General features: G+C 57.6%; 86 protein-coding genes and 24 pseudogenes. 46 read left to right on the forward strand and 64 right to left on the reverse strand.

All coding sequences use genetic code 11. From position 1 onward, the window contains the following. The first annotated feature begins 701 nt into the window (after positions 1-701). Positions 702-893 (forward strand): hypothetical protein, encoded by a 192-nt coding sequence (locus N2597_RS32140; protein WP_170965075.1) that lies wholly within the window; start codon positions 702-704, stop codon positions 891-893. On the opposite strand, the pseudogene N2597_RS32145 reads toward N2597_RS32140, so the two are convergent. Then, positions 868-1,168, reverse strand: a pseudogene (locus tag N2597_RS32145) (hypothetical protein). The gene N2597_RS32140 and the pseudogene N2597_RS32145 overlap by 26 nt on opposite strands. Further along, positions 1,168-1,398 (reverse strand): annotated as a pseudogene (locus N2597_RS32150) (transposase domain-containing protein); the annotation flags it as partial. The pseudogenes N2597_RS32145 and N2597_RS32150, both read right to left, overlap by 1 nt. On the opposite strand from N2597_RS32150, the gene N2597_RS32155 reads away from it, so the two are divergent. Both N2597_RS32155 and N2597_RS32160 read left to right on the forward strand, forming a co-directional pair. Continuing rightward, positions 1,371-1,778: a hypothetical protein gene (locus N2597_RS32155; RefSeq protein ID WP_012489556.1), complete on the forward strand. Its 408-nt coding sequence runs from the start codon at positions 1,371-1,373 to the stop codon at positions 1,776-1,778. The pseudogene N2597_RS32150 and the gene N2597_RS32155 sit on opposite strands and share 28 nt — an antisense overlap. Continuing rightward, positions 1,775-2,872, forward strand: a pseudogene (locus N2597_RS32160) (recombinase family protein); the annotation flags it as partial. The gene N2597_RS32155 and the pseudogene N2597_RS32160, both read left to right, overlap by 4 nt. Before the next feature lie 723 nt (positions 2,873-3,595). On the opposite strand, the gene tnpC reads toward N2597_RS32160, so the two are convergent. The 3 genes from tnpC to tnpA form a co-directional block, all read right to left on the reverse strand. Beyond that, a protein-coding gene (gene tnpC, locus N2597_RS32165; RefSeq protein WP_237350495.1) for an IS66 family transposase occupies positions 3,596-5,286 on the reverse strand; the annotation gives its coding sequence in 2 pieces (ribosomal slippage) (positions 3,596-4,734 and positions 4,734-5,286; 1,692 coding nt in all). Positions 5,287-5,345: 59 nt separating this feature from the next. Next, positions 5,346-5,696 carry an IS66 family insertion sequence element accessory protein TnpB gene (gene tnpB / locus N2597_RS32170; protein ID WP_016737501.1) on the reverse strand — a complete coding sequence of 117 codons (351 nt, stop codon included), beginning with the start codon at positions 5,694-5,696 and terminating at the stop codon, positions 5,346-5,348. After that, the gene (tnpA, locus tag N2597_RS33790) at positions 5,693-6,100 is read right to left on the reverse strand and encodes an IS66-like element accessory protein TnpA (RefSeq protein ID WP_011053439.1); all 408 of its coding nucleotides are present in this window, start codon (positions 6,098-6,100) and stop codon (positions 5,693-5,695) included. The genes tnpB and tnpA overlap by 4 nt, the downstream gene beginning before the upstream one ends. Between tnpA and N2597_RS32180 the strand changes: the two genes are divergently transcribed. The 4 genes and pseudogenes from N2597_RS32180 (at position 6,072) to N2597_RS32195 (ending at position 8,505) form a co-directional block, all read left to right on the forward strand. Next, complete coding sequence (locus N2597_RS32180; protein ID WP_008536527.1) at positions 6,072-6,362, forward strand: hypothetical protein; 291 nt, start codon at positions 6,072-6,074, stop codon at positions 6,360-6,362. The two genes, tnpA and N2597_RS32180, sit on opposite strands and share 29 nt — an antisense overlap. Positions 6,363-6,394: 32 nt before the next feature. Next, positions 6,395-6,511, forward strand: a complete 117-nt coding sequence (locus tag N2597_RS32185; RefSeq protein ID WP_008536526.1) for a transposase — start codon at positions 6,395-6,397, stop codon at positions 6,509-6,511. An 86-nt stretch (positions 6,512-6,597) separates the two neighbouring features. Beyond that, positions 6,598-6,745 (forward strand): annotated as a pseudogene (locus N2597_RS33795) (IS5/IS1182 family transposase); the annotation flags it as partial. 830 nt (positions 6,746-7,575) lie between these two features. Then, on the forward strand, positions 7,576-8,505 hold the full coding sequence (locus N2597_RS32195; protein ID WP_008536525.1) for a polyprenyl synthetase family protein: 930 nt from the start codon (positions 7,576-7,578) through the stop codon (positions 8,503-8,505). A gap of 135 nt (positions 8,506-8,640) precedes the next feature. Here the strand turns inward: N2597_RS32195 and N2597_RS32200 are convergent. From N2597_RS32200 to N2597_RS32245, 11 genes are all read right to left on the reverse strand, one after another. Continuing rightward, positions 8,641-9,589 (reverse strand): IS630 family transposase gene (locus N2597_RS32200; RefSeq protein WP_183740986.1). Its coding sequence is split into 2 segments (ribosomal slippage): positions 8,641-9,252 and positions 9,254-9,589, totalling 948 coding nucleotides; the frame shifts between segments, so codons are not numbered across the junction. Positions 9,590-9,742: 153 nt separating this feature from the next. Beyond that, positions 9,743-10,909 carry a type 2 isopentenyl-diphosphate Delta-isomerase gene (gene fni / locus N2597_RS32205; protein WP_016737499.1) on the reverse strand — a complete coding sequence of 389 codons (1,167 nt, stop codon included), beginning with the start codon at positions 10,907-10,909 and terminating at the stop codon, positions 9,743-9,745. Continuing rightward, positions 10,896-11,798: a terpene synthase family protein gene (locus tag N2597_RS32210; RefSeq protein ID WP_008536520.1), complete on the reverse strand. Its 903-nt coding sequence runs from the start codon at positions 11,796-11,798 to the stop codon at positions 10,896-10,898. Before N2597_RS32210 ends, fni begins: the two co-directional genes overlap by 14 nt. Then, a complete protein-coding gene (locus tag N2597_RS32215) occupies positions 11,795-13,348 on the reverse strand; it encodes a hypothetical protein (protein ID WP_012489559.1) in 1,554 nt (517 codons plus the stop codon). Before N2597_RS32215 ends, N2597_RS32210 begins: the two co-directional genes overlap by 4 nt. 773 nt (positions 13,349-14,121) lie before the next feature. Next, on the reverse strand, positions 14,122-15,465 hold the full coding sequence (locus N2597_RS32220) for a cytochrome P450 (RefSeq protein ID WP_011053442.1): 1,344 nt from the start codon (positions 15,463-15,465) through the stop codon (positions 14,122-14,124). After that, entirely contained in the window at positions 15,465-16,307 is an 843-nt protein-coding gene (locus tag N2597_RS32225; RefSeq protein WP_008536513.1) for an SDR family oxidoreductase, read from the reverse strand. Before N2597_RS32225 ends, N2597_RS32220 begins: the two co-directional genes overlap by 1 nt. Further along, on the reverse strand, positions 16,294-17,895 hold the full coding sequence (locus N2597_RS32230; protein ID WP_037145546.1) for a cytochrome P450: 1,602 nt from the start codon (positions 17,893-17,895) through the stop codon (positions 16,294-16,296). The genes N2597_RS32225 and N2597_RS32230 overlap by 14 nt, the downstream gene beginning before the upstream one ends. A 5-nt stretch (positions 17,896-17,900) precedes the next feature. Then, complete coding sequence (locus N2597_RS32235; RefSeq protein WP_049730597.1) at positions 17,901-19,181, reverse strand: cytochrome P450; 1,281 nt, start codon at positions 19,179-19,181, stop codon at positions 17,901-17,903. A gap of 68 nt (positions 19,182-19,249) precedes the next feature. Continuing rightward, complete coding sequence (locus N2597_RS32240; RefSeq protein ID WP_183736574.1) at positions 19,250-19,513, reverse strand: cytochrome; 264 nt, start codon at positions 19,511-19,513, stop codon at positions 19,250-19,252. Between the two features lie 1,493 nt (positions 19,514-21,006). Beyond that, a complete protein-coding gene (locus N2597_RS33800) occupies positions 21,007-21,177 on the reverse strand; it encodes a CCE_0567 family metalloprotein (protein ID WP_010009890.1) in 171 nt (56 codons plus the stop codon). Positions 21,178-21,241: 64 nt separating this feature from the next. Continuing rightward, positions 21,242-21,679, reverse strand: a complete 438-nt coding sequence (locus N2597_RS32245) for a DUF3846 domain-containing protein (RefSeq protein WP_004673815.1) — start codon at positions 21,677-21,679, stop codon at positions 21,242-21,244. 1,292 nt (positions 21,680-22,971) lie between these two features. Between N2597_RS32245 and N2597_RS32250 the strand changes: the two genes are divergently transcribed. From N2597_RS32250 to hemN (N2597_RS32265), 4 genes and pseudogenes are all read left to right on the forward strand, one after another. Continuing rightward, positions 22,972-23,676: a nitrogen fixation protein NifQ gene (locus N2597_RS32250; protein WP_010009888.1), complete on the forward strand. Its 705-nt coding sequence runs from the start codon at positions 22,972-22,974 to the stop codon at positions 23,674-23,676. A gap of 886 nt (positions 23,677-24,562) precedes the next feature. Continuing rightward, positions 24,563-25,456 (forward strand): nitrogenase iron protein, encoded by an 894-nt coding sequence (gene nifH / locus N2597_RS32255; RefSeq protein WP_004675840.1) that lies wholly within the window; start codon positions 24,563-24,565, stop codon positions 25,454-25,456. A 107-nt stretch (positions 25,457-25,563) separates the two neighbouring features. Then, a pseudogene (locus N2597_RS32260) lies at positions 25,564-25,761 on the forward strand (hypothetical protein); the annotation flags it as partial. An 88-nt stretch (positions 25,762-25,849) separates the two neighbouring features. Then, positions 25,850-27,196, forward strand: a complete 1,347-nt coding sequence (gene hemN, locus N2597_RS32265) for an oxygen-independent coproporphyrinogen III oxidase (RefSeq protein WP_080515689.1) — start codon at positions 25,850-25,852, stop codon at positions 27,194-27,196. Between the two features lie 550 nt (positions 27,197-27,746). On the opposite strand, the gene N2597_RS32270 is transcribed toward hemN (N2597_RS32265), so the two are convergent. Then, positions 27,747-28,286 (reverse strand): hypothetical protein, encoded by a 540-nt coding sequence (locus tag N2597_RS32270; RefSeq protein WP_004679185.1) that lies wholly within the window; start codon positions 28,284-28,286, stop codon positions 27,747-27,749. A 128-nt stretch (positions 28,287-28,414) separates the two neighbouring features. Further along, complete coding sequence (locus N2597_RS32275) at positions 28,415-29,089, reverse strand: MreC domain-containing protein (protein WP_029875595.1); 675 nt, start codon at positions 29,087-29,089, stop codon at positions 28,415-28,417. A 175-nt stretch (positions 29,090-29,264) separates the two neighbouring features. On the opposite strand from N2597_RS32275, the gene N2597_RS32280 reads away from it, so the two are divergent. Beyond that, a complete protein-coding gene (locus N2597_RS32280; protein ID WP_011053452.1) occupies positions 29,265-29,681 on the forward strand; it encodes a hypothetical protein in 417 nt (138 codons plus the stop codon). 760 nt (positions 29,682-30,441) lie between these two features. After that, positions 30,442-30,657, forward strand: a pseudogene (locus tag N2597_RS32285) (carbamoyltransferase N-terminal domain-containing protein); the annotation flags it as partial. Between the two features lie 125 nt (positions 30,658-30,782). Here N2597_RS32285 and istB (N2597_RS32290) read toward each other — a convergent pair. Beyond that, positions 30,783-31,520, reverse strand: coding sequence for an IS21-like element ISRel16 family helper ATPase IstB (gene istB, locus N2597_RS32290; protein WP_007539334.1), 738 nt, complete (start codon positions 31,518-31,520; stop codon positions 30,783-30,785). Positions 31,521-31,531: 11 nt separating this feature from the next. Then, positions 31,532-33,058 (reverse strand): IS21-like element ISRel16 family transposase, encoded by a 1,527-nt coding sequence (gene istA / locus N2597_RS32295; RefSeq protein ID WP_011427313.1) that lies wholly within the window; start codon positions 33,056-33,058, stop codon positions 31,532-31,534. Positions 33,059-33,222: 164 nt separating this feature from the next. On the opposite strand from istA, the gene N2597_RS32300 reads away from it, so the two are divergent. From N2597_RS32300 to nodD1, 6 genes and pseudogenes are all read left to right on the forward strand, one after another. Further along, positions 33,223-35,103 carry a carbamoyltransferase C-terminal domain-containing protein gene (locus N2597_RS32300; RefSeq protein ID WP_210282102.1) on the forward strand — a complete coding sequence of 627 codons (1,881 nt, stop codon included), beginning with the start codon at positions 33,223-33,225 and terminating at the stop codon, positions 35,101-35,103. Positions 35,104-35,297: 194 nt separating this feature from the next. Then, positions 35,298-35,954, forward strand: a complete 657-nt coding sequence (locus tag N2597_RS32305) for an FkbM family methyltransferase (protein ID WP_012489572.1) — start codon at positions 35,298-35,300, stop codon at positions 35,952-35,954. Positions 35,955-36,029: 75 nt separating this feature from the next. Continuing rightward, positions 36,030-36,324, forward strand: a pseudogene (locus N2597_RS32310) (transposase); the annotation flags it as partial. Then, positions 36,311-36,854 (forward strand): annotated as a pseudogene (istB, locus tag N2597_RS32315) (IS21-like element helper ATPase IstB); the annotation flags it as partial. The pseudogenes N2597_RS32310 and istB (N2597_RS32315), both read left to right, overlap by 14 nt. 542 nt (positions 36,855-37,396) lie before the next feature. Further along, positions 37,397-37,729, forward strand: coding sequence for a nodulation protein NolE (nolE, locus tag N2597_RS32320; protein WP_012489573.1), 333 nt, complete (start codon positions 37,397-37,399; stop codon positions 37,727-37,729). 166 nt (positions 37,730-37,895) lie between these two features. Continuing rightward, positions 37,896-38,834 carry a transcriptional regulator NodD1 gene (gene nodD1 / locus N2597_RS32325; protein WP_029532439.1) on the forward strand — a complete coding sequence of 313 codons (939 nt, stop codon included), beginning with the start codon at positions 37,896-37,898 and terminating at the stop codon, positions 38,832-38,834. 352 nt (positions 38,835-39,186) lie between these two features. On the opposite strand, the gene N2597_RS32330 is transcribed toward nodD1, so the two are convergent. The 6 genes from N2597_RS32330 to nodB all read right to left on the reverse strand — a co-directional run bounded on the left by N2597_RS32330 (position 39,187) and on the right by nodB (position 44,501). Then, a complete protein-coding gene (locus N2597_RS32330; protein ID WP_012489574.1) occupies positions 39,187-39,603 on the reverse strand; it encodes a cupin domain-containing protein in 417 nt (138 codons plus the stop codon). 206 nt (positions 39,604-39,809) lie between these two features. Continuing rightward, positions 39,810-40,598 (reverse strand): nodulation factor ABC transporter permease subunit NodJ, encoded by a 789-nt coding sequence (locus N2597_RS32335; protein ID WP_183736572.1) that lies wholly within the window; start codon positions 40,596-40,598, stop codon positions 39,810-39,812. Positions 40,599-40,601: 3 nt separating this feature from the next. Next, positions 40,602-41,516, reverse strand: a complete 915-nt coding sequence (gene nodI, locus N2597_RS32340) for a nodulation factor ABC transporter ATP-binding protein NodI (protein ID WP_012489575.1) — start codon at positions 41,514-41,516, stop codon at positions 40,602-40,604. A gap of 361 nt (positions 41,517-41,877) precedes the next feature. Further along, the gene (gene nodS, locus N2597_RS32350) at positions 41,878-42,495 is read right to left on the reverse strand and encodes a nodulation methyltransferase NodS (protein WP_012489576.1); all 618 of its coding nucleotides are present in this window, start codon (positions 42,493-42,495) and stop codon (positions 41,878-41,880) included. Between the two features lie 15 nt (positions 42,496-42,510). After that, positions 42,511-43,842 (reverse strand): chitooligosaccharide synthase NodC, encoded by a 1,332-nt coding sequence (gene nodC / locus N2597_RS32355; protein ID WP_004679211.1) that lies wholly within the window; start codon positions 43,840-43,842, stop codon positions 42,511-42,513. After that, a complete protein-coding gene (gene nodB / locus N2597_RS32360) occupies positions 43,842-44,501 on the reverse strand; it encodes a chitooligosaccharide deacetylase NodB (RefSeq protein ID WP_183736573.1) in 660 nt (219 codons plus the stop codon). Before nodB ends, nodC begins: the two co-directional genes overlap by 1 nt. Before the next feature lie 401 nt (positions 44,502-44,902). Between nodB and N2597_RS32365 the strand changes: the two are divergent. Beyond that, positions 44,903-45,272 (forward strand): annotated as a pseudogene (locus tag N2597_RS32365) (nodulation protein NodZ); the annotation flags it as partial. Between the two features lie 104 nt (positions 45,273-45,376). Here the strand turns inward: N2597_RS32365 and N2597_RS32370 are convergent. Continuing rightward, a protein-coding gene (locus N2597_RS32370) for an IS3-like element ISRel21 family transposase (RefSeq protein WP_085994809.1) occupies positions 45,377-46,479 on the reverse strand; the annotation gives its coding sequence in 2 pieces (ribosomal slippage) (positions 45,377-46,218 and positions 46,218-46,479; 1,104 coding nt in all). 125 nt (positions 46,480-46,604) lie between these two features. On the opposite strand from N2597_RS32370, the pseudogene N2597_RS32375 reads away from it, so the two are divergent. Then, positions 46,605-46,980, forward strand: a pseudogene (locus N2597_RS32375) (nodulation protein NodZ); the annotation flags it as partial. A gap of 140 nt (positions 46,981-47,120) precedes the next feature. Here N2597_RS32375 and N2597_RS32380 read toward each other — a convergent pair. Next, positions 47,121-48,065, reverse strand: a pseudogene (locus N2597_RS32380) (IS630 family transposase). A gap of 118 nt (positions 48,066-48,183) precedes the next feature. Between N2597_RS32380 and N2597_RS32385 the strand changes: the two are divergent. Together N2597_RS32385 and N2597_RS32390 are read left to right on the forward strand one after the other, a co-directional pair. After that, positions 48,184-48,501, forward strand: coding sequence for a hypothetical protein (locus N2597_RS32385; RefSeq protein ID WP_018247218.1), 318 nt, complete (start codon positions 48,184-48,186; stop codon positions 48,499-48,501). 214 nt (positions 48,502-48,715) lie between these two features. After that, positions 48,716-48,919, forward strand: a complete 204-nt coding sequence (locus N2597_RS32390; protein ID WP_004674430.1) for a hypothetical protein — start codon at positions 48,716-48,718, stop codon at positions 48,917-48,919. 274 nt (positions 48,920-49,193) lie between these two features. Here N2597_RS32390 and N2597_RS32395 read toward each other — a convergent pair whose 3' ends face one another. From N2597_RS32395 to ccoN, 10 genes are all read right to left on the reverse strand, one after another. Further along, a complete protein-coding gene (locus tag N2597_RS32395) occupies positions 49,194-49,859 on the reverse strand; it encodes a Crp/Fnr family transcriptional regulator (protein WP_004674428.1) in 666 nt (221 codons plus the stop codon). A gap of 31 nt (positions 49,860-49,890) precedes the next feature. Then, positions 49,891-50,049 (reverse strand): cbb3-type cytochrome oxidase assembly protein CcoS, encoded by a 159-nt coding sequence (gene ccoS / locus N2597_RS32400; RefSeq protein ID WP_004674425.1) that lies wholly within the window; start codon positions 50,047-50,049, stop codon positions 49,891-49,893. Beyond that, positions 50,046-52,328, reverse strand: coding sequence for a cation-translocating P-type ATPase (locus N2597_RS32405; RefSeq protein WP_004674422.1), 2,283 nt, complete (start codon positions 52,326-52,328; stop codon positions 50,046-50,048). Before N2597_RS32405 ends, ccoS begins: the two co-directional genes overlap by 4 nt. Next, positions 52,325-52,810: a FixH family protein gene (locus tag N2597_RS32410; protein ID WP_004674419.1), complete on the reverse strand. Its 486-nt coding sequence runs from the start codon at positions 52,808-52,810 to the stop codon at positions 52,325-52,327. The genes N2597_RS32405 and N2597_RS32410 overlap by 4 nt, the downstream gene beginning before the upstream one ends. After that, the gene (gene ccoG / locus N2597_RS32415; protein ID WP_004674417.1) at positions 52,807-54,381 is read right to left on the reverse strand and encodes a cytochrome c oxidase accessory protein CcoG; all 1,575 of its coding nucleotides are present in this window, start codon (positions 54,379-54,381) and stop codon (positions 52,807-52,809) included. Before ccoG ends, N2597_RS32410 begins: the two co-directional genes overlap by 4 nt. Before the next feature lie 167 nt (positions 54,382-54,548). After that, entirely contained in the window at positions 54,549-54,734 is a 186-nt protein-coding gene (locus N2597_RS32420; protein WP_004674416.1) for a hypothetical protein, read from the reverse strand. Between the two features lie 11 nt (positions 54,735-54,745). Beyond that, positions 54,746-55,609 (reverse strand): cytochrome-c oxidase, cbb3-type subunit III, encoded by an 864-nt coding sequence (gene ccoP, locus N2597_RS32425; protein ID WP_004674413.1) that lies wholly within the window; start codon positions 55,607-55,609, stop codon positions 54,746-54,748. A 1-nt stretch (position 55,610) separates the two neighbouring features. Further along, positions 55,611-55,763, reverse strand: coding sequence for a cbb3-type cytochrome c oxidase subunit 3 (locus tag N2597_RS32430; protein ID WP_004674411.1), 153 nt, complete (start codon positions 55,761-55,763; stop codon positions 55,611-55,613). 8 nt (positions 55,764-55,771) lie between these two features. After that, positions 55,772-56,506, reverse strand: a complete 735-nt coding sequence (gene ccoO, locus N2597_RS32435; protein ID WP_004674404.1) for a cytochrome-c oxidase, cbb3-type subunit II — start codon at positions 56,504-56,506, stop codon at positions 55,772-55,774. Positions 56,507-56,514: 8 nt separating this feature from the next. Continuing rightward, positions 56,515-58,137 carry a cytochrome-c oxidase, cbb3-type subunit I gene (gene ccoN, locus N2597_RS32440; RefSeq protein ID WP_004674403.1) on the reverse strand — a complete coding sequence of 541 codons (1,623 nt, stop codon included), beginning with the start codon at positions 58,135-58,137 and terminating at the stop codon, positions 56,515-56,517. A 241-nt stretch (positions 58,138-58,378) separates the two neighbouring features. Here ccoN and N2597_RS32445 point away from each other — a divergent pair. After that, positions 58,379-59,096, forward strand: a pseudogene (locus N2597_RS32445) (cyclic nucleotide-binding domain-containing protein); the annotation flags it as partial. 306 nt (positions 59,097-59,402) lie between these two features. Then, complete coding sequence (locus tag N2597_RS32450) at positions 59,403-59,846, forward strand: pseudoazurin (protein ID WP_004674399.1); 444 nt, start codon at positions 59,403-59,405, stop codon at positions 59,844-59,846. Positions 59,847-60,811: 965 nt separating this feature from the next. Here the strand turns inward: N2597_RS32450 and hemN (N2597_RS32455) are convergent. Further along, the gene (hemN, locus tag N2597_RS32455) at positions 60,812-62,164 is read right to left on the reverse strand and encodes an oxygen-independent coproporphyrinogen III oxidase (protein ID WP_040111884.1); all 1,353 of its coding nucleotides are present in this window, start codon (positions 62,162-62,164) and stop codon (positions 60,812-60,814) included. A gap of 339 nt (positions 62,165-62,503) precedes the next feature. On the opposite strand from hemN (N2597_RS32455), the pseudogene N2597_RS32460 reads away from it, so the two are divergent. Next, positions 62,504-62,865 (forward strand): annotated as a pseudogene (locus N2597_RS32460) (Re/Si-specific NAD(P)(+) transhydrogenase subunit alpha); the annotation flags it as partial. Between the two features lie 25 nt (positions 62,866-62,890). On the opposite strand, the gene N2597_RS32465 reads toward N2597_RS32460, so the two are convergent. From N2597_RS32465 to N2597_RS32505, 9 genes and pseudogenes are all read right to left on the reverse strand, one after another. Next, a complete protein-coding gene (locus N2597_RS32465) occupies positions 62,891-63,346 on the reverse strand; it encodes a phasin (RefSeq protein ID WP_040111885.1) in 456 nt (151 codons plus the stop codon). A gap of 878 nt (positions 63,347-64,224) precedes the next feature. Beyond that, on the reverse strand, positions 64,225-64,542 hold the full coding sequence (gene fdxB, locus N2597_RS32470) for a ferredoxin III, nif-specific (protein ID WP_040111886.1): 318 nt from the start codon (positions 64,540-64,542) through the stop codon (positions 64,225-64,227). Continuing rightward, positions 64,539-64,742, reverse strand: coding sequence for a CCE_0567 family metalloprotein (locus N2597_RS32475; protein ID WP_009991124.1), 204 nt, complete (start codon positions 64,740-64,742; stop codon positions 64,539-64,541). The genes fdxB and N2597_RS32475 overlap by 4 nt, the downstream gene beginning before the upstream one ends. Positions 64,743-64,766: 24 nt before the next feature. Next, the gene (locus N2597_RS32480; RefSeq protein WP_012489584.1) at positions 64,767-65,255 is read right to left on the reverse strand and encodes a NifX-associated nitrogen fixation protein; all 489 of its coding nucleotides are present in this window, start codon (positions 65,253-65,255) and stop codon (positions 64,767-64,769) included. A gap of 18 nt (positions 65,256-65,273) precedes the next feature. After that, positions 65,274-65,591: pseudogene (locus N2597_RS32485) on the reverse strand (nitrogenase component 1); the annotation flags it as partial. A 58-nt stretch (positions 65,592-65,649) separates the two neighbouring features. Continuing rightward, positions 65,650-67,191, reverse strand: a complete 1,542-nt coding sequence (nifK, locus tag N2597_RS32490; RefSeq protein WP_012489545.1) for a nitrogenase molybdenum-iron protein subunit beta — start codon at positions 67,189-67,191, stop codon at positions 65,650-65,652. 123 nt (positions 67,192-67,314) lie between these two features. Then, positions 67,315-68,816: pseudogene (gene nifD / locus N2597_RS32495) on the reverse strand (nitrogenase molybdenum-iron protein alpha chain). A gap of 107 nt (positions 68,817-68,923) precedes the next feature. Next, positions 68,924-69,817: a nitrogenase iron protein gene (gene nifH / locus N2597_RS32500; RefSeq protein ID WP_004675840.1), complete on the reverse strand. Its 894-nt coding sequence runs from the start codon at positions 69,815-69,817 to the stop codon at positions 68,924-68,926. A gap of 250 nt (positions 69,818-70,067) precedes the next feature. After that, positions 70,068-71,011: pseudogene (locus N2597_RS32505) on the reverse strand (IS630 family transposase). 309 nt (positions 71,012-71,320) lie between these two features. On the opposite strand from N2597_RS32505, the pseudogene N2597_RS32510 reads away from it, so the two are divergent. Further along, positions 71,321-71,700, forward strand: a pseudogene (locus N2597_RS32510) (GDP-mannose 4,6-dehydratase); the annotation flags it as partial. Between the two features lie 410 nt (positions 71,701-72,110). Here the strand turns inward: N2597_RS32510 and nodA are convergent. Next, complete coding sequence (nodA, locus tag N2597_RS32515; RefSeq protein WP_004679687.1) at positions 72,111-72,698, reverse strand: nodulation N-acyltransferase NodA; 588 nt, start codon at positions 72,696-72,698, stop codon at positions 72,111-72,113. Positions 72,699-73,633: 935 nt separating this feature from the next. On the opposite strand from nodA, the gene N2597_RS32520 reads away from it, so the two are divergent. Then, positions 73,634-74,548 carry a hypothetical protein gene (locus N2597_RS32520; RefSeq protein WP_010034735.1) on the forward strand — a complete coding sequence of 305 codons (915 nt, stop codon included), beginning with the start codon at positions 73,634-73,636 and terminating at the stop codon, positions 74,546-74,548. 301 nt (positions 74,549-74,849) lie between these two features. Here N2597_RS32520 and N2597_RS32525 read toward each other — a convergent pair. Next, positions 74,850-75,952, reverse strand: a protein-coding gene (locus tag N2597_RS32525; protein WP_085994809.1) for an IS3-like element ISRel21 family transposase whose coding sequence is annotated in 2 segments (ribosomal slippage) — positions 74,850-75,691 and positions 75,691-75,952 — 1,104 coding nt in all. Because the reading frame shifts where the segments join, the coding sequence is not laid out codon by codon here. Positions 75,953-76,716: 764 nt separating this feature from the next. Here N2597_RS32525 and N2597_RS32530 point away from each other — a divergent pair. The 4 genes from N2597_RS32530 to N2597_RS32545 all read left to right on the forward strand — a co-directional run bounded on the left by N2597_RS32530 (position 76,717) and on the right by N2597_RS32545 (position 80,806). Further along, entirely contained in the window at positions 76,717-78,003 is a 1,287-nt protein-coding gene (locus tag N2597_RS32530; protein ID WP_010009012.1) for a lysine N(6)-hydroxylase/L-ornithine N(5)-oxygenase family protein, read from the forward strand. An 81-nt stretch (positions 78,004-78,084) separates the two neighbouring features. Further along, on the forward strand, positions 78,085-78,864 hold the full coding sequence (locus tag N2597_RS32535; RefSeq protein ID WP_010018321.1) for a phytanoyl-CoA dioxygenase family protein: 780 nt from the start codon (positions 78,085-78,087) through the stop codon (positions 78,862-78,864). Between the two features lie 21 nt (positions 78,865-78,885). Next, on the forward strand, positions 78,886-79,215 hold the full coding sequence (locus N2597_RS32540) for a cupin domain-containing protein (RefSeq protein WP_004677772.1): 330 nt from the start codon (positions 78,886-78,888) through the stop codon (positions 79,213-79,215). A gap of 61 nt (positions 79,216-79,276) precedes the next feature. Next, positions 79,277-80,806, forward strand: coding sequence for a class I tRNA ligase family protein (locus N2597_RS32545; RefSeq protein WP_245426159.1), 1,530 nt, complete (start codon positions 79,277-79,279; stop codon positions 80,804-80,806). Between the two features lie 111 nt (positions 80,807-80,917). On the opposite strand, the pseudogene N2597_RS32550 reads toward N2597_RS32545, so the two are convergent. After that, a pseudogene (locus N2597_RS32550) lies at positions 80,918-81,085 on the reverse strand (IS3 family transposase); the annotation flags it as partial. Between the two features lie 387 nt (positions 81,086-81,472). On the opposite strand from N2597_RS32550, the gene nodD2 reads away from it, so the two are divergent. Then, entirely contained in the window at positions 81,473-82,429 is a 957-nt protein-coding gene (gene nodD2, locus N2597_RS32555; RefSeq protein ID WP_004677768.1) for a transcriptional regulator NodD2, read from the forward strand. Here the strand turns inward: nodD2 and N2597_RS32560 are convergent. From N2597_RS32560 to N2597_RS32570, 3 genes are all read right to left on the reverse strand, one after another. Continuing rightward, positions 82,409-82,756 carry a hypothetical protein gene (locus tag N2597_RS32560; RefSeq protein WP_012489591.1) on the reverse strand — a complete coding sequence of 116 codons (348 nt, stop codon included), beginning with the start codon at positions 82,754-82,756 and terminating at the stop codon, positions 82,409-82,411. The two genes, nodD2 and N2597_RS32560, sit on opposite strands and share 21 nt — an antisense overlap. An 81-nt stretch (positions 82,757-82,837) precedes the next feature. Beyond that, the gene (gene nodD3 / locus N2597_RS32565; protein WP_004677763.1) at positions 82,838-83,746 is read right to left on the reverse strand and encodes a transcriptional regulator NodD3; all 909 of its coding nucleotides are present in this window, start codon (positions 83,744-83,746) and stop codon (positions 82,838-82,840) included. Positions 83,747-83,897: 151 nt separating this feature from the next. Further along, positions 83,898-84,923 (reverse strand): LLM class flavin-dependent oxidoreductase, encoded by a 1,026-nt coding sequence (locus N2597_RS32570; RefSeq protein ID WP_012489592.1) that lies wholly within the window; start codon positions 84,921-84,923, stop codon positions 83,898-83,900. 900 nt (positions 84,924-85,823) lie between these two features. Here N2597_RS32570 and N2597_RS32575 point away from each other — a divergent pair. Beyond that, positions 85,824-86,568 (forward strand): annotated as a pseudogene (locus N2597_RS32575) (transposase); the annotation flags it as partial. A gap of 155 nt (positions 86,569-86,723) precedes the next feature. Here N2597_RS32575 and N2597_RS32580 read toward each other — a convergent pair. Both N2597_RS32580 and N2597_RS32585 read right to left on the reverse strand, forming a co-directional pair. Beyond that, positions 86,724-87,245 carry an aminoacyl-tRNA deacylase gene (locus tag N2597_RS32580; protein ID WP_004677747.1) on the reverse strand — a complete coding sequence of 174 codons (522 nt, stop codon included), beginning with the start codon at positions 87,243-87,245 and terminating at the stop codon, positions 86,724-86,726. An 85-nt stretch (positions 87,246-87,330) separates the two neighbouring features. Then, entirely contained in the window at positions 87,331-88,026 is a 696-nt protein-coding gene (locus N2597_RS32585; RefSeq protein WP_225881506.1) for a DUF6875 domain-containing protein, read from the reverse strand. Positions 88,027-88,380: 354 nt separating this feature from the next. Between N2597_RS32585 and N2597_RS32590 the strand changes: the two genes are divergently transcribed. Beyond that, a complete protein-coding gene (locus N2597_RS32590; RefSeq protein ID WP_183600166.1) occupies positions 88,381-88,923 on the forward strand; it encodes a hypothetical protein in 543 nt (180 codons plus the stop codon). A 397-nt stretch (positions 88,924-89,320) separates the two neighbouring features. Here N2597_RS32590 and N2597_RS32595 read toward each other — a convergent pair. Beyond that, positions 89,321-90,423 (reverse strand): IS3-like element ISRel21 family transposase gene (locus tag N2597_RS32595; protein WP_085994809.1). Its coding sequence is split into 2 segments (ribosomal slippage): positions 89,321-90,162 and positions 90,162-90,423, totalling 1,104 coding nucleotides; the frame shifts between segments, so codons are not numbered across the junction. Positions 90,424-90,877: 454 nt separating this feature from the next. Continuing rightward, positions 90,878-91,239: pseudogene (locus tag N2597_RS33805) on the reverse strand (Tn3 family transposase); the annotation flags it as partial. A 728-nt stretch (positions 91,240-91,967) separates the two neighbouring features. Between N2597_RS33805 and N2597_RS32605 the strand changes: the two are divergent. The 4 genes and pseudogenes from N2597_RS32605 to N2597_RS32620 form a co-directional block, all read left to right on the forward strand. Beyond that, positions 91,968-92,093, forward strand: coding sequence for a hypothetical protein (locus N2597_RS32605; RefSeq protein WP_004676277.1), 126 nt, complete (start codon positions 91,968-91,970; stop codon positions 92,091-92,093). A gap of 114 nt (positions 92,094-92,207) precedes the next feature. Next, entirely contained in the window at positions 92,208-93,293 is a 1,086-nt protein-coding gene (locus N2597_RS32610; protein WP_008533948.1) for an HlyD family secretion protein, read from the forward strand. Between the two features lie 27 nt (positions 93,294-93,320). After that, positions 93,321-95,468 (forward strand): peptidase domain-containing ABC transporter, encoded by a 2,148-nt coding sequence (locus tag N2597_RS32615; protein ID WP_004676279.1) that lies wholly within the window; start codon positions 93,321-93,323, stop codon positions 95,466-95,468. 108 nt (positions 95,469-95,576) lie between these two features. Then, a pseudogene (locus N2597_RS32620) lies at positions 95,577-96,059 on the forward strand (IS3-like element ISRel21 family transposase); the annotation flags it as partial. Between the two features lie 365 nt (positions 96,060-96,424). Here N2597_RS32620 and N2597_RS32625 read toward each other — a convergent pair. From N2597_RS32625 to N2597_RS32640, 3 genes and pseudogenes are all read right to left on the reverse strand, one after another. Next, positions 96,425-96,910, reverse strand: coding sequence for a NifX-associated nitrogen fixation protein (locus N2597_RS32625; RefSeq protein WP_004677039.1), 486 nt, complete (start codon positions 96,908-96,910; stop codon positions 96,425-96,427). A gap of 1,679 nt (positions 96,911-98,589) precedes the next feature. Beyond that, positions 98,590-99,701, reverse strand: a pseudogene (gene nolL, locus N2597_RS32635) (nodulation factor fucose acetyltransferase NolL). 872 nt (positions 99,702-100,573) lie between these two features. Next, the gene (locus tag N2597_RS32640; protein ID WP_183600093.1) at positions 100,574-101,347 is read right to left on the reverse strand and encodes an aquaporin; all 774 of its coding nucleotides are present in this window, start codon (positions 101,345-101,347) and stop codon (positions 100,574-100,576) included. 900 nt (positions 101,348-102,247) lie between these two features. Between N2597_RS32640 and N2597_RS32645 the strand changes: the two genes are divergently transcribed. The 7 genes from N2597_RS32645 (at position 102,248) to prs (ending at position 107,843) form a co-directional block, all read left to right on the forward strand. After that, the gene (locus N2597_RS32645) at positions 102,248-102,703 is read left to right on the forward strand and encodes a phasin (protein ID WP_041684036.1); all 456 of its coding nucleotides are present in this window, start codon (positions 102,248-102,250) and stop codon (positions 102,701-102,703) included. 286 nt (positions 102,704-102,989) lie between these two features. Beyond that, complete coding sequence (locus tag N2597_RS32650) at positions 102,990-103,544, forward strand: adenine phosphoribosyltransferase (RefSeq protein WP_004672710.1); 555 nt, start codon at positions 102,990-102,992, stop codon at positions 103,542-103,544. 31 nt (positions 103,545-103,575) lie between these two features. Next, positions 103,576-104,844, forward strand: coding sequence for a radical SAM/SPASM domain-containing protein (locus N2597_RS32655; protein WP_004672712.1), 1,269 nt, complete (start codon positions 103,576-103,578; stop codon positions 104,842-104,844). Positions 104,845-104,924: 80 nt separating this feature from the next. Further along, positions 104,925-105,419: a hypothetical protein gene (locus N2597_RS32660; protein WP_004672713.1), complete on the forward strand. Its 495-nt coding sequence runs from the start codon at positions 104,925-104,927 to the stop codon at positions 105,417-105,419. Between the two features lie 5 nt (positions 105,420-105,424). Then, positions 105,425-105,754 (forward strand): hypothetical protein, encoded by a 330-nt coding sequence (locus N2597_RS32665; RefSeq protein WP_004672714.1) that lies wholly within the window; start codon positions 105,425-105,427, stop codon positions 105,752-105,754. A 29-nt stretch (positions 105,755-105,783) separates the two neighbouring features. Next, positions 105,784-106,899: a nucleotidyltransferase family protein gene (locus tag N2597_RS32670; RefSeq protein ID WP_004672715.1), complete on the forward strand. Its 1,116-nt coding sequence runs from the start codon at positions 105,784-105,786 to the stop codon at positions 106,897-106,899. Between the two features lie 2 nt (positions 106,900-106,901). After that, a complete protein-coding gene (gene prs / locus N2597_RS32675; RefSeq protein ID WP_011053499.1) occupies positions 106,902-107,843 on the forward strand; it encodes a ribose-phosphate diphosphokinase in 942 nt (313 codons plus the stop codon). Positions 107,844-107,849: 6 nt separating this feature from the next. Here prs and N2597_RS32680 read toward each other — a convergent pair whose 3' ends face one another. From N2597_RS32680 to N2597_RS32690, 3 genes and pseudogenes are all read right to left on the reverse strand, one after another. After that, positions 107,850-108,521, reverse strand: coding sequence for an MDR/zinc-dependent alcohol dehydrogenase-like family protein (locus N2597_RS32680; RefSeq protein WP_237350518.1), 672 nt, complete (start codon positions 108,519-108,521; stop codon positions 107,850-107,852). Positions 108,522-108,533: 12 nt separating this feature from the next. Next, positions 108,534-108,941: pseudogene (locus N2597_RS32685) on the reverse strand (alcohol dehydrogenase catalytic domain-containing protein); the annotation flags it as partial. A gap of 353 nt (positions 108,942-109,294) precedes the next feature. Further along, positions 109,295-109,918 (reverse strand): annotated as a pseudogene (locus N2597_RS32690) (acyl-homoserine-lactone synthase). Positions 109,919-110,352 lie beyond the last annotated feature (434 nt).

Consider the following 110,352-nt stretch of genomic DNA (forward strand, 5'->3'; position numbering starts at 1 on the left):
TGCTCGGGAAAAGGTAATAAACAACAAGATCATTAAGGCCAGAGGTCAGGACAGGGCCTGAAACGGCAATGTTACCTGCCCAGTAAGGCATACAGAGGTAGGCACAAGATGCTCGAACGTGAATCTACCTTGCGGATGTTCGATTGTTGGGAACGAGTCGTTAATAGTCGTCATGAGGCGCGGTCACCCGAAGACAGCTCTCACGATCTGGACCCATTCACTGAACTGGATTATAGATTGCGCTGGGTAGTCTGGCTCTGAGACATTGAATTTTCTCCCGATATAAGGGCACGGGTTTGACAACCTTACGAAAGTGCTAACCCCTGAACGTGGTTTCGTTCTCCTGGTAAGGGTCCTTTCATGTTCAAATCGATACGAATAGAGCACTGACCTTTCGCTTCCGTCCTTACGACGGAGTTGTCTGCTTATGTCTCGCGTATGGACCGGAAGCCTGAACATGCTGCAGGAGCGAATTCCATCCTGAGACCGAATTCCTACGACGCTTTCTCCGCAGGAGACCGGAGGTTCGAAATACGACCAGTGCGCCTGGCCTGACCCGAGAGAGGCTTCGGGCAGCCGAGGACGACACCTACGGCCTGTTCGTCGACTTCCGTTGGCCCAAGAACGTCGGGAAGCCATATTGCCCTCGCTGTGGCTGCCTGGCGCCGTACGGCGTCGTCGTTCTGATGCTCGGAGCCGGAATGCCGCGCCGAATTTTCGGTTTTCGCCGACCGCAAGCTTTCATTCAAGAAGATCATCATGGCAATCTGGGAGGAATCACGGCCGCCAAGGGCATGGCGGCGCTCCATCTGAGCCGCAAGGTCAACGTCCAGTACAAGAGTATCCATCCGGCGAAGGCCGCGGCACTTATGATTTCGGCTCGTCTGCCATGATGCGTTCGAATCTTGTCGCGATCGCATTGCTCGTCGACAAGGAACTGCCGAACACCTCCTTCCCAGGTGCGGATATCGGCGAGGAACTCCTTCAAGCTTTCGATGCCCCGGTCGGTGAAGGTCGTGATGCCCTCTTCGCTGCCGTCATGGGCATGGATCATCTCACCATAGTCGATGTTGTCGGAGTTGCTGGCGACCTCCTGGATGAGTTCGAGGTTCTCGCCAATCAGCGTGGCGACGTAGTTGATCGTGTAGACATGCGTCGGGCGCGCCATCAGGCCGCCATCTGCCGGGCGCTTCCGGCGGGCCAGTTCCACGGCAGCAGTTCCGGCAGCCGTGATACGGGAATGCCAGGCATGCGGGCGAGCACGTCCGCCAACCAGGCCTGCGGATCGATATCGTTCGTCTTTGCCGTGACGATTAGGGAATACATGAAGGCAGCACGCTCGCCTCCGCGCTGGGAACCGGCGAATAGCCATGCCTTTCTTCCGAGAGCAATGCCCTGTTCATTCTGCCCATGTCGGCGATGAAGTCGAGGTTCACTATTGCTGGCATCCATATTTTGGCCAGAAGGTTTCCATTCGTCGCGTCGAAGAACGAGCGACAGGCCGGTTTTTGAAGGTTCTGGGGCCGACAGGTGTCGTCATCGCGATCTCAGGGTGGATGATCGATCCCGTGGTCTGCCGCGGCATGACCATGGGAACGCCACGCGTCGATCTTGCGACGCTAATCGAATTGAACAGGCTGGTCTCTGGCGGCAGCAAAGCGGCACCCTTCCGAAGTGGACGTAGAATCACTCAGGAGGACCATGATGAGATCTCGCAATACGCTGGTGCCGGCGTCGGGCCGGCAGCTCGACCTGATATTCGAGGAGCTCAACGATGACCATCACTGATTTGATTCCGACAGCGCTGCTCGCGCGCAAGGCCGTCGTTTATGTGCGGCAATCCACTCAGTCGCAGGTTATAACCAATCTGGAAAGCCAGCGACGGCAGTATGATCTTGTTGACATTGCGCGACACCACGGCTTCAGCCACGTCGAGGTGATCGACGACGACCTCGGGCGCTCTGCCAGCGGAACCGTCGCCCGTCCGGGCTTCGATCGTCTCGTCGCCCTACTGTGCGCCGGCAAAGTTGGTGCCGTTTTCTGCTTCGATGCTTCACGGCTTGCGCGCAACGGTCGGGACTGGCATCACCTGCTCGAACTGTGCGGCCTGGTCGAAGCCCGCGTCATTGACCATGACGGCGTCTACAATCCATGTCGACCCAACGATCGGCTGCTGCTGGGAATGAAGGGCAGTATCAGCGAGTTCGAACTGGGCGTGCTGAGAGCCCGGATGCTCGATGCCGCCAGGTCGAAGGCGCGCCGTGGCGAACTGCGACTTTCTGTTCCGTTCGGCTACATTTGGCATCGGGAGGCCGGGCTTGGGCTCGATCCTGATCTGCGTCTGCAAGAGGTAATTCGATCCATCTTCGCCCGCTTCCACGACCTTGGAAGCGCGCGTCAGGTGCTGCTGTCGATGACGAAAGATCACATTCACTTCCCTCGGCCGTCGGATGAAGGGCGCATGACCAACTTCGTATGGATGCCAGTACGTTATCGCAATGTGATCGGCATCCTCAAAAACCCCTTCTACGCCGGCGTTTACGTCTATGGGAAGAGCGAGAAGCGGACTGCCATCGTCGATGGATGGGCTCGGCGCAGTTACGGGCACGGCAAGCCCGTCGGTACCTGGGAGGTGATGATCCGGGACCATCACGAAGGTTACATTAGTTGGGGCGAATACGAGCGTAACCAACAGCAACTGGCCCTCAATAATTATGGCCGATCGGGTGGGACTAAATCGGGCCGCGGCGGCAAAGCATTATTATCAGGTCTCCTGACCTGCGGACGGTCTGGACGGCGACTGAGTGTTGCCTATACGGGAAATCCACAAAATCCTGTCTATCGCTGCTATAAACAGAACCTGATGATGGGCTTGCCCCGTTGCATGACGTTCGGCGGCTCGAAGGTCGATGCGGCGGTTGCGCGCGAGTTGTTGCGCGCGGTAGAACCATTAGCGATCGAGGCGACTTTTAAAGCAGAGCGGATGCACCGGGAGCGACAGGAAGACCAGCGCCACATTCACGATCTGGAGCTACAACAGGCCCGCTACGAGGCTAGCCTCGCCGAGCGCCGCTATGCGGCATGCGATCCCGACAACCGCCTGATAGCTGCACAGCTTGAGAAGAATTGGGAAACGGCGCTACGCCGCGTCCGTGATCTGGAAGTGCGCAGGCCTACCGAAAGTCCTTCAACCATCGAAGTTGACCCAGGCACTTTCGCAAACCTCGCCGACAATCTGCAGGCGGCCTGGGAGTCGCCGGATGTCACCATGCGCGTGCGCCAGCAACTGCTACGTACATTGATCGCCGACATTGTTGTCGATGTCGATGATGAGGTGCGCGACGTGGTGCTGACCATCCATTGGAAAGGCGGTCAGCATTCGGAGCTCAAGGTTCGCAAGCCCCAGACGGTTGAACACGGGTGCGCCACAACGGAAGATGCTTTGGCAGTGATGCGGAGCATGGCAGGACGCTGGTCCGATGAACATATCGCCGCGTCGCTCAATCGAATGGGAATGCCCACGGGGCAAGGAAAAACCTGGACTGCACACCGGGTCGCTTCAGTAAGGCGGGTCCGGGCCATTCACGCGTACAAATCAGCCGATAAAGAGGGCGAATGGCTGACCATGACAGAGGCGGCGGCGGTTTTGGGCGTGACCAACCACCGAATACGCCACCTGATCAAGACGAACGTGTTGTCTGCCGAGCAGGTGGTTCCCGGCGCGCCGTATCAAATCCGGGCCAGCAATCTGACTTCGGCAACCGTCCAAGCCGCGATAGCCCGAAAGGGCCGCCCGTGTCGCATTGCTGACACCGAGACGCTTCCAATGTTTACAGATACTTAAAGAGGGAGTGCACAATGACTCAGGTACGGCAACGCCGCGCAGGGCTCGTTCGGCGGCATTGTTCGTCAGACACAGTCTGCCGTCGTCGAGGAACCGGGCGAAGGCTTCCCAGCGACCCTCCTTCTCGAACATGTAGTTGATCGCCTCGGCGACGGGGTTGTGCTTCGACATTTGCCCGCGCTGGGCCATGAGCCAATCGTGCAGTTCTTCGACGAGCGGGCGAGCATGTTGCAGCCTCGCTGCGAGCCTATCCTCGGCAGGCATTCCGTTTATGCCGCGCTCGATGTCGAAGAGCGCGTCGATGCGGGCAACGGCCTCAAGCGCGACGGGCGATATCTCGTGGGCAGGTTTGCCCTTGCGCACGTTGCCGGCGATGTCAGCGAGTTCGAAGAATTTGCGCCGCGCGTGGCTCCAGCAAAGTGCGCTGATCACCAGCGCGGGGCGGCGGTCGGCACGATAGAGGTCGTTGTAGCCGCCATAGGCATCGGCTTGCAGGGTGCCGTGCCATCCGGCGAGATGCGTGTTGGGGTGGGTCTTCTCGCGATCGGGAGAGAAGTGGAAGAGTGCGGCGGGAGGCGCGCCGCCCGCGAAAGGGCGGTCATCGCGGACGTAAGTCCAGAGCCTCGCCTGCTTTGTTGCTCCCCTGGCCAGAAGCGGCACGGTGGTGTCGTCACCATGCAGCCGCTCGGCGGCCAGAACATGGGCACGGATCAGGTCATGGATCGGCTGCAGGGCCGTCGTGCAGGCTCCGACCTGATCGGCCAGTGTGGAGAGACTGAGAGCGACGCCTTCCCTGGCGTAGCGCTCAGCCTGGCGGTTCAATGGCTGATGTTGGCCGAACTTCTCGAACAGGATCGTCGCCAGCAGGTGCGGTCCTGCCCATCCCCGCGTGTCGCATGGAAAGGGGCCGGTGGCTGGCTGATCTTCTCGCAGTCCCGGCAGGTGAACTTCTCGCGCACCGTCTGGATCACCTTCCACTGGCGCGGAATGATCTCCAGCGTCTCGGTGATGTCTTCGCCCATCTTCACGATGCGGTGCGAGCCGCAGCAGGTGCAGGTCGACGGGGCATCGATGACCAGGCGCTCGCGCGGCAGGTGCTCGGGAAACGGCTTGCGGGCCGGCCGGCGGCGTTCGAAAGCGGAGACATTTGTGATTCTCGTCGCCACGCGTTCCGCAGCGATCTCGTCTTCGGTGGCGTCGGCTTCAAGTTCTTCGAGCTGCAATTCCATTTGCTCGATCAGCCGGGCGCGGCGCTCCGAGCTCTGGCCGTACTGCTCGCGACGTATCTTGGCGATCTCGAGCTTGAGATGCCGGATCATCGCCTCAGACGTCGTCACGACCGCGCGCACCTGTGCGAGGTCGGCCTCGGCAGAGGCGGCACGCGCTTCCGATGCCGCAAGCGCGGCGCGCAGTCTGGCTATCTCCGAAGCAGCATCATCCATGGCCGAAAGCTACCATGCCGCATGCCGAAAGCCCAACAAAAACAGAGGAATGCAGGCGGTCAGCCTGCCTTCGAAGGCCGCTGCGTCCAGCGCGGGTTGCGCCAGTCGATCCCTTCCAGGAGATAGCCGAGCTGCGCCGACGATACAGGCACGGCGGAGCCATTCTGGCTGACCGGCCAGATGAACTTTCCAGCTTCCAGCCGCTTCAGGTAAAGCGACATGCCGACGCCGTCATGCCAGAGGACCTTGATCAGGTCACCCTTGCGACCCCGGAAGCAGAAGACTTCGCCGCCATGAGGATCGCGGCCAAGACCTTGCTGAACCTTCAGCGCCAGGCTGTTCATGCCGCAACGCATGTCCGTCACCCCGCCCGCGATCCACACCTTTACCCCCGCGGGAAACGCGATCATGACCCATCCACGACGGGCAACAGGCGGGCAAGAATGGTCGGATCAAGCGAGGCTGGGATCGTCAGCCGTCGGCCATTCGGCAGGCCGATCTCGATCGTCATGTCGTCTTCAAATCGCGGCCGTGAGGCTACCTCGCAAGATGCCGCCGCCGGTGGCGAAATCGTAAGTGGCACGAAGCCCGTTGTAGCGGAACTGCTCAGAAGACCACTACGGTATTCCCGACGCCAACGGGTCAACAATGACCGTGACAATCCATATCGCCGCGCCGTCACCGAGCCTTTCCGAAAGCCTTGTAGACTTTCCTCGACGATCCGAACCTTCTCTTCGTCCGACCAATCCCGTCGGCGACCAAGATCGTCGACGGACAAGACCTCAATGGGGGAAATGATTGTAGCGCATGACATAAGGCATGGACTTAAAGCCAATCAGCAAGTCAGGACAGACGGCCTTCGCCGGATGGGTACGTACAAGACCGCCTACTTCCTGCTGCAGAAGCTCCGGGAGGCAGCCGACCTTCGCCGTGATGCGATCAAGCTGCACGGTACGGTGCAGATCGACGGCAAGTATGTGGGCGGCGTCCTCCGCAAGGTGACAAGAAGGAAGAGCGCAAGGACGGGCGCAAGAAGGAAAATCAGAACGGCAAGCGTATGTGAGTTCTGGCGCTGAGGGAGGCCAACCGCCATGCACCGAACAGAACGGTGACGCGGGTGATCCTGGACGAGAACGGCAAGGATGCATGGGCGGCCGTCGCCAAGCATGTGGAGCCGAAGGCGCTCCTGATCGCTGACGAACACAAGGCGCAACCAGGGCTTTGAAAGAAAGCGCTGTATAGATCCACCTGCTCCGCCCTTTTAGTCCGCTAGCAAAAGGCGGTAGGGGACCGACTTTTCGAAGCGGTTTCCTGCCGGCCGACAAGGGCTACGGCAGCGCTGAAATCCTCGCCAAGCCGGTCGAGTGTAAGGCTTCGGCAACATCGCGCCGAAGAACAACTGGAAGGCTCAGTCGTCTTCTCACGCTGGGTCTATCGGCAGCGTAACCTCGTGAAACGTCAAAAGCATCGGTTCGATCGTAATTGACGCAAAGCTGACAGTCGTGTGCGATCGCGCACATTGACAGGCTGGCATGATGCAAGCGCCGACGTGCATTGTGACCTCAACCCAAATCACTCCAATGCTGGGTTGGCCTTCGGACGGATCGCTCGCAAGGTTGACGCTGTTCAAATACTAGGCGGAGTGGCACAATCCGCGACTCCCGACACACGGTGAGCACCGGAAGACGCCTTCTGTCGCCATTGAAACATTCACTAACAATGATCTGGTGGCACACCAATTGCTTGTAGGAGCCCAGATCTCTGCCAGCAATGGTTCCGGTCCAAGCTCCAGTGGCTACTATCGACGATGACCAACACCTTTAGATGTAAGGCCCATCTTCGCCCATGTCGTACCGTACGAACGGAGCTCGTCAGCGATCATCACGCGCGGCGGCGTGCAGCCGATCCAAAGAGCTTTGTCACCAGCCACTGCTCAGCGCGGGAGCCTCTTCAGCTTTGGACCAAGACGTTGAGAGCGATGCCATTCTGGCCGACAGCGCCGCCGGAGCCAATGTTCTTCGCGCGCGATCGAAGTAACCGACGTTCAGATGTCAGGTCGCCACGAATGAGACTGCTTCAAGGGATTCCAGTGGGAGATCGCCTTGCCGAGTTAAGGCTCCCACTGGCACACGGTTTCATTGGTCACGCCGGTGCCGCATGTTGGCCGCCGCAATCCGCTAAACTTAACGGTGCCTTAGAACCTGAAGAGACACAGCGAAATCGGCCTTTTGTTTGGCACCGGTTGGACTAGGCCCGTTTTCGTTTTCGTCTCAAAAGTGGAGATGCGATATGATTTCGAATCACCAAGCCGACGTGGTTGGCGATAGCGACAAGCTCATCGAGCAAGCGCTGCGAGCTGCCATGGATACTGCTCTAAGTCCGGCTGCGCCGGCTCACCTGCGTGGAGCGCTGGACGCGGCAGTGTTTCCAGGGGGCTCCCGGATGCGCCCCAAGCTCTGCTTGAAAGTCTCCTATGTGTGCGGCGAAAAAGATCCTGAGCTGGCGACAAGAGCCGCGGCAGCAATTGAATTGCTGCACTGTGCCTCGTTGGTGCATGACGACTTGCCTTGCTTCGATAACGCGGCGCTACGCCGCGGCAGACCAACGGTGCACCGGCTTTTCGGAGAGCCTATCGCCGTTTTGACCGGCGATGCCTTGATTGTGATGGCTTTCAAATACCTCAGCTTGCAGGCTGCGCTAACACCTGAGTTGGGCGCGCGCATGATCGAGGTGGTTGCGGAGGCGGTCGGCCCCAGTCACGGACTGATCGCCGGACAGTCGATGGAGGCAATGACGCACGTCCCAATCGACCGCTATCACCATTACAAGACCGGCTCCCTCTTTGTCGCGGCGGCCACTTGCGGTGCCCTGGCAAGTGGTGCAGATCCGGCCCCATGGTCTAAGGTGGGGGAATTGCTCGGGCACGCGTATCAGATCGCCGACGACATCGCAGATACAGTCGGCCGCGCAGAAGTGCTTGGCAAATTGCCTGCCGTGGACACGCAGCTGAATCGACCCAGTATCGTTCGCGGCCAAGGATTGGACAGCGCAGCCGCCAGATTTTATGCGTATCTCGAACAGATAGGTGACACCATTCCTGCCAGCCCTCAAAAACGGTCCTTCGTTGACTGGCTTAATCATGCACTTTGCAAAGGCGTGGCTGGACCGGGAAAAGCCGGTCTGATTCAACAAACGGCGCTGGATTGCGCGCCTTTGTAAGCCCGAGTTACGGTACGCATAACCTAGCCGGCGGCATCATTACCGCTTCATCGTCAACAGCTGCTTCATGAACATTTCGTTCCCTGCATCGAACCGCTGGGCCAAGGTGGATTAGAGGTCTAGCTTTAGAGCGTTTCAGGTTTTCACGGAAGCATATCCGGCATTGGCGAAGTAGTTGCTGCATTCTCTGGGCTCGATGGTTGTGACGAGGTGTCCGATGTGGCGCCAGGTGTCATCGATGGTTCGCTTCTGAGCCAGGCGCATCCAGTGCTTGATTTTGGCGAAAGCCTGTTCGATCGGGTTAAGGTCGGGGGAGTATGGCGGCAGGTACCAGAGCCGAGCACCAGCGTTGCGGATCATCTGACGGATGGCGACCGACTTGTGGGAGCCGAGATTATCCATCACGACGATATCGCCGGGTTTGAGCACCGGTACGAGTTGCTGTTCGACATAAGCGCGAAAGCACTCACCGTTGATCGGTCCATCGAAGACACAGGGTGCGGTGAGCCGATCGCAGCGCAACGCGCCGAGGAAAGTCAGGGTGCGCCAATGTCCGTGCGGGGCGAAGCTGCGCAGCCGTTTGCCCTTCGGCCCCCAGCCTCGAAGCGGCGCCATGTTGGTCTTGATCCAGGTTTCATCGATGAAGACCAGCCGGCTTGGATCGAGGCCAGCCTGCCAGGATTGCCAGCGCTGTCGCCGTCGCGCGACGTCAGCGCGCGCCTGCTCAAGGGCGAACAGTGTTTTTTTTGAACCGTAGTCCCTCGCGCCGCAGAAACTGCCATACGGTGTCGTGGGATACCTTCACCCCTCGCGCGGCCAGTTCTTCCTTCAACCTGTTCAGTGACACATGCGGCGTCTGGTTGATCCGCTCGGCGATAAACGCCCGGTACGGCTCAAGAACCCGCTTGCGGTGGCCGCCCATCTTCCCAGGCGCGACAGATCCGCTCGAACGGTAGCGCTGAGACCACTTCACCGCTGAAGACACGGCAATACCGAACCGCACCGCCACCGACCGGCAGCTCTCGCCGGCTTCGATTGCATCAACAACACGCTTGCGAAGATCATTTGAAAGAGGTCGAGTCATCCGATGCTGGCCTCCACTCCAGCCAGCATCTTGAATCACAAAACAGCCAAAAACGGAATCCCTTCCGATTCAACTAAATCCAGATACGCTCTAGCGTTAACGGTTTTTGCAACCAGCTTGGAGGGCCGGCCGACAGAGCGGGCGACGCCGGCATCATCCGACTGGCGGATGCGCGGAGGGCAACAAGTGCGCGGAGGGCAACAAGCGCGCCTGGCGCAACGTCGCCAGATCAGGTGAGCCGGTGCAAAAGCAGGCGACGGCCAACTGGCGGATGACGACCTCGAAATGCGCAACGACCGCTTCGGTCGATACCGTAGCCGCCGGCAGCACGCCGGCTGCCTGCCCGGCAATGTCCGCACCCAGGCGAATGGCCTTGGCCACGTCGACGCCGTCGCGGATCCCGCCGGACGCGATAAGCTTCACCGTTGGCAGTGCCCGACGGACCGCCTGCAAGCTGGCCGGTGTCGGGATCCCCCAATCGGCAAACGCCATCGCCACTGCACGGCCGGCGGCATCGCGGGCGCGCTCGCCCTCCACCGCGGCCCAACTGGTGCCGCCGGCTCCGGCGACATCAATCACCTCAACACCCGCCTCGACGAGCGCGCAGGCCACCGAGGCGGACAGGCCCCACCCGACTTCTTTGGCCACGATCGGCACGCCCACGCTACGCGCGGCGCGAGCCACCTGCGCCAGTACGCCGTGCCAGTCGCGGTCGCCATCCGGCTGTAGCACTTCCTGCAGCGGATTGAGATGGACGATCAGCCCATCAGCCTCCAGCGCATCGACAGCCCGGCGCGCCAGATCAAGGCCGTCGGCCTCGCGCAGTTGCGCAGCGCCGATATTGGCCAGCAAGGGAATGTCAGGCGCCAGGCGGCGTAGGGCGCGCGTCAGCCCCTGGGAATTGCGCGATTGGAGGCTCACGCGCTGCGAACCGACGCACATGGCGATCCCCAAGGCTTGCGCCGCCTCGCTCAGGTGCCGATTGATGGCCTTTGCGCGTGGCATTCCGCCGGTCATGGAACTGATCAGCAGCGGCGCACGTATGGGCTTGCCTAACAGCGATGTGCGCAGTTCGATCTGCGTCAGGTCCAGCTCGGGCAGTGCGCAGTGTTCGAACCGGATTTGCTCCCAGCCGGCAGCGACCGTGGCTGGCGCCGTTCGCCGATCCAGCACGAGGTCCAGATGGTCGTCCTTGCGCCGGGTCAGGGCGTCGTCGCACCCGCTCGCTCGATCCGCCGTATTGGGCGTTGGCGTTGCGTCGGATCGGACCGAGGGCGCCGCGCGCACGCCGCCGCCTCCCGCGCGTTCACGCCGGCGCACGCTGGCCTCCCCCCGCCGCATCGTTGCCGTAGCGGCTGATCGAGGTCTGGTAGTACTTCGCGCGAATGACCGCCATGGCCTCGATTAACGGTCCCCATGGTGCAGGAAAGCGTTCTTTCACCATCACTCGGTGCAGCATGCGCGCATGGCCGACCAGCTCGTCGTTGAGGAAATCCTCCACAGGCATAGCCGGATAACGCTGCAGGAGCAGGATGGCAGCGTTGTCGGCTTCTCCCGCCGCCCTATCCTTGGCGCATCCATGCAGATCGTTCTGCAGGCGCCCTATCGTGGAGATGAGCCGCAGCACCTGGCGAAACGCCGGACGCGCGCGCAGGGTCGCCATGTCCAGCCCCCATAGCAACGACAGGCAACAGAACACGTTCGCGTAGGCGATCGAATCGATGGAATTGTGCAAGTATTCGGCGTACGACCAGCGTTCAGCCCCCGCCGCCTGCGCGGGTCCGGCGCGCAGCGCCGCGCAGTAGCACCGGGTATCGTTTAGAAGCTCAGTATAGTCGCGCCTATCGTAGGCGAGCGCGGCCAGGGAAGCGCGCAGCACAGCGCAGCCCTCGAAACCGGGGACCGCGCATGGCACGCCCTGCCCCAGCGCCTGCTCCACCGCGGCCAGCTGCTCCGGCGCGATCAGGCCAAGGTCGTTGCAATCGTCGAGCCAAAACAGTAGCGCCAACTCGCGATAAAACGCCACGATCAGCTTTTCGTCCTGCGGATCTCGGCCGGTGCGGGCGCTGATATCGTGCAAGCTCGGTTGGATACACTGCAGGATGTACTGTCCGCCCCTAACTGCTTCTACGGCATGCTCGTCGGCGAATCCGGTCAGGGAACGCCCCCACTCCAGTACTTGCTGCAGCGCGCTTTCCGTCGGGATCATTGCGCCATTCCTCCTGCTCCCTCGGTCGGGATGCGCCGCCCCCAACGAAGAGCCAGCCACAAGCCGGCGAGTTCGATCACGCGCACGACCCGGGTCGGGCAATACAATTCCTTGCCGATCCACAGCGGCGTCTGCGGCAATTCATGCGCCTCATGGCGAGCGAGCATCCACTCCAGCGCGCGCGCGACCGCCAGCGCGATGCGGGCGCGCCCTGTCGGCTCTTCGCGCCCATCCATCACGTGCAACGCGAACAGCGCATAGGCGGTTTCCTCAAATGTTGACGCGCGACCCGCGCCCCAGCCGCCGTCGTCGCGCTGCGCCTGCAACAGCGCCGCCAGCGCGCGCTCGTCGCGCCACTGGGGCGCGCCTTGCGCGAGCGCAGCGATTGCATGCGCGGTGGGATACAGCCACGAAACATGCCATTTGTCATTGTCCCATAGACCGTCCGCGTTGCGATTGGCCTCAAGGTAAGCGCTGGTACCGGCGGTGGGCTTTCCCAACAGTCTGAACGCATGCAGGGCGTGGATGTTGGTCGACACCGAGGCATTGCGCTCGCCGGGGAAGGTAACGAACAGCCCGCCGATTTCGAAGTGGCGCAACGCGTTGGCAGCCGGGTTGCGTCCTGCTAGGTGCAGGATGCACAACGCAACAGCAGTGTCGTCCGCATCGGCCGCGAAGTGCAAGGCCGGACCCAGACCGCGCACGCCCAGACAGGCATCGAGCTGCGCGACGATCACGCGCACCGCCTCGGCGAGCGCGGGATGCGAAAACAACCCGGCCAGATGCAGAGTGTACAGCGACCAGCATGGCTCGAACACGTTGATCGGCCAGACGCTGGGAACGACACCTTCGATGCCGCTGCGCGCCGCGCGCGATGCGGCCTGAAGATACCTGTCGGCACGCTCGACCTGTGGCGCGCTCGCCTGTGTGAGGGCGTGCGCACGCCACGCGGCGGTTGCCGCCGGGCTGATGCCGATGCTGCCGTCGTCGTCCAGGCATGCCGTGGTCGGCGACGTCCCCCAGGCTTCCCAGGAGTGCAACAACGGATGGCCGCTCGGCAGCGGTCCCACCGTCCCCAACTTAACCAGGCACGCTTGCCGCAACGGCAACAGCGCCGGGTAGCGCGGAAACACCACGTCGCCCACCAAGGATGTGGCCTCGCCGGAGATCTGCGGCAGGATCAGCTCCGCGCCTACCGGCGCGTCTTCCGGCACCGCATCCGCGTAGGGATCCGGCTGGCGCTCGAGGAACCGCGTTGCAGCCTGAACTGCGTCCGCAGCGCCGGGAAGAGGATCGGCACGCCGCAATGCAAGCAACGCCGCCCACGTGGGTACATGGCGGAACAGTGGGAAGTCAGCACTTCCCCACCCGCCATCGGCCTGTTGCTGCGCCATGAGCCACGCGTATCCGTTCTGCCGACCGGTGACGTTGCCGCTGAACTGCAAAACGCGCGCCGTGTCGTAAACGGACGGACTCACGCTGCCGCCATCGCGCGTCTCGTTCAGCAAGTGGCGCAATTCAGAAAGGATCTGTTCGGACAGCGCACTCATGCGGGATGTTCCCTCTGCAGGCAGTTGACGAGAAGCGCGGCGAAGCGCACCTATGCTGGCGGCGGTCCGCGGTGGGCAACCGCTCCGATCTGCGCCGTGGAATCGAACACAATGTAGCATCTAGCGGTGCCGCCGGCCGATCGCAGCGGTACGGCGGCGCCTCCGTGCGGACCGGCGCCAATGCGCACGGCGCGTGCTTGAACAGATACCCTTTTGGCCCGCTGCACGGCCTGCGCCAACCGCTCCGCACGCGGGCGCAGCGAGGTGATGGCTTCCTCGGCCTCTGGCCATAGGCCCGGCACTGACTGGGGCGCTGCATGCAGCTTCGTGATCGGCACGCCGGTTGCTTTCTTCTCCGCCGCATGCTTGCCGGGGGCTTGCCCAGCGTCGCGTCATCCGCTGGCGTGTCATCCTCGACCACCTACAATACAAGGCCGAAACAGGCGCGATAGCGATCCAGTGCGCGGTACAGAGTAAAGCGCGGCATCCTCCGCGACGGCGCATAGCGCGCCAATGCCTATGGACGCGCGCACCGGCAATCCGCCGCACGCCTGCGCGCCCGATCCGCCGAACGGGGAAACGCCAGTTCGGTCGTCGTTTAGCGTGGAACCCTTCTGCATGTTGTTCATCTCCTTCTACCTGACAGAGAATGCCGCGGCGAGCGGCGAGCCGCCGCGGTGCTGCCGGCGTCGCACCGCGCGCGCGCGCCGAGTGCAGCAATGCCGCCCATCGTCGTCGCCGCTGCCTCTTGACACGGGGCAGAGGATCCCAGCTCATGAGAATCCGATGCGGACTGTCATGGACGGATGTGCGGTCGGGTAATAGCGCCGGCCTTTTTCGACGCCGCTCATCAATCGCGGCCGCACCCCGGCCTCCTGCATGGTCAATGCCAAGGCGATGCTGAACTGCACCAGCTCCAGCCATACAAGGTGATAGCCCATGCAGACGTGTGGGCCGGCACCGAACTGCAGCATGTCCACCGGCCGGATCGGCTCCGTGCGTTGCAGCCACCGCCCCAGACGGAACTGATCGGGCGCTTCGTGCAGCAGCGGCGAGGTCGAGAAATGCAGTAGTGGGATGCACAAATGAGTGCCCGAAGGAATGCGCCGCTGGCCGAGTTGTAATTCCTGCATCGCGCGACGCGGTACGAGCGAGGAAGCCGGATGCATTCGTAGCGTCTCCCGAAACAGCGCCTCTGCGACCGGACATTGCGCCAGGTCCTCGTGCCCGGTCGGCACCGCGCCCACGCGTTGCGCCTCTTCGACCAGGGCGTCCCACAGCTCTGGATGCTGCGCCAGCTCGATCACCATCCAGGCTATCGTCGAGGCGGAGGTCTCGTGGCCGGCAAGCAGCAGCAAGCGGATATTGGCGACCAGGACGTCATCGGAGAGCGCGCCATCGCTGCAATCGAAGGCGCTCACCATGTCGTTGATCAACCCGGTGCGCGCGGCGCGCGCGCGCGCGTCCCGGATGAACTGGCGCGACTGCGCGTCGATCCAATCGCGGGCGGCGCGGCCGCGTCGCAAGGGCATCCCCGGCAGGTCGATCGGGGGCGCGACCATCAATTGTAGCAGTTGCCGGTACTTGCGATGCCACTCCGACAGGTCTTGGGCGGGGATGCCCATGAGACTGAAGGTGAGTTTGAGCATCAGGTTGCGGGTGTCTGGCAGGATAGCGACTTCACCGCGGTCGCGCCACGCCTTGACCTGAGCCCTAATAATTGGTTCGAACAGCTCGCCAATGCCGGCCTCGGTCAGACCCCTCGGCAGAAACGCCGCTTTTATCCCATCGCGCGCCTGCCGGTGCGCGCTACCGTCCAAAGTGACCAACGTTCCGCCAAGGATGTCGGGCGCCATCTCTTCGATCAGTGCCGAGGACACTTCCTTGTGCCGGAGCAATGCGAGCGCATCTGGATCCAGGCATGTCATCAGGTGTCCGGCCGGGCCGAAGTCCAGCCAGAAGTGGCTGCCTAGGGTCCTTTCCGCGCGCCGCAGCAGGCGCGGCAGATCGCAGACGATGGCGGGAAGATGCCCGACCAGGGGGAAAGCGCCAGGCATGACCGGGATGTCGTCCCGTAGCCGGCGCCAGCGGTTCAGCGGGTTGAGCAGCATGTCCATCACCAATGCGACGCTGCGGCTGCTTCGGCGGCGTCACCGGCCGGCCGAGCCGCGCTGTTGCCACCGTCTGCGTAGGTTGGAACATGCGCCAACATGCCGCCGTCGATGCACACCACCTGGCCGGTGATGAACGCAGCCTCCTCCGAGAGCAGGAACGCGACCAGCGCGGCTACGTCCTCGGGGCGGCCGACGTGCGGCAGGAGCTGGTGCCGGTGTAGATGCCGTTGCATGCACTCGTCCAGCTTGGCGAAGAGACGTTCGGTCATGACAAGACCTGGCGCAACCGCGTTGCAGCGGATCTTCGCGTGTCCGTATTGGGTGGCAAGCGAGGCCGACAGCATGTTCATTGCGGCCTTCGACGCGGCGTATGACGTCAGTGCGGTGTCGCCGCTGAGCCCTTGGCACGATGACATGTTCACGATCGCGCCACCACCACGGCCGATCATTTGTGGGATGGCCTGCCGGCAGCAAAGGAGCGTGCCGCGCAAATTGGTCGCCATGGTCTGGTCCCAGACCGCCACGTCCAGGTCGAGGATCGCGCGGTCGTGCGGAGTCAAATGCATGGCGCTCGCATTGTTCACAAGCACGTCGACCCCACCGAAGCGCCGCTTCGCCGTTTTGAACAGCTCTGCCACCGCCTGCGCATCTGCGATGTCCATGGCCACGGCCAGCGCTTGGCCCGCTTCGGCTGCGATCTGTGCGGTGCAGGCGATGGCAGCGGGGCCATCAATGTCGGCCACCACCACTCTGCCGCCCTCGCGCGCGATGGCGAGGGCGCATGCCTTGCCGATCCCGGCGCCGGCGCCGGTCACCACGGCCACCTTGCCTTTAAATCGTTCCATCATGTTCTCCTGGATTGCGTAGGTCTTTCGCTGCATGTCGCTCAGCGTCTGCCGGAGAGGGCGTAGGGCCGGGGTTGGTGCAATGGTCATCGCCGGCTTCGCTTTCGATCACCCGAATGGCCGCGACCGGGCACTGGCTGGCTGCTAGGCGCACGGCGGCGTGCAGCGCCTGCGGGACCGTCGCCATGCACACTTCCGCCACGCCGTCCGGCTCGCGCTGACGAAAGGTGCCCGGCAGCGTCAACACGCACTGACCAGTGGTTCCGCACAGGTCCTGGTCGACCACGACGCGAACCTCAGCCGCCGCCTGCGCGTGCAGCCGCACCGGCAGCGCGCGGAACGTCCTAAGGAACGCTGAGGGCTCCCGGGTCGGCTGCTCGGCCAAGGCCAACGTGGGGAAGCGAGCCTGGATCTGCGGCAGGCTCTCGGCCAGTTGCACCCTGGCGAGTTGAGCACCTAGGCAGAAGTGGATGCCGTGGCCGAAGCTCAGCATAATCTTTCCGTCGCTCGACGTGCCAGGCCTGGTGCCGTAGAACCGCACCGGATCGAAGCGGTCGGGATCAGCGAAAGCGTCCGGGTCGCGATTGCCGGCCGCGATCAGCACGCGCACGTCCGCGTCCTTCGGGATCACCACGCCATGCAGTTCGATGTCGCGCTGGGCGATACGCGGAATGGAGCTGAACATGGCGGGCGCCTCGCAGCGCAGTACTTCTTCTACAAATGCCTCCACCCCTGCGGCGTCTCCCTGCAGCCAGTGCCGCTCCTCGGGGTAGGCCAGCATCGCCAGCACCGCATGGTCGATAGTCGCAGCAGTGGTGGCGAAGCCGCCCAGCAACATGCCCCACAGCATGCTGATCAACTCCGCGTCCGAGAGCGTATCGGCGTCGTCGGTGTGTGCGCCGACCAGTGTCGACACGATGTCGCGGCGGGGATCGGCGCGCTTGCGCAGTATGAGGTCGCCGAAATAGGCCTTCACCCTGGCGCTGGCCACGTCCGCCGCGGCGAGCTGTGGATCGCTGGCGTGCGGGCTCAGGCCTTCTAGAATGGCGCTGACGATCGCTGAGAGCTCGAAAACGTCGTCTTGGGGCATGCCGAACAATTCAGCGAAGACAAGCATGGGCAAGGCCAGTGCGAATTCCCGATGCAGGTCCACCGCCTCTCCTCGCTCCAGTGCGGGCGCCATGCCATCCAGGCGAGCTGCGACGATGCGCGCGATGCTCGGCCGCAGGTTGTCGATCTGGCCCACGGTGAAATCGCGCGAAATCAGCCGGCGCAGACGCGTATGCGTCGGTGGTTCCTTCATGGCTAGCGTAGACGCCAGCAGATTGAGCGACAGGCTGCTCGCCGCACGCGGGAAATAGCGCGCCAGTTCGGATGGCGCCGGCCCCCGAAACGCATCGCCCGTAGCCTTGAACGCCCAGTAGATGTCGGCGTGGCGGCTCAACAGAAAGAGGCCCGACGCCGCGCGGTGCACCGGATCGTGCTCTCGCAACCACCGCATGAACGGGTACGGGTCTTGGATGCATGCTGGCGACGCCAGCTCGGCGAAGGCGTCGTGGCATGCTGCCGTGGTGTCTTGCACGTCCATCTTGATTACCTGTCGAGTGGCTGATCTGACCGGTGCGCGCCAGGCGCCGCCAAATGAGAAGATTGCGATGCCGGGGGGCGTCCGCACCAGAGCACCGGCATCTCCTCGAACCCGCCGGTGATGATCTCCTTGCGCAACTTCAGTTCTTCGGGCGCCACGGCCAGGCGCAACGCGGGAAAGCGCTGGAAGATCGAACCGAATATGGCCTTCAGTTCCAGCCTCGCCAGCGCCGCCCCGATGCAATTGTGCTGCCCGTAGGAGAACGCCAGGTGGGGATTTGCGTCGCGTCCGATGTCGAAGACTTCCGGGTCTTTGAAATGGCACGGATCAAACGAGGTCGCCGGCAGGCCGACCAGTACTTTGCTCTCCGCGGGTATATGCACGCCCGCGATGGTAACGTCGGTCCGGGGATAGCGCATGATGCCGTCCCACCCCGCGCCAGGCGAATACATGCGCAGTATTTCTTCCACCGCCTTGTCAACCAGGGAAGGATCGCGGACCAGGCGTTCGCGCTGTTGCGGATGGCGAAACATGGCCAGCAGGCCGAATTCGATCTGCGCGACGGTGCTCTCGTGCCCCGCCACCAGCACGCCCGCCGCGAGGCCGATCGCCTCTTCCTCGGTCGCTTTGCCCTGGTCGACCGCGGCTAGCAGATCCGTCAGCAGGTTATCGCCCGGATCCTGTCGCTTGCCCCGTATTTTGCCGTGGATGTAGGCGCGGAGCTCTTCCCAGGCCAGGCCGGACGCGCTGCGCGGGCCGCTTTCATGCTGGTGCGTCATCACCTCGTCGGAGAGCCCTGCGAAAAAGGCGTGTTCCTCGAAGGGCACGCCCATCAGCGCGCTGATTACCTTGGCCGGAAGCGGAAAGGAGAGATGGCGTCGCAAGTCTGCGGGCTGGGGCTGAACCGCCAGCGTATCGAACAACTGCACGGTGATCGCCTCGACCTGCTGCGTAAGCAGCTTCACCCTGCTGTTGCTGAAGGCCGGCGCCACGATCGTGCGTAACCGAGCATGCTCGTCCCCTTCGTGCGAGACCAGCCATCCCGGCGAACCGAGAATGACCGAATCTGGGGTGAAATCCGCCGGAGGCATTCCCGCGGGCCGGAATGCCGCGTCAGACAGCACCGCCTTGGCCTCGTCATAGCCTGTCACCCACCAGCATTCGTGCCCGGACGGAAGGCGCACGCGGTGGATCGGACCCTTGGCGCGTAGCGCCAACATCTCGGGCGAGGGCTCGATGTGATCGACCCGCCACATCGGCAGCGTCGGCAAGGATTGTTCGGACATGGTGACGCTTCACTCTTTAAGCCCGGAAGGGGCGGAAGATGACGGGCAGACTGCGGGCAGCAAATGAGTTAAGACAGCGTGTAGACGACGTCCTCCGCGGCGATTGCCAGCGCCAGATCCTCCGGCCGCACGAACGGCGGGGGGAAGGCACTTCCCAATTTCAGGCGCGAGCGCGTAGCGCCCACGCACAGATGCGGCCCCTGGCCGAGCGGCAGGTGCGGGTTTTGCAGCCGGTTGAAATCGAACATGTCGGTAACGCCATAGGTCGGCCGACCGTCGGAATTGGCGCAGCAGGTTCGACCCCACCCGCCCACCGACCCGTCCGCAAACATAACTTCCAAACCAGTCCCCCACCCCGGCTTCCCGCCTGGCTCAAGGTCCGCCGCTTTGGCTGTACCGCTCGCGACGTGTGTGGCTCGCAAACGAAGAACTCTAGATCGCATCCAACACTCCTCACATTTTCCCGGCGCACAACCGAGCCACTATCGTTGCCACAGCAAACCATCGGACCTCACGGGACGCGAACAGCGACGCGCCGCCCGAAGACCATCGCGCTGCGATTGGCGACATACCGTGACCAGAGCAAATCGCGTGCCGAAGTGAATTCGTGGGCTCAGCAGGCATTTCGTAGCAGCGCGTAGTGTCAAGCTCCCGCCATTCAGTCTCAATGCCGACAACCGCGGAGTACATGTCTGACAAAAGCCTGCTCTAACGCCGGTCTGCGTCCGACAGTCGGCGACCTGCATGGGATGCCCCGAGGCGAGCTTTCGTGCAACAATCCACGCCATCTTCGACGTCGAAGTTGCCCCGCCAGTTTTCGTCCCATGGGCGGGAACGTCGTCGACTGCGCCGCCGCGTTAAAAGCGCCGGCTTTGGGCAAATCTGACTGGACCCGCCTCGAGCCTCCGGTAATAAAGTTTGCGGAGCTTATTTCCGCCAGATGCAAGTTCCGAGCTTGCAGTCATCTCGTTGACGTTGTTCTCAATGTTTCCACCCCCGCGCTTACCGAGACGGTCGAGCTTCTCGATCGGCGTAGGTCCAAAAGGCAACGGGAAACGATCAAATTTCGAGGCATGTTCTCTTCCGGAAACATGTCATCTAATCAGAAGCGGCGGTCGGCAGCAGTCGCCTTAGTCGGAGGCCTTCTAAACCAGACGATGCCCGATCCATGCCGAAGATGAAGCAATCGGGAGACCAATGCAGCATCTCATGGACCGCCGCACCGTGGTGAAGAAAGCGGCCCTCGGTTGCTGGAGGTTGTTGAATAGTTCCATGACATCGAATTGAGCTTACGCCTGATGAATCGGTCAATACCTACACCGCTAAGGGGTGCGCCGTTTACGCCTTGGGTCAAGCTTGGGGACGTTGGACTGCTCTGTTTTATCGCGATCACGTTTTTGTGGCTGGTCTGCCTGCCGAGTTCCTGAATGTATCGATCTGTCGCTCTCGCGCGTGGGCCGGAAGGACATAAATAGCAGGCTCAAGAAATAAACGACCTGAAGGAAAACCGAAGCCGCTAAGGTTACGGCGAACGCTTTGAAGATGGAAAGCGAGGCGGCGTAGGCCGAAACAGCGCTGGTGCACGTGACCAGCAGCAGGATGCAAAAAAAGGTTCTAAAGGGCAAGGTCTTGCTCCCGTTCGTTCGTCCAATGTTTCAACTGCGTCGACGCCGACGATTTCGCCCGGTTCGTCTACGCTATGAACGTGCATGACTTCGCCGAGAGCAGGCGTTGAAACAGCGTCTGCAAGCAAAGCGGGTTGCGCCGTCGACAGCGATCAACTACTTCGGCATTCAGCTGGTGCCATAGGTTGCCAAAAGCCGGGTCAGCGCGAACACGCCAAAATGGCGACTTTTTCCTTCGCGGCTTCCAAATCGGCAAATGCACTGAACGTCTTCCGCCCTTCAGTGTTGACCTTTGTCCAGTTGAACGGGAGGCCTTCGGCAACGTAGTGAACGCCGCTTTGAGGCGTCAGCTTTCCGTTTCTCGAGCCCATGTCGGCACGCTCGCGGACTCTGAGCGAATCGGCGCGACCTGGATCCTATCATTCGTCATTGCGCTCATAGGAGCACCGGGGAGCGGCGATCAATACGCACTTGCAGGCTTTCCAGTGCGCCCGCAACGATGAGGCCCTTGTTCGCCACTCGGTCCATCGGAGCAAACACAGGATCAAGCACCGGCCGGCAACATTCAAAACGTCGCGCGGCTTCCGTCATCGTTATTGACGGTGAACGATAAGGTTTACTACCGTCGCCTCCCAAAAGCGCTATCTGCCCGGCAAGAGGGATCGGGTACCCGTCAAAGATAGTGAAGGCGGTTAACCCAACTCGCAAAGCTTCTTCCCCAACAAATAGCGAGTGCATGTCGTCGAAGCGGATCATCTGAATAAGATCACTGCCAATTAAACCGGAGATCGATGCAATGCTGTTGCGATCAGGGAGCTCAGCGGCGCGAAAGATCGCACTTTCCGGCTCCAACAGATACACAAAATTTTCCATATCCTTGCCTTCTAAATTCTTGAAAAGAGCCCGTGCCCAGCTGCTTTTGACTGGAGCGAAAGCGACTCGTGCATCAACTCGGGATAGCGACAACGCGCGGCAATATGCAGATTTCAGCGTGCTGTGTAAATGGTCCTGCGCCAATTCGGTTCGGTTCAGTTCAAGTCACGCTCCGGACGTGTCGCTCAAGTGTCGCCCATCTGGTTGAATTTATTGAGATATTTGAATACGCGTGGTTTTATTCCGGCCCGCCCCCATACCAATTCCGCGCCAAACATGTACGCGACGATGTTGGACCATACCAGCAGCCGCGCAGTGGACTAAGGCGAGTTCAGCAATCGAACGCGGCGGCCATCGGCGTCGCCGCTCGTATGGCTCGACATTTGTCCCAAATTTGCGGAACGGGATCCCGACCTTGGGCAGGCTATGCAAACGGGTGCGTGTTCCAAGTTTGACGAGAGCTGTACGCTGTACGAATACCCCGGCAGAATTGGAAATCATCTCCCATGCTGCAGACGCGAGAAGCTGACGAGTGGAGCTTCTATCAAGGCACCCCTTACGACGCTGAAAGCAGAAAGAAAATTTGCAATCGGCAAGTTCCATCCGAGCATCACGACATTTGGCTAGCGCAACCGGGGCAACAGCCGCGCTCACTGTTGGCTGACTTAAAGTGTGCTGAGTGCCGCGGTCGCGAGTTCGCGCTCGGTCCCCAGGCGTTTTTGGTGCCGCGTTTTTAGTGCTATTCAAAACGCGGATGACGGCATCCAATCAATCTATTTTTCCTGATTAGCGACCTTGGTGCATGACCAAAGCGTCTAACCAAACAAGGTGATCGCGACGTCAGCGGAGAACGTAAAAAAATGCAATAGATAGGAAGCGGCAGATTTTATTGCGTATCCCGGAGAGATACTGCCGCCGCCATGTTGCTCGCTATGGCGGCGGCCCTCGGAGTGTGGCGAACAGGCCCGGTCTCCAACTACTCTGAGGACTAACGAAGAGACATATGATAACTCTCATCGACGGCTAAGGCGTCGTTGCGCAGCAGTTGATCTTCGATTTTCCCTCAGATTGCCGCACTCAGACTGCTCAATCGGCGCCGCAGATTGAAAGCCTGCGTTTGTCCGTTTGACGACAGCGGGAGGCGGGATCGCCTCCCGCTGCACAGGCGATCGAGTGATTGAAAAGCCGGCTTCAATTGTCACTTGCTCAAGTTGGCACAACCTTTGAATGTTCGCCTTCCGGGGACCAAAGCAGCCAACTGAATTCGATTATTGGAGAAAGCGACGAAGCGCATGCCAAATGTGCATCACATCGGGGTCTTGACGGTAGCGGTACCAACTGTGGACGCCGCACGTCAAACCGGCATAGCCGTCGACCACTGCGACGATTGCCAAACACTCTATTTCAGCCGACCATGCCAGATGGGTCTCAAGTTATTTGATGACTATGTGCTCTTCCGCTTTTTTTCGCGCGCACTTGAAGAAATTGAGATGGGGATTGCCACCGCGACCGAGGCAACCGGCCTTTCGCTTAGGGAGCTGCGGGATACAACCCGCAGTTTCCCGGCAAGGCTTATCCGCGCCTTTGCCCTGCAAGAGGCGAGTGATTGCGTGCCTGATGCGGAGGAGCAACTGTTGCGCGACATGCTCCTAGCGCATGTGCGGCCAGGCGACCCTGAGGGCGTGCGTTTTGCTAAGATCATTGCGCGACGTTCCATGCGTGAAGACCACCTCTGGCGGGATCTCGGCTTGCATGACAAAGCCGAACTTAGGAGATTGCTGTTCGCGCATTTTCCGGCGCTGGCGGCAGGCAACACCAGCAACATGAGGTGGAAAAAATATTTCTACCGCAAGATTTGCGAAGCTGAAGGCTTTTTCCTTTGTAGCGCTCCCAGCTGCAAGGAATGCGGCGATTTTAATGAATGCTTTCTCCCTGAGGAAAGCGGAAGTCTTTCTGGAGCGGCAGAGTTCGTCGGGCGCGAGATCTTGAAAACGTAAAGGCCACAGATGCAATCTTGGCGGGCTTGTCCGGCGACGTTGAACCGATACGGGGGATTATTGCTCCCGATGTTGCGACTGTGCGGGCACGCGCAAATGCCACTTTCCTAAATATGAGCGGTGATGTCGTCGTCGGATAATGATCATCGGTCCATTCTATAGCGCCTACTAAAATTGCCTTAAGCTCTTCGCCATATTCGACTACGCGATCTACAATTTGTCGGAGCTGAGCGTGCGGCCGGAAAAAGCATCCGCGACTAGCGCTTTAACTTGATAGCTCGCTCACGATCTTTGCTGTAGCCTTCGAGCATTTCCTCCAGAATTTGGCCCGCTGACGATCGAAACCGGCTCCGTTGTCAATCTCGCCAATGGCGGAACAATCCGGGCCTGCAAGACTGCAGCTGCCAAGCTGTCGGCATTCCTCCTATTTGTTCATGGAGACAGCATAACAGCGAGCTTGTTGTAAGCGACAATCTCTACTGTGCCTTCATATGCGTTCTGCTGATCATCCGGCCTTAATTCCGACGCGCGGTGCGAAGCCGATCGGCCGTCAATGCGGTACCGATCTGTTTGGCTCTACGACTTGCCACACTACTTCTGTCCCTCGCCTGAGATGTAAGGATACGGACGAGATTTGTTGATCTTTGACGCAAGCGATTTCCAACCGACAAGACCTCGCAGCCGCTTCGTCCAGTTTGGCGGTTTCGAGACAAGAGTTTGTCGATCCCGCCTTCGAAAGTTTGGAATTAAATAGCTGAAGATCAGCAAAACAACTGTTTTATATGCTGCTGCCCACATGGCACGGGTTTTGAAGATTGCCATGCGAGGCGGCGCGAGCTGCCTGCCTTTTACTCAGCGATGGATGGAACGAAAGAAGGAAGGCGATATGTCAGATTTGCGTCAAATCGCATTTTACGGCAAAGGGGGGATCGGCAAGTCCACCACCTCCCAAAATACGCTCGCAGCGCTTGTCGACCTCGGGCAGAAGATCCTGATCGTCGGATGCGACCCGAAAGCCGACTCCACCCGGCTGATCCTGAACGCCAAAGCACAGGACACGGTTCTGCATCTGGCAGCGCAGGAAGGTTCGGTGGAAGACCTTGAGCTCGAGGACGTGCTCAAGGCCGGCTACAAAGGCATCAAGTGCGTGGAGTCCGGCGGTCCGGAACCGGGCGTCGGCTGCGCCGGGCGCGGCGTCATCACCTCGATCAATTTCCTTGAAGAGAACGGTGCATATGACGATGTCGACTACGTCTCCTATGACGTGCTCGGCGATGTGGTGTGCGGTGGCTTTGCGATGCCGATCCGTGAGAACAAGGCCCAGGAGATCTACATCGTGATGTCCGGCGAGATGATGGCGCTCTATGCCGCCAACAACATCGCCAAGGGCATCCTGAAATATGCCCATTCCGGCGGCGTGCGGCTCGGCGGCCTGATCTGTAACGAGCGCCAGACGGACCGCGAGCTCGACCTCTCCGAGGCGCTGGCTGCCAGGCTCAATTCCAAGCTCATCCACTTTGTGCCGCGTGACAACATCGTCCAGCACGCCGAGCTCAGGAAGATGACGGTGATCCAGTACGCGCCGGACTCCAAGCAGGCCGGGGAATATCGGGCGCTAGCCGAGAAGATCCATGCCAATTCGGGCCAAGGGACCATTCCGACCCCGATTACCATGGAAGAGCTCGAAGACATGCTGCTCGACTTCGGCATCATGAAGAGCGACGAGCAGATGCTGGCCGAACTACAGGCCAAGGAGTCAGCGGTGGTTGCGGCTCAATAACTGCCGCTGTCGACAGGACGCGCTGGCCCTTGCGCCAGCGCGTCCTTCCAAGAAAGCCGCTTCGGCGACGACGACCTAACCCGAACCTTGAAAGGGGGCAGGGGCCCATGAGCCTTGATTACGAGAATGACAGCGTTTTGCATGAACAGCTCATTGCGGAAGTATTAGCGCAATATCCAGACAAGGCGGCGAAGCGCCGCAAGAAGCACCTCAGCGTCGCAACGAGCGGCGACGAGCCTGGCGATGAGCCGAAGGCCCTTTCCGAATGCGACGTCAAATCGAACATCAAGTCCATTCCGGGCGTGGCATGTGCCCAATAGGACCACGCTTTCGAAGGAAAAAAACGTGTCAAATATTGTATGTGAACGTGACACGGACTGCAGGCGAAAGTCTTTGCGCGCACCGTCGTCGATTTTCGTTCCGAACACAAATAGCGGGGCGCAGTTGCCTTGGTATACTATCTACCCAACAATACAGGAGTTTTCTCCAGAAATCGGCGCCCACACTTATGAGCAATGGCTGAGAAGCCAGGGAACTGATGACGCTGTCTCGCTCTATCTCCACATTCCATTCTGCCGCTCGATGTGCTGGTATTGTGGTTTTCCGACTAGCATCACTCGTCGGGACACTTTGATAACCGATTATCTAGCAATGCTGCGCGAGGAAATCCGCCTGGTCGCCGAGCAAGTGCCGCAGGCACTCTCCGTGGGTGACGTGCACTTTGGCGGCGGATCCCCGACCATTATGCCATCGGCAGACTTCCTGTCGCTAATGGAACTCCTGCGCGGCCGTTTTGCGCTTGAGCGAGGTGCAACCATTGCCGTTGAGGTCGACCCGCGCACGTTCACCACCGATATGGCCGAAGCCCTAGAAAGAACCGGTGTGAATCGCGCAAGCGTCGGTGTGCAGAGCTTCGATCCCGTCGTACAAAAAGCGATCAACCGGATTCAGAGCGAGGCGCAAGTGATGACCGCCGTCGAAAACCTCCGCCTGCATGGGGTCAGGCGTATCAATTTCGACTTGATGTTCGGTTTGCCGAACCAAACCGTCCAGTCCTGTCTCGAGAGCGCTATGTTAGCTATTGCGATGCGTCCCGACCGCCTCGCGGTTTTCGGTTATTCCCACGTTCCATCTTTTCGAAAAAATCAGCGCTTGATTGACACAGCAGCACTGCCCGATATAGCCGCGCGAGCTGAGCAGGCCTCAGCCATGGCCGATACGTTAGTTGCAGCAGGCTATCTGCAAATTGGTCTCGACCATTTTGCTTTGCCGGATGACGAGCTTGCAATAGCACAGAGAGCTGGTCGTCTGCGCCGAAATTCGCTTGGTTACTCTGCCGAAACCTGCTCAACTGTCATCGGTTTGGGCGCGTCCGCCATTGGTCGTTGCGGCGACGGTTACGTTCAAAACGATCTCACGCAAAGCTGTTATAACCGGCACATAGCATCCGGCCGCTTGGCGATCTCAAGGGGCTACCGTTTAGCTACCGAGGATCGCGTAAGAGCTGCAATCATCGAACAGCTCATGTGCTACTTGGAGGCGGACATATCAGCAATCTGTACGGCTCAGGGATTTGATCAGACCCATCTAGTGAGTTCAGCTAAGCAGCTAGAGATTCTGGCTGAGGATGGGATCGTTGAGTTTGACAACGGTTTAGTCCGTGTGCGGCACGAACGTCGCTCTGCCCTTCGCCATGTCGCTGCCGCGTTCGATGCTTATCTTGGCCGCCAGCCGATCTAGACTGGCAAACGGAGGACCTTGGAGTGATCACTTAATCGAGCTCGAGTTCGTCGAGATGTTAGGCAGGAGGCAAGCCCCCAATTGCTCGATTTTAAATCGATCGCTGAATTCGCAGTCCATGGCATGTGTCGGTCTCGATCGCGTCACAGTTCAGCTCTCGCCACTGGCAAAGAAATCCGCCGTCAAATATCGTGAAAGGTCTGGCGCAGCACGGCTTCACCGGCTCGGTTGCGCGCGCCAACTTGAAGCAGGCGACACCTTCGTTCAAAACGGACCAGACGCCCGGACAGTTCAGCTTGACGCCACCAATGCGGCTTCGATTGCGCAGGCGGCGGAGACGCGCATCCAGGAAACCTGCGGCAGGCTCGATGTTCACGGTGGCGATCGAGCGCGGTTAAATGCCTAGAACATGGCCTAAACACTCTTGTCGTTGATCTCGACGAAATGGGACCGTGTTCGGACCCCAATTATTTGTCCTTGCCGTACACAGGTGATGCTGCCGCTGGCTCCACTACATGCCCAGGGCGACAGGTTGTTGCACTGCGACAGGTCACCGTTCAAACCGCTCCAGCATTGTTCTCAACTGCGCGTTTTGCAGCCTTAGCTTTCTGGCTAGCTGCCTCCTGAGCACCCTGATGTCTTCGTCGAGGCTCATCTGGTCCGCAGTGTGAACTGCCGGGGCAGCGTTTGCAATCGCGGCTGATGCCTTCTTACGCGGGGCGACCTCGAGAGTTCGCTCGAGCCTCGTAGCATCGTGCCCAGCGGCGATGTCGGTACTAAGCCCGCCGAATGGAGGTGGATCGGCCGCCTCAACGTTTTTGGCATCTTGGCCTTCGACCTGATCGTGGCCACCGATTCCGACTTCCTTAGAAACAACAAACTCGGTGGAAATTGCAGGAGAATGGCCGTGACGGGGAGGCCCCTCGCTTGCCGGTCGAACGGCGCTTATCAGGCTCTTCTCGGCAGGCGTTTCGGTCGGACCGGCAATGGCCAATGTGTCCGGCGTAACCTTCTGGTCCGAGCCGTTTTCTCGCTTTTGTTCGCGACCCGGTGAGATCAGTCGGGCAAGAAGTTTCCAGGGAGACGCCATCTATCCGACCTCGCGTTTTATCCCGCAAGCAGGCAGTGAGTTTGGGGTCCGGCAACAGCATTACCGTTGCCGAATTGTTTGTCTCGATAAGAATGTAGATCCGGTCGCTTATTGACCGGCTGCTTATATCAATCGAGCTTGAGCCGTTTGCGCAGATCTTCATTTTCAGCGCGAAGTTTTCCAGCAAGAAGCTTGCGCAGCCGCTGATTTTCCTCTTCCAACTGCAAAAGGTCTGCCATTTCATCGCTCGCCGTCATCGGGGCAGCCGGCGCTGCCTGCACAGCCTTTGGAGCACGGCGCACAGGTGCGCGTTTGGCGCTCGCCGTGGCTTCGATAGCCTTTGTCTTGCGCCCTCTCCTCTTCACACCACCGTCCCCGGCCAGCGCAGCTGCCGGCTCTGCCGTAGCGTCAGCTAACGCGGTCTCGAGTGCCGCGACTTTTTTGGCGCGCGGTTTGCGCTGTTTCTTCGGCGCATTAGGCGTTTCGACAACGGTCTGTCCATCGACCTTGGTTGTCGTATTAGTCTCGTCGGCCATGCTCATCTCCTGTGTATCTGATGCAGTTGTCGACGGCCCGAGAGGCGCTGTCAACAACTGCTCGGCCTGATCTTGTTCCGGCAAAGACATTTCGCTGTCGGGTTTGCCACTCTGAGAGCTACCTGACAGAAAAGGCAATGCCTCTTCCTCTAGATCGCGCGCGACTGACTTTAGATCCACATTGCCCCAGATCGAGTTCGATCTGGCATCAAGTTTTCGCCTGCCGTTCTTGTACTCGACGGCAAAACTGCGTTGCACTTTTTTCAATATAAGAGGCCTTGGAGAATCCACGGGGTGGCTGATGTTATGCTGGAACAGCACGAATAGCGCCTACCGGACTACCAGTCTATACCCACGGTCTAGCCTGAGGCCAATTTTTTAGCGCCGCATTATTTTTTGGAGTTACCGCGGCCTCTGCCGATTTATCGTCCCGGTCCCTAAAGTGGTGAAGGAGCCGCGCACCAACCCAGGCTTCTCCTTCGTCGGCTGGCGCTTCAAAGACCAGATGCTGCGCACTTACGCCGGGGAAAATGTTGAAGCGCTTGGCCCACGTTTCGCGGCACTCGCAGCGGCGGTGCTGACCAAGACCGAACGCAGTTTCCTTGCAGCTAGCGCCGCCATTAGGCTCATTGATGTGCCGAGACGAACATGCGGCTTGGCTTTGTCGGCTGAAACAAGAGTAGCGAAGGAGTGTTGCTTTTATGACAAGACACGAGGAGTTTGTCGGTCGAATGTCACAGGCGGATCTGCCTTGCACACGGCCGCCATAGAGAGAAGGATGGGGTCGCCGCTCGCTTCACTGCTGAGTCACGCCATCGTTTTCGTGAATGCATTCCATCCAAACAATCGATTTTACTGATCGAAACGGTTGCCATTAGAAGACGCTGAAGAAGCGTTTTGTAAAAGCCGTAATTCGGAGTTCTTAAAATGGGTCCTCGGGTGCCGTGGAGACTGTGCTGGGAAAACGAGATGAGGCAGTCGGTCTGCTGCCTGGTCTCGATCGTTATCTTGCGCTCGACGTGATCGGGTAGAATCTTGGTCGTTGCTTCTCGACGTTTCAGTGGGCTCTCACGGGACGCACTTTTGCCCCGGTCGATGCCGCCTCCTATTCGTCTTCACCGCGCGCTGGTCATCTTTCTACTGCTTCCCCTTCTAGCGTTTGTTGCAGATCGGTTCTCACGCCGTGGGCGCCGTTCGACGTGATTATCAATGGCGGCCCCACCGCGTGGGAGCTGAGTTCGGTGCTGGCGCATATGCGAATGACGGAGGCCGGCGGCGGAATTCTGTGTGCTATGCCTCGGAGCCAACGCAGGCGCACTCGCCGCTGCAAGGATACGGTCTGCGACCTTTGCAGCGACCACCAAACGTCGTTGTGGCTGTCGGGCGGAAAGATGAAGGACTGGGTAATGTGGATACGTTACGCGGCGTTACTGCCGCAAATGCTTCGGTCTGGGGCTCTGTTAGCGCCGATTGTCGGCAATCTCACCGATCCGGTCACGATCTGATTTCGGCTTCGACCCGTGAGCTCTAGCTGCACTGTCAAGCGCCACCCTATGAAACTGCGAAAGCCGGTGGCCAGACCAGAGCGACCTACCTTTCGAAACGAACTGGAGAGCAACATGCTGTGTCTAGGGCTCAGTGGCGGTCTAAGCAGAGTCTACGAAAATTCGTTCGATCTACCGAACACCTTTATGCACGATGGGGCTGCGGTTCTCGTTCGCGACGGGCGAGTGATAGCGGCGGTCGAGGAGGAGCGCCTTAACCGGATCAAGCACTCCAACAAGTTACCAACGCGTTCGATTCAATATTGCCTCGCATCTGCAGGTGTTCACCTGCCGATTCCGATGAAGCCGCCCCTTTGTTCCGAGATGATTGCGCCCCGGGATTCCGGGATGATCTCGCCCCCCTGAGGCTGGGGTCCTGCTGGCAGTGATTGTTGTCAGTTCATTCGTGTAGCGAGTCAAGATTTCCGGCGCTGATTTCGCCGCAAGCTTTCCCCGGATAGGTCTATGCGATGGGCGTTGTGAACGAGGCGATCGAGGATGGCATCGGCGTAGGTTGGGTTGCCGATGATCTCATGCCAGGCTGATACCGGAAGCTGACTGGTAATGATTGTCGAGCGGCGGCCGTAGCGATCCTCGAGGATCTCCAGAAGGTCGTGGCGAGCCTGCTCGTTGAGCGGTTCCAGACCCCAGTCATCGAGGATCAAGAGCTGGACGTGCCCGAGGGTTCGCTGCAGCCTTGCATAGCGGCCATCGCCGTGAGCGAGAGCAAGATTGGCAAACAGCCGCGGCACGCGCTGATAGAGAACCGAGCGATCATCGCGGCAAGCCTTGTGCCCGAGCGCACAGGCCAACCAGCTTTTTCCGACGCCAGATGGCCCGCAGATCGCGAGGTTGTCGTGGGCATCGATCCAGTCGCCGCCGATCAGCTTCATGAACAGCGCCCGATCGAGACCGCGCTCGCTGCGGTAATCGACATCCTCAGGCACAGCATGGTGGCGCAGTTTGGCAAACCGCAGACGGGCGGCAAGCTTGCGATCGTGGCGCGAGCTCCATTCTCGTTCGAGCAGCAGCCCGAGCCATTCGGCATGGGAGAGTTGTTCGCTCTCGCCGTTGCTGATCAGTTCGTTGAACGCCTTGGCCATGCCGGTCAGGCCCATGGCATTCAATTTATCAAGGGTGGGATGTGCAAGCATATGTCGTCTCCTCAGTGGTAATAGCGGGGGCCGCGGATGTTGGAGTGATTGATCGGCTCGGGTGATGCTGTGCTTGATGACGAAGATCGGTCGAGGTGATTGTCGAGAATGGAGCGCACCGATCCATAGGTTCGAGCGCCGATTTCCAATGCTCGGCCGCAGGCCGCGTTGACCCTCTCGCGTTCGAATGCTTTGACGAGGCGGATAATGCCCAGGCAGGCTCTGTAGCCCTGTTCCGGATGCGGCCGATCAGCGAGAATACGCTCGCAGAGCAATGCAACGTCCGATCCGATTGCCGACGCCTCGCGGCTAATGCGCTCTATCGTCCAGTCGGCAAAGCGGCGATGGGATGATGGCATGTGCTCGGGAGTTGTCGTGTGCTTGCCATTGCCGCTCGAACGCCGGTGGGCGGCAATCCGCTCGCCCTTGTAGAAGATCTCGATGGTATTGGCGGTGATGCGTGCCTCGACTTGCTCACGGGCAAAACGATAGGGCACGGAGTAATAGTGCTTGTCGATATCGACATGATAATCGAGCCCAGCCCGGCGTATCTTCCATTCAGCAAAGACGTATCGTTCGACGGCAAGCGGCCGCAGGGCCGGATAGTCGATCTCTTCAAACAACTGTCGCCTTGTGCGCCCGACACGACGCAGAACACGGGTGTCGTTGAGATCGGCGAGCAATTCCATGATTGCCGCATTGACGTCGGCAAGGCTGTAGAAGACGCGGTGGCGCATTCGGCCAAGCAACCAGCGCTCGACAATGCGAACCGCTGCCTCCACTTTCGCCTTGTCCCGCGGCCGGCGTGGTCGCGTCGGAAGAACAGAGCTTCCGTAGTGAGCTGCCATCCCGGCATAGGTGCGATTGACCTGCGGATCAAAATGGCAGGCCTTGATCACGGCCACTTTGGCGTTGTCAGGGACAAGCAATGCCGGCGCGCCACCAAACGCCTCAAGCGCCAGCAGGTGGCACTCAATCCAGTCGGGAAGTGTTTCGCTCCAGCGGGCGTGTGCAAATGACAGGCTCGATGCCCCCAACACCGCAACGAACAGATGCGCCTGTCGCGTCTTTCCCGACAATCTGTCGACGACCACCGTCACTGTGTCGCCGGCATAATCGACGAACAGCTTTTCGCCAGCCGCATGATCCTGGCGCATCGTCACCGGCAGCTTCACCGCCCAAGCGCGATACAAATCACAGTAGCGGCTGTAGCGATATCCATCGGGATGAAGGCCGATATACTCGTCCCAGAGGATCTGCAGCGTCACATGCTTGCGCTTCAGCTCCCGGTGAACATGCGCCCAATCCGGCTCGACACTGCGACGGTGACCGGTCTTCGTGCCGGCAGCCTTATAGAGAGCCGCCTCCAACACCGCATCGCTGACATCGTCGCCCAAAGGCCTGGAAAGTCCGGCACGCTCCAAACGGCGCAACGTCTCGCGCACCGTCGAGGGCGCCGTACCAACGCGCACCGCAATCGACTTGTGGCCAAGGCCTTCCTCAAATCTGTATCTCAGAATCTCGCGGACACGCCGCATCTTTAGTCTCTCCGCTGGCATCGCGTTCCTTCCTCTCGAGCAACTGAAAGGAAGAACGTCTCACCAGCAGGACACCCCGACAAACAGCCCCAATGAGGGGGCGGCATCATCTCGGAACAAGGGGGCGGTTAATTCTCGGAATTGGGGGGCGGCATCATTTCGGAATGCGGGGGCGGATTGCCTCGGAATCTGCAGTTCACCTGAGCGACATCGACCGCATCGCGTATTATGCGACCGAGGCCTATTGCAACGCTGTGCTCGAGCGCGTGCGCCTCTCTCACCCAAGTACCCCAATACCGGACGCGAGACTGTTGTTGTGCGGATTACTCGGGCAAGAATTTGGTGCCGAAATTGATCCCTCACGTGTGTCGTTCGTGAGCCACCATATGTCGCACGCGGTGAGCTCGTTTTTCATGTCGGGCTTCGAGCGAAGTTTGGTCCTCTCAATTGACGGCGGTGGAGACTTTCTTTCGGGGCTTTTGGCGATTGGTTCCAGCACGGAGATTGAGCCACTCGTGACATTTCCGGAGAATGATTCTCTAGGGCTGCTATACTTGGAAACGATCCGCTACCTAGGTTATGGCGCGTTCGATGAATATAAGATCATGGGTCTGGCACCTTACGGCAATCCCGCTTCGTACCGCGAGATCTTCGAACAATTTTACGAACTCCTAGACGACGGTGGTTATCGGGTCCATCTCGACCGAGTTGGTCCTACGTTGCTCAGTAACATTCAAATACGCCAGAAAGGCATGCCGTTCACGCAGCAGCATAAAGATGTGAGTGCTTCACTGCAGGAAGCACTGGAACGGATCGTGTTCCACGTCCTACGGCATTACACCAAGGTTACGGGCATCGAACGACTGTGTTTGGCCGGAGGAGTGGCTCACAACTGCACTTTGAATGGCAAGCTGCTGTACTCGGGGATGTTTGACGACATCTTCGTGCAACCGGCTGCCCATGACGCTGGCTGCGCACTAGGCGCCGCATTGATGGCGTCTCATGATCTGGGGCATCCGGCACCTCGTGAGCGTTTGCAAAACGTCTATTGGGGACCCGACCTGGAGAGCGAAGGAAGCGTGGAGGAGGAACTTTTTGCTTGGGGCCAGCATCTCGAAATTGAACGGAGTGATGACGTGACAGGCAAAGCAGCCGATTGGATTGCGGATGGCGCCGTGATCGCCTGGGTGCAGGGGCGTTCGGAGTTCGGTCCACGGGCGCTAGGCAACCGGAGTATTCTTGCTGATCCGAGGCCGGCGTCAAACAAGGATCGAATTAATATGATGGTCAAGAAGCGGGAAGGCTACCGCCCATTTGCTCCCTCGGTATTGGAGGAGGACGCCGTGGAATTTTTTGATCTGCCAGGTACCTTGCGCAAATTTCCTTTTATGAATTTCGTAGTGTCTGTGCGCGAACCCAAGCGTAGTTCGCTAGGCGCCATCACGCACGTAGATGGTACGGCTCGTTTGCAGACAGTGTCACGCGAGACAAATCCCGCATATTGGGAGCTAATCAATGCTTTCGGGAAGCGAACCGGCGTTCCGATCTTGCTCAACACGTCGTTTAACAACAACGCCGAGCCGGTAGTGGATTCGGTTAGGGATGCCGTAACGACTTTTTTGACGACCGACCTGGATGCACTTGTCATCGGTCCATTTCTCGTCAAGAAGCGAATCTCAACGATGGAGGAGTGGAATAAACTAGCAGTTTCCTTGCCACCTTACGCAAGTCTCCATCAGGCGCGTGCATATTCCACCCTGGATCGGCAAGAGACTGTATGTGAGATCCGCACAGGCGCCTCCAGCCTGCAGGCCGTGCGTATTTCACCGGGGTTGTTTGAACAGCTAATTAGGATTGAGGGAGAAGCCCTGGTTGGCGACATTTTGGATGGAATCGCGCCTGTTTCAGGTAGTCGTGAGACTTTCCTAAATGAACTTCGGCAGATTTGGGAGCAGCGTTGCATATGCTTAAGCCCGGTACGTGGCCGCAAATCACAGGTATCCGTCCCCGCTGAGGCCTCGGTGACTAGTGGGCTTTCAGCATAGCTTGGGGTCGCTTCGTTACGCCAAACAAACTCGCGAATAACAAAGCCCGCGACCGACAATGCGCCGTGCCCACCTAATCGCACGGCGACGCGTCAACAACCATGTCGAAAGAAGGGCCAAATGGCTCGGTATTTCAGTGATATCCTGCCCGAGCTCGTTCAGCAGGGGCACTTCGAAAAGTTAAGGAGACTGTGATGGATCCGGTGTGTGAGTTAAACGTACATCGACAGATCGTTTCGCTTCTCGATAAGCCTAACCCTGTAATCTTTGACATTGGGTGCAATGACGGAAGCGATGCTCAACGCTTTCTGCGCCTTCTTCCGAGCGCCCAGCTCTATTGCTTTGAGCCAGACCCCAGAGCCGCTGCACGCTTCAAGGAGAAAATGGGTTCTGATCGGGATCGGATGAGGCTATCCGAGGTTGCGATCAGCGACCGAAACGGGATGATCGAGTTTCATCCCAGCAATGGCAATGACAGCGCTAAGGAATGGGATCTCTCGGGCTCGATACGCCGTCCCAAGAACCATCTTTCTGAGTACGAGTGGGTTCGGTTTGACCCTCCGATTTCGGTTGAGACTAGGAGGCTGGATGACTGGTGCAGCGAAGCTGGCCTAGAGAATATAGATCTCATCTGGATGGATGTGCAGGGAGCCGAGGCCGACGTTATTGCCGGTGGCAATCAGATCCTGATGAGAACGCGTTACATATATACTGAGGATAGTGATCATGAGCTTTATGAAGGCCAGCTTCCCCTGCGCGCCATTCTTGAGCTCTTACCTTCCTTCCAGATGGTAGTTGAGTATCCCCGAGGAGTGGAGGGTGACGTTTTGCTGAAAAACACAAGCCTATAGCCGGTTCCCTTTTTGGGATTCAAGAACCGCGCCGAGTTTGCCGGAGGCTTCAACTCATGAGAGATTGGAGCCGATATGAGCAAGACAACGAACAAATTCTCGCCTGAAGTCCGTGAGCGTGCCATCCGCATGGTGCTGGATCACGAAGCCGAGCACCCCGCGCGGTGGGCTGCCGCTTCATCTATCGCGGCCCAGATCGGCTGCTCGCCGGCCACGCACGCTACACGAATGGGTGAAGAAGACCGAGGTCGATAGCGGTAAGCGAGCAGGCCGGCCGAACGATGTCGCCGAGATTATGAAGGCTCTTGAGCGGGAGAGCCGCGAGCTTCGTCAGGCCAACGAGATTCTGCGCAAAGCGTCGGCGTATTTTGCCCAGGCGAAACCTGCCACCGGAAAAGACGCTCGACAGCTTTGATTTTGATGCAGTCCCTATGGTCTCCAAGGCCCAGGTCATGGCCATTGCCGCTGGCGACAGCTGGGTCGCGAAAGGTGCCAATATCCTCATGTTCGGTCCGCCGGGCGGCGGAAAGAGCCATCTCGCCGCGGCCCTCGACCTCGCGCTGATCGAGAACGGTTGCGGGTGCTGTTCACTCGCACGACCAACCTCGTCCAGAAACTGCAGGTCGTACCGCGTGAACTCCAGATCGAATCCGCCGTCGCAAAGCTCGACAAGTTCGATCTGCTTATCCTCGACGACCTGGCCTACGTCACTAGGACCAGGCCGAAACCCGCGTGCTCTTCGAACTCATCTCCCAAGATATGAGCGGCGCTCCATCATCATCACCGCCAATCAGCCCTTTGGAGAATGGAACCGAGTCTTTCCGGACCCGGCCATGACGCTTGCCGCGGTGGACCGACTTGTTCATCACGCTACGATCATTCGAAATGAACGTCGAAAGCTAATGGCGACGTTCCGTGATGGAAGCCAAACGTGGTCGACCCAGCTGGCTTGCGGCCATTACCTCTATCTCATTGCAAAACGATGACACTGAAACGTCAGGAATCCGGTCTTCTCCATACAAGGCAGCCGATCGAACAAAATGTCGTAGCCTGACGGGAGACGCAGGGGTGTCCCTCCCGCACGCGGCGCCCTTTGCTATCCCGGATGAAGGGGATGGCGGCAACGACATGCGCAAGCCCACTGAGGATAGAAGGACTGGGTGAAAAGGCGCCCCTGAAAACAGTGGGTTTGGCGACACTTGTTGGTTCGGGCAGGCAAGACGTCGTCTACATGCATCAAATGGATGACTCGCATTTAAACAATAGATTTCACCAATTTTCGCGGATGCTCCATAGACGGCCGTCTCCACTCCACCGGGTATGATCCGTTGAAAGGCTCTCAACCAATCCAACAACGCCTGTAGCCCCGAAGCACTGGCGGCGGGAATGGCATCAATCCTACCTGGTATCGCCTGGCCTTAGCCGAAGAAAGGAAACGTCTCATGAAGGTTATTGGTTACTACGTCATCGTTGCAGCGTTGCTCGCATTGACATTGCGGGCCGGGCCGTCACTTGCAGCAGATGATCGTAACCAAGATTGTGGCCCGGCGGCAAGTGACCCCCGCGCAAACCTGAATGGTGCTGACAAAGCCCATTCAGCGGAGCACACTCAAGACTTCAATTGCCAAGATACTCCTGCCGAAGAAGGTGAGTGCTACGAGTGCGTCTTACCCCCCGAAGTACATATTGAAGGCGCCGAAGTGATCGACGTCGCAGACCGAAACTTTTATCCTCGGAAAACACTGCTACTCGCCAGAATGATCAGGCACCACTGAATCGTGTCGGTTGAAGGTAGCAGTAAGACCATCAAAGCCACGGCGGCTGGAACATCGATACTTTCTCAATTTTAGGCGACCCTTTGCTTGCTGATCTCTCGTGGCGCCGCACTGCGAGACCAAGCCTTTTCACCTTTTATCTCGCCACCTCGCTATGGATGAAGACATGCGGTTCAAGGGCCTTGATCTGAATCTCCTCGTCGCACTCGACGCCTTGATGACCGAGCGTAACCTCACGGCGGCAGCGCGCAGCATCAACTTGAGCCAACCGGCCATGAGCGCGGCCGTCGGCAGGTTACGCACCTATTTCAATGACGACCTTTTTACCATGGTCGGTCGCGAACTCGTTCCAACCCCGCGTGCGGAGCGGCTCGCGCCTTCGGTCCGCGAGGCTCTGCTTCACATCCAGGTTTCGATCATATCCTGGGATCCGTTTTGCCCTGCTCAATCGGATCGCTGCTTCAGAGTCATTCTTTCCGATTACGCCGCACTCGTTTTTTTTGAAAAGGTCGTGACGCGTGTCGCCCGAGAAGCGCCCGCCGTCAGCTTCGAGTTGCTGCCGATCGCCGATAACTACGATGATTACTTGCGGCGCGGTGACGCCGATTTTCTCATCTTTCCGGAATTGCTCATGTCGCGCGCACATCCTAAGGTGGCGTTATTCGAGGAGACCCTCGTGTGCGTGGGCTGCCGCTCGAACAAGCTACTCTCGGAGCAACTTACACTCGAGAGGTATATGTCGATGGGACACGTTGTGGTGAAGTTTGGGAACGCTGCTTCCATCGAGGAATGGTGTTTGCTTGGGCACGGGCTTAAGAGACATGTCGAAGTAGTCGTGCAGGGCTTCAGCATGGTTCCGTTCATGCTTTCAGGGACCGAGCGCATAGCGACAATGCCCTTACGCCTGGTCAAGCAGCTCGAAAAGACAATACCCCTGCGGATCGCCGACCTTCCGCTACCTTTGCCCGCGTTCACACAGGCCCTCCAATGGCCCGCGCTTCACAATAGTGATCAGGCAAGCCTCTGGATGCGGGACGTGCTATGCCAGGAAGCATCCCGCATGCCTTCGCCCCATGAGGTAATGAGACGTCTCAGGATTTCCTAGCAACCTTTCGTGGTTTTGTCGTTCGGCGTGATTCATGGCGTCGGAATGAGGAGCCTCTTTGAAACGCCGCCGCTACAGTCTCACGGATGATTGATGATCCTGTCGCCGCTGGCCCAACAGCCGCGCTGACTGACGACCAAGTATGGAGGAACTGGACAGATGCTCTCCTACGCCCGCCGTTCAACCGACCAATGAAACAACCTCCTCGACAGTTTGTCGACGACTCAAGTCGAAGGTTCACGCAGCTCCAATCGACATTAGCAAGGAGCGGCAAACCAACCCCTAATATGGGACGGGTTCACCACATCCGAGCCGTGGCGCCAGATTGCCCTCCGGTAATACCTCAACGTCTTTATTTTTGCGGCAGAACATTCTCACTGCCCTTTTCCACCTGATCGATCACGAGCAGCTTTACCGGCTCGGTGCCGTTGTTCGCCCCTTTATGCCATATGCCCCAGGACTCGACGATAAAATCTCCTGCCGTGAAAATGCTTTCTTTCCCAGATTCTGTATTGGTGACCGTGATCTCCCCCGAAAGCACATAGCCATAGCGCTGATAGCGATGCTGATGAATTGGCAACGTCGCACCGGGCGCAATCTCATAAATCGAAGCGATGACCTCGACATTCTTCCGTGGAACGATGATGGGCTGACCAGCAATCGTACGATCGGTCCTTAAGATAAGCGTAGCCGCGACCGCTTTGTTTTCGAACGCGTTCGCGGGACACGCCAGAGCAAAGAGCGCCGTAGCGATTGAGATGACCTTCATTTGCTTTTCTCCTGATACAAGCCGGATTTTCCTGAAGAGTGTTTGCTTCCGAGTTCGGCCAGTTGCAGAGCGACAAACCTGCATCGTCTCACCGGCGCCGACACGGGTTCATTTGTTCCCGGACTATGATGATTATCTTCAGAGCTCTGCGGGTCTTTTCAAGATACTGCATCGCAATACCCCTCATGGCGTGGTGGCGAGTAGCGTCAAGACATCAGGCGCCGACGCAACAGCGCTGCCGACAGGAAGAACGGCAAAATCGCGTAGATGCAAAGCGCGCCTATATGCAGGCCCATGCTACCCGCGGGGCGCCCAAGCATTGCCGGGCGTATGAGGTCGATCGCATGCGCTAGAGGCAAGAACTGCGCTACCTGCTGAAAGGCCTGGGGCAGTTGCGCGATTGGAAACACCGCGCCGCACAAGAACAGCATTGGTGTCAGGACGAGCGTCTGGTAAAAAATGAAATACTCGTAACTGGGCGCAAGGGCCGTGACTACCATCGCAAGGCTCGCGAATGCAAATCCAGTGAGCATGATAACTGGCAGCACATAGACGACTGATGGCCACGTCGCATAGCCTAGCATGGTGGCGACGATTATGATTCCCGTACCGGCAAGAAATGCCTTGCTCGCTGCCCATGCCAACTCACCCAGGATGATGTCCCCAAGTGTCATTTGTGTGTAGAGCATGGCTTCCCAGGTGCGTTGGGCGTGCATTCGCGTAAAGGCCGCGTAAATCGTCTCGAACGTCGCTGAGGTCATCGCGCTTGTCGCCACCATGCCGCCCGCCAAGAACGCAACGTAGGTTGTGCCGTCAACGCGACCCACAATAATTCCGAGGCCAAGGCCGAGGCCAAAAAGGTAGATCATAGGATCGGCCAGACTTCCAACAATTGACGCAAGTGCTACTTTCTTCCATGCCAGATAGTTGCGTCGCCATATCGCAATCCAGTTAAAAGCGTTGGCGGGCAGAGCCGCGGCACAACCTTCACCCATCGTTCACTTCTCCATCTCGCGCCCGGTCAACCGCAAAAACACATCCTCAAGATTCGGCGGACGCTGGAGAATGCGCAAGCCCGCGCGCTCCCGCAACCGCACACGCACCTGCTCCGGGTCAGACACATAGCAAAAAAGGGTCTCGCCGCTAATTTCGACGCGATCGGCATATGGCCCGACCAGCGATTCCAATTCATGCGGATCGCCGCCGTAGATTTCAATGACTTCGCACCCGATCAGTTCATCGATCAGGTCATGCGGACGCCCTTCGGCAATGCTGCGACCTCTTTCGAGTACGCAGAGTCGATCGCATAGCCGTTCGGCCTCTTCCATGAAATGGGTGGTCAAGATGATCGTTTTGCCGCGCGTAAGCAGGGAACGCAGGCGCTCCCAGATCAGGTGGCGCGCGTGCGGGTCGAGACCGGTGGTCGGCTCGTCCATGACAAGTAGCTGGGGGTCATTGATCAACGCACGCGCTAGCGTCAGGCGCCGCTTCATGCCGCCTGAAAGTTCAGACACACGCGCATTCACCTTGCTCTCTAGGCGTGCAAACTCAAGGAGCGACGGCATGACCGCCTCGACTTTGCGTGTATTCATGCCGAAGTAGCGGCCGTAGACCAGCAGATTCTCGCGCACAGTGAATTCAGGCTCAAGGTTGTCGAATTGCGGCACCACGCCGATACCCTTTCGCGCCAAGCGAGCCTGGGCAGGCACCGGCACGCCGAGCACAGTAATCTTCCCCGCATCAGGGGCTGTCATGCCAAGGATCATGCGTGCGATCGTGCTCTTGCCCGCGCCGTTCGGTCCAAGCAGCCCGAAGCATTGCCCCGGGGAAACGCGGAACGATAGCGCGTTGACCACGGCCTTGTCGCCATATGTCTTGCTTACGTCGAAAAAATCTATTGCGGACATGAACATGCGCTCATCTGACCGTCGGGCGCCGTTGACTGGCATTTCTTCGGTTGGTTGTGTTCTTCCTGGTCCATCGCACCGTATGTGTTCATTGCGTCTCCATTAAAGGGCTGGCAGCAGCATCCGGGAAAACGCCTCGTCCGTGGTAATTGGCACTCGTGTTGCAGAGCAGCCGAATGTCCCGAGCTTGTTACATTCGAAGAGTAGCTCGGCGACTTCACGGAGAGAGTGCCTGGGATGGTCTGCAATTGTGCAGATTCATCGAGATGGACAACAGCCGGAATTCTGTCCTGGCATCTCATCCGCGTCTTTTTATACCACAGACGCGCATAGTGTCTCCATGTCTGAACGTCGAGGGTTGGGGCCGTTAGGAGGCAGAAATCGGATTCCGGAAACAGGCGAGTAAGCAATCTTCGTTGACCGAGCCACCCCGACACTCAAGCCGCTCTAGCTCGAGCAAAGTTTCGTTCAGCATGTCGAGGACCGTCTCAGCACCAGCAACGTGGCCCCAGCGACGACAATTGGCGTCGCGCGCCGATCCGAAAACCAGATATCCATCTGGCGCAAGCATCCGCACTAAATTCCGAACAGCCCCTCTCATCTCGGCTATTCCTCCAATATAGTAGAGCACTTCCGCCACAACGATCAAATCAAACCTCTCGTCAGGTGAAAACTGTTGAACATCAGAGACTATCCAGCTGATGTGCGGAGAATCCCTCATGCGTCGACGCGATCTTTCTATAGCGTGAGGCACAACATCGATCACGGTGAGCCGTTTGCAGTGGGGGGCTAGCTGCACCGTAAATGCGCCGGCAGCGCATCCCACTTCGAGCGCATTTGAGATGGATCCCTGGGCAAGCGCCAAGCGAAGCATTTGCGTGTGACGCTCACGCTCGAATGGATTGGCGTCGAGTCCCCATGGATCGGGTGCAGCCAGTTCCCGATTCAGCAATTGATAATTGTCGCTCTGTGTCAACTCGTTCACCTCGGTAAATAGATCTTACTCGTCGCTGCACATGCAGTCAGACGTCGTTCGCCTGGCAGAATCGCGGGCGGGGTTGAGCCTTCGAGGCGCTGTCGCATGTCCAGAACATTCTGTAGTGCGCGCATCAGTCGCCGGATGTTGATTCGAGTTGCCAGCAGAGCTGCGCGACAGCCAGTCGCTATTGCTCAGCGTGCACAGCGCGTAGGCTTTCAAGGGCAGTAGCAGAAAAATATTGATGAATGCATGCAGAGAGAACCCGAGGAACCGTCGTTGGCGGGCCCGGAGCGCGACAACGCTGCAGTGGATCATCGTCATGGCCACGATCATCAGGGATGCCAACCAAGGCACGGTGCCCGTCAATGCAAGCTGTGCGAGCCCCGTCAGCACTGATAGTGCCAGAAGCAGCGGTCCGAGGTTCTGTCCGACAACGTCGAGCGTAAGGAAGCGATGGAGGTTGGGCAGCAGGCGCAGCCCAAGCAACGTGTCCCGGTACGTGCTCCGCGCCCAGCGTAGTTGTTGGCGCAGATACGGTCCTAGCTTGTTCGGAACGACTGTCGCTGCGATGGCGCTCGGCACGTACTCCGTTCGAAAGCCTGCCTTCAGCATAAGAATGGTGAGATGCCGATCCTCACCGAAATCGCTTGGCTTTCCCCGAAAATACTGTGATTCGTACTGGTCAAGCAGCGAAGCGAGCGCAGAGCGACGGTAGATAGCACATGGACCGCAGCAGCACATAACGGCTCCGAAGCGAGCTTGTGCCGCACGCTCCTCGTTGCAAGCCAGCCAGTACTCCATATCGATCAAACGGGTCAGCCAACTATCGTTTCGGTTGCGGGCCGTCAACTGTCCCATGGCCGCGCCGACAGCCGGATCTTGCATTTTAGGCACGAGCTTCCTGATGACGTCAGATGCGAGGATCGTGTCGGAGTCGACGTTTAACACCATATCTCCAGCAGAGCGGCGTATCGCGGCGATCTGTGCCTTCCGTTTACCAACATTCTGGGGAAGCAGGAGAATATTGAATCTGGGGTCTCGTGCGAAGGCCTCGTGCACAGGTCGCAAAGCCTCGCGATTTTCGGAACCGTCATCAACTAGGTAAACCTGCAGCCTTCCCCCGTATTCCTGACCCGCAATAGAAGCCAGGCACTCCGAAAGCGTGCGGGGATCCTCGTTGAAGCTTGGCACGATGACATCTACGCTGGGCAGCTCCTCAAAGCCGGCCAAGCTCTGGGACGCCAATGAAACATCGGTCGGCAGAGAATAAACGGCCTGCACGCTTTTATAAGCAGTCGAGAGAAGTGCATAAAGCGAGACGGCGACAGTGCTGGTTGTGTCAAGCATATCCATCAGAACACCCGAGGAAGCGAGCGGAATACAAAGCCGCGATCATGCAAAGCTGGAATTATGCTAGATAACGCCATGATAGTCTGGTGGCGCAGACTGCGGTCAGTTCCTTGTTGCATTTCACTGGAGGGACAACCGTCGTGCAAGAGCACGATTGACCCCGGCCGGACAGACTGCAGCACATCATTGACAATGCCGTCGGCCCCGGGAAGAGACCAGTCTCGCGGATCTACCGACCAGTGCACGGCAGTGAGTTCCGCATTCGCCGAAACCTTGAGCACTTCTTCGGTCCAGATGCCGTAAGGAGCCCGGATGTGCCGCACCACCGCCTGAGGCGACGCCATTTTTATGGCTCTGTTTGTCTCGAGTATCTGACGTTGCACCTCGTCGGGTTCGCAGTCAGACAGGTCTGGATGCGTCATTGTGTGGTTGGCGACTTCATGTCCCTCTGCAATCATTCGCTGGATCAATTTAGATTGATCGGCCAGGAACTCGCCGATGACGAAGAATGTTGCCGGCACCCGGTGTTCAGCCAGAATATCGAGAATCTCCGGTGTACAAAATGGATGCGGACCGTCGTCGAACGTCAAATAAACGCTGTGACTACCAGTGCCGTCATCGCGCTCACCGTGCACTTCGCACGAGCAATCGAGGTGCGTCATTGCTCTCGTCCTTTCCGGTAAATTATCCTGGTGGCATTCGGAGACCGGCCACCAAAGGGTAGGATGATGACGCCGCGCGTGGACGCAGGTCGAAACGCGCGCGTGGCAGCGTGTAGCGTACGCCGTTTCCCCAAAATAGCGGTCACCAGGCCGCCTCGTCTGAATCTGTCAATACCGCGGCTCGTTGCGGACTGTACCGAGTGCGATTGGTGGTGAACCCCCGAGCTGTCGACGATTGCAAGGTGATGCAATGGGCTGATCGACCGCTTATGCAAGCATTACATTCCAAAGCCACACATTTGACCCCTCTACACCACTGGGCGCGCCATCGACGACTTGATTTCCGTCAAGATGCTCGTCTAATGGATCACGCCATTCAATTCGTAAAATCGATTGTTTGGATGATACCCATTCACAGCATAGATAAAATTCGAGCTCCACGGTTCCTGCTAACGGACCGAGCCTGTTGTCGTGACTGGCGGGGGACTTGCGTCGTCGTTCCCTGGAAGAACTTATGAGCCGATTCAAGATATTGCTGGCGTACGGGTTATTTGCGATGACCAGATCACCAGTTCTCATTTCCGGGACCGTTCTTCCCATCATGGTGGAACAAGCCCTCAATCGAGAGTGTTTACCGCCCCGATGAACAAATTTTCCGGGAACGTGAACCGAGCTTCTTTAAGCCCAGGACGATACTGATGCTAACACGGTAGTTTGTGATGCCTGTTAATGTGGCGGTGCGACCAAGCTGCCGAACGCCAGATATTTCAGATGACCTGCCACTGAATTTTCATCCGGCGGCGATTAGAGCCTCGGCGGTCTTTGAAACGCTCCCAAACGTTGGACCACCGGATGCTAGAGTTTTCCGGCTTCATTCAGGGAGGCGGGCTGGTTGCGCCTCCCGAATTCACCAACGAGATCGGCACCTTGTTGCCGATCGCACCATGAGGTCTTTCCTCATTGTAGTATCTACGCCAATCCTCCATCTTTTCGCGGGCATCCGCAAGGGTCAGGAACCAATGCTGGTTCAGGCATTCTGCACGGAAGCGGCCATTGAACGCTTCGATGAAAGCATTATCAGTCGGCTTGCCGGGGCGTGAGAAGTCCAACGTCACACCCTTGGAATAGGCCCACAGGTCCAAGTCGCGCGACACGAACTCGGTCCCTTGGTCGACACGGATCGTTTTCGGATAGCCGGCTTTTTGGCACACCCGTTCAAGGGTTTGCACAACGTCTTCGCCTCTATAGCTATGACGTGGATCAAGCACCGGCACGTAGCGCGAGAAGGTGTCGACCACCGTCAGCACGCGCAGTTTCTTACCCGTTGCGAGTTGGTCGTGAACGAAGTCCATCGCCCAGACGTCGTTGGGTCCGACGGCCATGTGCCGATCCTCGCGAAGCTTGGCTTTTACCCCCCGCTTCGGTGTCTTGTTCCGCAACTGTAGCCCCAAGTCCCTGTAAATGCGGTAGGTTCGCTTGATGTTGGTGCCCCAACCCTCGCGTTCCAACAGCACATGCACGCGGCGATAGCCGTACCGCACACGGATCTCGCAGATCTCGCGAATACGACGTTCCAGACCGGCCTGATCAGCACGGCGAGAGGTATAGTGGTGAGTTGATCGATCGAAGTTCAACGCTCCACAAGCACGTCGGATCGAGATCGCCCAATCGCAGCACATGCCTTTCACCATCTCCCGCTTCCGAGCAGGCCTTAGAGCTTTCGGCGGATGACATCCTGCAACATCTCGCGGTCCAGCGTCAGATCCGCGACGATCTTCTTCAGGCGCGAATTCTCGTCCTCGAGCTGTTTCAGCCTCTTCATCTCCGGTGGCAGCATGCCCGCGTATTTTTTCTTCCAGTTGAAATAAGTCGCCTGGCTGATCCCCGCCTTCCTGCAGATTTCAGCAACCGACACGCCTTCATCACCTTGCTTCAGAATGAACGCCTTCTGAGCGTCCGAAAACTGCGACGCTTTCATCGTCTTCTGGTCCCTTTCCCAGCCAGGAAAATGCACCGGAAAACTCTAACCAAAATTGGTCCAGTTTGAAGGGTTCAGATCAATGGGCCGGACTCTAATCCATTCTGGAGGAAATTCTCAGTGGCAGGTCAGTGTGCACTGCCATCGAAAAGGCCAAAGCGATACCGCATCGACGCCCTGTGATGGTTTTCTTGTGTACGGACAGCGCGCAGGTACGGGACCATTTACTCGGTGTATTTCCCGATCAATCACTATCCCGAAATGCTTTCAGGCGGCCCAGGCCGGCCATTACACAGTGCATCGCTCGGAGTGGACGGCGGTATCTCTGCTCTTACAGAGATGTACCTTCTCGCCCGATGCGATACGGTAATTCGCTTTCCGCCGGCCAGCGCCTTCACGCGCTATGCCCGTCTCTTCGTGCCACGTGTTATTGAGTTTGACTTGAAAGATCCGACTCGCTTGATCTTGACTGATGAATCGTCCGAGCATGAGCCGGCTTGATGAACCGGCACTCCGCTGAACAAATTCTCGGCGCCCTCGCAGGATTGAGGAGAGGTGTTCACTGGATCGCGATGTGGGCGCAGCACGCGACGAGACAAGGCGGGGGCGCATCCTCTCCTAGCGTCTAGAGCAAATCCTGTTCAATCCGGATCATATCCAGCAGCCTTGAAGCAATTGGCGCATTCTGCGGGGGTGAAGCGGGGTATCAGGGCGCCAACTGCATCCCAGAGGGCGTCAATCTTTCGCTCTGCCCGACCTCGCAGCATCGCCTTCAGTTTGGAGAAGGCGTTCTCGATCGGATTGAAGTCTGGGCTGTAAGGGGGCAGGAACATGAGCGTGGCGCCGACACGTTCGATGGCGTCGCGTACACCCGCTGTCTTGTGAGCCGGTAGGTTGTCCATGACCACCACGTCGCCGATCTCCAGGGTAGGCCCCAATACCTGTTCGACGTAAGCCAGGAAGACAATTACCGTTCATGGCGCCATCGTAGACAAACGGCGCGGTCATCCCAGTGAGGCGCAACGCTCCGGTAAAGGTCGTTGTTTTCCAATGGCCATGTGGCACGCCAGCTCGGCAACGCTCACCTCGAAGTGCACGTCCGCGTAGCCGTGCCATCTTGGTCGAAAGGCCGGTTTCGTCGATGAAGATCAGCTTTTCTGGATCGAGATCCAGTTGGCCGTCGAACCAGACACGCCGGCGCTTTAGGACATCCGGCCGGTCCTGCTCCAGTGCGTGGGCGGTCTTTTTTCAAAGGTCCATCCGCGGCCTCGAAGCCAAGCGCCAAGTGCGCTGCGGCTGATCTTCACCTGCCGCTCGACGGACAAGCGCTCAACCATCTCATCGAGCGTCACATCCCTACGCTCGTTGATCAACGCGACAACGAATTCCTCGTGTGCATCCACTGCCGAAGGTCGTCTCCAGCCCTGTGGCCGAGCAGTTAACTCACCCTCTTTCGCTCTTGCAAACCAGCGGATCGCCGTCGAAATCCCAACTCCGAAACGAGCCGCAGCCTGTCGAGCCGACATGCCGGCCGCAGACGCTTTCAAAACCCGTATTCGAAGATCATCGCTCAGTGCTTGTCCCATCATCCACCTCTTCTCTGTGGATGTTTGAATCAGCATCGATGGACGCCGTCACATCACAATCGATTCATCGATCGCAGGACTTGCTCTAGCGCGTCCAAAGGCTTGCTGGATCATTGTTGTGAAGGGTAGCTATTGGGCGCCTTCGGTGAGTGGAAACGGCACCGCGCGCTCGACCCGCATCATTGGCATAGCAAGCTCGCACGTCGGCGATTCCGATGGGACGAGGACGTTCGCGCGCCACAGCCTCGTCGGCGCCTTAGCCGACGCCCTGCCTGATGCGAGGGCGTTCGTCGGGCTTGGTCGACAGATTGCCATCAAGCTGATGTTCGTGCTCTATGCGGTCGTGGGCGTGGCCGGAGCCGTTCTTTATTCCCGCATCCCGACACGTCTGGCAAACCGCTCGACCACAGAAGCCGCCGCCGCGCTAGGTCCTTAGCGCGCATCGTCCTTGCAACTCGCAACTCCCTCAGCCTCGACGCATTCGCAGGCGTGATAACGCCGGCTGCGAAAGACAGAAGATGCACTGTTGTAGTCTCCGGCTCCCGCCGCTGCTTGCATGACGGCTTGCGCCAGTCGTTGACAAAACTCAATTGGCCAGCCACCATTCCCGTTGCCCGGCCATTTGTAATGAGTAAGTCTGAGGTGGTGCCATGCCTCGCATGATCAGGTTCATGCTCACGCGTTTGGCGACGGGGTTCGCAATTGGATCCGCCGTGGGCTTCTTCGTTTGGCAAAATGGATTTGCCGCGGCAGGCACGGTTGAGAGTTATCTCGCGCAGGGCCTGTTCATCTACCTCTTCGCAAGCACCATCAGCATGGGTTATCTCGCGACGGCCCTGCTCCTCGAAGAATAACGCCGGACGCTCTCCGTCGCATGTTGGTGCTCGTTGCGAACGTTCGTCTGCACTTCCCTATTAAGCCCGCCAGTCCGACGGTATCCGCATGTGTCGTCAGCGCCACCGTTGATGCGGACAAGGCCTGAAGCAAGCGATGAAAACAGTCGAGATGACAAGAACAATCCCGATGAGCATGACGTCCTGGTACATTTTGCGCCTGGCCATAACGGAGCAAGCGATCGCCACATTGACGGCGGTCGAATTCCGGCGCGGTTATCGCCCTACCCCGAGGTCAGCACGCCTTCCGCAGCAGGTCGACGCTGTCGACCACGACGACCCTGCCTCTGACTTCGACCCCTGCAGGACCGAGGGCAGCGAAAGCCCGCGAAAGGGCTTCGGGCGCAACCCCCAGTTTGCCGGCCAGAATTCTCTTCCGGTAAGGCAGGCGAAAGGTGGCCTGCGATGCTGAGGCCGGGCAGCGGCTGACGAGGTAATTCGCAACACGCTGTGCAGCCGTGTGCAGCCGGTCTCCCGCTATGCAATCCATGGCACCGAGCAGATGCCGGGCCATGATGCGCATCACGTTGCGACGCATGACGGGGTCCCGGTCGGCAAGCGCCCGCAACTCCACAAGGTCGAACAACGCGACCTCTGCGCCGTCGGCGGACCATGCGCTGTAGGTGTAGGAGCCGCCTCCCGACAGGAGATATTCGCCGAACGTCTCGCCCGGTTCGCAGATGCAGATATCTGCCTGGCGCCCCGCGGATTCCGACTTCGAAAGTCGCACGAAGCCGCGCATCACGCAATAGACGAACGACGCCTGCTGGCCCTCGGCGATAATCCGCTCGTCCGGTGCGAAGATCTGGAACTGAGCCGTGTCGGCCAGTTCTTCTATCCTTGCTTTGTCCAGGCCGTGAAACAGGTCAGATCGCAAAAGTATGGGATGTCTCGATAGCATCGATCTTCCTTTCGTTTCGGCCGTGAGCGGTTCAAGGTCTTTTGCAATCGGTTTCGTCCTCGACGAGGATTCGCCAAGCTGCTCCTTCAAGGTCGTCGTACTGGCGGCTCGTCAGCGACCAGAGGAACGCCAGGAGACCCATTCCCCCCATCAGCAGTGCGATCGGCATCAGATAGATCAGCATGTTCATGTGGTTTCAACTTCCGCACGTCCGCCGGCAAGCGGCTCGCTCCGTAGGCCGGGGCGCCTGCCGAAGGCATTTAATCGCAGCGCATTCGTCACGACGATGATCGACGAAGTCGACATGGCCACCGCCGCTATCAGCGGCGTTGCCAGGCCGGCGATTGCGATCGGTACCGCAAGCACGTTGTAACCGATGGCGAGAGCAAAGTTCTGTCGAATGAGGCTGGCGGATCTTCGCGCAACGGCGATTGCCTCAGGAACGGCATCGAGACGATCGTTGAAGAAGATAAGGTCGGCAGCTTGCCTGCCGACGTCGGATGCGGTTGCGGGCGCCATCGAGACCTGCGCGGCGGCCAGCGCCGGTGCGTCGTTGATCCCGTCGCCGACCATGAGCACACGATAGCCCTCGGCGCCCAGCCTCTGGAGTTCCTCGACCTTCTGTTTCGGCGCCAGGTCGCCCAGAGCTTTGCCGATACCGAGAGCCCGCGCTGTGTTGTCGACGACGGCCTGCCTGTCGCCGGATACTATCAGCGTTTCGATACCGGCTGCAGCGAGCTGGCGGAAAGCCTCGGCGGCGCCCGGACGAAGCGTGTCGTCAAACAGGAAACGGGCGAGATCGACGCCGTTTTTCGACAGGACCACCTCCGAAAACGGAGTATCGCCCGCGGGCGTGAGCCCGGTTCCGCAGGCAAAGGCCCGGTTGCCGAGCCGATAGAAGTCCGCTCCTTTCCAGGCTTCCAGCCCCCCGCCGGCGATTTCCGTGACCCTGTCGAAGGCGAAGGGGTAAGAGATGTCTATGTCCCGCACCAGACCCTGGGAAAGCGGATGCCGTGAATGCGCCGCCATTGCGCAAACGATGGCGCTATTGCCCGCGATCGCGTCGCTTCGGACGAGGCGGGGCCGGCCCATCGTCAGGGTGCCGGTCTTGTCGAAGGCCACCATGTCCGCGTCGGCCAGTCTTTCGAGCGCCGAACCGTCCTTCACCACGATGCCCCTGCGGAAAAGTTCGCCGGCGGCGACCACCTGGACCACCGGTACAGCAAGGCCCAATGCGCAGGGGCATGTGATGATCAGCACCGCGACCGCGACCAGCATGGCCTGTTTCCAATCGCCCCCAAGCAAGCCCCAGGCGAGAAAGGAGGCCAGCGCCAACAGGTGCACGGCGGGAGAATAAAGTGCTGCGGCGCGATCGGCGACCCGGCGATAACGAGCCCTGCCGCCCTCGGCCGCTTCCATCAGGCCGATGATCTCGGAAAGAAGCGAATCCCTTGCCACTTTGGTCGCCCGCAGGACGAGCGAACCGGTCAGGTTCATCGCACCCGAATTCAGCGCGCTGCCTGCGGCGACGGCGACCGTGCTGCTTTCACCGGTGACGATGGAGAGGTCAACATCGCTCTCGCCGCTGACGATCATGCCATCGACGGGAATGCGTCGGCCGGCGGCAATCGCGATGTTATCCCCGACGGCGATCTCTTCGACCGGGATGTAGTGCCGCGACCCGTCCGGCATCATCAGCTGCGCCCCGCGCGGCGCCAGTCTGGCAAGCCCGTTGATCGCGGCGCGGGCTTTTTCCCGCATTACATGATCGAGGGTTCTGCCGATCAGCAGGAAGAACAGCAGAGACACCGACGCGTCGAACCAGGCATGTTCGCCATGGTGCATGGTTTCCCATAGGGAGACCGCATAGGACAGCGTCACTGCAAGCGAGATCGGAACATCCATGTTGGTGCGCCTACGCTTGAGCCCGCTCCAGGCCGATTTGAAGAAGAAGCGTCCACCATAAATCAGCGCCGGCGCCGCGATCATCGCCGAGATCCAGTGAAACATGTCGCGCGTGGCCGCATCGGCGCCCGACCATACCGACACCGAGAGCATCATGATGTTGGCGGCCGCAAAGCCGGAAACTCCAATCGCCAGCAGTAGCTGGTTCCGGATCCTGTCGGTTTCGGGTGCTGTCGACGTGATGAGATGGGCGCGGTATCCGGCCAAGGTGATCGCGGCGAGGATTTCGGAGGGATCGGTCGCCTTCGCCTCGATCTCTTCCTGATAGACGCAGGTGACACGCCGGGCGGTGAGATTGACCCGGGCTTTCCTGACGAACGCAAGCGCCGACAGCGCTTTTTCGAGGGTCAATATGCAGCCGCCACAGTGGACGTCGGGTACGCTGAGGTCGATCTGGCGTAACCCTGCCCCGAGCGGGTGGCTTGCAAGGCATACCTCCTCGGCGCTGGCGGATGTCGCGCTGAGGCCGAGAACGCTTTCCGCATCCATCGAGCAGCAGGTCATTGGCGGAACTCCGCGGTGTCGAAGCGTTTGGCCTCATGCATGACGACCGCCCCGTTCATTCTCGATATGGCCTCGACGATCCAGTCGCCGGCGACAACCTGGTGATCGGCTTCGAACCGCCCTTCGCCCGTCTTCCGGAGCGTCACGCGGAAATCCTCATGATCGCCGACGGGCCGTTTGAAGTTCAGCGTGACATCATCGATGATCGCAGGCGTGCCGGCCTTGTCGTGGATGTCGTAACGGATTTGGATGCCCTTAACGACGAGCGCGCCCTCGACGCCGGAGGCGGCCATTGCCTTCATCGCTGCCGCCCTGGTGTTGAATTCCTGGCTGGCCACATAGGTGTTTTCCACGACGATGCCACTCCAGCTGGACGCAGCATAGAAGGCCATGGTGGCGTTTACGGCGATCACTACGGCGAAGAATGCCGAGGTGGCAAGCAGCACGTGCAAGCCGGTAAAGCCCTGAGTAGAAGTCTTCATTTCACGTCTCCCGGCGCGTTGAACGCGGCGCGATAGCTCGCCCGGTCGGCTTGACCTGCGTCTTGACCTATATCTTCGATGACGAAGAGGAATTCGTTGATCTCTGCCCCGTCTGGGGCGCGCGTGACGAAGACCTTGAGCGTCGTGGCCGCGTCGGGTTCGACGTGAGCGGTGAAGCTGCGGGCATCCTGCCTGCCGAACTCGGGAATGCGCATTGTGCCCCCCTCCAGCCCGACGAGGGTGATGGTCACGTCCCGCGGCTTCGGCACCATGTTGAGGACATGCAGCGTGTAGCCGTTTCGGATGGAGCCGTCGCTTTCCAGAACATATTGAGGGTTCCGGTCGTGGATAACGTTGAGCCTGAGCCGATCGCGTAAGGCGAGATGGACGACCATGGCGACGCCGATCGATGCCCAGACGACACCGTAGAAGACAATTCTTCGGCGGAAGATGATGCGCCAGTCGAAATTCCGGACAGCTGGCATGAAGCTTCCGTCGTCGTTTCGGACATTGGAGGGCTGGATGGCTGTCCGTCCTCCGTCAGTAGCAAGCGACATGTTGCTCGAATATTCCTTGAGCGTCGCATAGGCGATCAGGCCGTGTGGCTTCCCGAGCTTGTCCATGACGCCGCCACAGGCGTCGATGCAGAGGGCGCATGTGATGCATTCCATCTGCTGGCCGTCGCGGATGTCGATCCCCATCGGGCAGACGGCGACGCAGGCATTGCAGTCCACGCAATCGCCCACCGGCAGACCCTGAGCCTTCTTGCCATGGCGCGACCGCTGCTCGCCCCGCCAGTCGTTGTAGGTGACAACAAGCGAATTCTCATCCAGCATCGCGCCCTGAATGCGCGGCCACGGACACATATAGGTGCATGTCTGTTCGCGCATGAGGCCGCCAAGCACATAGGTCGTCGCGGTCAGGGTGGCGATCGTGGCATACGCAGCGGCAGGAGCGCTGCCGTCAAACAGTGAAGCCGCCAGGCTCGGCGCGTCGGCAAAATAGAAGATCCATGCTCCGCCCGTGGCGACGGCGATCAGCAACCAGATCGCGTGCTTGATCACCCGCTTCCTGAGCTTGTCGAAAGTGAAGGGGTCGGCATCGAGCTTCATCCGAGCGTTTCGGTCGCCTTCGACGGCGCGTTCGACGACGATAAAGAGATCGACCCAGACGGTCTGCGGACAGGCATAGCCACACCAGGCGCGGCCGACAGCGGCGGTGAGGAGAAAGAGGCCGAAGCCCGCCATGACGAGCAGGCCCGCCACATAGTAGAATTCCTGCGGCCAGATCTCGATGAAGAAAAAGAAGAAGCGCCGCGAGGCGAGGTCGACGAGGATTGCCTGATTGGGCGCATAGGGACCGCGGTCCCAGCGAATCCACGGCGCGAGGTAATATGTGCCAAGCGTGAGCAGCATCAAGACCCATTTGAACCGGCGAAAGGGCCCTTCGGCTCGTTTCGGAAAGATCTTCTTGCGCGGCGCATAGAGAGACTGGCGGTTGCGCCGGGCGTTGACGGGTTCGACGCGAACGTGGTCAATGTCATTTAGATTAGGGCGGGTATAGAGATTCATAGGACCTGTCCGATTTTCACCACTCTTTTCCCAGCCGTGGCGGATCCGTTCCTTGATGCAGATCAAGAACGACCGTGCAGAAGCGAAAAGGCCACGCCCCAGAGTAAGGGCGTGGCCGGAGGACAGCGGCGGAGAAACCGCTGGGACGTCCTCCACAGGAGCTGAAACTATCGGCTCGTCTGCTTGTGGTCTTTGAGGCAGATCAAACTCACCATCGAATTGCCGATTTTTGCCGGGTCGTCCTGCTCCGAAGACGCAGGCATCTGTTGGGCGCGGGCTGAGACACGCGATCGGATAACAGCACGCGGCGCGCCGTAGAGAGGGAGGATCGGATTGCGGTCGTGGGCTGTCATGTCTTTTCTCCTTACGTGCCGCCGCCGAGCGCATGAACGAAAATAGTAAGCTCGTTTACAGTTGTGTCCCCCAGGCGCGCTGCCCAGGCAGGCATTACGCCATGTTTGGGAGAGGCAACCTGACGAAGGATGGCGTCTTCACCCCGCGACTTCAGCCAGATTGCGTCGGCGAGATCCGGCGCACCCATTTCCACCTTTCCTTTGGCGTCCTCGCCGTGACATGGGGCGCAATTGTCGAAGAAAACCTGTTTTCCGGCCGCCGCCAGACCGACATCCGAGGGCGTATTGGTCAGCCCCCAGACAAAGGCGGCGACCTGCTTCATCTGGATGGGCTCCAGAACACCGGCAAAGGGCGGCATTTCGGAGGAATGGCTATCCGTATCGCCGTCGAAGCGGATGCCATGAGAGATCGTGGCCTGGATGGCATTCAGATCCCCGCCCCACAGCCAGTCGTCGTCGTTGAGATTCGGAAACCCCGGACCGCCGCTCGCTCCCGATCCATGGCAGGGCGCGCAGTTCACCTTGAAAGCGGATGCGCCGCCAGCGATCGCGAATTTACGAAGAGCAGGATCCGCGTCGATCTCCTCCACTGTCTTGGCAGCGATCAGGTCATGGAACTCCGTCTGCGATGACTTAGCGAGATTGAGGTCCTGCTGCAGCTCGGCGCGCGTTGAATAACCGAGATAGCCGTTAGTGGCGGAAGTGATCATCGGGATGGCCGGGTAAGCGATGGCGTAGCCGATCGCCCAGAGGATCGTCACGTAGAAGGTCCAGATCCACCAGCGCGGCATGGGATTGTTGAGCTCTTGGATGCCGTCCCATTCATGACCCGTCGTTTCGACGCCGCTCAGTTCATCGATATGCTTTTGCGACATCTCAATCGTCCTTCAAGGGAATATCGGCGGCATCTTTGGCCGTCTGCTTGCTACCTGGGCGAAGGGTGAGCATGACCGCGCCGACGAAGAATGCGGCCATTGCCAGGAGGCCCCAGCTGTCGGAGAAGTGTCTCATTGCAGTGTAAGTTTCCATGGATCACCTCACCGGTAGCCGGTCGCGTCGTCATAGGTCGAGAAATTAACCAGCGTTCCGAGCATCTGCAGGTAGGACACCAGCGCGTCCATCTCGGTCAGCCGGGTTGGATCGCCGTCGAGATCGCCGACATTCGCATTTGGGTAGCGCTTGAGTAGAGCCGCCGTGTCCGCGTTCGGATCGGCCTGGGCTCTCATGTCGGCCTCGGCATTCGCCAGCATGTCGTCGCTGTAAGGCACGCCCACGTCCTCATTGGCCTTGAGGTCCTCTCCGATACTCCTGACCGTCACCTCCTTCTCTTCGAGGAAGGCGTAGCTCGGCATGATTGATTCCGGCACCACGGCCCGCGGATTTGCGAGATGCTGGACGTGCCATTCGTTCGAGTAACGCCCCCCGACGCGGGCCAGATCGGGCCCTGTCCGCTTGGATCCCCATTGGAACGGGTGGTCGTACATCGATTCCGCGGCGAGCGAATAATGGCCGTAACGTTCGACCTCATCACGGAACGGCCGGATCATCTGGCTGTGGCAGAGATAGCAGCCTTCACGGATGTAGATGTTCCGTCCGGCGAGCTCTAGCGGCGTGTAGGGCCGCATGCCTTCCACTTTTTCGATCGTGTTCTGCAGGTAGAACAGCGGTGCGATTTCAACGATGCCGCCAATGCTGACGACCAGCAGCGAGCCGACCAGAAGAAGCGTCGCGTTCTTCTCGAGGGTCTTATGTTTATCAAGTAACGATGCCATGTCTCACCTCACTCGGCAGGCTGTGCCTGGGGCACCAAACTGGTCGGGATTGGCGCTTCGTCGCGCAGGTGGCCGCGGATCGTCATGAACACGTTCCAGGCCATGACGAGGCCACCCGCTAGGTAGAGTGCTCCGCCGACGGCACGCAGCACGTAATAGGGGATCATCGCCGCGACCGTTTCAGCGAAGGAATAGACGAGGAAGCCCTGGGAATTGTATTCTCGCCACATCAGCCCCTGCTGGATGCCCGCGACCCAGAGCACCGCGGCGTAGATCACGATCCCGAGCGTCGCGAGCCAGAAGTGCCAGTTGACCATCCGCAGGCTGTAGAGGCGCTCGCGCCCCCACAGTTTCGGCGTCAGGTAGTATATCGCCCCGAAGGTGATCATACCCACCCAGCCAAGTGCTCCGGAATGCACGTGACCGATCGTCCATTCGGTATAGTGGCTGAGCGAATTGACCGCCTTTATCGACATCATCGGGCCTTCGAAGGTCGACATCCCATAAAATGCGATGGCGACGATCATCATCCGGATGATCGGGTCGGTGCGAATTTTGTCCCAGGCGCCCGAAAGGGTCATCAAACCGTTGATCATGCCGCCCCAGGAGGGCATCCAGAGCATGACGGAGAAGACCATTCCGAGCGTCTGCGCCCAGTCAGGCAGCGCCGTGTAATGCAGATGATGCGGGCCGGCCCAGATATACATGAAGATCAGGGCCCAGAAGTGGATGATCGACAGCCGGTAGGAATAAACCGGCCGGTTGGCCTGCTTCGGCACAAAATAGTACATCATCCCCAGGAAGCCGGCGGTGAGGAAGAAGCCGACGGCGTTGTGGCCGTACCACCATTGGGTGAGTGCATCCTGGACGCCGGAGAAGAGAGAATAGCTCTTGGAGCCGAGGAACGACGCCGGAACAGCGAGGTTGTTGACCACATGCAGCATCGCAATGGTGACTATGAAGCTGAGATAGAACCAGTTTGCCACGTAGATATGCGGCTCTTTGCGCTTCAGGATCGTTCCGAGATAGACGGCCAGATAGGCGACCCAGACGATGGTAAGCCACAGGTCGACGTACCATTCGGGCTCGGCATATTCGCGCGACTGATTGATGCCGATCACGTAGCCGGTCGCAGCCATCACGATGAACAGCTGGTAGCCCCAGAAGACGAACCAGGCGAGTGTTCCTCCGAAGAGACGCGCGCGACAGGTGCGTTGCACCACATAGAAGGATGTCATGATCAGCGCGTTGCCGCCGAAGGCGAAGATCACCGCCGATGTGTGAACCGGCCGCAATCTTCCGAAATTCCAATAGGGCGCGATGTTGAGGTCGGGAAAGGCGAGCTGCAGCGCGATGATCACGCCGACGAGGAAGCCGACGACGCCCCAGAACACCGTAGCGATCAGGCCGTAGCGGATTACCTCGTCGCAATAGCCCGTAAGCTCTGTTTTGCGCTGTTGGCCCGTCGGCGAAAACTCTGCGTTTCTGACAAGCAGCAGCGTTCCCGCAACCAGGCAGAGGCAAAGTATACCCATATGGACTGCAAACAGATGATCGTGCGCGAATGCGGCCGCGAGCAGCGCCAGAAACGCTGCGACCGCGATCACCATCGTTTCTGTCGTGTAATTCATGATGTCGTCTCCAGTGCGCAGACGACCGCCTCGCGGCCGGCTTTCTCGGATTTCGAGGCAGGACTGTCACGAAGACGGGAACGGCTCCTTGATCTACATCAACAAGCGGACTGGAAGCGGTGGACGAACCGACGTTGTTACACTCTGTTGCAAACTTCCCCCTTTGGCACCGCCCGCTTACTCCCGTGTGACGCAGCTGCTTTCTACCGCACCCACTGCCACAAGGGGCGATGAAGATGCTGTGCAGAACAACCACGCGTTCGACAATGGCGCGAAGGGGCGCGAAGCCATACATGCCGGCCAATCCCTCTCTTCGCTGTTCGTAGGCTCGGCGGCCGAGGCCGTCGCAGCCGGTAAGGCGATTTGGTGGGAGGGTGATAAGCAACCATCTTGTCCAGGTGGAAGAAGGTGTCGTGCGCCTGCTTCGTATCATCGGCGAAAGATCGTCGGGTGATAATCGCTCTTCAATTCGCCGGCGATCTCAACGGCGCGTCGCTGCAAAACGATTTCCTATTTACGGCTGAGGCCGTCACGAAATGCAAGATCCGCCGGATATCGCACATGAGTTTCCACGGGGAAGTCGCTCGGTCTAATGCGCTCGCTCGACCTAGCTCTCGTTGCTCTGGCAGGAGGCGGCCGCTTCGCATGAACAGATGGTGCTGTTGCCGAAGAAGAACGCCGAGGAGCGCCCCTGCAGCTTCATCGTGAAGCTTGCATTCCGGCGCAACCCGCGTCCGCCAAGGTCCGTTGCGCGTTTCCATGAATCGTCAAGACATTGCGGATCATCTCGGCCTGACCATTGAGACCCTGGCCCACACCGTTACGAAACTTGCGTCGCGCAACATCGTTATTCCCGAGGGCAGGCACGACCTGCGGAACGTCAATCTTGCCCGCTGGTACGGTTATCGGGCGACACTGATGATTTTTCCGAGGATTTCTGTCAGAGGGTAAACCTCAACACACGCGACAAGCCGCGGGATCGACATTCATGCCCTCCGCGAACTTCTCGACGCGATATGAGCTCAGTCACGGCAATCCTAAGCTGTTCAGCAGCGCCGACGTTCGCCGAGCGTGCTTGTCCTTCGGTGATTCCTACATCGCTTGCAGGCTGCCATGTCCCTCGCAAGGGCGCTGGGCAAGCAGGCAAAAATTGGGACCTTCTGCCTTTTTTCCCCGAATTTGACGGGCGTCAAAGAGCCCAATTCCGGCATCTGCTAAGACACATTCATGAGGCTGATTGGGTCTCGCAGAAAAGGAGCTTGCAAATGCGGTTAAAATTCGGTCTGATCGCTGCAGCGGCAGCCTTGATTGTTTCGGCAGCGCCGTTGATGGCGGCCGACCACCAGGTTCGGATGCTCAACAAAGGCACGGAAGGCGCGATGGTGTTCGAGCCTGGCTTCCTGAAGATCGCCCCCGGCGACACCGTCACCTTCATCCCCACCGACAAGGGCCACAACGTCGAAACCTTCAAAGGCCTCATTCCGGATGGCGTTGCCGACTTCAAGTCAAAGCCGAATGAGCTATATCGCGCGAAATTCGATGTTCCAGGCGTCTATGTCCTGAAATGCACCCCACATTCCGGCATGGGCATGGTTGCCCTGATCCAGGTGGGTGACAGTCCGCCCAATCTCGAAGCGATCAAGACTGCAAAGGTGCCGAACATGGTGCGCAAGCGGCTCGATGCCGACCTCACAAACATCACCCAGTGAGACACAGCAGGTGCGGATGACCGCGCAGCCCATGACGATGGCTTTCGTGGCAGCTGTTTGCCTCGCCAGGAGCAGCTGATGCTCAGTGAGCATCGAGCAGAGCCAGGCGCTGTCAGGCAAGACGTCCAAGGCAGTGGTCGGACACGGTTGTCGGCAAAGCCGATGCCGAAACCTGGTGGGACCGTCGAGAAAGTGAATGTGGCCTGTGAAAAGAGCTATGATCTGCACGGCAGACCTGTGAAGGAACGCGTGGGCAAGATCACTAGCCCGGCGGCAATCTCGCTGACGACGAATATAACGAGGTCGTTTTTTTGCGCGGCAGTCGCGAAGGAGATGCCAGCCAAAACCCGGGGTCTCGTTCTGGTTACCCAAGAATTGCACGGAAGGCGCCGTCGAACGTTTGATCGAAATCCCCGCGGCAGGCAAGTCCTACAACTAGGAGACCCCTGCCTCGTCCTTCGACGTGCTCGAACAACCGCGTTCGTGAGAGGGCGAGAGCCGTCGATCATGTGGCGCTCGGTAGCTCACCTCGCGAAAAGGCTCCTTCAGGCGCCTGCGCGGCCGCCATAATCGCGATGGGCACAACTCTGCGGACCGGCGCTTGCCCACGCCACCTTAAAGGTTCGACGTCAGTCGCCAACGATACCCTGGGCCGGGGCCTGCCGAGATCGAGCTGTATTTGAATGAGCCGAAAAGCTCGACGATAACGACCTCGACGTCCAGGCGGTGATACGGGCGCCCATCTACTTGTGACAGGGCGGCCCGATGACCGTATTTGTGAGTGCGCCCGCCCTGCTTCACACGAACTTGCGACGTCGATCCTCCTCGACGTGCCGTTGTCGACGGGACTCCTGGGAAGATAACTGCAGGGTCCTCGATCGAGAAACGGGAACTCGATGTCTTCTCGCGCGGCCTTTGATGCGTTTCGTGTCGCCGGAACCGATGCACGCTTCCGGTGACATGCATTAGGCTGCCTTGCTGTGCGTGTGTCCGTGCGAGCCAAAATAGGCGTCGAATGCCGCCGCGACTGCACGGACCATGAAGCGCGCCTCCTCGCATACGACAATCCGCTCACCGCTGATCGTCACGACGCCGTCAGCCATGAGCTCGCCGAGACGGTCGTTGCGCTCGACAAGGAAGCCGGTGTCAAAACCCGACCCGCTGCTCAACTGGCCGAGATCGGCTTCGAAATCGCACATCAGCCTCTCGATGACCCTCGCCCGAAGCTTGTCCTCCTCGCTGAGAAGATATCCCTTGGCGGTCGGCAGCACCCCGAAGGCAATCCGCTCGGCATAGAGGCCGAGAGGCACGTGGTTCTGCATATAGCCGGCCGGCAGCCGCCCGATCGCAGATGAGCCGAGGCCGATCAGGCTATCGCAACCATCCGTGGTATAGCCCTGGAAGTTTCTCCTCAGCGCTCTGTTTCGCGCGGCGAGCGCCAACTGATCGTCCGGCAGTGCAAAATGATCGAGCCCAATGCGCTGATATCCGGCCTTCTGCAGCTCCTCGGCTATCACTTCCGCCTGCTCGTTCCGCTGTTTTGCGTCCGGCAGCGATGCTTCGTCGATCAGGCGCTGATGTTTCTTGAAAGCGGGTATGTGAGCGTAACCGAAAACGGCGAAACGTTCGGGACGCAGTTCTGCAGCCAGCCGGACCGTTTCGACGCAAGATTGGACGGTCTGTTTCGGAAGGCCATAAATCAGGTCGAAGTTGATGCTGCTGACGCCTGCTGAGCGCAACCCGGCGACCGCCCTTTCCGTCTGCTCAAAGGATTGCAGCCGCTTGATACCGGCCTGCACGATCGGATCGAAGCTCTGGACGCCGAGGCTTGCGCGGTCGACGCCGTTTTCGGCGAGCGCATCGATCATGGGGGCGGCCAATGTGCGAGGGTCGATCTCGACAGCGACGCCGGCTTTCATTTCGAATGTGAAGGCGCTCCTGAGCTTTGCCATTAGAGCCGAAAATTCCTGCGGCTTCATGACCGACGGCGTGCCGCCGCCGAAATGCACGTACTTGACGGGCACGTCGTTTCCGGCCGTAAAAGAGACAAGTTCGATCTCCTCCTTCATCACGTCGAGATAGTCGGCGACCGGAGCGTCTTGCCGGGTAATGGTCGTGTGGCAGCCGCAGTACCAGCATATCGAACGGCAGAACGGGACGTGGAGATAAACCGAAACCGGGCCAGCCGCGGCGATATGGGCGAGGTTGCCGGCATATTCATCCGGCCCCACGGCAGCAGAAAAAGCCGCCGCCGTCGGGTAACTCGTATAACGCGGAACCCGCGCATCGCCGTATTTGGCGATCAGATCATCCGACATTTTCGCATCCCTTTTCAAAACAGAATGCTTTATGACCTCCGGTTGCGCCGGCTTCCTTGTCCCAAATCAATGATGACGTCTCAGGCCAGAATCAGCCGGATCTTTGTCCGCTGTGAAAGTCAGCACTTTCGAACCCGCCTAACATCTCGTTCTGACATGGGTCGAGCCGCGGTCCCGGCTGTTCGAAGAGACGTGGCACAAGGAAACGAGCAAGAATGACTGATACGCAAAACGGGTGAAACTCCTCAAGATGTCCGCGTGCTGTCGCCGGTCGAGCGGCATCCCTCGGTTTCGGCTCGCTCCATGCGCTGGCCCCCGGCGATAGTTTGCTAATCGCCAGTGGAAACTGGTGCCGGCCTAACGGCGGGAATCTCGAGCAAAGCCTACCGAAACGCGGAAGTCGTGGTCGTTCCAAGTCCACAGGCCCTCGCCGCGGCCGCCGACGTGATCGTCAAGGTGCGCCCCTACCAATGAGGTCGCCCTGCTGTCGCCTGAAAAGACGCTAATCTCTTTCTTCTATCCCGCAGCCAACAACGAGTTGCGCGAGCGGGCTCGGCATTCGGGCGCGAATGTAAGCGCCATAGACATGGTCCCGCGCATCAGCCGTGCACAGAAGATGAATGGGAAAGATCGGGGGCTACCGGGCGGTCATCGAAGCGAGTGCGAACTTCAGGTGTTTCTTCACCGGGCAGATCACCGCGCGGTATTTCCAGGGTCTCCTCAGTTTTACGTCGCTTTGGGGTTCGTCAGCACCTTGTCAAAAGCATCCTTGACCGGCTTTGAGATTTCCTCCACCGCCCTGCTTGAGAGCACCCGGACTTCCTTGGCGTGCTGCAAACTTGTCTCAACGCGCTTGCTAAGGAAGGTCGACTGCAGTTCGAGGATCTGCGACGGCGAATTCGCGCCCAGCAAAGCTTGCAAATGTGAGAAGCTGGCCTCGGCGTCGGCCTGCAGTGCAGCGATCGTCTTCCACCACAATTCGTTGCCGAACAGACTTGTCGTTTCGAGGATCGGAGCCAGCATTTTCTGTGTCGCTTCAGCGCCGGACGCAAATTTCAAAAGAGCCTCTGTCACCTGCTTGTTCCCCTTTTCAACGGATGCGCCGAACTGATCTGGCACCTTGAGCGGCGATGACGCCGGGTTTTCGATCGTTTCAAAGGATCTTTCGGAAATCTTGGTCATTGCATTTTCCTTCTCTTTGAGTTGGTTGCAAGCTGTGACATCGGGATTGACCCCTTCCGCCGACGGACTATGCATGGCCGCTTGGTAGAACGCGGATCCGATGACGAACGGTCAGGTGGCCTCCGTTCCGTTCGTTTCATGAACCGGCATAATGCAGACTGCTTTCTGCCGCTTGTAACCAGGGATCAGCAAACACCATGCCAACTGCTCCGACGCGCCAAGAAGATGATTTTCTTTTATCGATGGGCGGGTTGAGGGCAGGTTGATGTGTATTTGACGGAGAGACCGGCGAACAAAACGTTCCAATCACGACAAATCTGACAAAAGTGGCGGATGCCCGACATTTGCGAGAAATGTCGACAGTTGCGCTGGGGACAAGGGAATTAGCATGTAATTCAACCGCGCTCAGGATCGTCCTGTGTCGGATCGTATTGAGCCTGCCGGGTGGAAAGTGGCGTTGCGGTCCTCGCCGCAAGTGCCTCCGTCAACTGCGCAATGGTGCTTACCTTGACGGTCAGCTTGCGCGCGACATTGCGTGCAATTGCAGTGCCTTCTTTACACCGGCCGTCATTGATTAGAACCGCCGCATCCGCGGATCAGGCATGGGACACGAACGGCACGATCTGTGGCGATCCAATCGCGGGGCATCTGCCTTGGCAACCGAATAAGTTCATCGCCGAGGGCGACGAGACAGCGATCGCCACTTCGCGCTTTTAAAAAAGTCCCATTGAAAGAAGCGATGAACTAGCCACCATCGCAACGCTAACTTTGTGGATGGAATGCCACACGAAGTAACTTCGTTCGTTCGCTTGCGCAGACGACGAGCAGCAGGAGACAACAAACGATCTGAAGGTAACAGCGTTGACTTGTTCGCGAGATCACGCAGTAACCTTGTCTGCCGCGACATGGATCTGACAGTTCTTCGGGCAGACGCGCGCGCAGGCGCCGCAACCAATGCAGCGGCCGGCCTCATCGACAACCATGATCATACGATTGAGCTCGCCATCGAAGTCTTCCTCCTCGTCGTCGCAGATGCCGAGGATTTCACCCGCTTCACCGACGCCATAGAGGTGCATGACTTCGCGAGAGCAGGCTTTGAAGCATCGGCCACAGCCGATGCAGGTTGTAGCATCGATGCAGGTCAGGTACTCCGGCACCCAGCTGGAGCCGTCGCGCGTGACGAAAGGGCCAGTCATCGTGAATTCTCCAATGCGGCGAGCTCTTCCTTCGCAGCGTTCAACTCGGCGAAGGCGTCGAACGTCTCTCCTGCAATGGTCTTGATTCGAGCCCAATTAATCGGAAGGTCCTCGGCAAGATCGTGCAACTCCATCTTCGCAGCGGCGGCGCGGGACTGCAGCTTGCGGACCTTCTTCAGCTGCTCCACAATGTCTGACATGATCTCTTTCCTCGAAAATTGATTTCATGATGCCCGCGCCACGTCGGGATAGGTTTCGATAACTTCAATCGCGTCATCGACCATTTTCGTGCCGGTCTCGGCGAGCTTGCCTAGCGTCTCAAAGCCGAACCGGTGGACATCGCGCAGGGTCTTCGACAGAACGACCAACCGTCCAGTCGTGAAAAGCAAGCGGCCGAAGCCCTCATGGCCGATCGTCATGATCGGCGATGCCAACAGGCCTGTGCACTCTTCGATCACAAGCCCCACGCAACTGTAAAAATTCTGTAGCCTCCACAGCACATCAGGATCGGGATCGCCTATGATCGGGATCTTACGGCGCTGCTCCTTGGTGAGGATGAAGTCGGCCAGCAGGTCAGCGTCCGATTTGCCTTCCCACGCCCCATGGGCATCCTGAGCGCGGATGAGCCTTATGAGGCATCTGAGAAAAGGGGTGGCGAGATCCCCATCCTCGTTGACAGCAGGGCCATCCGTACTTCCTGTCAATGTACCCATGTCCTAGTCCTCCTCATCGAAAGGCTTCTTTTCGGTGGCGCCTGCTTCGGTCAGCGCCGTGAAGCTCGTGCGCCAGAGCGTTGGACCTGAAGAAGCCGATCCTCGGTTGTCCCAGGAATTGCCCTCACAGCCGAGAGGCCCATGGATCAGGTGCGCGACGTCGGTGATCGGCTGCAGCACGATCTTGGCGCCATCGAAAGCGCATCCGCCGGCTGCCGCCCCGGGGATCAGCGGCTTCGAACAGCCGTTTTTGCGCGCCTTGGAATCCTTGCTGCGGTTCTTCTCGCAGGCAGGCTCGTCGAAGACATCCTGGACTTTAGCATTGAGCAAGGGCATTGCGGTCTCCAAGTTCAGATGAAGGCGGGCCGGCCTCACAAGGCCGACCGCCGCGCTCCTAGCGGGTCAGGTCGTACGAATAGTCCGTCACACCCGGCTCGCTCGTCTCGCGATCGAGCTTGTCGAAGATCTTGTCGAGGATCGTCGTCAGGACGCGCAGGCCGCCCTGGTAGCCCATGAGCGGGAAACGGTGGTGATGGTGCCGGTCGAATATCGGAAAGGTCAGCCGGATCAATGGGGTGCCGGTGTCGCGCTCGAGATACTTGCCATAGGAATTGCCGATCATAAGATCTACTGGCTCGGTAAAGAGCAGCGAGCGCAACGCCCACAGGTCCTTGCCCGCCCAGACCTGGGCATCCTGGCCGAAGGGCGAGGATGCGAGCAACGCCTTCATCTCGGCTTCCCAGGCCGGCGTGCCGTTGGTAGCAAGGCAGTGGGTCGGCTCACCGCCGGTTTCCAAGACGAACCGGGCAACGGCGTAGACGAAGTCAGGATCGCCGTAGATCGCGTATTTCTTCCCGTGCAGCCAGGCCTGACTATCTGCCATAGCGTCGACGAGACGGCCGCGTTCCAGGCCGATTGCCGGAGGAATTTCCTTGCCGGTAATCTCCGAGACCTTCATCAGGAATTCGTCGGTCGCCTGGACACCCAGCGGATAATGGAACGAGGCCGTAGCCTGACCGACCTCCTTGCAATATTCCAGCGTCTTGCGCGTGTTATAGTGCTGCAGCGACAGGGTCGCTTCGGCATTCAACGCCGTTTTCAAGTCCTCGATCTTCGTGCCGCCGTCATACATGCGGTACGTACCGTCAGACGGCGTGTCGAACTGGTCGGAGGCATCCTGGATGAAGATGTAGGATACGCCCATCATGTCGAGCAGGCGCTTCAGTTCGCGGTTGTTGCCGACGCAGAAGCCGTCGAAGCCGGGAATGATGTTGATGGCTTGAGCAACCTCCTTCCGCTCGTTGCCTTTCCAGAAGTTCTCCAGAATGCCCTTGATCATGCCGTCATAGCCATCGACGTGGCTGCCGACGAAGGCAGGCGTGTGGGCGAAAGGAACATCGAAGTCGTGCGGGACCGACCCTTCGTTCTTTGCGTTTTCGATGAAGCCGTGGAGGTCGTCTCCAATGACTTCGGCCATGCAGGTGGTCGAGACGGCGATCATCTTCGGATCGTAGAGCTTGTATGTATTGGCGAGCCCGTCGACCATGTTCTTCAACCCGCCGAACACTGCCGCGTCCTCCGTCATCGAGGACGAGACCGCCGATGAAGGCTCCTTGAAGTGACGCGACAGATGCGAACGGTAATAAGCGACGCAGCCCTGGCTGCCATGGACGAAGGACATCGTTTGCTCAAAGCCTGCGGCTGCGAAGACGGCACCGAGCGGCTGGCAGGCTTTGGCCGGGTTCACGACCAGGGCTTCGCGGCCCAGGTTCTTTTCGCGATACTCCCAGGTCTTCGTGAAGTCGTTTTGATCGGCAACGACCTGATCCGGGTGGGGGCATTCGAAATTGGCTTTCTTCTCGGCGAGCATCTGCCTGTATTCCGGCTCGCGGAACAGGGGAGCATGGTCGAGAACTTTTTCCGCCGACTGCGGCATAGTAAGCACCTTTCTTTTCATCGCGCCGCACCGGTGGCGGCAATGGGATGTCATCTGTCACGAGTGCGGATCAAGTCCGATGGGAAGAGCCTGGCCTGCCCCTTCCCAAGACAGGCCAGGCTCTCATTCGGCCGCAACCGCCTCAGCTGGCGCGGCCTCTTTTTCCAGGGGACGTCGTAGAGATCCCACACCGGATTATTGATGGCCAGATCCATGTCGCGGGCGAATATGGCGAAGCCGTCATAGCCGTGATACGGGCCGGAATAATCCCAGGAGTGCATCTGGCGGAAGGGGATGCCCATCTTCTGCACCGGATACTTCTCTTTAATGCCGGACCCAACAAGGTCGGGGCGGATGCCTTCGATGAACTTTTCCAGCTCGTAACCGGTCACGTCGTCATAGATCAGCGTACCCTTGTTCACATAATGGCCGGTGCGCTGATAGTCGTCGTTGTGGGCGAACTCGTAGCCGGTGCCGACGATCCGCATGCCGAGGTCCTCATAGGCCGTGATGACGTGGCGAGGACGCAGGCCGCCGACATAGAGCATCACCGTCTTGCCTTCGAGGCGCGGCCGGTACTTGTCGACGACAGCATCGACCAGGGGCCGGTACTTGGTGATGACAGCCTCGGTCTTGTCGACGATTTCCGGACCGAAGTGCTTGGCTATTTCGCGCAGGGAGGTTTCGATCTGGGACGGACCAAAGAAATTGTATTCCATCCACGGGATGCCGTATTTTTCCTCCATGTGCCGACAGATGTAGTTCATCGAGCGGTAGCAGTGGATGAGGTTCAGCTTGGCCTTTGGCGCGCGCTCGACCTCAGCGAGCGTGGCATCACCCGACCAGTTGCCGACCACGCGCAGCCCCACCTCCTCCAATAGAATGCGCGTAGCCCACGCGTCGCCACCGATATTGTAGTCGCCGACGACGTTGACATCGTAAGGGCCGGTCTCAAACTCGACTTCGTTCTTGTCGAAAACCCAGTCACGGATGGCGTCGTTGGCGATGTGGTGGCCGAGCGATTGCGAGACGCCGCGGAAGCCCTCGCAGCGCACCGGCACGATCGTCTTTTCGTGCTCCTTGGCCTTCTTGCGCGACACCGCCTCAATGTCGTCGCCAATCAGCCCGATCGGGCATTCCGACTGCACGCTGATGCCGTTGTTGAGGGGGAAAAGCTCCTCGATCTCGTCGATGACCTGTTCAAGCTTCTTGTCGCCGCCGAACACGATGTCCTTTTCCTGGAAGTCTGAGGTGAACTGCAGCGTCACGAACGTGTCGATGCCCGTCAGGCCGACGTAGTAGTTGCGGCGTTGCGACCAGGAATAATGACCGCAACCGACCGGCCCGTGCGAGATGTGGACCATGTCCTTGACCGGCCCCCATACCACGCCTTTGGAACCGGCATAGGCGCAGCCGCGGATCGTCATCACGCCCGGAATGGACTTGATGTTCGATTTGACGTCGCATTCGGAAAGGGCCTTCGGCTCATCGCCAGGCTCGTCGCCGCTCGTTGCGACGCTGAGGTGCTTCTTGCGGCGCTTCGCCGCCTTGTCTGGATATTGCGCTAATACTTCCGCAATGAGCTGTTCATGCAAAACGCTGTCATTCTCGTAATCAAGGCTCATGGGCCCCTGCCCCCTTTCAAGGTTCGGGTTAGGTCGTCGTCGCCGAAGCGGCTTTCTTGGAAGGACGCGCTGGCGCAAGGGCCAGCGCGTCCTGTCGACAGCGGCAGTTATTGAGCCGCAACCACCGCTGACTCCTTGGCCTGTAGTTCGGCCAGCATCTGCTCGTCGCTCTTCATGATGCCGAAGTCGAGCAGCATGTCTTCGAGCTCTTCCATGGTAATCGGGGTCGGAATGGTCCCTTGGCCCGAATTGGCATGGATCTTCTCGGCTAGCGCCCGATATTCCCCGGCCTGCTTGGAGTCCGGCGCGTACTGGATCACCGTCATCTTCCTGAGCTCGGCGTGCTGGACGATGTTGTCACGCGGCACAAAGTGGATGAGCTTGGAATTGAGCCTGGCAGCCAGCGCCTCGGAGAGGTCGAGCTCGCGGTCCGTCTGGCGCTCGTTACAGATCAGGCCGCCGAGCCGCACGCCGCCGGAATGGGCATATTTCAGGATGCCCTTGGCGATGTTGTTGGCGGCATAGAGCGCCATCATCTCGCCGGACATCACGATGTAGATCTCCTGGGCCTTGTTCTCACGGATCGGCATCGCAAAGCCACCGCACACCACATCGCCGAGCACGTCATAGGAGACGTAGTCGACATCGTCATATGCACCGTTCTCTTCAAGGAAATTGATCGAGGTGATGACGCCGCGCCCGGCGCAGCCGACGCCCGGTTCCGGACCGCCGGACTCCACGCACTTGATGCCTTTGTAGCCGGCCTTGAGCACGTCCTCGAGCTCAAGGTCTTCCACCGAACCTTCCTGCGCTGCCAGATGCAGAACCGTGTCCTGTGCTTTGGCGTTCAGGATCAGCCGGGTGGAGTCGGCTTTCGGGTCGCATCCGACGATCAGGATCTTCTGCCCGAGGTCGACAAGCGCTGCGAGCGTATTTTGGGAGGTGGTGGACTTGCCGATCCCCCCTTTGCCGTAAAATGCGATTTGACGCAAATCTGACATATCGCCTTCCTTCTTTCGTTCCATCCATCGCTGAGTAAAAGGCAGGCAGCTCGCGCCGCCTCGCATGGCAATCTTCAAAACCCGTGCCATGTGGGCCGATCGAGCCAAAGGAAAGATCCTTTTGTTGGGTTTCAGAAAGTTACTCCGAACCACCACAGGAAACTGCCAAACAAACCTAATGTCGCCGATCAGACAAAGCCGACAGACGGTGTCGTGATGGCATCACTTGCACCGCTAGAGCAAATCCTGCTCAATCTGGGTCATATCCAGCGGCCTTAAGGTAGTTTGCGCATTCTGCCGCAGTGAAGCGAGGTATCAAGGCCCCGACCGCATCCCATAGAGCATCGATCTTTCGCTCGGCTCGGCCTCGCAACATGGCTTTCAGCTTCGAGAATGCGTTCTCGATTGGATTGAAGTCCGGACTATAGGGCGGCAGGAACATGAGCTTGGCGCCGGCACGTTCGATGGCATCGCGGACACCGGCTATCTTGTGTGCAGGCAGGTTATCCATAATGACGACGTCGCCGATCTCCAGGGGCGGCACCAGCACCTGTTCGACATACGCAAGGAAGACGTTGCCGTTCATCGCGCCATCGTAGACGAATGGGGCGGTCATTCCGCTGAGGCGCAACGCACCGGTGAAAGTCGTTGTTTTCCAATGGCCGTGCGGCACGCCGGCACGGCAAACGCTCACCTCGCAATGCACGTCCGCGCAGACGTGACATCTTGGTCGAGAGGCCGGTTTCGTCGATGAAGATCAGTTTCTCCGGATCGAGGTCCAATTGACCATCGAACCAGGCGCGCCGGCGCTTCAGGACGTCCGGTCGGTCCTGCTCCAGTGCGTGTGCGGTCTTTTTTTAAAGGTCCACCCACGGCCTCGAAGCCAGGCGCCAAGTGCGCTGCGGCTGATCTTCACCTGCCGCTCGACGGACAAGCGCTCAACCATCTCATCGAGCGTCACATCCCTACGCTCGTTGATCAACGCGACAACGAATTCCTCGTGTGCATCCACTGCCGAAGGTCGTCTCCAGCTCTGTGGCAGAGCAGTTAACTCACCCTCTTTCGCTCTTCAATCCAGCGGATCGCCGTCGAAATCCCAACTCCGAAACGAGCCGCAGCCTGTCGAGCCGACATGCCCGCCGCAGACGCTTTCAAAACCCGTATTCGAAGATCATCGCTCAGGGCCTGTCCCATCATCCACCTCTTCGCTGTGGATGTTGAATCAGCTTCGGTCGCTCTCGTCACCTCACAATCGATTCATCAATCGCAGGACATGTCTAGGTCGACCGCGCGCCAGCGCGACCGCGACCATCAGCAGGACAAAGAGCTTTGAAAACAGGAGACAATCGCACATCCCTGTAGCCAAGAGAGAAATGGCGTATCGCACGGGAGACGCTGCGAGCGCCCAGGTGATAGAGCTTCGCCTTGTGGCTGAACAAGCCAACTTCGATCGCGCAGGCCCGCCGCGCCCGACAGCTGGCCAAAAACAGCGCCAGGAGCTACGACTGGGGCCACGCACGTGAGTATGTCGAGGGCATGTCGCGCATGCTGCAGCAGGACAAACCGGATGGCCACGTCTTGGCGACCGGCGAGACGACGAGTGTCGGCCAATTTCTCGAGCGGGCTTTTGCCGACGTGAACATTACTTTGGAATGGAAGGCGTCCGGCGTCGACTGCTACGACTCCGCGTCCGGTGCCTGCCTTGTTGAAGTCGATCCTCGATACCTCCGCCCGACGGAAGTTGATCTTCTGCCGGTGATCCGACCAAGGCCCGCCAGAAGCTGGGCTGGCAACACAAGGCCCCGGTTCAGGAGCTCGTCGCCGAGATGGTGCGCGAGGATGTCAAGCACTGGAAGGCCCTGAACAGCCGGGAAGAGCTCTGAGTGTACGACTTGTCCAACAAGAAGATCTGGGTTGTCGGCCATCGCAGTATGGTCGGCAGTGCGCTTGTGCGCAGGCTCCGATGCCGTGCTCTGCGGCAGTGGCGTCAGTTAGCGGGTCGAACGAGGAGCGCGGATCGTGAACCCGCGAGCGCGCAAAAATACGGCATTAGCCGATGATGTTCATACTTCCACCAGGTGCCCGGATTGCGGTACCGAGGCTTCGGGGCATATGTTCCTGATGGTCCTGCTTGTCTCGAATATCTCACGCTTGACGTCTAAGCGTTCGCAGATCGAAAGGTGCGGGATGTGTCATCGTGTGGGTCGGTCCGTCATCGAGGGTTAAATAGACGCACCGATCACTGGGCCGCCACCGTCTCTTCGGATAACTTCAGCTATGGGACCATGCTCTTTCATAGCTCAGGGCCATTCCGCTCGATCAAGGTCCCCGATGGCCAATCACTCATTGAGCATCCTATTGGGAATACTACCAAAATTACGTTTTCACAGCGCGTCGGCGGGAGGTTGAGATAAACATCGGCAAGGGTGGATCGCACGCGTACCCCTTCCAAAACCGTCGCAAGACCATTTCGGCAGAGCCTGAGAACAAGGTTGCGCAACGCCTGCCGAACACCGCCGAACGCAAACCGAACGCCAAGTTGCTGCAGCACTGGGTAAACAATGCGCATCGAATTAATGCCGTACCCCTCAAGATCTGGACGCACGCCCCACAATCCAAGCTCGCATACGAGTAGATCGACCTCGCCAACCCGAACGAAACGACGCAACAACCCCATGTGAGCGGCCACACCGTGCGCATCATAGCCTATTACGCGAAGCTCGGGCCTAGCTCCTGACCAACTACGAGCACCTTCGAATGGAAGGGCGTTGTAAGCTCCAGTTGGCCCATAGGTCTTCCGAAAGAAATCTGCGAGCTCCGTGTGGTCAGAGAGCTCCAACTCGTTTTCCCAGCACACTTTCCACCGCACCTGAGGGCTCATACCTAAACCTCCACTTAATACTCTGTCCAGGCGTCGACAGAGCAACTACTTGATACGCACTCGTTGGGGCGCTTCTAATGGCACTGGTATAAGCTGGTGAAATCATTTGTTTGGATGGAACTCATCCGTCCAATGGATGCGTTCCAATCAATCGGCCTGCCATCGGCTGCCGACGCCAGATGAAGCGGCTGCTCCAACTTCTTCGTGAACATGCCGCCTTGTCCATCATGCTGGATCATCTTGATCAGGCATCCAGGACATTGAACTGAAAAGTTGACCATGACTGAGAGGCTCGCTACTCAGGCAGAAGCAAGCCAAAGACGTTTTCGGCGATAATCAGGCAAATTGTCGAGATCACATTAGAACCCTCGGCGGAACCGGGCTGGTCTATCCCGGCGTCGAAAGTCGTCGAACGACCCGACCTGGCGGAGGGGTTTTTTCGGAATGTTCGGTTTGCGACAGTCTGATTCCACACAAAATGGGACGCGGCGATAGGCAGCAGCATTCTCCTGTTGAATCTGAAAGGGGTTCCCCTCGCAAAACGCCCTGGTTCGCTTTGGCTATCGCAGCCCATGGACCGGCACGCTGGGTATCGGCGAAGATTGCCAGAGGACATACTTGCCTGGCGATCCCGACCTCGGGAGAAGATGATGGGTACAGGAATGGATTCCTAGATCAGTGCGTTTCCGGTGCAAGCTTTTAGGACCCCGGACACAGCAAACGCCTCCCAGGACTGGCGAGGCGGCCGCGAGATCGCAATTTTCTCCTAGATAACGGTATGAGGTGATCGTCATACCCTGGTCACCGGATGCCGATCGTCACGCACATGGTCTGGTACAGAGCCGGCGGCGCCGATGAGCCCCCGAGGAAATACTTAGTGACTGGCACGGTTGTTGCGTCGTCTCACGAAAGACAGCCGTTAACGAGAGGTCACGATGATGGATGTATGCTCGATGGGGATGGTGTTGTGCGGTGGGTACCTTCTTGCTGCATCCGCAGGCAGACTCGGCGGCGCTGAGAATGTCTTATCTGACTCGCCTTTGTCCGCGGCTGATGTATCGAGTTTCGAGACTTTCATAGTTCGCAGCCCACCGACATCACTCAATCTGGATCCATTTTATGCCAAATATGCTGACGCAGCGGGCATACCTATTATTTCGTCAAACAAGGTTCCAGACACGGCACTATTGATCTCACGTGACATTGTCCTCTACATGTTGTCAGAACGCCGTGATGTCCGCGATGCTTTAATCCAGGCTGGAGCGCGGGTGGGCGTCATGGCAATTGACGAGACGACGACTGATATTCCCGAGCAGCGGGATTGGAAGAAGCCTCTTCCCGATGATCCACGTCTCACCCCTGACGAGCGGCGGGATTACGCCAACACGATCGGCAAGATGACTGCCCGAGACTACTGGGCACAAAGGGCGCGCGGCATGGGCGGGCTCTACACGACGGGAGCTGTGGAGAATTTGATGGGCGTGCCGGGCACGCGGTATTACGGCGGGAACATTCTTGTTCACGAATTCTCACATAATATTTTCAACGCGCTGCGCACGGTAGATCCTGATCTCGTTGCACGAGTTGAACGTGCCTATTCGCACGCCTACGAGAAAGGCCTCTGGGCGTGTTCCTATATGGAGAACAACGTCGATGAGTATTGGGCCGAGGGCACGCGATTTTGGTTCAATACGAACTTGGCTTACAGCCGAGGCAATCTCACCATTGCCACATCAGAAGATTTCGAGGCTCACGATCCAAGCCTCTATAATATCATGGCCGAAGTCTACCGCCATGACCACCACATTCTGGCGGATGTCTATTACCGGCATTCGGCGAAGTCGCAGTAATGTCCTTTGGTATTGACTGCCGGCCTCATGCTGCAATCCCGCTGGAGACCCGAACTATCGCTGATCGTCCGTAATTTGTCAGAGCCAGCCATAAATTTGAGTTTCCGTTCAATTGAAGCGCCCATGTTGTTCCCACGGGTGCATACCAAGTACTTCGTGGCCGCTGGAATTGGCTCCTTGTGCAACATCGAGACCAAATGACCTGCCACTGAATTTTCATCCGGCGGCGATTAGAGCCTCGGCGGTCTTTGAAACGCTCCCAAACGTTGGACCACCGGATGCTAGAGTTTTCCGGCTTCATTCAGGGAGGCGGGCTGGTTGCGCCTCCCGAATTCACCAACGAGATCGGCACCTTGTTGCCGATCGCACCATGAGGTCTTTCCTCATTGTAGTATCTACGCCAATCCTCCATCTTTTCGCGGGCATCCGCAAGGGTCAGGAACCAATGCTGGTTCAGGCATTCTGCACGGAAGCGGCCATTGAACGCTTCGATGAAAGCATTATCAGTCGGCTTGCCGGGGCGTGAGAAGTCCAACGTCACACCCTTGGAATAGGCCCACAGGTCCAAGTCGCGCGACACGAACTCGGTCCCTTGGTCGACACGGATCGTTTTCGGATAGCCGGCTTTTTGGCACACCCGTTCAAGGGTTTGCACAACGTCTTCGCCTCTATAGCTATGACGTGGATCAAGCACCGGCACGTAGCGCGAGAAGGTGTCGACCACCGTCAGCACGCGCAGTTTCTTACCCGTTGCGAGTTGGTCGTGAACGAAGTCCATCGCCCAGACGTCGTTGGGTCCGACGGCCATGTGCCGATCCTCGCGAAGCTTGGCTTTTACCCCCCGCTTCGGTGTCTTGTTCCGCAACTGTAGCCCCAAGTCCCTGTAAATGCGGTAGGTTCGCTTGATGTTGGTGCCCCAACCCTCGCGTTCCAACAGCACATGCACGCGGCGATAGCCGTACCGCACACGGATCTCGCAGATCTCGCGAATACGACGTTCCAGACCGGCCTGATCAGCACGGCGAGAGGTATAGTGGTGAGTTGATCGATCGAAGTTCAACGCTCCACAAGCACGTCGGATCGAGATCGCCCAATCGCAGCACATGCCTTTCACCATCTCCCGCTTCCGAGCAGGCCTTAGAGCTTTCGGCGGATGACATCCTGCAACATCTCGCGGTCCAGCGTCAGATCCGCGACGATCTTCTTCAGGCGCGAATTCTCGTCCTCGAGCTGTTTCAGCCTCTTCATCTCCGGTGGCAGCATGCCCGCGTATTTTTTCTTCCAGTTGAAATAAGTCGCCTGGCTGATCCCCGCCTTCCTGCAGATTTCAGCAACCGACACGCCTTCATCACCTTGCTTCAGAATGAACGCCTTCTGAGCGTCCGAAAACTGCGACGCTTTCATCGTCTTCTGGTCCCTTTCCCAGCCAGGAAAATGCACCGGAAAACTCTAACCAAAATTGGTCCAGTTTGAAGGGTTCAGATCAGCATCAGCCGCAACTTTCTACCAGCGCCGTCGCTTATCCGATCCGACGACCATGTCTATTTTGTGGGGGAGAACGGTGTTGCCGGTGGTCATGTTGGCGATCGGTGCTTGTACGTTCGCAGGCCTGTCCACGTTTCAAAGCATATATGCCGAAACGCGCGGACTCTCACCGAATGTCTTCTTTCTGACATTCACCGTCACGACTGTCACATTGCGATTCTCCGTCGCGGGTATGATCGGTAAGTTGCCGCTTGGGCGCCTAGCACTCACCCTCTTCGTGACGACACTGATTGGGATCGGACTTTTGGTTTTGAACCCGGGAAGCGAGCTGCTGTACGTCGTCGCCACCGTTCTCTTTGCGATAGGCTACGGTCTCACTTATTCGACCTTGAATGCGATGGTGGTGAACCTCGCTGGCGAACGTGGTCTGTCAATCTCAACGGCCTCCCAAGTCTTTACACTCGCTTATTTTCGTGGGTTCGTTCGAATTCCCGTATCTCGGTGGCACATTAATTGCTGTTTATGGCATCGACGTTGCCATGCTCGTGATGGCGGGTCTGGTCGCTCTCAACATCGCAATCGCCAGTCAGACATTGTGGAGGGCGGTGTAGGAGACAGACGTCCTTCGATAATGATTTCCGTATCGCTGCCCACGTGCCCGCCCAACCAAAGGAAGTGTGTTTATGCAAGTGCTGGATCTCATCGGTATAGGCATCGGACCCTTTAATCTTAGTCTTGCAGCACTCGCGTGTCCGACGCCGCTGCGCACTGCCTTTTTCGAAAAGGAAAGCGGCTTCGATTGGCATCCTGGGCTGCTGCTGCCCAACAGTCGCCTGCAGGTATCTCCGCTGAAGGACTGTGTGACACTTGCAGATCCGACCAGTCCGTTTTCGTTTCTCAACTACCTCGCGGTGCATGGACGGCTGTACAGCTTCGTAAACCGGTGCGACGCGACCACGTCGCGAAGAGAGTTCACACAGTATTTCCAATGGGTTGCGCATCAGTTGCCACAACTCCGGTTTGGGGAGGAGGTTACCGACGTAACCAGATTAGACGAGGGTTACCGCGTGACGACGACTCGAGATCACTACCATGCACGCTCAGTTGCGATTGGCGTCGGTGTCGTTGCAACAATTCCCGAATGCGCCAAACCTTGGCTGGGCGAGAAGGTCTACCATGTGGCGAGCTATCTGGATCGGCCACAAATCGACATCGGTGAACGCGTATTAGTCGTTGGTGGGGGGCAGAGCGGTGCGGAGGTTGTTGAACACCTATTGGGCAGTCCGGGTATCGGTAAAATTACATGGGTGACGTCACGCGGGAACCTGTTCACGAGGGATGACAGCTCTTTTATCAACGTGTCATACACGCCGTCTTACAGCCAGCGCTTTCATTCGCTGCCACTTAAAAAACGTCGCACTATTGTCGACGACGAAAAACTCACCAGTGACGGCATTTCAGCAGAATTGAGCAACCGCATTTACGAAACTATCTATCACCGCAGCGCGACTGGCAATATTGACGATGTCATTCAACTGCTACCCGCAGTCGTCATGAAGGAGTTGTCTCCTCATGCGGACGGTTGGCACGCGCTGTTGGCTTCGCACGGCACCTGTCAGCGACCGACTGTAGTGGCTGATCGGGTCGTACTCGCCACCGGTTTCGAGCCTCGCCCGCTAGCGTTTATCGATCGCCTATTGGCTTCCGCTTCTATGGAAGGCGGTCTGCCGGTCGTGAAGGACGATTACTCCGTTCAATTCGAGGACAACGCCCCCGGCCAGGTATATCTGCAAAACCGATCCCCAGTCCAAAGTGGCTTGCAGAGTGTGAATCTATCGCTCGTCGCCTACCGAAACGGTCGCATCATCAATAGCCTGCTTCGGCGTGAATACTATCTGAACGTCCCAGATCGGCCGATCCTTGGGTGCCTAGGTTTACTTCCCGCTCAAGAGACACAAAACGCAAGATAACACTCCAGTGCAGTGCAGCTCGGGGCGCCTGCTCACGACGCAGCTTTACCAGGCGGCTTTAAATCTAAAAAGGAGTTACACATGTTAACCAAAGAACAAAAATCAACATGGGATGACGTTGGATACATTAGGATTGAGTCATTTCTCGATCTAGAAAGCCGAGATAAACTTTCAGCTCTTGTGGCTGATGTTTCGTGCTGGGAGACAAGTGAAGACAAATGGCTGATATGGTTCGAAAAAACAACTGACGGTAGGAGGATCATTTCGAAGGTCGAGAACTTCCTCGAATTTAACGCCCCCCTGCGTGATTTACTGCTGGCTGACCACCGTATCGAGTCGATCGTCGAAGAGTTACTGGGGGAAAATGCCCGCATGCTCAAAGAGTTGCTGATCTTTAAGTACTCCGACAGCGGCGGCTATCGCCCGCATCAGGACATCTACCATATCCCACATAAGCTACCAGACCGGATGGTGCACGCGATTGTTGCAATAGGCATCGACGATTCCGGCCCAGACAACGGAGGGCTTTTCTTCAGCCCCGGGAACCACAAAAAGGGCGTGTTCCCAATGGACGCCGGCGGCGTAATGTACCCCGAGGTCGCGGACAGGCTGGCCTGGGAGCCCGTAACGTGGAAGGCCGGTGACATTTTCATCTTTGACGACTATGCCCCACATTACTCAAAGCCCAACAAAAGTGAAAATTCTCGAAGGGTGATTTATCTCGTGTTCCAGCGTGCCTCAACTGGTGGGCCAACGAGGGCCGAATACAACAAACTGAAACGCGCCTACAACCCTCCCGAGGGCAAGGTCTCCAACATCGACGAGCTCAAGCCGCCGAACGGCATTTTCTATCGCGATTGAAGGCAGAGGACAGAGGCAAACATGTATACGAAACAGATCGACCGCTCAATCATGCGCCAGGAGTATGGCGTTCTGGTGTGCCGGTTACTTGAGCATCTACCGCAGGCAGTCGCAACGGCTTTCGGCACATCGATTGTGGAGGTGGTACCTGGCGATGCGGTCGATCTTCATTCGCACCCAGAGCACGAACTCTGGGTATTGATCTCGGGCAGCGGCGTGTTTCAATCCGATGGAGAAACCTCCGCAGTCAGTGGGGACACGATGGTCTATATAGCGCCGCACCAAAAACACGCGATCAAAAATAGCAGCCCTCAAACCAGCTTAAAGTTCCTTTCGATATGGTGGGATTGAATTGAGAGCAAACCAACATACTTTTTTTGCCTGCTCGGCGCCGCCGTGCCCGAACGGCAAGCTGCATCTTGGGCATATAGGTGGCGTGTACCTTCTCGCCGACGTGTTCGTACGCTACCACCGCATGGTAGGCAACGCGGCCTATCACGTGACAGGTGCGGACGAACATGGCACTTACACGCTGGTGAAAGCCCGAAAGCTTGGCAGGCCGGTTGATGACGTCGCACACATGCACATTGAAGAAATTCTGCAGTGTCTGCGGTCAGTTGATATTGAACCGGACGTATTTGTAAGGACTTCAAGCGAAGACCACAAAGACCGCAGCTTGGCGATCTACGACCAACTAAGAGCGTCCGGCTACGTTGAGCTGCGCGACGGAGAGCAACTGTATTGCGGGACGTGCGAAGAGTTCGCCGCAGACTCACTCGCGGTCGGAGAGTGTCCAGCTTGTAACGCGCCAACAGATAGTAACCTTTGCGAAGATTGCGGCTCGGCGCTGCAACACAATCTACTACGCAACCCGATTCACACGACATGCGGCCAGAGCCTTATCTTGCGCCCGATTCGACAGGTTCATTTTGAGCTTGAAAAATTTGCTCCGGGGCTCGATCACGCCATTGAGGCGAGCGGATGGCCGGAATCCATAAAGCGCAAAGAACTTGACTGGCTACGGTCAAAACTGATGGCATTGCCGATGTCGCGGCATTTCGACCGTGGTGTGACTTTGAACTCCCCGGTGGAGGTGGCAGGCCAAACTTTAATGACTTGGTTTGAAGGATTGTGGTGCTATGAGACAGGAATCGAACGCCTCTGCAAGCAAAATGGCGCAGATCTCGATGACACTATGCGCAACGCGAGCACGAGACTCGTATTCTTCATGGGTCAGGATAACCGGTTTTATTACACGATCGGCGTTACTGCTAGTTTGTTCTCGCGCGGTTATGCGATTCCATACAACCATGCAATTCAGGACTTTTATAAGCTCGAAGGCGCGAAATTTTCTACTAGCCGTGACCACGCTGTGTGGGCTGACGAGGTGGCAGCAGATATCGACACGAACGTGCTGCGCTACTATTTGGCTAGCCTCGCCAAGCCATTTGGCGCAAACGACAACGATTTTCTGATCGAGGGGCTGCTTCAGACCGCGGCTAGAATTCGTGCTTTCGAAACGGCTTTGCGCAAGTACGCCGGATGTAACGAGACGCTGACGGCCGACAAGCTGACAGTCGAGCAGAACCACAATGTTAAACGATATTCCGAAGCGGTGCAGGACTTGCGCGTCTGGGATGCCATGGACGCCATAGACGCCTTTTTCGACGTTGCGTCTTTTTCAAGGGCAGATACCTCAGTCAGCGCAGCGGAAGTTTCCGTATTTCTAAGCCTTCTTAATCCTGTGACCCCGATGCTTGCGGCGCGGTATGGTGCTTTCTTTTTCGGAGCCGGATGGCGGCCGGGGCTCGATGGCGGCACTATCCGGCCAAGCACCGGCTTACGCAAACCGGTTGATTTCCCATTGTTTAGCGACCCGATTCCGGAAGCCTTCATAGAGGCTTATGAAAGACGATTTAGGCAAGTCCGGCCGAATTCTTAGCTTTTAATGACGGCAACCGCTTTGACGATCCCGAGGCGAGTAACGCGGACGCCGACCGGATGACGGCATCTCGATAGCGGAGAACGCAAGGCGGCAGTCGGGCGACCTACTTCGTTCCGAAAGGCCCACGACGGCTTTCTGGCGTGCGACGGCGTCGCGCTTGGCGGCGGCCCTTTCTATTTTTTTAAGGAGCTCGGGAAGTGGGGCCGTATCCAGGATCTGCTCGGCGAGCAGTCTCTTCAGTGTGGCGTTCTCTTCCTCAAGCGCCTTCAGGCGCGTTGATCTTTTCATCACAAATTACTGGCACGCCACCAATATCTTGAACATGCTTCCAAACAGAAGGAGCCCGCCAGTCGATAGCCAGCGTACGGCAAAGCCTCTCCGGTATCGCGATATGATGAACCTACTTCCGCCCATCCGTTCACTAGCATTTCATGTCGCTCGGTGACGCCGCTCCACATCGCCTATTGCTAAGGTGCCATTCGATATTTAAAGTGGATTATCTGCAACTATAACGTCTATCGTAACTATGCGGCCTACTTAATTGATCACCAAACTAACCTAAGCCTTTTTGACGAACCTTCATTGGATCTATGCTGGAAGGTTCTGTACTGGAAAAATCGATTGTTTGGATATAAAATATCCGTTGTTTGGATGTGACTAAAGATGCGTTTCAAGGGCCTTGATCTAAACCTGCTCGTTGCATTGGATGCGCTCACGACCGAGCGCAACCTAACGGCTGCCGCACGTAGTATCAATCTAAGTCAACCAGCAATGAGTGCCGCCATTGGTAGGCTTCGGGACTATTTCCGCGACGAATTGTTTACAATGAATGGTCGAGAACTTCGGCTGACGCCCCGTGCCGAAGGACTTGCCTCGGCAGTGCGTGAAACTCTCTTGCAGGTACAATGCTCAATCATCTCTTGGGAGCCGTTTAACCCGTCGAAGTCTGACAGATGCTTTAGAATAGTTCTGTCCGATTTCATGATGCTGATATACTTCAATAAAATCATTGAGCGAGTTGCTCGAGAAGCGCCCGCAGTCAGCTTTGAGTTGCTGCCTTTGGATAGTGATCCGTACGAGATGCTTAGCCGCGGTGACGTCGACTTCCTCATCGTGCCTGAATTTTTTCTCTCGGGCGCACACCCGAGCGCAAAACTGTTCACAGAGAAGTTTGTATGTGTAGCCTGTTCGACAAATGTGGACCTACCTTCAGCGCTGACGATCGAGCAATATGTCTCCACGGGACACGTCGCTGCCGCGTTTGGGCGCTTTTTGAAGCCATCGGTCGAGGGCTGGTTCTTGCTCGAGAATGGTATTCAGAGGCGGGTGGAGGTCGTCGTGCAAGGGTTTAGCTTAATACCACCAGTCCTGCGTGGCACGAACCGCATAGCTAACCTACCGCTTCGCTTAGTCGAGCATTACGAAAGTACTTTCCCTTTGCGGATCATCAACCTTCCGTTACCGCTCCCCGTCTTCACAGAAGCTGTTCAATGGCCAGCGCTCCATAATGCCGATCCAGGGAGCATCTGGTTCAGGGAGATATTGGTTGAGGAAGCTTCCCGTATGATGTCCTCCAACGCACCTAAAATACATGGGTTGCTACAACAATCCGGTTCCTGACCAAGGTTCCTGCTTGAGTAAGATCCGCCCGAGCCCGAATAAGTTCAACAGCCACCAAAGAGGCTTTTCAAAGGTATCCATCCGGGGAAGGCCGCTGACCTTGCCCCCAAGTTTTATCCAGTTTTGAGTTCGCTCCGACGGTTTTGGGTTGCTGTATTTGCGGCGGTAGCGGCGGGTTGCGGTGCGGAGCAATTGTGGTCCCCCAGCACCCTTCGATTTGCCGCCGAAGGTGCTAGACAGCACGTCGCGCAATCGTCCGAAGGGCGGCCGATCGGCGACGGGCGTAGCGCTCAGCTTCGTCGATAAAATGGCCTGCGGGTCACTCACAGGTGGTGCCGTCTTCAGCTAATCGGCCGCGTCGCGGGTCGTCGCTCCCAATGCAGCCCAGCTTCCTAGGTTTCAGGATGGTCACGGCAATCGCGCTGCCTCCTGAACCATTATATCTCGCATCCAGATATTTGCCGGATCTTTGTCGTGAAGTACCGGCCATTGGACTGCCTCGGTGAATGTCGGCAGCGCTATCGGGGGCGCAGTCATCCGCAATGGTATCGTGTCCTCAAAAAGCCCAACTAGTCGTAACGGAACGGTTGCAATGCGATCGGTGCCCATTAGGGCGGCGGGGATCATGCTAAAGCTTGAAACAACGACTTCGACCCGCCTCTTGAGGCCATGCTCCTGCAAGAAGCAATCTTCTATGGTAGGCTGCTGCGTCCGACCGAACCTAACTACCGCGTGCCCCATTGAAGAATACTCCTCGGCAGTAAGGGCTTCCTCAAGTTGTTTGTTATTACTGCAGCCGACGCAAGTCAGTCGTTCCTGAAATAGATCTATCTTAGGGTGCGCGCTCGACATGAATAGCGGTGGGCTAATAAGGAAGTCTACGTCGCCGCGTCGCAAAAGCTCGTCTGGATTGTCAGTAAGAGGCAGCAAGTCAAAACTAATGCCGGGTGCTTCCCGCGCAAGACGCTCCAGTATCTTCTGAAAAAGAACAACTGTAACGAAATCGCATAAGCTTACTCGGAAATGACGATCTGATTGATCAGGAGTAAATTTATCCCAGGGTATGATATTGAGCCGAATATGCTGTAAAGCCTCACGAATCGCAGGCGCGAGGTCTTCCGCACGCGGAGTTGGAACGAACTCACGACCACGCATCGTAAATAGTTCATCGCGGAAATAGGAGCGGAGCCGGCGGACAGCTGCACTCATTGCGGGCTGGCTCAGATTAATGCTACGTGCCGCCGCAGTAAGGTTGCGCTCAATCATTAGTGCATCGAGCGCGACAAGGAGATTTAGATCGAGGCCCTTAAATCGCATATCTTTTAACTATCCAATAGTGCAGCCCATTCCACAATGGCTGTTCCTACGGCGATGGCTGAATTCGCCTTGACGCTCCTCAATCGATTTGAGGGCGCGGCCACAGAGACTTAATCTCTGTGATCGGAAAGCAACCTGAGGCCAGTCCAGATTAAGCCATAACTCCAGAGTGAACGCTCGTTGCAGTGTAATAGGAAGCCTCCAATGGCAAATCACCAAACGCCAGCTGGCAAAGAAGATAATTAGCACCTGCTTCCTCGACATGATCGAGAAGATCTTGCCTAACTGAAGCAGCAGTACCAACTACGCACAACTGACAGTCTACTGCTGCATCAAAATCCGGCGGGAGGTTCTGAGGAGTCTGTATCCCGTTAATCTCGTACAGAAACCTAAAGCTCCGAAGCCACCGTTGATAAGCCGGGGCCGCGAGCGAAATGGCATGCTTCGTCGTGCTGCCGGCCACCACCATTCGGACCAACCCAAGGAACGGCGCCCGTTTCCTGTCCCCGGCGGTACGTCTCTCGTGTGCTCGGTAGGCATCAGTGATCTGGCGAACAGCAGAAGCAGGGCCCCCGCAGGCAAGATTTGTATCGTTCTCAGCCGCCCAGCGCGCAACCTCAGGACGACTGGTTGTAATCCATGTCGGAGGCTGAGGACGTTGATGTGGCCGCAACATCAACGGGACTTTGTCTAGTTCAAAGTGGTCGCCTTTGTAGGAAAGAGCCTGAGCTCCTTCCTTCATCGCTTGGATGACGATCTCGCTGGCTTCGAGATAGCGCGATGTCGCCACCTCCTCATCAATACCGAAAAAGCTCCATTCGATTGGTAAGGAGCCGCGCCCCATGCCCAACTCGAGCCTGCCACCGCTCAGATGATCCAGCATGCAAATTTCTTCAAACGCACGTAACGGATGATAAAGGTTCAACAGCATAACCAAAGGACCGAGACGAAGATGCTGCGTGCGCTGAGCTACGCTTGCTAGAAATAGATTCGGCGAAGGTCCTCTGCCGTGGGGAGTACAGTGGTGCTCTGCGACGTGATATCCATAAAAGCCAAGGCGATCGCAGACCTCTGCCAACTTCATCCGATCTTCATACTGGCGCCCAATCTCCCTTCCGTCTTCGTCCAAATGGTCGAAGATACCAACCATCAGCTTTGCGGGAAGAGAGTTTGTCATTTAAATGTCTCCAAGTTTGGCGGCGAATTTTCGGTGACCAAGACCGGAGGGTGGCCCCGATGTCTTTCGCCAGGAATCATCGAAAAGCTGCTGGTTCTAAAAAACGATGCTGACGCCGATGAGCTAATCATAATGCTCACGTTGAAATGACATTGAATCATTCGTATTCATGTATGACTTCGCGGTGGGTAACACCCCATCTCGCATACCCACAGCTCCGTTCACTTTTGAGAAGCCAAGGATTGGCAAGATCGGATAGTGGTTGTTCAGCTTTTGTGGCGACCCAAATGTGTTAAAGCTGGTATTCGGTTTAATGCGACGAGGCTCCTGCAGTAGGCGAAGAAAGGACCCAGAGCTATGTCTCGGCGCTTGATTGGCAGACGAGAGCGCCTTCTGCAGTTCCACGTTGGCCATGTTCGTCTCCATTTACCGGCCAGGTCTGTGACCTTGCCCTCGGCTGCTCTCGGTGGAGCAACATCATGGGGTCCCCAATTCATAATCGAGGTGTTTAATAACATCCCATGGCTTCGTAAAATTGATTGTTTGTATGGCATTGATCCACCAGGTGAATAACCAGGAATCTTCACCGTCAAAGGGTTGCTGATCGAACTAGCATACGGTCGACCCAGGCGAGATCACGGCCCCTTCCGAAGGTGGAAGGATCAGGAGCCAGTGCGGTTTTGGCCGCAGCGCAACAGCGCCGATACCAGAAATAGATGTGACGCAGTTGGCTTCCGCGTCTTTCGTGCACGCTGTTGTATGTCCTTAACATTCCCCATCTTAACTTCATAGGATCACAGGTTTTACGATAGGGAAATTGCTCTCAACCCTTCAAACTGGACCAATTTTGGTTAGAGTTTTCCGGTGCATTTTCCTGGCTGGGAAAAGGAACGGAACACGATGAAGGCATCGCAGTTTTCGGACGCTCAGAAGGCGTTCATTTTGAAGCAGGGTGATGAGGGCGTCTCGATCGCGGAGATTTGTCGCAAGGCGGGGATCAGTCAGACGACTTACTTCAACTGGAAGAAAAAGTACGCCGGCATGTTGCCGCCAGAGATGAAGAGGCGCAAGCAGCTTGAGGACGGGAATTCGCGATTGAAGAAGATCGTCGCGGATCTGACGTTGGACCGTGAGATGCTGCAGGACGCCATCCGCCGAAAGCTCTAAGGCCTGAGGGGTAGCGGGAGGTGGTGTCATGTGCCGCGATTGGGCGATCTCGATCCGGCGTGCCTGTGGCGCGTTGAACTTCGATCGGTCGACCGATCACTACATCTCTCGCCGCGCCGAGGCCGGTCTAGACCTGTGAGCGCGGGTGCGCTACGGCTATCGTCGCGTGCATGTGCTTTTGGAACGCGAGGGTTGGGGCACCAACATCAAGCGAACCTATCGCATTTACAGGGACTTGGGACTGCAGCTGCGGAATAAGACTCGGAAGCGCCGTGTTAAGGCGAAACTTCGCGAGGATCGGCAAATGGCTGTCGGACCAAATGACGTGTGGGCGATGGACTTCGTGCACGACCAGCTCGCAACCGGAAAGAAACTGCGGGTCCTGACGGTGGTCGCCACCTTCTCACGCTATGTTCCCGCGCTTGATCCGCCTCACAGCTATCGAGGTGAAGATGTCGTGCAGACGTTGGGACGGGTGTGACGATTTTCGTTATAGTGCGCACTATGAGTCCGATTACGCAACATACGTATTGAACCCTCATTCTCTAATCGAGGCGCCGTTACGTGGAACCGCATTTCCTTTCCCGAAGAAATAACCTACCTCACGGCATCTCTATGAAAGGTGACGAGGCGTTAGGTTTGACTGGCCCGTCCACGCGTCTGTAACGGCTGCCCGATCTTCCAAAGCATGCTTGTGTCGATCTCAAGCTCGACTCCAACCTTGCCCGCACCTGTGACTACGGTAGGATAAGAAAAAAGGGCGGTGTCGATCAGTACAGCGATCTTCTGGAGACCGAATGGTGATACGCTTCCTGACGGGTAGCCGAAGAGATCGAGTACCTGTTCTTTCTGAGCAAGCTCGGCTCGTTTCCATCCATACGTGCCAGCAACCGCTTTCATGTCAATCTTTGAAGGTGATGGCAGCAAAACGGCACAAAGGTGGCGCGCAGGATGAGACCGGCGCATCACATCGTTCGCTTTCTGCTCGGCAATAATCATCGTCTTTGCAACGCGCCCCACGGGAACGCCGATAGCGGAGGCTAAATCGGAAGGAGATGTAATAGGGGTGGCGAACTCACTATAGCGCCACAATCGTACCGTCGACGCTCCGATCTGGTGCAGTTCAGCAAGTACGTTCGGATGAACGTCCAACATAGTCGTTTCCTTCCGGTTCACCTGGTAGGACGATCGAGGATAGCTGTTTCAGCGACTGCGAGTACAGCCCTCTTGCGAGTAAGTTTCAGGCGGTTCGCTCCAAAAGCTGCCTAATGCGGCGGCGACCCTCGTTCCCAAAAATACTGAAGTAAGCCTCCAGGCACTTATCGCTATCGAGCATGAAAGGAGCATCATATTTGGTGATATGCCGAATAGCCAAGGCTGGAACCGTTGTGTCGAGCGGTCGAAACATCCTGTTGTGCAAACCGGGCTCCGGGCAACCTGGATAAAATTCACCGATCATGATACCTTCCTGAATGAAGTCGGGCTTCAGCCGTTTTTGCAGTTGACCAATCCTGATAATCTCTCCTTCATCCTGTATTCCAGGAAGGGCAATGATAATGGCCTTATAGATCCAGTCGCCCGTTCGATCGTTGAAGGACTTTACGGGTTTCATCTGGCTGAAGACGGCGAGCATACGCGCCAAATCGTTTTCGATTTCGTCAACTGCAACAGCTTGCGACGCGGCAACCCGTAAAAGCCCCTTCGTCAGAGCCTCGGGAACGAAAGGGCAAACGCTCCCGTCCCGACCTAAATGAGGATGTGGATTGGAGAGGAATTCTGAGGCATACCGAGCAAATTTCTGAAGAGCTGCGTTTGCATACTCATCATAGGCGTTGTATCCCGCATCAATATTCTTTTCCAGAATTTCGCCCACTGTCATCAATGGACCAATCGTCCCGAAAGGTTGGCTGTAATCTTTCCAAATTTCTTTATTCATTTCGGATCCCTGGTTCGAAAAGCCACGTGCAAAACGGAAGGTCGGGCTCTTGCATGCCAGCTCGGGCGGCGGGCGAGCTGGTCGGGGGCCAATCAAGAGACCGACCTTCCATCGGAAGCGAAGCTCCCGAATTTTTGGTAGCACTCGTAGTTACACTTGTGTAACTGTTTTTTTAAATGGATGTGAAAACAAGAGCGGGGGCTCGTGCACGATGAAGGTTAGTCTCACGACCGCCCGCAAATTCTTATATTCGTCGTAGTTATGAAGACATACATATGATAAATGTCGCCGCGATGGGATCCGGTAACAGGCTTTGGGTGAAAACAGAACGACCCATTGCGCAGAGGCGTGGCCGTGGCGAAGACAACACGAAGAGAAATATATACGCCAGAACAGATCGACGTCGGCGTAAAGCATAAGCTTGAGAAAATTGACTCGTTTTTGTCAGATCTCGTTAGCGAAAATTCCGAAGAAAAACTATTCCTGAGGAATATTCTTGGATTGATGCTTAAAGTATATCATATGGACGCCAATAACAAACCCATGACGAAGATGCAGGCGTGTCGCTATCTGCCTTTCAAAAACCAGACTGTTTGCCAAAAGTATGTCGAGGCAGCGCATTTGCGTGGGTTCATCGACATCACTCGGGATAAAACGGACAAACGGCGTCTGAATGTTGTTCCAAAGGAGCCGTTGGTTGTCTATGTCAATGAATATATAGCTGACTTCCTTGATGACTGCCGTAGAGCGATTGACAGTGCCGCTCAAGTAGCTACGCTTCCTGAGGAAGGGATGGCAACGGCAAGTTCTTCATCTATTGATAAATCGCCAGCGTCTTCTGGGGCACCTGTGGGTTCCTCTCAAAAGAGAGTCGATCGAAAAGCCAGGAAATTTTAGCGAGTTTTATTGTGGGAAAGCAAAAGTAAGAAGCCGGTCTCGCGCGCGTTTATCCTTTCATCAATCAAATGTTTCCTCCGTAAACAAGCTTCATCGAGGTAACCCGCTTCGCTTAACCGGCCTGACGGCCGGTGCAGGCGCTGCTAGGGGGAGCGGCTGTATCGTCGTTTCGGCCAAGAAACTGCGCGGGAAGTTCGGCGGCATCCTCAGCCTTATCACCTTGGCATTTACGCTATCTTTTTAGGCGAGGCGGAAACCGCTGACGCGGTCCTCCATCTCTTGGTCGAGACAGTGTGACCTGCCACTGAATTTTCATCCGGCGTCTGACCTGCCACTGAGAATTTCTGAACCGCTCCCAAACGTTGGACCACCGGATGCTAGAGTTTTCGGGCTTCATTCAGGGAGGCGGGCTGGTTGCGCCTCCCGAATTCACCAACGAGATCGGCACCTTGTTGCCGATCGCACCATGAGGTCTTTCCTCATTGTAGTATCTACGCCAATCCTCCATCTTTTCGCGGGCATCCGCAAGGGTCAGGAACCAATGCTGGTTCAGGCATTCTGCACGGAAGCGGCCATTGAACGCTTCGATGAAAGCATTATCAGTCGGCTTGCCGGGGCGTGAGAAGTCCAACGTCACACCCTTGGAATAGGCCCACAGGTCCAAGTCGCGCGACACGAACTCGGTCCCTTGGTCGACACGGATCGTTTTCGGATAGCCGGCTTTTTGGCACACCCGTTCAAGGGTTTGCACAACGTCTTCGCCTCTATAGCTATGACGTGGATCAAGCACCGGCACGTAGCGCGAGAAGGTGTCGACCACCGTCAGCACGCGCAGTTTCTTACCCGTTGCGAGTTGGTCGTGAACGAAGTCCATCGCCCAGACGTCGTTGGGTCCGACGGCCATGTGCCGATCCTCGCGAAGCTTGGCTTTTACCCCCCGCTTCGGTGTCTTGTTCCGCAACTGTAGCCCCAAGTCCCTGTAAATGCGGTAGGTTCGCTTGATGTTGGTGCCCCAACCCTCGCGTTCCAACAGCACATGCACGCGGCGATAGCCGTACCGCACACGGATCTCGCAGATCTCGCGAATACGACGTTCCAGACCGGCCTGATCAGCACGGCGAGAGGTATAGTGGTGAGTTGATCGATCGAAGTTCAACGCTCCACAAGCACGTCGGATCGAGATCGCCCAATCGCAGCACATGCCTTTCACCATCTCCCGCTTCCGAGCAGGCCTTAGAGCTTTCGGCGGATGACATCCTGCAACATCTCGCGGTCCAGCGTCAGATCCGCGACGATCTTCTTCAGGCGCGAATTCTCGTCCTCGAGCTGTTTCAGCCTCTTCATCTCCGGTGGCAGCATGCCCGCGTATTTTTTCTTCCAGTTGAAATAAGTCGCCTGGCTGATCCCCGCCTTCCTGCAGATTTCAGCAACCGACACGCCTTCATCACCTTGCTTCAGAATGAACGCCTTCTGAGCGTCCGAAAACTGCGACGCTTTCATCGTCTTCTGGTCCCTTTCCCAGCCAGGAAAATGCACCGGAAAACTCTAACCAAAACTGGTCCAGTTTGAAGGGTTCAGATCAAAGTGCACAAGATGGTGGCGAATGGGAACGTAGGGTCGTCGCCTCGATCGCCAAGAAATTGAAAAGGGGCCAGCGAGGAGCGCCTTTTGGCTCGCATCGCCGGGTCCGCGATCAAGGCCCTCGACGGAGCGGTGCCGAAATTGCCGAACAGGCGATACTTTCGGCTCTGGTCCGCAAATACAAGACTGGCGGTTCCTAAGCAGCGAGCCCAGGCGGTGCCACGTTCCTCCTACGGCATTTCATTATCCACGCATGTTGCCGAGGCTGCTGAGCCTGCTCGAATTCCGGAATAATGCAGCACATCGGGTCCGCCATCGCGGCGCTGGAATGGCTCAAGCGTCTGATCGACGAGGACGACAGACGGATCGACCCGTATCGATCCGAGACCTGGCTGTAGGCCTGAAGGCCTAGCATCCTGCCGTATTTCACGTTTACCAGGGCGTCGCCTTGCGCTGTGGCGGCAAATAATAGGCCGTCGCTCGAAGCCGGAGTGCCCATGGATCGGTAACCCCGCCTGCGCCTCGACCACCCTGGCTAGCGCCCGGTCGTAGGCTTCGCTCTCGACATGCCACTGTCGAACACGGATTAACACCCACAAGGTGTGGGTGTCTGTGGCATCGGCCATCATGCGCAGGCCAAAGCTAGTCTCTTCTGCGAGGATGACGTTCATCGCAGGGCGCTCCTGTACGCAGATGACTGAATGCTTCGCAGAAGCCAGTCGCAGCATCCACGTCTGGACGTCGCCTTCGCAATCGAGCCGCCCGGAATCGTAACAGCCCGAGCTGGCGCGGCCAAGCTCGCGTAACCGGATGTCGAGGTGAGCTTGAGACTTGCCAGCTATCCTCCTGTCGCAACGGCCCCGCGAGACGATCGCTGTCGGCCACAGCCTGGGCCGGAACAAGTGCAGGTCTGAGATCGCCATAGCGTCGGGACCCGCCCAAGCATTGCCCAATAGGTCTCGTGTTTCTTTTCGCATCCGGTGGATCTTTTACTTGACACATCCGGCCATAGCATCTGCCAATAGGGACAAGGCCCGCGGCACCAAGCGGCGCATCCGCGCCCACTATCGTGCGGAGGGCCACTAACAATTCACCAGGTTTCAGAGTGAATCAGCAGCAACAAAAATCGACGGCAAACTCGATGGGGGCTACGCGGATGGGGGCGCGCTTACTGAGCGCCGAGTCTCAACTGTACCGTCGCCACCGAACTTTGGAGCTGTCGATCCTGTTCAGGACGTTCATTCAGAACCCTACTCGGTTTGTCGTGCTTGCGACAGCGTGATGTGCGGTTTGGCACGTCTCGGCGCTCTAGGGCAGCCATTGAATAACATACAGAACAGTTTTCTGATGCTTTTCGCTCCTTCTGCATTGGCACGAATCTTGAACCTTTTTGTTGCGCGCCGCTAGGAGCTCCCAACGGGGGCCTTGGCATCTTCTCAATCCAGCTCTGAACGGAGACACCAATGATGAACAACATGGCAGCCTATCGTGTAACCGAATTAACCCCTCAAGAAGCAGCTGAAACCTCCGGAGGTTGGTATTTTTGGGTTTACTTGTTTTTGCGACGTTACGGACACTTGTTTGGTTGATAAGCGAGCTGGCTCTCGATGGCTCCTAGTGACTACAGACTAGCAGTTCCCCTTTCTGCTGAAACGGCCAGCTGCACCGCAGAAAGCATACTGGCGCGACGATCAGGACGATCCTTGAGCATTTATAGGGCGATCTTGCTCTTCGTCGCCGCGGCATTTGGCTCACTGCCACTCGTTACCATACCGGTCTCCATGCAGAGTGTCGGTACTATTCGCCCGATCGTGGAGAAGACGCCCCTGATAGCGCCCGTCTCCGGACGCATCTCCCGTGTCCTTGCCTTTGAGAACGATGTCGTTGCTAAGGGGAAGGAAATAATCGCCTTTGACGATCATGTAATCGAGGAAAAGCTCAGCGGGGTTTTAGCCGACATTCATGCCAAGAGCGATCTTGCCCATGACTTCCAAACGCTGATTTCTTCCGGCGCAAGGCTCAGCGTCTCGCCCCCCCTCCAAACCGAATCCGCGACGGCTGAAAGGGTGCATTTTCTCAACTTGCTGCGCGAGAACCAAAATGCGCGCAGTAACGCCGCGGCGGAACTCGACCGCGCAAAGCGACTTGTCTCGGCTGCTGCGGCGCCGGCGAAGACCGTTGACGAGAAGGCTTTCGCTCTCCAAAATATCGAGGTCCAAGGCGAGATCCTCGTGCGACGCAAAACCGCTGATTGGAACCAGAAGCTCCTTGATGCTAACCTGCGCTTAAAGGAACTCACGGCCACCTTGCATCAGCTCGAGCACGAACGGGACCTGCACCGCATCCGCGCCCCAGTATCGGGTGCTCTCGAGCAGTTCTCCGGCCTCGCGCACGGAAGCTACGTGCAGAGCGGGCAAACCGTTGGTTGGATCTCGCCGAACGACGATCTGGTGGCGGAAATCTACGTCTCCCCCAACGACATTGGCTTTGTGCAGCCTGGTCAGCCGGTGCGGCTCCAAGTGGATGCCTTTAACTACAACCAATGGGGTGTCATCAAAGCAAGGGTGGTCGAGGTGGCGCAGGACTTCACTCTGCATGACGGGAACCCGGTCTTCAAGGTCCAGTGCGCGCTCTCTCGCAGCGAACTCGCGCTGAAAAGCGGGGCCATCGGCCACCTGAAGAAAGGCATGACCGTGCGGGCTCGCTTTCTGTTGGCCAATCGCACTCTCCTGCAACTGCTCTACGACGAGGCAGACGATTGGCTCAACCCGATGCTGGCGGGGCGCTAATATTGTCCCAACAGCCAGCGAGCCTCCATGTCGAGTAAGGCCATTAAGTTCAAACAGCGTGACATCACGGATTGCGGCGCCGCCAGCCTCGCATCTGTCGCAGCCTTCTATGGCTACAAGTTGCCATTGGCGCGCATCCGCCAGTATGCGTCGACCGACCGCTCCGGTACGAGTGTGCTGGGGCTCACGGAAGCGGCGCAGAAGCTGGGCTTCATCGCGAAAGGCGTCAAAGGTGGCTTCGACAGCCTGTACAAGATCCCCAAGCCCGCTATCGCGCACGTCGTCAAGGAGGACCTGCACCATTTCGTAGTGGTCCATGCGATCGACGCCAAGTGGGTCATCGTCATGGACCCTGCCTTGGGCGAAATCTGCAAAGTGCCGCATCAGGAATTCATGGAGCAATGGACCGGCGTTCTGGTTTTGCTGGTTCCGGCAGACACATTCAATCGTCGAGACGAGACCACGTCGCCCCTCGCCCGATTCGCCCGCCTACTCGCGCCACACCGCACGGTGATGGCGCAGGCTCTCGTCGGCGCTCTTGTGACGACCGTCCTCAGTCTCTCGACGGCGATCTACGTTCAGAAGATCGTTGATCACGTGATCCCAGCGGGAAACCGCAACCTGCTCAACTTGATGAGCATCGCAATGCTGCTGATCCTAGCGATACAGATCCTGATCAACCTCCTAAGAGGCCGACTCGTCCTGCAGACGGGGCAGAAGATCGACGTATGCTTGATCCTCGGCTATTACAATCACATCCTGGCCCTGCCCCAGAAGTTCTTCGATAGCATGCGCATGGGAGAAATCGTGTCGCGCATGAACGACGCTGTGAAAATCAGGAGCTTCCTGAACGACGTTTCGATAAACATGTTTGTTGACATTTTAATGATACTGTTCTCGTTCGGAATGATGTTCATCTATTCCTGGAATATTGCTTTGATCGTGGCGCTCGCCATTCCAATGTACATCCTGGTATATTGGGCCATCAATCGGATGAATCGAAATCTCCAACGAGTCATCATGGAAAATGACGCCAAACTCGAGGCGCAACTGGTAGAATCACTCGGAGCTGTCTCCACCATTAAGACTTCCGGCGTCGAGAGCTTCGCAAACTTCAAAATGGAGACCCGCTTCGTAAAGATGCTGCATTCCGTCTACAGCTCCGGGCTGATCTCAATCTGCGGCGACAACGCCTCGACGTTGCTGTCGGTCCTGTTCACCATCGTGCTGATGTGGTTTGGAACCACGCTTGCGCTCGAACAGGCCGTCACGCCCGGCGAATTGCTGTCCTGCTATACGTTGCTTGGCTATATCACCCGGCCGGTCGCCCGCCTGATCCAGACCAACCGGATCGTTCAAGACGCGTTTATCGCGGCGGATAGACTTTTCGAGATCTTTGAACTGGAGTCGGCAAGCAGCAGCGGCATCGATGCTACGAAGACCGATCTCGGAGATATTCGCCTGGAGAACGTCACATTCCGCTATGGCGCGCAGGCGGAGGTTTTCAGCGATCTAAGCGTCTCCTTTCGCCAAGGAGAGTTGACGGCCGTCGTGGGTGAGAGCGGCTCGGGCAAAAGCACCCTTGCGGCTCTGCTGCAGAATGTCTACCAGCTTGAGGATGGATGCATTCGGATCGGCCAATATGCCCTCCAGGATTTCTCGAGCGCATCACTGCACAAGGTCATGGCTGCAGTACCGCAATCGATAGACGTCTTCTCCGGTTCCGTGATCGAGAACATCGCCCTGGGCGAGTTCGAACCGGAGTTCGATAAGATCGTACGCATCTGTGATCGAATAGGACTGCGGGAGTGCATCGAGCGCTGGCCCGGGCGGTTCCAGGCCCATCTGGGCGAGAACGGGGTTCGCCTCTCCGGAGGTGAGAAGCAGCGCCTCGCATTGGCTCGGGCCCTGTACCGGGATCCCGACGTTCTAATCCTTGACGAAGCGACCTCCTCTCTGGACTCGGCAGCCGAAGAATTTGTGCTGCGGGTTGTTGAGGATCTGTCTCGCGCTGGGAAGACCATCATAGTCATCACTCATCGGTTGAGCACCGTTCGTGGGGCGGACAATATTGTGGTCCTGGACAAGGGGCGGGTCATTGAGGAGGGAAAGCACGCTGACCTAGTGAGAACTGATGGCCCTTACGCTCGATTATGGCGGGCGCCAAGGTCGTGATCCGTGTAGGCCCTGTCGGCTCGAGGATTGAAAACGGTTGTGAACGTCACGGTTAAGCAGCATGGCAACATTGTCGGCTGTGAACTTGAAGCGGCGGTGATCGGAACGTGGGCGATGGACTTCGTTCACGACCAACTCGCAACGGGTAAGAAACTGCGCGTGCTGACGGTGGTCGACACCTTCTCGCGCTACGTGCCGGTGCTTGATCCACGTCATAGCTATAGAGGCGAAGACGTTGTGCAAACCCTTGAACGGGTGTGCCAAAAAGCCGGCTATCCGAAAACGATCCGTGTCGACCAAGGGACCGAGTTCGTGTCGCGCGACTTGGACCTGCGGGCCTATTCCAAGGGTGTGACGTTGGACTTCTCACGCCCCGGCAAGCCGACTGATAATGCTTTCATCGAAGCGTTCAATGGCCGCTTCCGTGCAGAATGCCTGAACCAGCATTGGTTCCTGACCCTTGCGGATGCCCGCGAAAAGATGGAGGATTGGCGTAGATACTACAATGAGGAAAGACCTCATGGTGCGATCGGCAACAAGGTGCCGATCTCGTTGGTGAATTCGGGAGGCGCAACCAGCCCGCCTCCCTGAATGAAGCCGGAAAACTCTAGCATCCGGTGGTCCAACGTTTGGGAGCGGTTCAAGACCGCCGAGGCTCTAATCGCCGCCGGATGAAAATTCAGTGGCAGGTCATTTGAAGGCCAACCACCTACCTTCCTGCCGAACACTGGCAGACCAGAAAACAAGGGGCGCAGCCAATACACGTCGCTTGATCAGTGCTTGTGAGATACGCCGGAGCCAAAGAGGAGCCGTAGTGAGTAGTGAACGCACTGTCATGCAGGTTCCTCCATGTCGCCCCCCCCCGCGCCAAGAACGCTAGGGCACACCCCCGGATTGCTTGATTGCTGGGCAGATTAGCGAAGAATTCCGCCCTATATGAGCCGTTTCAACCGCACTTAAACGCGCGCTACATCTGAATAGGTCTTAATTGTTGTTAAGCCATTATCGACCAGGCCAGTTCCCGCCTCGGCGAGCTTTTGGAGGTTGTCGAAGCCAAATCGATGTACGTCGCGGAGCGTCTTCGAGAGTACTACGAGCCGCCCCGCCGTGAGTAATATCCGACCGAATCCCTCATGGTTCACAGTCAACACCGGTGACGCCATCAGTCCGGACTGCTCCTCTATAGCAAGTGCTACGGCGGCATAGAAGATCTCAAGCCGCCACTGCACCTCTAGGTCAGGTCCCCCGATGAGAGGAATCGCCCTACGCTGCTGCCTCGTCACGATGAAATCACAGAGCAAATCGGTGTCCGATTTCTCTTGCCACAATTCAAAGGTGTCTTGAGCACGCATCAGACGCAAGAGGCACTTAATGAAAGGCGTGGCGAGAGCATCTTTCTCATCTAATCGAGCATTGTTGGGGACAGGGGTGACGTTTGACATCAGTTAAAATCCTCCTGAGTGTTGGATGCGGTTTGACTAAGGGCCACACCCGCTTCCGGTAACACCATCCCTTAAAATGGTGCGGCAGATGGGACCTGTGGCGACGCAACTTGGCCCGGACGAATGACATGGCCCCTCGAAACGGGGCGGCCGCAACAACAACGGCAAGCGGCGGGCAACGCTGGCGGGCTTGACGAAAAGCGCTTCACAAGCGAGATTCCCGTCGCGATAGTCCAGTGGCGGTAGGTTTCGCCGCGAACTCCACCCTCAACCAACCTATTCGCCGCCAGGTGTAAAACCGTGTCTCGGGCTTTCGAATTGAGGATCAGGCGGGGGGTGGAATCAGCTTTTCGAGGTCGACAAGGACAGTGAGAGTATCTTGAGAGGCCGTGTACTTGCCGATACCCCCTTTTCCGTGCGAACTGATGCAGACCTGCCATGTATTTTCCCTTCAAGGTTCAAATCGACTTCGACCGGACGCCACACGTTCCACCAGGCGATTGCCCGCCGCGTAGTTCTGGGAGTTCAAGACTCATGCCAGTCTCCTCCGCTGAGGTTCGGAACACGGCATCTGTATTGTTTCCAGCTTCTTAGCTAGCCCATGAAGAATTGATCGAGGACAACGTTGTCGTGAACCGGACAAGACGCGGTGGGGATCGAAGAAATGGCATCCCGGTGCAGCGGCGGAACCTATTCTCCGGCCACGTCAGCAACAAATGACACCCGCCGAAGCCGCTCCGCTCTCAATTCGCGGATTGGGCGCAATGTCCGGCCGCTTGCCGAGGTGCAGCCGGTCGATCTTCTTTGCTTGGCGATCACAGCGCCTCCCAGTGATGGACTCCGAGACCCGCATGCATCACTGGCTGGAGCTCCCTTCCTCGACAGTTAGCGCCGTCATTTGGGGGAATGCCGCGGGCAAATGGAATGCAGGCATAGGCCCCCGCGACGCCGGCGACAGCTCAACAACGCTCTGAATTTCCACAGTGAACGGCTGTTAGACGTAGCCGGCAAAGGGGAAGCTCACGAAGATCAGATGGCCCTTCAGGGCCGGGTCCTGGTCCGATGCCCACCGGATCGACCGGCCGCAAGGTTTTAGGACCGTTTCAACAACCAGCCCCTGGGCGCCTCGGCGGCGTGTATCTTAAGTTGCCGGCGTGCGTCGGCCGCGTTCACTCTCTATCCGCACCAGAACACGGCACCCGGGGGATCATGCTGCCGGCACGACCTAGCTGGCCGGTACCGTCGGCGCCGGCAAGAGGATGACTGTGGCAGCGGCCGTCATGGAGCAGTGCTGCCTCGGTGTGACCGCTGAGGCGATACTCGCTGTTTCCGGTCATTGCTTAGCACAGGCCGGAAAAGCGTTTCTGGTACCTTAGCGAACGCTCGCGATTTTAGCAGGGACAACGGGACCTGGCGGCAAGCGGACCCCAAACAAGTGCGAAGCAAACCGAATCTTTGGCAACCTCAAAGAGGGTGGAGTCGATACCCTGGGGGTCAAGCGCCCGCGTCGTCGCGGAGCATTGGGCGCGGAGGGGTTTGCGGATTCTCGATACGTGATTGGCACATCAGTCGGACCTCAGCCGATCTTCGTGCAAAAGGATCCTTTAAAAATGGGCCCCTTAACGCGTGCCTTGGCATGCTTGCTTGCTGACGAAGTTTAGGTTGAGAATTGAACACCGCTAGTTATTCGCAGGATTGCTCGGCAAACGAACGAGGCGGGGTGGCGTTCCAAGCATGAGCTGGGACAGATAGGGAATGTCGCGCACGCTCCAGCGAACTGCTAGTGCTACGGCAATGATCATCGTCCCGAGAATTCCCGCCGCGCCAGACCTCATTGTGGGAGCCCATTGTTCTCCGTAATGTATCAAATCCATGAGACGGAATACCGTAGCCTGCACCAGGTACAACACGAGCGTGCTCTGCCCCACTTCCACGGCGATAAAGCGAACCACCCGGTTCGAGCGTCCAATTTCCAGGATTGAAGCAGAATCTCGATCATCACTGCAGAGGCCACTGTCGAGCCAAAAAACATCAGAAGGATATCTTTTGCCGACTGCAGATCCTGGATTAAGGCGAGATTGTTGTAGACATAGGTGTCCTCGCGCCACGCCATGAAGCACAAGCTAGCCGCGATAGAGGCGGACATCATCAGGAGTGGCTTATGATACCGCATTATGCTCGTCCACCAATCTCTCGACTGCGCAAATGAAAATCCCATGCAGAAAAAGGGATAGGTGTACTTTATGAGAGGGAATATAGAAAACGTCACGGGGGCAACTGCGACCAGTATGGATGAGACAAGCAAAGAGCGTGCCGACCCGGAGTTGAAGATCGAAATAAGTTTGACCAAAAGAAAAGAAGCAAACGCAGCCCAGATGAACCAGTATGTGCCGACGAAATCGTGCATGAATTGCAACAGGTTGCCAGGTGCGTCCGGCGGCCGGGGAAACATGAGCAATTTGACTGCCTCCAAAAGGGTGAACCAGAACAGCGTCGGCACCAGGAGCTGCAGCGCGCGATCACCGATGGCTTGCCTGAACGATTTGCCTAGTAGCCCTGATCTAGAGAGATATCCGCTTATCGCCATAAAGAGAGGCATGTGAAACATGTAGATCGATTTGAAGCATGCCGAATCCCAGAAGCCATCACCCTCGTAAAAGATATATTGTATCAGGTGACCGAAAATCACCAAGACAATGAGTATTCCTTTGGCGAAGTCTAAAGCTAGATCGCGATCGTCGGCCTCTGGCGCCTCAGGCACTGTCTTTCCACCTACAATTCTTGCTCGCATTCTCAACATCTCACGATGCCTACGGGAGCCTTTGAAAGCGGCATTTTCCAACCTCTCGTTCATCATGCAGGCTAATCCAGCTTCCGATCAGCGCTCCGACTTCGGCATGCTGAACGACGGCCAACGGTCATACAATTTGCCTGGGTTCCAAGTTCACAGGGCGACCGTGGCGACTTAGGCCCAGTAGCCGTTTTCGGCGTGTCCATTGGCTGTTTTTCGCCGCAACGTACGCCCCGCCTAAACTCGCTGCCGCGCAACTGCTTGGGCTGCCACGTCGTCGAAATCTTCTAACGGACATTTGCGCGTATGCAAGTAGCGCTGCTTGACTCTGCACTCGGCTATTGTTGCGATTGCATATGATTCTCCATGCCAAACTTGCGCGACACCGTATCAAAAGAACATATTGCCGATTCAATGGCTCCTAGCCGCTGTGGGTATCGTCTATCACCTACCGGCGCTTGGGTGTGGATCGGCACCCCAGCGCAACCCCCAGACGCTGGAGATTTGCTCCATTAGATCCGCCGCCCAACGTGTCCTATATGGCAGCCTCACCATTGTAAAATTCATGCTCCTAATGACACGCATCTGCGGTATGGATGAGTATCGCGGACCCTTGACAACCTTGAGCGGAAGGTCGGTGAGTATCGCGATACACGAGGCTTTGGCCGCGATCGCCGCCGTTTTGGATCGCCGCCAATGATAGCTGGACGTTGGGCTGCCATTGTCGATCCGTATGCGACGTTTGTCGATACGTCAGAGACGACCGTGGTCCCAATCCGTAGGAAGATCGCAGTAAGCGTCAAGATATGCGGGATGCAACGGCCAGTGTCTGGGGATGCGCTCCCCTGTCAAGGTCGAGACCCCCTCCTCGATCAGTGGCTTTCCCTTTTTGGGATACCTCTCCTTCGGTGGCGAAAGAATGAAACCGGGCTGGATATGTCGCTGGTCATTTCGCGCGATTCAAATTGGCGCAGACTTTGCGGCTCGCTTGACGCGACGATCCCCCTGAGCTGAAGAAGGCTGGCCGCAATAGCGCCGAGCATTGGCGCACATATATAAAGCCAGAGTTGAGAGAGTGCCGCCCCTCCTGCGAAAAGTGCTGGGCCGATCGATCGTGCTGGATTCACAGAAGAACCCGAAACGGTGATACCGCCAAGGTGGATCGCAACTAAGGCAAGTCCAATCGCCAATCGTGCAACAGCGCCGCGTCCAGCCGTGCATTTGAGGAATACAGTTACGAACAGGAACGTGGCGATAAACTCGAATAGGAACGCAGCTCTCCATCCGTAGACTACCCAGCCGGTTTGGGCGAAACCTTCTAGGGTGATATCGTAACCGCCGACCTTGTTCATAGCGATAAGGTAGAGCGTGCCTGCCGCCGCGATAGCTCCTGCACATTGGGCGGAGACATACGCGAGAAAGTCCCACACTCTCAATCGGCGCGACACGAGGAAACCCAGGCTGACCGCCGGATTGAGATGCGCGCCCGAGACTGGGCCAATCGTGTAGGCCATTGCAACCACGGTCGTCCCGAAGGCTAAAGCGACACCCAACAGGCCCACCTCTTGACGCATATAAAGCAATGTGCCGCAGCCGAGGAAGACAAGTGTGAAGGTCCCGAAGAATTCGCAAACATACTTTTTCATTTTTCACTCCATTGATTAGACCCCACGTACTTTTCGGTGTCATCCTCGTGCCGCCAAGCGTTCCGCATGCACCGAACCAATCATCGTGTCAGGTCCCGAAAACCTCCGTAGTTGACTTCAATTGCGTCCTTGTCCGACGAGATCGGCATCAGAGCCTATGGTCAACCAGCGTCACCGATCACCAGCAAACGTCGTACCAAATGAAATATGTTGCGCATCACAGCGATCGCTCTGATGACGTTCGGTCTTATGTTCGAAAGTGCCGTGAACAGGATAGGCAGGCGAACCGTACCGAGACGTATGGACCCGAGCTGGGCTACGAACAAATCGCCAAGCAGCCCATCCTCAAATTATCGAAACAACGACCCTCTTCATGGCTCCAAGCGGAAGGTGGTGCAAAGCAGGAACCAGGACAAGGGTTGATAAGACCGCCAGGGACGTTCACGAGAAGTCGAGTAACGCCCCTTAGCCACGAACAGGCACATGATCCTTGGCGCGATTTGAAGTCCGCGTGAATTCCCTTGTCCCCAGCGCAACCGTCGACATTTTTCGCAAATGTCGGGCATTCGCCACTTTTGTCAGATTTGTCGTGACTGGAACGTTTTGTTCGCCGGTCTCTCCGCCAAATACACATCAACCTGCCCTCAACCCGCCCATCGATAAACGAAAATCATCTTCTTGGCGCGTCGGAGCAGTTGGCATGGTGTTTGCTGATCCCTGGTTACAAGCGGCAGAAAGCAGTCTGCATGATGCCGGTTCATGAAACGAACGGAACGGAGGCCACCTGACCGTTCGTCATCGGATCCGCGTTCTACCAAAGCGGCCATGCATAGTCCGCCGGCGGAAGGGGTCAATCCCGATGTCACAGCTTGCAACCAACTCAAAGAGAAGGAAAATGCAATGACCAAGATTTCCGAAAGATCATTTGAAACGATCGAAAACCCGGGGTCATCGCCGCTCAAGGTGCCAGATCAGTTCGGCGCATCCGTTGAAAAGGGGAACAAGCAGGTGACAGAGGCTCTTTTGAAATTTGCGTCCGGCGCTGAAGCGACACAGAAAATGCTGCCTCCGATCCTCGAAACGACAAGTCTATTCGGCAACGAATTGTGGTGGAAGACGATCGCTGCACTGCAAGCCGACGCCGAGGCCGGCTTCTCACATTTGCAAGCTTTGCTGGGCGCGAATTCGCCGTCGCAGATCCTCGAACAGCAGTCGGCCTTTTTCCGCAAGCGGGTTGAGACAAGTTTGCAGCACGCCAAGGAAGTCCGGGAGCTCTCAAGCAGGGCGGTGGAGGAAATCTCAAAGCCGGTCAAGGATGCTTTTGACAAGGTCCTGACGAACCCCAAAGCGACGTAAAGTTGACTCGGCACTAAGATCAGGGCTGGACGAATCATGATCGGAGCCGCTTTCGAGGAGACAACATTATGCGGCCGACTGATGTTTCATCTGTTCGCGGCGCTGGCGAATTCCGGCGTGATCTGGTCAGAGAGCGGACCCGTGCCGGCCCGGAGGAACGTGGTAGGCGCGGCGGCGGCCGCCGCTGATAAGCTTGCCAGGGCCTCATCTGGTGGCTGGCCACAAAGTGCGCGAGGCCATCGCACCTTACGAGGCTCTTAGATGGTTACATGTGGGGGATAGTAAAATGATTGTAGCTGTTCCAAATAGCGGGGCGTCACGGATTAACCAATCCGGTGTAGAAGCATTACGAGAATTTCCTAACTTTCCGATAGGCGGGATCTTGTTCAAGGATATAGCGCCTATGCTGGCTGGTAGAGGTGCATTGGGCGAAGTCGTTTCTACCGTCGCAAGCCAAGTGTCGGGAACAGAAATCGATGCCATTTTGGCGGTTGATGCGCGTGGTTTCATCTTGGGCGCCTCATTGGCTGATAGGCTCGGTTGCGGTTTCATCATGGTAAGGAAACCCGGTAAACTGCCGGGGGACGTCCTCTCATTTGAATACAGCTGTGAATACTGCTCCGGAACCCTGGAGGTAACTGCCGGCCTCATCGGTGACGGCCTGCGATGCCTGATTGCTGATGACCTTCTAGCGACGGGTGGCACTGCTCGGGCGACTGGGAATTTTGTCAAGTCCCAAGGCGGAGAGATCGCCGGATACGCATTCATACTCGAAATCGAAGTTTTGAAAGGCAGGCGTCAATTGGACGACGCACCAGTGATCAGTGCGATGACGTGCTAGCGCAGCAACATAGACGTAAGGAGGCAAGCGCATGAATACCCCTGATTGGCTTTCGACACCGCAGGACGTGCATGTAGCCAGTCAGACGCTACAGGCCCTCGTCACAAGTGAACTTTCGAAACGAGTCGTCTCGGAAAACGAAATTAAAACGATCTATCTGTTTCTAACCCGCAAGTGCAATTTGGGATGCCACCACTGTTATATCGCAGGCGTCGGGCCCAAGGCCAAGGGCATTGATTTCAACCTGGAGGCGATCCAAGGACTGATCGAGCAAGCACTACCCAATGGGCTGCGCAAGGTTAAGGTTTCCGGGGGTGAACCGATGGTTCACAAGGAATTCATGGCAGTCATGGAATATCTCGCATCCTGTGGGCTGAAGGAGCTGGTTTTCGAGACGAATGGAACCCTCTTTGACGAGTTCACGATCGAGCAGCTAAGTAGGCTCCCCAATTTGACGGTCTTCATCAGCCTCGACCATTTCGACCCAGAGGCGCACGACGCTTTCAGAGCAAAATCGGGTGCGTTCGCCAAGACTGCGATTGTCCTGCAGCGGCTTGGAAAAACTGACATCTCTACGGTGGTAACGACGACTGCCTATCGCAACAACTATGACAAGGTGATTTCGATTATAGATTTGGTGCTCGGCTGGGGCATCAAGAAGCATCGGACGCTGCTCAACATACATCCGATGGGCAACGCGCGCAGCCATGAGGACAATGCGATAAGCTTGGAGGAATGCAAGCTACTGATAGGCGATCTTTTGAAATCTCCCCATTTTGAGAGTGGCGCTGCATACATGACTCTGCCGCCGGCTCTGATGCCTCTCAAGTATCTGAACGGCGTGCATACTTGCGGTTGGGGCGACAACGTACTGGGCATACTGTCGAACGGACAAGTTTCGATGTGCAGTGCCTCCTACGATGATCCGGAAATGATCGCCGGCAATGCCTTCGAAATGCCCTTGATGGAAATCTGGCGCAACAGCCCGTTCTTCCATGAGCTACGCGAGGTGGTGAGTGGCGAGGTTAAGGGCGTCTGCGGCAACTGCGTGTTTTATCCAGTCTGTCGCGGCGTCTGCAAGATGAGTAGCTGGTCGCACTATGGTGAAAAGGACGCGCCCTATCCGCTGTGCCAGGAACTTTACAATAACGGAGGTTTTCCGGAGTACGCCCTGGTGGACCCGACGAAAGATTCCACCTACCGCCGCGGAGTTATAGCGAAAGAGCGTCGGCCCGCCGCCGAAGCTCCTGTCTATAACTTCTCGGAGGAAATCGCGGCTGCTGCGCAACACACTCACTAACGCAGGAGGCGCGACGTAATAATTGCTGTGTCGACGACGTAATTTAACCAGGTCAACAAAAATAACGTGGAGGATTGAGGATGAGCAGAGCTTTCCGAGGTGCGGCGGGTGTGGCGCACACACTTGCGAACAACGCGATACGATCCGGCAACAAAGCAGCCGCCCAGCAAGCCCAGGTGATTTCTCGTCTCGCGGAAGGACTCGCCCGGCTGCAGGCGGGTTTGGATGACCAAGCTCAGCAATTGACGGCTGGCCTTGTAAAATTAGAGCAATCGCTAAAGGTGTCACGCAGATCGCAACGGTCGAAATCCGGCTCACTCGCTGCTAACGGCGAACTACAAGACTACTACGTTGATATAACCGCCTCGAAGAAATTTGGCAAAGCCAATTGGCCGCGCGCCGCCGATTCAGGTCTTGTAGGACGCCGCATTGGGCGAGGACCGGTTAGGATGACTGGTTCCGACACACAATCGGCAAAGGCGGTTACCGCCGCATTCGCCAAACTTCTCTCGGCTCAGGCACAATTGCTGCAGATACGCAGTGAAGTGGAAGACCTCAAGAAGGTTCAGAGGTAGCGGCAATGGCTAGTTCCCGACTGTTTGGCTACGCCGTTGACGAAGAGGATGGCAAGCTGGTAATCGTGATTGACGGATTGCTTGCCGAAAGTTGCATCCGGCAAATTCGGGACAGCGCCCAGACGGGCCGCGGTGGTGAACTCTTGTCGCGATTGCTGCCGGTAAGTTCGGTTTACAAGCTTATGTCTGGACAAGAGGAACGCGCTGAAGAAACGCTCAGCCTTGAACAGTTGCTTGGACAAAACGTCGACCAGAGTTTCGCTTCCTTCGAACAACAGTTCGCCGACCTGAGGCAGACACTAGCCGAATTCGGCAGCCCGGAAAGTTCGAAATAAATCACGCAGCCGTATCAGGAGTCTCCGCGATGCTTCGGTTGTCACCAGAAGACTCTATTTTGCTGATCACCTGCCGGGCCTACCTACGACCCGAGGATGAAGAGCGTTTGGTTCGTCTCTGCAAGGAGCCTGTCAACTGGCCCTATGTGGTATGGCGCGCCGAGCATAATCGGACGGTGCCGCTGCTTGAGAATCACTTGCGCCGCCTCGATTTGTTGACACTATTGCCTACTGAGGCGGCGCATTACGTTCAGTGCTGGACTGTCATGTCAAAGGTCAGGTCCGCACTCGAATTTCGCAATCTGCCAGAAATCATGGATGCGCTGGATCGGGCCGGCATCGCCTGGTTCCTGGTGAAGGGACCAGATCTCGCGCTTCTCCACTATCCCGATCCACTCCTACGGCCGATGACCGATCTCGACATCATGGTCAAGCCCGCTGACGCGCAGCGCGTGCAGCGGCTCATGTTCGATCTCGGCTACCGGCACGGTATTTTCGACCCTTCAAATGGCAACTGGCATCCGGAACGAAAGGAACTCGATGACGAAACCTTCCGCGAAAGCTATTCCTTGCCGGTGTTTGTAAGGATAGAATCCGTTGAATCTCCGTTCCCTGGTCCCGCGGTGCCACGCCAGCTGCGCTACCGCCACGTAAAGGGATACATCGATTCCGCGAAGAAGCTGCACATGCCCATCTTCATTGATATGCATGTAAATCTCTCCGTCGGCATCGATGTCGAAGACATATGGTCAGGCGTGCGTCTTGCAAACGGTCTAGGCCGCATATTGCAGGTCCAATCCGCGACTGGCGCCGTCTGGTTCCTTTCGGCCAGGCTTTATCACGAGGCCTTCCTTTATAATTCGCTTCGACTATTGATGTTCGGCGATCTTCATGCGGTTCTACACAAAGAAATGGCGAATATTAGCTGGGCGGAGGTCGCTGCGATAGGTTACAAATACGAGATGAGGCCGGCGTTATATTTCGTCCTGACGCAGATGAAGCGCATCTGTGGGATAGACATACCGTCCGAGTTCCTAGAGCTCATTCGACCTGATCAAACCGAGGTACCACTTCAACATGATTGGGGCGACGTGTTGCCCAAACTGCTGTCTATTCCCACTGTTAACGATCTTGAGCTGGCGTAAATATGGCGCCCGAGTCACCATATCGTACAGATCCTGCGGCGAACGACCTTCGTATCGCAGCAACCGAAACCTCTGCAAAGTTTGCGTCAACAGTCCATCGGGCCCTCACGCGGTCAGGAATAACGATCCTAAACACGCAGGTGTTCAGCAATGGCCAGATGGCTGTCACTCCGCGCGACGGCGGGCTTGGCGGAAATGTGGTGGTCGTGCAAACATTTCCTGACAGCGTTCATGATCGTCTTTTCGAGTTGTTCCTAGCGCTTGGTGCCGTGCGGGCGCGGGGTCCCCGCACGATTACCGCTGTTCTTCCCTACCTCCCATATTCGCGTTCGGATCGCCCTGCCTTCGACGGCGGACCTGTACCGGTGCGAATCCTTGCGGGGATTATCGAAACGCTCGGTATAGATCGGCTGATAACTTTCGAACTCCATGTTCCTCAGCTGTGCGCCGCATTTGCCTGTCCTGTCGTCAATCTTCAGTTCGCTCCCGCCCTAGTTCGCCATCTCGGTTCTGCGGCCGTCGATGGCGACATGGTCGTTTCACCGGACTTCGGCGGAGCGAAGCGAGCTGAGCACTTGGCGGCCCTGCTCGGCTGCCCATTCGCTGTCATGCGCAAGCACCGCAGAGACGATGATGACTTTCGGGAGAGCGTCGAGATTCTGGGGGACGTTGCTGGCCGGACGATCATCCTGATTGACGACGAAATCAACAGTGGTCAGACGGCTTTTTCAGCCGCCGCACATCTCAAAGCGGCAGGCGCTCGCAAGATAACCCTTGCCGCAGCCCATGCCATATTCACGCCGTCGCTGAACGAAAACTGGGGACGGTCTCAGATCGACCGCATCGTTGTGACCGACAGCGTCGGACGTACCGACAATTTCCCCGACAGTGTCGAAGTAGTCTCGATCGGCAACGAAATTGCAGGCGCGCTGCAGGCACGCTGAGAAGCATTACCTGAAATCTAGCATCACGCGATTAACACGTGGATCGAGCGCCTGCTCGAATGCCTCTTGGGCGTTTGACGAGGGCCAAAGATTGACCTGCAGCACGTCGAAGCGTGCGGCGTGTTCAACGATGGTTCGAATGGCATTTCTCACGTCGTCCGCGCTTTGGGCTATGGTGCCGATCAGTTCAATTTCCCGGTAATGCAGAAAGTTAGCGCCTACCGATAACAAATCGGACGTCGGAATCGATTGGTAGAGTACAATCCTGGCACCGCGTGACGCCGCAGCTATGGCCCCCTGAATGCCTCTGACACCGAAGCGCGTGCAAAAGATGCAGTCGAAGCCCCAGCCATCCGTTAATTTCTCGACGAGTTTCGGATCAGACAGAGAATGAACTGACCCCGTTGCATGGGCGCCGGTCGACATCACAGGCCCATGCGTTGCCACGTCGTCATCGAAAAGGTAAACGTCGCATCCTTTGGTTGTCAGAAGTATCGAATGGAGAAGGCCCATCGTGCCTCCGCCGATGACGGCCACAGTGTCTCCAGCCTTTGCACGCGCCCTATTTATGCCGCGTGCCACGCAGGCGACAGGTTCAACTAACGCGGCACGCTCGGGAGCCAAAAAGGAAGGTACGGAAAAAACCTGATAGGCGGGTACGCCCACAAAATTGGCCAATCCCCCCGGCCCCTGCGGCACCCCTCCTCTCGCTTTAGGATTTAAATATGCACAGTGGTTGTCCAGTCCGAGGCGGCAGGCACGACATTGGCCGCATCTGCGCATTAAAAGCACCGCAACGCGGTCTCCTACGCGCAGGCCATCCGGTACATCGTCCGGCAGAGACACGATCGTGCCTGACAACTCGTGCCCGCCCCAATAGGGGTAAGTCGGCTTGGCGCCCCGATAAACGCGTTGCTCCGGTGTGCAGAGTCCACACAACTCTATCCGCACACCGACTTCGGACGATACGGCGAGTGGAACCGACAATGTCCATTCTTCAACCTTGCGGGGGCAAGTAATTACGAGTCCACGAACCTCCATACGAGACCTCTCGCTCCCCGACACACCGACTATCCTAATATGTACACTTACTTGCATCCAGAATCTAGCCAACAACCACAGGCGGCAGTCAGAAAGCTGATGAAATCACGTGCCTTGCTGGCGGGCTTGCTTATGTCCTGGGTCTTGACAAGCTTCTCGGAGATATCGTCGGCGCAAACGGCAAAGGACGTTTCAAGCGGCAGAAGTGTTCCCTTGCGCAAGGAGCGACGAAACTATTGAAGGTAGAGTGGAGCGCTTGGGCCGCGTCAATGCCACCAGCCTCAAACACGAGCCGCGGTTTACCAGCCCGTTCTTCGATGCATCCTCATCTCTGCGAAGATGCCATGTCGCCTTCCCTCATCTGCCCGCGCGAACCCTCCTAAGAGCCTATCGCCACATCGTCCAAAGCTTCATCCTTCGTGGCGCACCGGTTCGAACCGAACAGACCAACAATCCGAGTCGCACCGAGAAGGATGACGGCAACTAGATCGGTAGTTGGGCGGCCGCAACATCAGAAAGGTCTCAGCGTTTGCTGGACGCGTGCCTGCGATGGCGGTGGTGGCAACGATCTTCTCTGGCTGCCCCAAGCGCGGGAGAGGCCATTCGACGCTAGCAAGAGTTCGCTCGAACCTGATATCCGTTACCGCAACGACTTCGCTGAGACCACCTCCCAGGCACCATTCTACGATGCCGGCGAACAAGGTCAGCGTTGCCTCGTGAACGGAACCATCTCCCCTCCCCTCCCCTCCACTCTTCGAGGTGTCGACGCAAAAGCGAGAACTCTAGACCATCAGGGGATTGGCGTTCAGGCGGCCCTTCGGGAGCAGAGACGGAAATACGTCTACCAGCATGGTCGGTCCCATCGCAGACAAATCGCGTGCACATCCTGCAAGTGGTCCAGCCGCGGTGACATCCAGGATGGCAGTCGGGGCGAGAGCGTCAACCCCATCTGCCTCGCACTCGTCGACTACTTCTACATCCCAAGTGCGAGTGGAAAAGATCCTCGCACGTAGCCTATGATCGTCCTGAAGCAGCTACGCTTCGTAGTAAATTTTTGGTGTCGAGATCGCGAATACCTGCATGAATTTCTCCGCCGCCGTTAGGCGCCGGGAACTCTGCACGAATTGGAATCGGGCGTCCGTTGTCGAATGCTTACGGTTTTGTGCGAGTGAGTCGCGGCAAGGGGATCACCGACTTTGCCGAGGTCTTCTGCTTTTCGTCTAAATCGCCGGGGCACATTTGTAGGATTCACAATAAAACACACCATGACCAATCGGTACCGCGGTCTTGCTAAGCTGCAGGATATAAACGGAAAAATCCATTTACTCTACGTTCCGGGTTTATCCACGTTAGCCTTTCGTTAACCTAAAACCCCTTGCTCAAAATGCAGAATCGGCTCTAATAGCTAGTGGCGGAACTTTAGCGGTTTCGCGAAAAGTTCCGCCACTTGCAGGAAATGGATTTTGAG

Origin of the sequence: Rhizobium sophoriradicis, from assembly GCF_025200795.1 — a bacterium.
GTDB lineage: Bacteria > Pseudomonadota > Alphaproteobacteria > Rhizobiales > Rhizobiaceae > Rhizobium > Rhizobium sophoriradicis.

Excerpts from the sequence above, each read along its gene's own strand:
- N2597_RS32335 (WP_183736572.1), bottom strand. The coding sequence starts at position 40,598 with ATGGGTGAAGGTTGTGCCGCGGCTCTGCCCGCCAACGCTTTTAACTGG.
- N2597_RS32230 (WP_037145546.1), bottom strand. The coding sequence starts at position 17,895 with ATGGACGTGCAAGACACCACGGCAGCATGCCACGACGCCTTCGCCGAG.
- N2597_RS32330 (WP_012489574.1), bottom strand. The coding sequence starts at position 39,603 with ATGAAGGTCATCTCAATCGCTACGGCGCTCTTTGCTCTGGCGTGTCCC.
- nifK (WP_012489545.1), bottom strand. The coding sequence starts at position 67,191 with ATGCCGCAGTCGGCGGAAAAAGTTCTCGACCATGCTCCCCTGTTCCGC.
- N2597_RS32405 (WP_004674422.1), bottom strand. The coding sequence starts at position 52,328 with ATGACCTGCTGCTCGATGGATGCGGAAAGCGTTCTCGGCCTCAGCGCG.
- N2597_RS32465 (WP_040111885.1), bottom strand. The coding sequence starts at position 63,346 with ATGACCAAGATTTCCGAAAGATCCTTTGAAACGATCGAAAACCCGGCG.
- N2597_RS32390 (WP_004674430.1), top strand. The coding sequence starts at position 48,716 with ATGCCTCGCATGATCAGGTTCATGCTCACGCGTTTGGCGACGGGGTTC.
- nolE (WP_012489573.1), top strand. The coding sequence starts at position 37,397 with ATGAAGGTTATTGGTTACTACGTCATCGTTGCAGCGTTGCTCGCATTG.
- ccoP (WP_004674413.1), bottom strand. The coding sequence starts at position 55,609 with ATGTCGCAAAAGCATATCGATGAACTGAGCGGCGTCGAAACGACGGGT.
- hemN (WP_040111884.1), bottom strand. The coding sequence starts at position 62,164 with ATGTCGGATGATCTGATCGCCAAATACGGCGATGCGCGGGTTCCGCGT.
- N2597_RS32420 (WP_004674416.1), bottom strand. The coding sequence starts at position 54,734 with ATGACAGCCCACGACCGCAATCCGATCCTCCCTCTCTACGGCGCGCCG.
- N2597_RS32240 (WP_183736574.1), bottom strand. The coding sequence starts at position 19,513 with ATGTTTGCGGACGGGTCGGTGGGCGGGTGGGGTCGAACCTGCTGCGCC.
- nodD3 (WP_004677763.1), bottom strand. The coding sequence starts at position 83,746 with ATGCGATTTAAGGGCCTCGATCTAAATCTCCTTGTCGCGCTCGATGCA.
- N2597_RS32395 (WP_004674428.1), bottom strand. The coding sequence starts at position 49,859 with ATGCTATCGAGACATCCCATACTTTTGCGATCTGACCTGTTTCACGGC.
- ccoO (WP_004674404.1), bottom strand. The coding sequence starts at position 56,506 with ATGGCATCGTTACTTGATAAACATAAGACCCTCGAGAAGAACGCGACG.
- N2597_RS32195 (WP_008536525.1), top strand. The coding sequence starts at position 7,576 with ATGATTTCGAATCACCAAGCCGACGTGGTTGGCGATAGCGACAAGCTC.
- N2597_RS32270 (WP_004679185.1), bottom strand. The coding sequence starts at position 28,286 with ATGGCGTCTCCCTGGAAACTTCTTGCCCGACTGATCTCACCGGGTCGC.
- N2597_RS32535 (WP_010018321.1), top strand. The coding sequence starts at position 78,085 with ATGTTAACCAAAGAACAAAAATCAACATGGGATGACGTTGGATACATT.
- tnpA (WP_011053439.1), bottom strand. The coding sequence starts at position 6,100 with ATGTCATGCGCTACAATCATTTCCCCCATTGAGGTCTTGTCCGTCGAC.
- N2597_RS32670 (WP_004672715.1), top strand. The coding sequence starts at position 105,784 with ATGCTTCGGTTGTCACCAGAAGACTCTATTTTGCTGATCACCTGCCGG.
- N2597_RS32570 (WP_012489592.1), bottom strand. The coding sequence starts at position 84,923 with ATGACAAACTCTCTTCCCGCAAAGCTGATGGTTGGTATCTTCGACCAT.
- N2597_RS32585 (WP_225881506.1), bottom strand. The coding sequence starts at position 88,026 with ATGAATAAAGAAATTTGGAAAGATTACAGCCAACCTTTCGGGACGATT.
- N2597_RS32660 (WP_004672713.1), top strand. The coding sequence starts at position 104,925 with ATGAGCAGAGCTTTCCGAGGTGCGGCGGGTGTGGCGCACACACTTGCG.
- N2597_RS32640 (WP_183600093.1), bottom strand. The coding sequence starts at position 101,347 with ATGAAAAAGTATGTTTGCGAATTCTTCGGGACCTTCACACTTGTCTTC.
- N2597_RS32155 (WP_012489556.1), top strand. The coding sequence starts at position 1,371 with ATGCCTTTCTTCCGAGAGCAATGCCCTGTTCATTCTGCCCATGTCGGC.
- N2597_RS32245 (WP_004673815.1), bottom strand. The coding sequence starts at position 21,679 with ATGGAAAATTTTGTGTATCTGTTGGAGCCGGAAAGTGCGATCTTTCGC.
- ccoN (WP_004674403.1), bottom strand. The coding sequence starts at position 58,137 with ATGAATTACACGACAGAAACGATGGTGATCGCGGTCGCAGCGTTTCTG.
- N2597_RS32605 (WP_004676277.1), top strand. The coding sequence starts at position 91,968 with ATGATGAACAACATGGCAGCCTATCGTGTAACCGAATTAACCCCTCAA.
- N2597_RS32225 (WP_008536513.1), bottom strand. The coding sequence starts at position 16,307 with ATGGAACGATTTAAAGGCAAGGTGGCCGTGGTGACCGGCGCCGGCGCC.
- fdxB (WP_040111886.1), bottom strand. The coding sequence starts at position 64,542 with ATGACTGGCCCTTTCGTCACGCGCGACGGCTCCAGCTGGGTGCCGGAG.
- istB (WP_007539334.1), bottom strand. The coding sequence starts at position 31,520 with ATGCTTGCACATCCCACCCTTGATAAATTGAATGCCATGGGCCTGACC.
- N2597_RS32220 (WP_011053442.1), bottom strand. The coding sequence starts at position 15,465 with ATGGACATGCTGCTCAACCCGCTGAACCGCTGGCGCCGGCTACGGGAC.
- N2597_RS32650 (WP_004672710.1), top strand. The coding sequence starts at position 102,990 with ATGATTGTAGCTGTTCCAAATAGCGGGGCGTCACGGATTAACCAATCC.
- N2597_RS32210 (WP_008536520.1), bottom strand. The coding sequence starts at position 11,798 with ATGATCCCGACGGAAAGCGCGCTGCAGCAAGTACTGGAGTGGGGGCGT.
- N2597_RS32305 (WP_012489572.1), top strand. The coding sequence starts at position 35,298 with ATGGATCCGGTGTGTGAGTTAAACGTACATCGACAGATCGTTTCGCTT.
- N2597_RS32235 (WP_049730597.1), bottom strand. The coding sequence starts at position 19,181 with ATGTCCGAACAATCCTTGCCGACGCTGCCGATGTGGCGGGTCGATCAC.
- N2597_RS32410 (WP_004674419.1), bottom strand. The coding sequence starts at position 52,810 with ATGAAGACTTCTACTCAGGGCTTTACCGGCTTGCACGTGCTGCTTGCC.
- N2597_RS32655 (WP_004672712.1), top strand. The coding sequence starts at position 103,576 with ATGAATACCCCTGATTGGCTTTCGACACCGCAGGACGTGCATGTAGCC.
- N2597_RS32625 (WP_004677039.1), bottom strand. The coding sequence starts at position 96,910 with ATGTCAAACGTCACCCCTGTCCCCAACAATGCTCGATTAGATGAGAAA.
- nodD2 (WP_004677768.1), top strand. The coding sequence starts at position 81,473 with ATGCGTTTCAAGGGCCTTGATCTAAACCTGCTCGTTGCATTGGATGCG.
- N2597_RS32540 (WP_004677772.1), top strand. The coding sequence starts at position 78,886 with ATGTATACGAAACAGATCGACCGCTCAATCATGCGCCAGGAGTATGGC.
- N2597_RS32430 (WP_004674411.1), bottom strand. The coding sequence starts at position 55,763 with ATGGAAACTTACACTGCAATGAGACACTTCTCCGACAGCTGGGGCCTC.
- nodB (WP_183736573.1), bottom strand. The coding sequence starts at position 44,501 with ATGACGCACCTCGATTGCTCGTGCGAAGTGCACGGTGAGCGCGATGAC.
- nodC (WP_004679211.1), bottom strand. The coding sequence starts at position 43,842 with ATGGATATGCTTGACACAACCAGCACTGTCGCCGTCTCGCTTTATGCA.
- N2597_RS32480 (WP_012489584.1), bottom strand. The coding sequence starts at position 65,255 with ATGGGTACATTGACAGGAAGTACGGATGGCCCTGCTGTCAACGAGGAT.
- nodI (WP_012489575.1), bottom strand. The coding sequence starts at position 41,516 with ATGTTCATGTCCGCAATAGATTTTTTCGACGTAAGCAAGACATATGGC.
- N2597_RS32475 (WP_009991124.1), bottom strand. The coding sequence starts at position 64,742 with ATGTCAGACATTGTGGAGCAGCTGAAGAAGGTCCGCAAGCTGCAGTCC.
- N2597_RS32180 (WP_008536527.1), top strand. The coding sequence starts at position 6,072 with ATGGGGGAAATGATTGTAGCGCATGACATAAGGCATGGACTTAAAGCC.
- nifH (WP_004675840.1), top strand. The coding sequence starts at position 24,563 with ATGTCAGATTTGCGTCAAATCGCATTTTACGGCAAAGGGGGGATCGGC.
- N2597_RS32615 (WP_004676279.1), top strand. The coding sequence starts at position 93,321 with ATGTCGAGTAAGGCCATTAAGTTCAAACAGCGTGACATCACGGATTGC.
- N2597_RS32665 (WP_004672714.1), top strand. The coding sequence starts at position 105,425 with ATGGCTAGTTCCCGACTGTTTGGCTACGCCGTTGACGAAGAGGATGGC.
- N2597_RS33800 (WP_010009890.1), bottom strand. The coding sequence starts at position 21,177 with ATGGGCTCGAGAAACGGAAAGCTGACGCCTCAAAGCGGCGTTCACTAC.
- N2597_RS32250 (WP_010009888.1), top strand. The coding sequence starts at position 22,972 with ATGCCAAATGTGCATCACATCGGGGTCTTGACGGTAGCGGTACCAACT.
- N2597_RS32300 (WP_210282102.1), top strand. The coding sequence starts at position 33,223 with ATGCGGGGGCGGATTGCCTCGGAATCTGCAGTTCACCTGAGCGACATC.
- N2597_RS32580 (WP_004677747.1), bottom strand. The coding sequence starts at position 87,245 with ATGTTGGACGTTCATCCGAACGTACTTGCTGAACTGCACCAGATCGGA.
- N2597_RS32215 (WP_012489559.1), bottom strand. The coding sequence starts at position 13,348 with ATGAGTGCGCTGTCCGAACAGATCCTTTCTGAATTGCGCCACTTGCTG.
- nodA (WP_004679687.1), bottom strand. The coding sequence starts at position 72,698 with ATGAGCCCTCAGGTGCGGTGGAAAGTGTGCTGGGAAAACGAGTTGGAG.
- nifH (WP_004675840.1), bottom strand. The coding sequence starts at position 69,817 with ATGTCAGATTTGCGTCAAATCGCATTTTACGGCAAAGGGGGGATCGGC.
- tnpB (WP_016737501.1), bottom strand. The coding sequence starts at position 5,696 with ATGATCGCGTTTCCCGCGGGGGTAAAGGTGTGGATCGCGGGCGGGGTG.
- N2597_RS32530 (WP_010009012.1), top strand. The coding sequence starts at position 76,717 with ATGCAAGTGCTGGATCTCATCGGTATAGGCATCGGACCCTTTAATCTT.
- N2597_RS32450 (WP_004674399.1), top strand. The coding sequence starts at position 59,403 with ATGCGGTTAAAATTCGGTCTGATCGCTGCAGCGGCAGCCTTGATTGTT.
- N2597_RS32645 (WP_041684036.1), top strand. The coding sequence starts at position 102,248 with ATGACCAAGATTTCCGAAAGATCATTTGAAACGATCGAAAACCCGGGG.
- ccoS (WP_004674425.1), bottom strand. The coding sequence starts at position 50,049 with ATGAACATGCTGATCTATCTGATGCCGATCGCACTGCTGATGGGGGGA.
- N2597_RS32140 (WP_170965075.1), top strand. The coding sequence starts at position 702 with ATGCCGCGCCGAATTTTCGGTTTTCGCCGACCGCAAGCTTTCATTCAA.
- istA (WP_011427313.1), bottom strand. The coding sequence starts at position 33,058 with ATGCGGCGTGTCCGCGAGATTCTGAGATACAGATTTGAGGAAGGCCTT.
- ccoG (WP_004674417.1), bottom strand. The coding sequence starts at position 54,381 with ATGAATCTCTATACCCGCCCTAATCTAAATGACATTGACCACGTTCGC.
- nodD1 (WP_029532439.1), top strand. The coding sequence starts at position 37,896 with ATGCGGTTCAAGGGCCTTGATCTGAATCTCCTCGTCGCACTCGACGCC.
- N2597_RS32520 (WP_010034735.1), top strand. The coding sequence starts at position 73,634 with ATGATGGATGTATGCTCGATGGGGATGGTGTTGTGCGGTGGGTACCTT.
- prs (WP_011053499.1), top strand. The coding sequence starts at position 106,902 with ATGGCGCCCGAGTCACCATATCGTACAGATCCTGCGGCGAACGACCTT.